At 38.2% G+C, this 115343-nt stretch carries 117 protein-coding genes, 1 pseudogene and 2 riboswitches (1 of these 120 running past the window's edge); of the genes and pseudogenes, 86 read left to right on the top strand and 32 right to left on the bottom strand.

Annotated features, from left to right (window positions below; genetic code table 11):
• The first annotated feature begins 336 nt into the window (after positions 1-336).
• The 4 genes from yknW to ACH0CI_RS15230 are packed head-to-tail and all read left to right on the top strand — an operon-like array spanning position 337 to position 4033.
• A complete protein-coding gene (gene yknW / locus ACH0CI_RS15245) occupies positions 337-1023 on the top strand; it encodes a YknW family membrane protein (protein WP_047751610.1) in 687 nt (228 codons plus the stop codon).
• Positions 1024-2154, top strand: a complete 1131-nt coding sequence (locus ACH0CI_RS15240; RefSeq protein ID WP_406901760.1) for an efflux RND transporter periplasmic adaptor subunit — start codon at positions 1024-1026, stop codon at positions 2152-2154.
• Positions 2151-2840 (top strand): ABC transporter ATP-binding protein, encoded by a 690-nt coding sequence (locus ACH0CI_RS15235; RefSeq protein WP_034269508.1) that lies wholly within the window; start codon positions 2151-2153, stop codon positions 2838-2840. The genes ACH0CI_RS15240 and ACH0CI_RS15235 overlap by 4 nt, the downstream gene beginning before the upstream one ends.
• Positions 2837-4033 (top strand): ABC transporter permease, encoded by a 1197-nt coding sequence (locus ACH0CI_RS15230; protein ID WP_406901759.1) that lies wholly within the window; start codon positions 2837-2839, stop codon positions 4031-4033. The genes ACH0CI_RS15235 and ACH0CI_RS15230 overlap by 4 nt, the downstream gene beginning before the upstream one ends.
• A gap of 69 nt (positions 4034-4102) precedes the next feature.
• Here ACH0CI_RS15230 and ACH0CI_RS15225 read toward each other — a convergent pair whose 3' ends face one another.
• Complete coding sequence (locus ACH0CI_RS15225; RefSeq protein WP_335708373.1) at positions 4103-5089, bottom strand: S8 family peptidase; 987 nt, start codon at positions 5087-5089, stop codon at positions 4103-4105.
• 354 nt (positions 5090-5443) lie between these two features.
• Between ACH0CI_RS15225 and folP the strand changes: the two genes are divergently transcribed.
• The 3 genes from folP to ACH0CI_RS15210 all read left to right on the top strand — a co-directional run bounded on the left by folP (position 5444) and on the right by ACH0CI_RS15210 (position 7980).
• Positions 5444-6292, top strand: coding sequence for a dihydropteroate synthase (gene folP, locus ACH0CI_RS15220; protein ID WP_080754380.1), 849 nt, complete (start codon positions 5444-5446; stop codon positions 6290-6292).
• 119 nt (positions 6293-6411) lie between these two features.
• Positions 6412-7545 carry a zinc-dependent alcohol dehydrogenase gene (locus ACH0CI_RS15215; protein WP_406901758.1) on the top strand — a complete coding sequence of 378 codons (1134 nt, stop codon included), beginning with the start codon at positions 6412-6414 and terminating at the stop codon, positions 7543-7545.
• A gap of 240 nt (positions 7546-7785) precedes the next feature.
• The gene (locus ACH0CI_RS15210; protein WP_335708375.1) at positions 7786-7980 is read left to right on the top strand and encodes a hypothetical protein; all 195 of its coding nucleotides are present in this window, start codon (positions 7786-7788) and stop codon (positions 7978-7980) included.
• Positions 7981-8095: 115 nt separating this feature from the next.
• Here the strand turns inward: ACH0CI_RS15210 and liaG are convergent, their stop codons facing one another.
• Positions 8096-8968, bottom strand: coding sequence for a LiaG family protein (gene liaG, locus ACH0CI_RS15205; RefSeq protein WP_406901756.1), 873 nt, complete (start codon positions 8966-8968; stop codon positions 8096-8098).
• Positions 8969-9357: 389 nt separating this feature from the next.
• A riboswitch (purine riboswitch) is annotated at positions 9358-9459 on the top strand.
• 138 nt (positions 9460-9597) lie between these two features.
• Between liaG and ACH0CI_RS15200 the strand changes: the two genes are divergently transcribed.
• The 5 genes from ACH0CI_RS15200 to bioA all read left to right on the top strand — a co-directional run bounded on the left by ACH0CI_RS15200 (position 9598) and on the right by bioA (position 15351).
• Positions 9598-10791, top strand: a complete 1194-nt coding sequence (locus ACH0CI_RS15200; protein ID WP_028412102.1) for a NupC/NupG family nucleoside CNT transporter — start codon at positions 9598-9600, stop codon at positions 10789-10791.
• Between the two features lie 314 nt (positions 10792-11105).
• On the top strand, positions 11106-12542 hold the full coding sequence (locus tag ACH0CI_RS15195; RefSeq protein WP_335708207.1) for an amino acid permease: 1437 nt from the start codon (positions 11106-11108) through the stop codon (positions 12540-12542).
• A gap of 137 nt (positions 12543-12679) precedes the next feature.
• On the top strand, positions 12680-13243 hold the full coding sequence (locus ACH0CI_RS15190; protein WP_406901754.1) for a biotin transporter BioY: 564 nt from the start codon (positions 12680-12682) through the stop codon (positions 13241-13243).
• Positions 13244-13274: 31 nt separating this feature from the next.
• Positions 13275-13997: a dethiobiotin synthase gene (bioD, locus tag ACH0CI_RS15185; protein WP_406901753.1), complete on the top strand. Its 723-nt coding sequence runs from the start codon at positions 13275-13277 to the stop codon at positions 13995-13997.
• Complete coding sequence (gene bioA / locus ACH0CI_RS15180) at positions 13978-15351, top strand: adenosylmethionine--8-amino-7-oxononanoate transaminase (protein WP_406901752.1); 1374 nt, start codon at positions 13978-13980, stop codon at positions 15349-15351. Before bioD ends, bioA begins: the two co-directional genes overlap by 20 nt.
• A gap of 79 nt (positions 15352-15430) precedes the next feature.
• Here bioA and ACH0CI_RS15175 read toward each other — a convergent pair whose 3' ends face one another.
• The gene (locus ACH0CI_RS15175) at positions 15431-15613 is read right to left on the bottom strand and encodes a YolD-like family protein (protein WP_013081858.1); all 183 of its coding nucleotides are present in this window, start codon (positions 15611-15613) and stop codon (positions 15431-15433) included.
• A 376-nt stretch (positions 15614-15989) separates the two neighbouring features.
• Between ACH0CI_RS15175 and ACH0CI_RS15170 the strand changes: the two genes are divergently transcribed.
• Positions 15990-16655: a TerC family protein gene (locus ACH0CI_RS15170; RefSeq protein ID WP_028412106.1), complete on the top strand. Its 666-nt coding sequence runs from the start codon at positions 15990-15992 to the stop codon at positions 16653-16655.
• Positions 16656-16785: 130 nt separating this feature from the next.
• A complete protein-coding gene (locus ACH0CI_RS15165; protein WP_165802478.1) occupies positions 16786-16923 on the top strand; it encodes a hypothetical protein in 138 nt (45 codons plus the stop codon).
• Between the two features lie 74 nt (positions 16924-16997).
• Here ACH0CI_RS15165 and ACH0CI_RS15160 read toward each other — a convergent pair whose 3' ends face one another.
• Both ACH0CI_RS15160 and ACH0CI_RS15155 read right to left on the bottom strand, forming a co-directional pair.
• Positions 16998-18266: a dicarboxylate/amino acid:cation symporter gene (locus ACH0CI_RS15160; RefSeq protein ID WP_050689285.1), complete on the bottom strand. Its 1269-nt coding sequence runs from the start codon at positions 18264-18266 to the stop codon at positions 16998-17000.
• A gap of 146 nt (positions 18267-18412) precedes the next feature.
• Positions 18413-19471, bottom strand: a complete 1059-nt coding sequence (locus ACH0CI_RS15155) for a DctP family TRAP transporter solute-binding subunit (protein WP_033578117.1) — start codon at positions 19469-19471, stop codon at positions 18413-18415.
• A gap of 108 nt (positions 19472-19579) precedes the next feature.
• Between ACH0CI_RS15155 and ACH0CI_RS15150 the strand changes: the two genes are divergently transcribed.
• The 4 genes from ACH0CI_RS15150 to gdh all read left to right on the top strand — a co-directional run bounded on the left by ACH0CI_RS15150 (position 19580) and on the right by gdh (position 23730).
• A complete protein-coding gene (locus ACH0CI_RS15150) occupies positions 19580-21148 on the top strand; it encodes an ATP-binding protein (RefSeq protein ID WP_335708172.1) in 1569 nt (522 codons plus the stop codon).
• A 12-nt stretch (positions 21149-21160) separates the two neighbouring features.
• A complete protein-coding gene (locus ACH0CI_RS15145; protein WP_335708173.1) occupies positions 21161-21847 on the top strand; it encodes a response regulator in 687 nt (228 codons plus the stop codon).
• 219 nt (positions 21848-22066) lie between these two features.
• On the top strand, positions 22067-22927 hold the full coding sequence (locus ACH0CI_RS15140) for a RhaT/GlcU family sugar-proton symporter (RefSeq protein WP_028412111.1): 861 nt from the start codon (positions 22067-22069) through the stop codon (positions 22925-22927).
• Positions 22928-22944: 17 nt separating this feature from the next.
• Positions 22945-23730, top strand: coding sequence for a glucose 1-dehydrogenase (gdh, locus tag ACH0CI_RS15135; protein ID WP_195695286.1), 786 nt, complete (start codon positions 22945-22947; stop codon positions 23728-23730).
• Between the two features lie 32 nt (positions 23731-23762).
• On the opposite strand, the gene ACH0CI_RS15130 is transcribed toward gdh, so the two are convergent.
• The 6 genes from ACH0CI_RS15130 to ACH0CI_RS15105 all read right to left on the bottom strand — a co-directional run bounded on the left by ACH0CI_RS15130 (position 23763) and on the right by ACH0CI_RS15105 (position 26898).
• On the bottom strand, positions 23763-24341 hold the full coding sequence (locus ACH0CI_RS15130) for a ferric reductase-like transmembrane domain-containing protein (protein ID WP_033578121.1): 579 nt from the start codon (positions 24339-24341) through the stop codon (positions 23763-23765).
• Positions 24316-25239 (bottom strand): FAD:protein FMN transferase, encoded by a 924-nt coding sequence (locus ACH0CI_RS15125; RefSeq protein WP_335708174.1) that lies wholly within the window; start codon positions 25237-25239, stop codon positions 24316-24318. Before ACH0CI_RS15125 ends, ACH0CI_RS15130 begins: the two co-directional genes overlap by 26 nt.
• A 12-nt stretch (positions 25240-25251) precedes the next feature.
• Positions 25252-25674 (bottom strand): hypothetical protein, encoded by a 423-nt coding sequence (locus ACH0CI_RS15120; RefSeq protein ID WP_335708175.1) that lies wholly within the window; start codon positions 25672-25674, stop codon positions 25252-25254.
• 214 nt (positions 25675-25888) lie between these two features.
• On the bottom strand, positions 25889-26359 hold the full coding sequence (locus tag ACH0CI_RS15115) for a DUF2178 domain-containing protein (RefSeq protein WP_034654174.1): 471 nt from the start codon (positions 26357-26359) through the stop codon (positions 25889-25891).
• Positions 26349-26567: a helix-turn-helix transcriptional regulator gene (locus ACH0CI_RS15110; protein WP_013081870.1), complete on the bottom strand. Its 219-nt coding sequence runs from the start codon at positions 26565-26567 to the stop codon at positions 26349-26351. Before ACH0CI_RS15110 ends, ACH0CI_RS15115 begins: the two co-directional genes overlap by 11 nt.
• 148 nt (positions 26568-26715) lie before the next feature.
• Positions 26716-26898, bottom strand: a complete 183-nt coding sequence (locus ACH0CI_RS15105; protein ID WP_013081871.1) for a YolD-like family protein — start codon at positions 26896-26898, stop codon at positions 26716-26718.
• 393 nt (positions 26899-27291) lie between these two features.
• On the opposite strand from ACH0CI_RS15105, the gene ltaS reads away from it, so the two are divergent.
• Positions 27292-29220, top strand: coding sequence for a lipoteichoic acid synthase (gene ltaS, locus ACH0CI_RS15100; protein ID WP_033578131.1), 1929 nt, complete (start codon positions 27292-27294; stop codon positions 29218-29220).
• Between the two features lie 76 nt (positions 29221-29296).
• Here ltaS and ACH0CI_RS15095 read toward each other — a convergent pair whose 3' ends face one another.
• Together ACH0CI_RS15095 and ACH0CI_RS15090 are read right to left on the bottom strand one after the other, a co-directional pair.
• Positions 29297-29497, bottom strand: a complete 201-nt coding sequence (locus tag ACH0CI_RS15095; RefSeq protein ID WP_074893948.1) for a YolD-like family protein — start codon at positions 29495-29497, stop codon at positions 29297-29299.
• A gap of 229 nt (positions 29498-29726) precedes the next feature.
• Positions 29727-30197, bottom strand: a complete 471-nt coding sequence (locus ACH0CI_RS15090; protein WP_028412118.1) for a GNAT family N-acetyltransferase — start codon at positions 30195-30197, stop codon at positions 29727-29729.
• A gap of 111 nt (positions 30198-30308) precedes the next feature.
• Between ACH0CI_RS15090 and pdxR the strand changes: the two genes are divergently transcribed.
• From pdxR to ACH0CI_RS15040, 10 genes are all read left to right on the top strand, one after another.
• On the top strand, positions 30309-31706 hold the full coding sequence (gene pdxR, locus ACH0CI_RS15085; protein WP_406901750.1) for a MocR-like pyridoxine biosynthesis transcription factor PdxR: 1398 nt from the start codon (positions 30309-30311) through the stop codon (positions 31704-31706).
• Between the two features lie 134 nt (positions 31707-31840).
• The gene (gene mmuM, locus ACH0CI_RS15080) at positions 31841-32776 is read left to right on the top strand and encodes a homocysteine S-methyltransferase (protein ID WP_033578133.1); all 936 of its coding nucleotides are present in this window, start codon (positions 31841-31843) and stop codon (positions 32774-32776) included.
• A 338-nt stretch (positions 32777-33114) separates the two neighbouring features.
• A complete protein-coding gene (locus ACH0CI_RS15075; protein WP_033578134.1) occupies positions 33115-33747 on the top strand; it encodes a fumarylacetoacetate hydrolase family protein in 633 nt (210 codons plus the stop codon).
• A 403-nt stretch (positions 33748-34150) separates the two neighbouring features.
• On the top strand, positions 34151-34612 hold the full coding sequence (locus ACH0CI_RS15070) for a CBO0543 family protein (RefSeq protein WP_033578135.1): 462 nt from the start codon (positions 34151-34153) through the stop codon (positions 34610-34612).
• A 228-nt stretch (positions 34613-34840) separates the two neighbouring features.
• Positions 34841-35404 carry an ImmA/IrrE family metallo-endopeptidase gene (locus ACH0CI_RS15065; protein WP_335707609.1) on the top strand — a complete coding sequence of 188 codons (564 nt, stop codon included), beginning with the start codon at positions 34841-34843 and terminating at the stop codon, positions 35402-35404.
• 327 nt (positions 35405-35731) lie between these two features.
• The gene (locus tag ACH0CI_RS15060) at positions 35732-37036 is read left to right on the top strand and encodes a CitMHS family transporter (RefSeq protein WP_028412124.1); all 1305 of its coding nucleotides are present in this window, start codon (positions 35732-35734) and stop codon (positions 37034-37036) included.
• Between the two features lie 153 nt (positions 37037-37189).
• Positions 37190-38779, top strand: coding sequence for an ATP-binding protein (locus ACH0CI_RS15055; protein ID WP_335707610.1), 1590 nt, complete (start codon positions 37190-37192; stop codon positions 38777-38779).
• 27 nt (positions 38780-38806) lie between these two features.
• Positions 38807-39478, top strand: a complete 672-nt coding sequence (locus ACH0CI_RS15050) for a response regulator (protein ID WP_028412126.1) — start codon at positions 38807-38809, stop codon at positions 39476-39478.
• Between the two features lie 24 nt (positions 39479-39502).
• Positions 39503-40471 (top strand): tripartite tricarboxylate transporter substrate binding protein, encoded by a 969-nt coding sequence (locus tag ACH0CI_RS15045; RefSeq protein WP_335707611.1) that lies wholly within the window; start codon positions 39503-39505, stop codon positions 40469-40471.
• A gap of 134 nt (positions 40472-40605) precedes the next feature.
• Positions 40606-40743: a hypothetical protein gene (locus ACH0CI_RS15040; protein ID WP_335707612.1), complete on the top strand. Its 138-nt coding sequence runs from the start codon at positions 40606-40608 to the stop codon at positions 40741-40743.
• 74 nt (positions 40744-40817) lie between these two features.
• On the opposite strand, the gene ACH0CI_RS15035 is transcribed toward ACH0CI_RS15040, so the two are convergent.
• The gene (locus ACH0CI_RS15035; protein ID WP_335707613.1) at positions 40818-41690 is read right to left on the bottom strand and encodes a LysR family transcriptional regulator; all 873 of its coding nucleotides are present in this window, start codon (positions 41688-41690) and stop codon (positions 40818-40820) included.
• Between the two features lie 140 nt (positions 41691-41830).
• Between ACH0CI_RS15035 and ACH0CI_RS15030 the strand changes: the two genes are divergently transcribed.
• Positions 41831-42949 (top strand): AbrB family transcriptional regulator, encoded by a 1119-nt coding sequence (locus ACH0CI_RS15030; protein ID WP_028412129.1) that lies wholly within the window; start codon positions 41831-41833, stop codon positions 42947-42949.
• A 65-nt stretch (positions 42950-43014) separates the two neighbouring features.
• Positions 43015-43788, top strand: coding sequence for a class I SAM-dependent methyltransferase (locus tag ACH0CI_RS15025; protein WP_406901749.1), 774 nt, complete (start codon positions 43015-43017; stop codon positions 43786-43788).
• A 36-nt stretch (positions 43789-43824) separates the two neighbouring features.
• Here the strand turns inward: ACH0CI_RS15025 and ACH0CI_RS15020 are convergent, their stop codons facing one another.
• The 3 genes from ACH0CI_RS15020 to ACH0CI_RS15010 are packed head-to-tail and all read right to left on the bottom strand — an operon-like array spanning position 43825 to position 46767.
• Positions 43825-44670: an ABC transporter permease gene (locus ACH0CI_RS15020; RefSeq protein WP_013081885.1), complete on the bottom strand. Its 846-nt coding sequence runs from the start codon at positions 44668-44670 to the stop codon at positions 43825-43827.
• A complete protein-coding gene (locus ACH0CI_RS15015) occupies positions 44663-45868 on the bottom strand; it encodes a quaternary amine ABC transporter ATP-binding protein (protein WP_013081886.1) in 1206 nt (401 codons plus the stop codon). The genes ACH0CI_RS15020 and ACH0CI_RS15015 overlap by 8 nt, the downstream gene beginning before the upstream one ends.
• A 35-nt stretch (positions 45869-45903) precedes the next feature.
• On the bottom strand, positions 45904-46767 hold the full coding sequence (locus ACH0CI_RS15010; RefSeq protein WP_028412131.1) for a glycine betaine ABC transporter substrate-binding protein: 864 nt from the start codon (positions 46765-46767) through the stop codon (positions 45904-45906).
• A gap of 595 nt (positions 46768-47362) precedes the next feature.
• Between ACH0CI_RS15010 and ACH0CI_RS15005 the strand changes: the two genes are divergently transcribed.
• The 9 genes from ACH0CI_RS15005 (at position 47363) to ACH0CI_RS14965 (ending at position 57763) form a co-directional block, all read left to right on the top strand.
• On the top strand, positions 47363-47950 hold the full coding sequence (locus tag ACH0CI_RS15005) for a TetR/AcrR family transcriptional regulator (RefSeq protein WP_028412132.1): 588 nt from the start codon (positions 47363-47365) through the stop codon (positions 47948-47950).
• 135 nt (positions 47951-48085) lie between these two features.
• Positions 48086-49573, top strand: a complete 1488-nt coding sequence (locus ACH0CI_RS15000; RefSeq protein WP_406901748.1) for an aldehyde dehydrogenase family protein — start codon at positions 48086-48088, stop codon at positions 49571-49573.
• A gap of 25 nt (positions 49574-49598) precedes the next feature.
• Positions 49599-50975 (top strand): putrescine aminotransferase, encoded by a 1377-nt coding sequence (locus tag ACH0CI_RS14995; protein ID WP_033578138.1) that lies wholly within the window; start codon positions 49599-49601, stop codon positions 50973-50975.
• Between the two features lie 122 nt (positions 50976-51097).
• Positions 51098-52054, top strand: a complete 957-nt coding sequence (speB, locus tag ACH0CI_RS14990) for an agmatinase (protein WP_406901747.1) — start codon at positions 51098-51100, stop codon at positions 52052-52054.
• A gap of 301 nt (positions 52055-52355) precedes the next feature.
• Positions 52356-53735 carry an APC family permease gene (locus tag ACH0CI_RS14985; protein ID WP_098113712.1) on the top strand — a complete coding sequence of 460 codons (1380 nt, stop codon included), beginning with the start codon at positions 52356-52358 and terminating at the stop codon, positions 53733-53735.
• A gap of 113 nt (positions 53736-53848) precedes the next feature.
• A complete protein-coding gene (locus ACH0CI_RS14980) occupies positions 53849-54508 on the top strand; it encodes an HAD family hydrolase (RefSeq protein ID WP_014461428.1) in 660 nt (219 codons plus the stop codon).
• A 173-nt stretch (positions 54509-54681) separates the two neighbouring features.
• Entirely contained in the window at positions 54682-55626 is a 945-nt protein-coding gene (locus ACH0CI_RS14975; RefSeq protein ID WP_406901746.1) for an ABC transporter substrate-binding protein, read from the top strand.
• 79 nt (positions 55627-55705) lie between these two features.
• Positions 55706-56740, top strand: a complete 1035-nt coding sequence (locus tag ACH0CI_RS14970) for a FecCD family ABC transporter permease (protein ID WP_115653126.1) — start codon at positions 55706-55708, stop codon at positions 56738-56740.
• A gap of 6 nt (positions 56741-56746) precedes the next feature.
• A complete protein-coding gene (locus tag ACH0CI_RS14965) occupies positions 56747-57763 on the top strand; it encodes a FecCD family ABC transporter permease (RefSeq protein ID WP_406901745.1) in 1017 nt (338 codons plus the stop codon).
• Between the two features lie 26 nt (positions 57764-57789).
• On the opposite strand, the gene ACH0CI_RS14960 is transcribed toward ACH0CI_RS14965, so the two are convergent.
• Positions 57790-58791, bottom strand: coding sequence for a DUF3231 family protein (locus ACH0CI_RS14960; RefSeq protein ID WP_033578148.1), 1002 nt, complete (start codon positions 58789-58791; stop codon positions 57790-57792).
• 247 nt (positions 58792-59038) lie between these two features.
• Between ACH0CI_RS14960 and nei the strand changes: the two genes are divergently transcribed.
• From nei to ACH0CI_RS14875, 17 genes and pseudogenes are all read left to right on the top strand, one after another.
• The gene (gene nei / locus ACH0CI_RS14955; protein ID WP_275036828.1) at positions 59039-59857 is read left to right on the top strand and encodes an endonuclease VIII; all 819 of its coding nucleotides are present in this window, start codon (positions 59039-59041) and stop codon (positions 59855-59857) included.
• Between the two features lie 104 nt (positions 59858-59961).
• Positions 59962-60339 carry an FAS1-like dehydratase domain-containing protein gene (locus ACH0CI_RS14950; RefSeq protein WP_406901744.1) on the top strand — a complete coding sequence of 126 codons (378 nt, stop codon included), beginning with the start codon at positions 59962-59964 and terminating at the stop codon, positions 60337-60339.
• Between the two features lie 215 nt (positions 60340-60554).
• Positions 60555-61934: a DUF6612 family protein gene (locus ACH0CI_RS14945; protein ID WP_406901743.1), complete on the top strand. Its 1380-nt coding sequence runs from the start codon at positions 60555-60557 to the stop codon at positions 61932-61934.
• A 156-nt stretch (positions 61935-62090) separates the two neighbouring features.
• Positions 62091-62996 carry an N-acetylmuramic acid 6-phosphate etherase gene (gene murQ / locus ACH0CI_RS14940; protein WP_028412145.1) on the top strand — a complete coding sequence of 302 codons (906 nt, stop codon included), beginning with the start codon at positions 62091-62093 and terminating at the stop codon, positions 62994-62996.
• Between the two features lie 12 nt (positions 62997-63008).
• On the top strand, positions 63009-63863 hold the full coding sequence (locus tag ACH0CI_RS14935) for a MurR/RpiR family transcriptional regulator (protein WP_033578150.1): 855 nt from the start codon (positions 63009-63011) through the stop codon (positions 63861-63863).
• Between the two features lie 89 nt (positions 63864-63952).
• Positions 63953-65314 carry a PTS transporter subunit EIIC gene (locus tag ACH0CI_RS14930; RefSeq protein WP_033578151.1) on the top strand — a complete coding sequence of 454 codons (1362 nt, stop codon included), beginning with the start codon at positions 63953-63955 and terminating at the stop codon, positions 65312-65314.
• A complete protein-coding gene (locus ACH0CI_RS14925) occupies positions 65311-66321 on the top strand; it encodes a MupG family TIM beta-alpha barrel fold protein (protein WP_406901741.1) in 1011 nt (336 codons plus the stop codon). Before ACH0CI_RS14930 ends, ACH0CI_RS14925 begins: the two co-directional genes overlap by 4 nt.
• Before the next feature lie 127 nt (positions 66322-66448).
• Positions 66449-66589: pseudogene (locus tag ACH0CI_RS14920) on the top strand (LacI family DNA-binding transcriptional regulator); the annotation flags it as partial.
• 12 nt (positions 66590-66601) lie between these two features.
• Entirely contained in the window at positions 66602-67462 is an 861-nt protein-coding gene (locus tag ACH0CI_RS14915) for a LacI family DNA-binding transcriptional regulator (RefSeq protein WP_406901739.1), read from the top strand.
• A 149-nt stretch (positions 67463-67611) separates the two neighbouring features.
• Positions 67612-68511 carry a dihydrodipicolinate synthase family protein gene (locus tag ACH0CI_RS14910; protein ID WP_028412150.1) on the top strand — a complete coding sequence of 300 codons (900 nt, stop codon included), beginning with the start codon at positions 67612-67614 and terminating at the stop codon, positions 68509-68511.
• A gap of 110 nt (positions 68512-68621) precedes the next feature.
• Positions 68622-69920 (top strand): MFS transporter, encoded by a 1299-nt coding sequence (locus tag ACH0CI_RS14905; protein WP_406901737.1) that lies wholly within the window; start codon positions 68622-68624, stop codon positions 69918-69920.
• A gap of 179 nt (positions 69921-70099) precedes the next feature.
• Positions 70100-70202, top strand: a riboswitch (TPP riboswitch).
• A 114-nt stretch (positions 70203-70316) separates the two neighbouring features.
• On the top strand, positions 70317-71594 hold the full coding sequence (locus ACH0CI_RS14900; RefSeq protein ID WP_406901736.1) for an acetylornithine deacetylase: 1278 nt from the start codon (positions 70317-70319) through the stop codon (positions 71592-71594).
• A 5-nt stretch (positions 71595-71599) separates the two neighbouring features.
• A complete protein-coding gene (gene tenA, locus ACH0CI_RS14895; RefSeq protein WP_028412153.1) occupies positions 71600-72271 on the top strand; it encodes a thiaminase II in 672 nt (223 codons plus the stop codon).
• Positions 72264-73028 carry an ABC transporter ATP-binding protein gene (locus tag ACH0CI_RS14890; protein ID WP_406901735.1) on the top strand — a complete coding sequence of 255 codons (765 nt, stop codon included), beginning with the start codon at positions 72264-72266 and terminating at the stop codon, positions 73026-73028. Before tenA ends, ACH0CI_RS14890 begins: the two co-directional genes overlap by 8 nt.
• The gene (locus ACH0CI_RS14885) at positions 73025-73768 is read left to right on the top strand and encodes an ABC transporter permease (RefSeq protein ID WP_028412155.1); all 744 of its coding nucleotides are present in this window, start codon (positions 73025-73027) and stop codon (positions 73766-73768) included. The genes ACH0CI_RS14890 and ACH0CI_RS14885 overlap by 4 nt, the downstream gene beginning before the upstream one ends.
• Positions 73765-74775, top strand: coding sequence for an ABC transporter substrate-binding protein (locus ACH0CI_RS14880; protein WP_028412156.1), 1011 nt, complete (start codon positions 73765-73767; stop codon positions 74773-74775). Before ACH0CI_RS14885 ends, ACH0CI_RS14880 begins: the two co-directional genes overlap by 4 nt.
• 86 nt (positions 74776-74861) lie before the next feature.
• Positions 74862-75107 carry a ferredoxin gene (locus tag ACH0CI_RS14875; RefSeq protein ID WP_168760382.1) on the top strand — a complete coding sequence of 82 codons (246 nt, stop codon included), beginning with the start codon at positions 74862-74864 and terminating at the stop codon, positions 75105-75107.
• A 113-nt stretch (positions 75108-75220) separates the two neighbouring features.
• On the opposite strand, the gene hxlB is transcribed toward ACH0CI_RS14875, so the two are convergent.
• The 3 genes from hxlB to hxlR form a co-directional block, all read right to left on the bottom strand.
• Positions 75221-75778, bottom strand: a complete 558-nt coding sequence (hxlB, locus tag ACH0CI_RS14870) for a 6-phospho-3-hexuloisomerase (protein ID WP_335708122.1) — start codon at positions 75776-75778, stop codon at positions 75221-75223.
• Positions 75779-75788: 10 nt separating this feature from the next.
• Positions 75789-76418 carry a 3-hexulose-6-phosphate synthase gene (hxlA, locus tag ACH0CI_RS14865; RefSeq protein ID WP_013055599.1) on the bottom strand — a complete coding sequence of 210 codons (630 nt, stop codon included), beginning with the start codon at positions 76416-76418 and terminating at the stop codon, positions 75789-75791.
• A 268-nt stretch (positions 76419-76686) separates the two neighbouring features.
• Positions 76687-77052 carry a transcriptional activator HxlR gene (gene hxlR, locus ACH0CI_RS14860; protein WP_028412158.1) on the bottom strand — a complete coding sequence of 122 codons (366 nt, stop codon included), beginning with the start codon at positions 77050-77052 and terminating at the stop codon, positions 76687-76689.
• Positions 77053-77313: 261 nt separating this feature from the next.
• On the opposite strand from hxlR, the gene ACH0CI_RS14855 reads away from it, so the two are divergent.
• Both ACH0CI_RS14855 and ACH0CI_RS14850 read left to right on the top strand, forming a co-directional pair.
• Entirely contained in the window at positions 77314-77898 is a 585-nt protein-coding gene (locus ACH0CI_RS14855; RefSeq protein ID WP_033578155.1) for a hypothetical protein, read from the top strand.
• A gap of 16 nt (positions 77899-77914) precedes the next feature.
• Positions 77915-78238 (top strand): DUF3243 domain-containing protein, encoded by a 324-nt coding sequence (locus ACH0CI_RS14850; protein ID WP_013081917.1) that lies wholly within the window; start codon positions 77915-77917, stop codon positions 78236-78238.
• A 43-nt stretch (positions 78239-78281) separates the two neighbouring features.
• On the opposite strand, the gene ACH0CI_RS14845 is transcribed toward ACH0CI_RS14850, so the two are convergent.
• The 3 genes from ACH0CI_RS14845 to ACH0CI_RS14835 are packed head-to-tail and all read right to left on the bottom strand — an operon-like array spanning position 78282 to position 80677.
• Positions 78282-78467, bottom strand: coding sequence for a FeoB-associated Cys-rich membrane protein (locus ACH0CI_RS14845; RefSeq protein ID WP_013081918.1), 186 nt, complete (start codon positions 78465-78467; stop codon positions 78282-78284).
• Positions 78468-78482: 15 nt separating this feature from the next.
• Complete coding sequence (feoB, locus tag ACH0CI_RS14840; protein ID WP_033578156.1) at positions 78483-80453, bottom strand: ferrous iron transport protein B; 1971 nt, start codon at positions 80451-80453, stop codon at positions 78483-78485.
• On the bottom strand, positions 80450-80677 hold the full coding sequence (locus ACH0CI_RS14835; RefSeq protein WP_025749730.1) for a FeoA family protein: 228 nt from the start codon (positions 80675-80677) through the stop codon (positions 80450-80452). The genes feoB and ACH0CI_RS14835 overlap by 4 nt, the downstream gene beginning before the upstream one ends.
• A gap of 178 nt (positions 80678-80855) precedes the next feature.
• On the opposite strand from ACH0CI_RS14835, the gene ACH0CI_RS14830 reads away from it, so the two are divergent.
• The 3 genes from ACH0CI_RS14830 (at position 80856) to ACH0CI_RS14820 (ending at position 84899) form a co-directional block, all read left to right on the top strand.
• The gene (locus ACH0CI_RS14830) at positions 80856-81341 is read left to right on the top strand and encodes a GNAT family N-acetyltransferase (RefSeq protein WP_080754381.1); all 486 of its coding nucleotides are present in this window, start codon (positions 80856-80858) and stop codon (positions 81339-81341) included.
• 191 nt (positions 81342-81532) lie between these two features.
• Positions 81533-83950 carry a YhgE/Pip domain-containing protein gene (locus tag ACH0CI_RS14825; RefSeq protein WP_034269637.1) on the top strand — a complete coding sequence of 806 codons (2418 nt, stop codon included), beginning with the start codon at positions 81533-81535 and terminating at the stop codon, positions 83948-83950.
• Between the two features lie 97 nt (positions 83951-84047).
• A complete protein-coding gene (locus ACH0CI_RS14820) occupies positions 84048-84899 on the top strand; it encodes a class I SAM-dependent methyltransferase (RefSeq protein WP_028412163.1) in 852 nt (283 codons plus the stop codon).
• A 58-nt stretch (positions 84900-84957) separates the two neighbouring features.
• Here ACH0CI_RS14820 and rpoN read toward each other — a convergent pair whose 3' ends face one another.
• Positions 84958-86292, bottom strand: a complete 1335-nt coding sequence (rpoN, locus tag ACH0CI_RS14815) for an RNA polymerase factor sigma-54 (protein ID WP_406901732.1) — start codon at positions 86290-86292, stop codon at positions 84958-84960.
• 213 nt (positions 86293-86505) lie between these two features.
• Positions 86506-86853 (bottom strand): winged helix-turn-helix transcriptional regulator, encoded by a 348-nt coding sequence (locus tag ACH0CI_RS14810; RefSeq protein ID WP_406901731.1) that lies wholly within the window; start codon positions 86851-86853, stop codon positions 86506-86508.
• A 163-nt stretch (positions 86854-87016) separates the two neighbouring features.
• Between ACH0CI_RS14810 and ACH0CI_RS14805 the strand changes: the two genes are divergently transcribed.
• Positions 87017-88000 carry a zinc-binding dehydrogenase gene (locus ACH0CI_RS14805; protein WP_033578159.1) on the top strand — a complete coding sequence of 328 codons (984 nt, stop codon included), beginning with the start codon at positions 87017-87019 and terminating at the stop codon, positions 87998-88000.
• A gap of 119 nt (positions 88001-88119) precedes the next feature.
• Here the strand turns inward: ACH0CI_RS14805 and ACH0CI_RS14800 are convergent, their stop codons facing one another.
• Together ACH0CI_RS14800 and ACH0CI_RS14795 are read right to left on the bottom strand one after the other, a co-directional pair.
• Positions 88120-89904 (bottom strand): ABC transporter ATP-binding protein, encoded by a 1785-nt coding sequence (locus ACH0CI_RS14800; RefSeq protein ID WP_335708130.1) that lies wholly within the window; start codon positions 89902-89904, stop codon positions 88120-88122.
• Positions 89905-89920: 16 nt separating this feature from the next.
• Positions 89921-91663, bottom strand: a complete 1743-nt coding sequence (locus tag ACH0CI_RS14795) for an ABC transporter ATP-binding protein (protein ID WP_406901730.1) — start codon at positions 91661-91663, stop codon at positions 89921-89923.
• Between the two features lie 126 nt (positions 91664-91789).
• Here ACH0CI_RS14795 and ACH0CI_RS14790 point away from each other — a divergent pair, with 126 nt between their 5' ends.
• On the top strand, positions 91790-92275 hold the full coding sequence (locus ACH0CI_RS14790) for a DUF6985 domain-containing protein (protein ID WP_028412168.1): 486 nt from the start codon (positions 91790-91792) through the stop codon (positions 92273-92275).
• Between the two features lie 40 nt (positions 92276-92315).
• Here the strand turns inward: ACH0CI_RS14790 and ACH0CI_RS14785 are convergent, their stop codons facing one another.
• Both ACH0CI_RS14785 and ACH0CI_RS14780 read right to left on the bottom strand, forming a co-directional pair.
• Positions 92316-93866 (bottom strand): solute symporter family protein, encoded by a 1551-nt coding sequence (locus ACH0CI_RS14785; RefSeq protein ID WP_335708456.1) that lies wholly within the window; start codon positions 93864-93866, stop codon positions 92316-92318.
• Positions 93867-93882: 16 nt separating this feature from the next.
• The gene (locus ACH0CI_RS14780; protein ID WP_033579473.1) at positions 93883-94218 is read right to left on the bottom strand and encodes a DUF485 domain-containing protein; all 336 of its coding nucleotides are present in this window, start codon (positions 94216-94218) and stop codon (positions 93883-93885) included.
• A gap of 498 nt (positions 94219-94716) precedes the next feature.
• Here ACH0CI_RS14780 and ACH0CI_RS14775 point away from each other — a divergent pair, with 498 nt between their 5' ends.
• From ACH0CI_RS14775 to ACH0CI_RS14760, 4 genes are all read left to right on the top strand, one after another.
• A complete protein-coding gene (locus tag ACH0CI_RS14775) occupies positions 94717-95025 on the top strand; it encodes a hypothetical protein (RefSeq protein WP_034269656.1) in 309 nt (102 codons plus the stop codon).
• A gap of 217 nt (positions 95026-95242) precedes the next feature.
• Positions 95243-95998 (top strand): IclR family transcriptional regulator, encoded by a 756-nt coding sequence (locus ACH0CI_RS14770; protein WP_028412172.1) that lies wholly within the window; start codon positions 95243-95245, stop codon positions 95996-95998.
• Between the two features lie 31 nt (positions 95999-96029).
• Complete coding sequence (locus tag ACH0CI_RS14765; RefSeq protein WP_335708469.1) at positions 96030-96857, top strand: aldo/keto reductase; 828 nt, start codon at positions 96030-96032, stop codon at positions 96855-96857.
• Between the two features lie 121 nt (positions 96858-96978).
• Positions 96979-97740 (top strand): SDR family oxidoreductase, encoded by a 762-nt coding sequence (locus ACH0CI_RS14760; RefSeq protein WP_335708468.1) that lies wholly within the window; start codon positions 96979-96981, stop codon positions 97738-97740.
• A gap of 93 nt (positions 97741-97833) precedes the next feature.
• Here ACH0CI_RS14760 and ACH0CI_RS14755 read toward each other — a convergent pair whose 3' ends face one another.
• On the bottom strand, positions 97834-98289 hold the full coding sequence (locus tag ACH0CI_RS14755; RefSeq protein ID WP_025749716.1) for a MarR family winged helix-turn-helix transcriptional regulator: 456 nt from the start codon (positions 98287-98289) through the stop codon (positions 97834-97836).
• A 352-nt stretch (positions 98290-98641) separates the two neighbouring features.
• Here ACH0CI_RS14755 and ACH0CI_RS14750 point away from each other — a divergent pair, with 352 nt between their 5' ends.
• The 18 genes from ACH0CI_RS14750 to ACH0CI_RS14665 all read left to right on the top strand — a co-directional run bounded on the left by ACH0CI_RS14750 (position 98642) and on the right by ACH0CI_RS14665 (position 115306).
• Positions 98642-99280: a biotin/lipoyl-containing protein gene (locus tag ACH0CI_RS14750; RefSeq protein WP_028412179.1), complete on the top strand. Its 639-nt coding sequence runs from the start codon at positions 98642-98644 to the stop codon at positions 99278-99280.
• A gap of 42 nt (positions 99281-99322) precedes the next feature.
• Positions 99323-100948, top strand: a complete 1626-nt coding sequence (locus ACH0CI_RS14745) for a DHA2 family efflux MFS transporter permease subunit (RefSeq protein WP_028412180.1) — start codon at positions 99323-99325, stop codon at positions 100946-100948.
• Between the two features lie 18 nt (positions 100949-100966).
• Complete coding sequence (locus ACH0CI_RS14740) at positions 100967-101497, top strand: NAD(P)H-dependent oxidoreductase (RefSeq protein WP_014461382.1); 531 nt, start codon at positions 100967-100969, stop codon at positions 101495-101497.
• Positions 101498-101505: 8 nt separating this feature from the next.
• Positions 101506-101928 carry a hypothetical protein gene (locus ACH0CI_RS14735; RefSeq protein ID WP_071276653.1) on the top strand — a complete coding sequence of 141 codons (423 nt, stop codon included), beginning with the start codon at positions 101506-101508 and terminating at the stop codon, positions 101926-101928.
• Between the two features lie 162 nt (positions 101929-102090).
• Positions 102091-102516 (top strand): MarR family winged helix-turn-helix transcriptional regulator, encoded by a 426-nt coding sequence (locus ACH0CI_RS14730; protein WP_028412182.1) that lies wholly within the window; start codon positions 102091-102093, stop codon positions 102514-102516.
• A 117-nt stretch (positions 102517-102633) separates the two neighbouring features.
• Positions 102634-103623: a LacI family DNA-binding transcriptional regulator gene (locus tag ACH0CI_RS14725; protein WP_049163042.1), complete on the top strand. Its 990-nt coding sequence runs from the start codon at positions 102634-102636 to the stop codon at positions 103621-103623.
• The gene (gene rbsK, locus ACH0CI_RS14720) at positions 103616-104494 is read left to right on the top strand and encodes a ribokinase (RefSeq protein ID WP_154973498.1); all 879 of its coding nucleotides are present in this window, start codon (positions 103616-103618) and stop codon (positions 104492-104494) included. Before ACH0CI_RS14725 ends, rbsK begins: the two co-directional genes overlap by 8 nt.
• Positions 104495-104884, top strand: a complete 390-nt coding sequence (rbsD, locus tag ACH0CI_RS14715) for a D-ribose pyranase (protein WP_013055631.1) — start codon at positions 104495-104497, stop codon at positions 104882-104884.
• 14 nt (positions 104885-104898) lie between these two features.
• A complete protein-coding gene (locus ACH0CI_RS14710) occupies positions 104899-106380 on the top strand; it encodes a sugar ABC transporter ATP-binding protein (RefSeq protein ID WP_028412185.1) in 1482 nt (493 codons plus the stop codon).
• 1 nt (position 106381) lies between these two features.
• Positions 106382-107341 carry a ribose ABC transporter permease RbsC gene (gene rbsC, locus ACH0CI_RS14705; RefSeq protein ID WP_033578167.1) on the top strand — a complete coding sequence of 320 codons (960 nt, stop codon included), beginning with the start codon at positions 106382-106384 and terminating at the stop codon, positions 107339-107341.
• 11 nt (positions 107342-107352) lie between these two features.
• Positions 107353-108273: a ribose ABC transporter substrate-binding protein RbsB gene (gene rbsB / locus ACH0CI_RS14700; RefSeq protein WP_013055634.1), complete on the top strand. Its 921-nt coding sequence runs from the start codon at positions 107353-107355 to the stop codon at positions 108271-108273.
• 439 nt (positions 108274-108712) lie between these two features.
• Positions 108713-109981, top strand: coding sequence for a PcsB-like coiled-coil domain-containing protein (locus ACH0CI_RS14695; protein WP_335708157.1), 1269 nt, complete (start codon positions 108713-108715; stop codon positions 109979-109981).
• Between the two features lie 176 nt (positions 109982-110157).
• A complete protein-coding gene (locus ACH0CI_RS14690) occupies positions 110158-110769 on the top strand; it encodes a flavin reductase family protein (protein WP_016763208.1) in 612 nt (203 codons plus the stop codon).
• A gap of 351 nt (positions 110770-111120) precedes the next feature.
• A complete protein-coding gene (locus ACH0CI_RS14685) occupies positions 111121-112398 on the top strand; it encodes an ABC transporter substrate-binding protein (RefSeq protein ID WP_335708158.1) in 1278 nt (425 codons plus the stop codon).
• A 72-nt stretch (positions 112399-112470) separates the two neighbouring features.
• A complete protein-coding gene (locus tag ACH0CI_RS14680; protein WP_014461372.1) occupies positions 112471-113325 on the top strand; it encodes a carbohydrate ABC transporter permease in 855 nt (284 codons plus the stop codon).
• Between the two features lie 68 nt (positions 113326-113393).
• Positions 113394-114200, top strand: coding sequence for a carbohydrate ABC transporter permease (locus ACH0CI_RS14675; RefSeq protein WP_013055640.1), 807 nt, complete (start codon positions 113394-113396; stop codon positions 114198-114200).
• A gap of 140 nt (positions 114201-114340) precedes the next feature.
• Positions 114341-114478, top strand: coding sequence for a hypothetical protein (locus ACH0CI_RS14670; protein WP_406901783.1), 138 nt, complete (start codon positions 114341-114343; stop codon positions 114476-114478).
• 93 nt (positions 114479-114571) lie between these two features.
• Positions 114572-115306, top strand: a complete 735-nt coding sequence (locus ACH0CI_RS14665; protein ID WP_406901727.1) for a sugar phosphate isomerase/epimerase family protein — start codon at positions 114572-114574, stop codon at positions 115304-115306.
• Positions 115307-115337: 31 nt separating this feature from the next.
• On the opposite strand, the gene ACH0CI_RS14660 is transcribed toward ACH0CI_RS14665, so the two are convergent.
• On the bottom strand, positions 115338-115343 hold the 3' end of the coding sequence (locus tag ACH0CI_RS14660) for a GNAT family protein (RefSeq protein WP_013055642.1). Its footprint extends 510 nt past the window's final position; 6 of the gene's 516 nt are visible here — the last part of the coding sequence; its start codon lies beyond the right edge, outside the window; its stop codon occupies positions 115338-115340.

The raw sequence follows: 115343 nt of genomic DNA, 5'->3' as shown, positions 1-115343 counted from the left end.
TCCTCCTTGGATATAAAACTTATAAAAAACATAGGAATAATAAACTTTAATCATAATATACGAATTCTATTGAATGATGTCAAATGATAATTAGAATATTTAGAAAATATAAAAAAGATTAATAATGTAATTTAGCATTAAGACATCTCTTTAATTGTTAAAAATACCATAAAAAATATTAAATGTAAGAAAAATGTAAATTAATTTGTATAATTATGTTAGAATATTAGGTGTTTGAGAGTTTCTTAGAGAGCCAATTTTGCTATAAGACTTTAAAAAATAGTAAAAGGTGGGTCTTAAGATCTACTAACAAAACAAAATAAAAGGAGTTTGATTATGAGTACAGAAGTTAACGTATCTTCCGAAGTCCAAGAGAAAGGAAAGCCTTCTATTTTTGGTTTTATTACGAGTCCGGTTGTACAGTTTGAGAAAATGAAAAGCAATCCGGTCATCTGGGGACCTCTTTTACTTATCCTCATCTTAACAGCTGCAACAACGATTCTAGCCGTCTATACCCCTCAGGCACAAGAGGCGCTGCAACAGCAAAAAGAAGCTGGTATTGAAGTGAATTCAACATTTAGTATGATTGGCGGAGCGATTGGCGGAGTTATTGCAGTAGTTGCTACACTGGCATTCACAAGTTTGATTCTGTTTTTAATTGCAAAGTTAGGAACTGGAAAAACAACTTACCGCCAAATGTTTAGTTTGAATTTGTTTGTTACGTTCATCACAGTAATCGGTCAGCTAATTAATACGGGAGTCGCTGCACTAGCACATACTTCAGCGAATGTGACTTCGTTAAATGGAATGGTTGATGCTAAAGGTGCTATGGGAGGAGTATTTAACTCCATTGAAATCTTTTCTATCTGGGGACTTATTCTGACAGCAGTAGGACTACAAAAAGTGGCGAATGTATCAAAGGCTGCTTCTATTATTACAGTGATTATTTTATTCATCTTAGGAGCGGCTATTTCAGGAGTTGGAGGAGCTGCTTCAGAAGCGCTTAAAGGAGCAGGGTTGTAAATGAAAAAAGGAATACTTATTACAGCTGTAGCAGTTGTTATTGTTGCGGTTATTGGGATTAACGTATATCGTGCACAAAGTGTAAGTGGAAAAGCAGTCAATGTTCACGTAGCCAATCTAAAGGAAAAAAAGTTAAGAAATACAGTTATGGTTCCGGGTACGTTAAAGCTTGCTGATGAGCAATATGTCTATTTTGATGCTGAAAAAGGCGAGGTTGAACGATTTCACGTAACAGAAGGCTCCCGTGTACAGCAGGGAACCTCTCTTGTAACGTACGAAAGCGATGCGCTTGATTTAGAGCAAGAACAAAACAAATTAGAAAAAAAATCCAGTCAACTGCAAATTGACTCCATAAGCAAACAGCTTTCTAATTTAAATAAAAAACAAAAAGAATTGGAAAAAGAAATGAGTAAGCAGGAAGCGAGAGATCAAATTGACACAGAGCGTACGCAGCTCAATCTCGATTTAGAGACCGCTAAAATTGATTTAGAACGAAACAAACTAGAAGCCAAATCAATTGCTAAAAAAGAACGTAATTTAGACGTAGCGAGTGATATTAGTGGGACGGTGTTAGAAGTAGATAAAGAAGCGGTTAATAACACAAGTGACGTTCAAAAACCGCTTATACATATTGGTAATACCGATGAATACTTGGCTACTGGTGTGCTGTCTGAGTACGATGCGTTAAAAATTAAAACCGGTCAAGCTGTCAAAATTACATCAGATGTTTTGCCTGATAAAGAATGGGCAGGTAGCGTAAAACAAATTGACTATCTACCTCAGCAGCAGGCATCAGCAGAAGCCGGCAATGATGCGGCTAATCAATATCCGGTTGAAGTAAAAGTAGATGACCAAGATATCACGATGATTAAGCCGGGATTTAAGCTGCTGCTTGAGATTGAAACAAGCAGTAAAAAAGCTTCATCACTGCCGATAAAAGCAGTTGTAAATGAAGACGGAGAAAAATATGTGTACGTAGTGAAAGATAAAAAGGCGGTTCGTAAGGAAGTAAAGATTGGAGAAACAACAAATAAATTTATTGAAATTAAAAGCGGCGTATCTTCTAAAGACAAAGTTATTACAAATCCTTCAAAGGACTTAACTGACGGTGCGGAAGTGACTGTTCAATGATTGAACTTGTAAATATTCATAAAAGTTATCATCTTGGCAAAGAGGAAGTGCCAATTTTAAAAGATATTAATCTGAAGATTTATGACGGTGAATTTGTTGCGATTATGGGACCTTCTGGCTCTGGTAAATCAACGCTAATGAACATTATCGGGTGTTTAGACCGCGCGTCTTCAGGATCCTATTTATTAAATGAACAAGAAATCTCCACTTATAGTGATGAGCAGCTGGCAAAAGTAAGAAATATTCATATCGGTTTTGTTTTTCAACAATTTCAGCTGTTGCCGCGTTTAACAGCGGTAGAAAACGTAGAGCTTCCAATGGTATACGCCGGCGTAACGCGGAAGGAAAGAAGAGCCAGAGCAGAAGCTGCGCTTGCAAAAGTAGGACTGAGTGAGCGGATGAAACATTTACCGAGCGAGCTATCAGGAGGGCAAAAGCAGCGCGTTGCTATTGCTCGTTCTATTGTGAATAATCCCACGCTTATTTTAGCGGATGAACCTACAGGAGCTCTGGATACAAAAACAAGTGCTGATATTATGGAGCAATTTTCTAAACTTAATGCAGACGGCACAACGGTTGTAGTCATTACTCATGAACCTGAAGTGGCAGAATACACATCGCGTACAGTTATCGTTCGTGACGGTAAAGTGCTAAGTCATAGCGATAAGGAGAACGATAGCTTATGAGTTTAATAGAAAATATTCGCATGGCTCTCTCTTCGGTTCTTGCTCATAAAATGCGCTCTGTTTTGACGATGCTTGGTATTATCATTGGCGTAGCGGCTGTTATTATCGTTGTAGCCATTGGTCAAGGCGGCGAACAGATGATTAAGTCGGAAATAACAGGAGCAAGCAATACAGTTGATGTCTACTACGAGCCTCCTGAAGACGAGATGCAAGCTGATGACCTTTCCATGACGGGGGAGCCGATCTTTACAGAGGGTGATATTAAAGCTCTTTCGACTATTCCCGGCGTGAAAAATGTGGTGGCTTCTAGCTCAATGGGAATGGGAATAAGATATAGAGACAAAGAATCCGATACAACTGTTAACGCAATTAATGAAGGGTATATTGAGGTTAATCAGCTGGAGGTTTCAAAAGGAAGAATGTTGGACAGCGCTGATTTTTTGTCAGGTAATCGAGTAGGTGTTATTACGAGCGATATGAAAAAAGAGCTGTTTGATAAAAAAGAAGCCCTTGGACAAGTAGTATGGGTTCAAGGACAGCCTATCAAAATTATTGGTGTGACAAAAAAACCAAAAGGCTTTTTAGCATATGAAATACCGACTATTTACATTCCAGATAATACGTACAAATCAAGCTTCGGTAAGCTCGACTACACGAACCTTAGCGTTCAAGCAAAAAGCTCTGATCAACTGAAAAAAGTAGGCAATGACGCAACGGATTTGTTAAATAATTTGCATGATGCTGAAGATGCTTACCAAGTGCAGAACTTAGAAGAAATAGCAGATAGCATTGGAAATGTAACGCGAATTATGACAACGATTATTGGATCGATTGCAGGCATTTCCCTGCTTGTTGGCGGGATTGGCGTTATGAACATTATGCTGGTTTCTGTAACGGAACGTACAAGAGAAATTGGTATTCGTAAAGCACTGGGAGCATCTAAAAGACAAATTTTAACTCAGTTTTTGATTGAATCCATTACGCTCACGCTTATTGGTGGTTTGCTTGGCATTGGCCTCGGCGCAGGCGGGGCAGCTCTTGTTTCGTTATTTGCCGGCTGGCCGTCATTAATTTCGTGGCAAGTAGTACTTGGAGGAGTGTTGTTTTCCATGACGATTGGCATTGTATTCGGCATGCTTCCTGCAAACAAAGCGGCGAAGCTAGATCCAATCGAAGCATTAAGATATGAATAAAGACATGCGTTCGCATGTCTTTATTTCAATTTAACGAGAACCAAGAAGATTTCTCGTTTTTCTTATTTATTACTTACTAGGGTTGATACGGGCTACGTTAATAATATCATGTATTTTCTCTACCAAATCGAGCATGAGAAATCCGTTTCCTTCAGAGCTTTTCCGATATCCAAGAGGGAGCGTCCTTCTTACAAGTTGAGCATAGATTTCGGCTTCGATTAGAGAACGGCCAAATTCCTTCTCACATAAGTTAATCAATAGTGCTAAAGCTCCTGCCACGTGAGGAGTTGCCATTGAAGTTCCTGAAAGAGTCGCATATTTACCTTCTAAAAAAGTAGAGATGATGTTAACTCCCGGTGCCACTAAATCCACTTCTTCATTGACGTTGGTAAAAGGAGCCAAGCTTAAGCTGTTGTCCACTGCTCCTACTTGAATGACTTCGTTGTAACTTCCTGGATATGAATATTCAAAAGTTTCTTCGCGATCATCACCTTCATTTCCAGCCGCAACAACGACAGAAACATCTTTATTCACAGCATTTTGAACAGCTTCGTGCAGTTCTGGAACGTCTTGTGGTCCCCCGAGTGACATGGAAATAACTCGTGCTCGCTCATTGTTAGGACCTCGCCATTCGACGGCGTAGTTAATAGCGTCAATAATCCATTCGTAATTTCCCGATCCTTCACCGGTAAGTACTTTTAAGCTTAAGATTTTTGCTTTGGGTGCCACCCCTACTACCCCTTCATTATTGAGCGCAGCAGCAATGGTACCAGACACGTGAGTGCCGTGCCCATTATTATCTTCAAATACAGAAGAATCTCCGTCATAATCCGAAGTGAAGTTTCTTCCTCCGATAATACAATCTTTTAAGTCAGGATGATTTGTGTCAACACCAGTGTCGATAACTGCAATTACAATGCCTTCTCCTTGATTGCTTTGTTCCCAAATAGCAGGTGCTTGAATTAAGCTTACTCCTTTAGGCGTTTCGTTTGTTGAGTCGATAATCGACTCAATTGTATAAGGAATTAATTTGACTTGTAACGGTTGTTGATTCATAGTCATCCTCCTTAAAATGAATTCCATAAAAAATGGAAGTTACTTAATTATAAATTCCCAACTATTGCTATAAATTAAACGCTTTTAATGTGAATCCTTTCTTTTTGAATAAAAAGACTCACAAAAGATGTGAGAAGAGGAAAAAAGACCCTGAAGACAAGCCCGATAGAGATTTTTAATGTTATCTGTGTATTCACTTTTAATGTTTATCTCACACTATAGAAGAAAGAAACTCCAAGAAAAATCACATAGGACTGGTGACTTTTGATATAATTACGAACGGTATGACATTCTCAAAATACATGATATTTATAAATATATATTAATTTGCAAATTACGAAGGGGCTGAGGATAGTGTCAACTTTAACGTCTCAATCCGTCATTAAATGCGGAAAGTATGAGCTGAATTATGCGGATCGTACGCTTATTATGGGGATTTTAAACGTAAACCCGGATTCATTTTCAGACGGCGGAAAATACTACGATGTAGATAAAGCAGTTGCTCATGCTGAGGAAATGGTAAAGCAAGGAGCAGATATCATTGATATCGGAGGAGAATCAACTCGTCCTGGTTATACAAGAATTAGCGATGAAGAAGAGATTAAACGGATTGTGCCCGTTATTTCTGAAGTGGCTAAGCGCGTAGAGGTGCCGATTTCCGTAGATACATACAAATCGGAAGTGGCCAAGCATGCGCTAGAAGCAGGAGCACATATTATTAACGATATATGGGGCGCAAAAGCTGATCCTAAAATGGCTCAAGTGGCAGCTGATTATAATGTGCCCATTATTTTAATGCATAACCGTCATGAGCCTAACTATACAAATCTGATTACAGATATGATAAGTGATTTAAAAGAAAGCATCTCCATTGCAAAAGCTGCAGGAGTTCGCGACGATCAAATTATTTTAGATCCAGGCGTTGGCTTTGGAAAAACGGCTGCCCATAATGTAGAAGCAATTCAGCATTTAGACCAGCTGACGAATATGGGCTATCCGGTGCTTCTTGCTACTTCTCGTAAAGGATTTATTGGACAAATAGTCGATGCTCCTCCTACGGAAAGAATGGAAGGAACCGCAGCTACTGTATATGCTGGGATTGCACAAGGCGTTCAAATAGTTCGTGTTCATGACGTATTAGAAATCAAGCGCTTTGTAAAGATGGCAGATGTACTGGTAGGAAAACATGTCTTTCAGTTTTAATAATCATTAAAGCAGATGCGTAAGCGCTGCTTTTTTATTTTTCCTTGATTTATCCGGATAGAATACATGCCTTTAGATAAATTTAAGTAGCATCAAGGTTTTAAAACTGGAGGGTTAAAATGAAAGCGGTAACGTATCAAGGGCCTAATCAGGTGAAAGTAGCAGAAGTAGAAGATGCGAAGTTAGAGAAGAAAGATGACATTGTCATTAAAATAACGTCAACGGCTATTTGTGGTTCTGATCTGCATTTATATCAAGGAAGCATGCCATTGCCTCACGGTTATATTATTGGTCATGAACCAATGGGAATTGTGGAAGAAGTAGGGCAGGATGTTACAAGAGTAAAAAAAGGAGATCGCGTTATTATTCCGTTTAACGTAGCGTGCGGACAGTGTGCCTACTGTAAGGATGATTTAACGAGCCAATGTGACAATTCTAATCCACATTATGATTCTGGGGGCTATTTTGGATATACAGAAAAATTTGGAAATCATCCAGGAGGTCAAGCTGAATATTTAAAAGTGCCGTTTGGGAATTTCACACCGTTTGTGATTCCAGAATCGTGCGAATTAGAAGATGAATCGCTTCTTTTTTTATCAGATGTGCTTCCAACTGCTTATTGGAGTGTAGAGCATGCGGATGTTAAAAAAGGAGATACCGTTATCGTACTCGGCTGCGGGCCAGTAGGGTTAATGGCTCAAAAGTTTGCTTGGATGAAAGGTGCCAAACGGGTTATCGCAGTAGATCATGTTCCATACCGAATACAGCATGCAAAGAAAATGAATGCCGTAGAAACCTTTGATTTTACAGAATACCCAGATATGGGAGAGCATTTAAAAGAAATCACAAAAGGCGGAGCTGATGTGGTGATTGACTGTGTAGGTATGGATGGCAAAAAGTCGCCCCTTGAATACATTGAACAAAAATTAAAGCTTCAAGGCGGAACGCTCGGACCTATTCAAATTGCGACAAAAGCCGTTCGTAAATGTGGAACCGTCCAAATCACCGGGGTATACGGAAGCAACTATAACAGTTTTCCGTTAGGAGCATTTTTTGCTCGAAATGTAACTCTCAAAATGGGGCAAGCTCCTGTCATTCCGATTATGCCAAAATTATATGATCAAATTGTAAAAGGAGAATTCGATCCAAAAGAAATTATTACTCATAAAGTCGCTTTAGAAGACGCAGCTAATGCCTACAAAATCTTTAATGATCATCAAGATAACTGCATTAAAGTCATTTTAAAACCTTAAAATGTCATGTCTATTAGATAAAGATTCCTGAGCAGTGAAGCTCGGGAATTTTTTATGTATGTAAAGTGGTGGAGGAAAATAATGAACGATTGGATGGTTGATTTTACATAATTTAGCTTTATGATAGAAAGAGAAGATATAGCGCTTTCATATTCTGATTAAATTGTGCTGCTTAAAATGAAATAAATAACATCTTGGTATTTAGTCTTATTCAATCACCGAAATATGGAGGAGAGAAGAATGAAATTAGCATTGCTTCTTGTCATTATTATCGGCGTTGCTGCCCTTACAGGTACGATCAGTGCTGCAAAGAAAGTAGATGAAGATTACGGGAAATCTAAAAAGAAAAGTATAGTGAATTTATCTATTATTTACGGAGTTGTATTCATAGGATCAATCGTAGGAGTAGCATGGTATATTGCAGTGAGACCATAAATAAAGAGGTTGAGACATGATTAAATGAACCGAATCTAAAGACGAACCATTAATCAACATGTTTGACTAATGGTTCGTCTTGCAATTGGGTTAAAATACTTTTGTCCTAGCCTCTTTATTTTGATTCCAAGGTTAATTCTCCGCTTGAAACAGCTATATCGACCGAATATTTTCCATTTCTGTATTTTCCTTTTAATACATTCTCTGTTATCGTTGCATTGTTTAACTTAAAATTGTTGTTAATGTCACCACCGCTGCTTACTTTTCCATTCACTTTAAAACCAGCGCTTTTCGGAAGAACCAGCACGGCATCTCCGGATCCTACATCTACAGAAACGGCCTCTTCTAGCTTTTTAAAATCCATATAGAGATCACCAGATCCAATGCGCGCCTGAAGTTTTCCTTGATAGTTTGTTCCTTTAATTTCCCCAGAGCCGACAGCAAATTTAGCCGTTTGGGTCTCGACATTACTCAGCTGTAAATCTCCAGAATTAACATCCGTACGAAGAGAGGTGCTCATCAAGTTTGAAATGCTTGCATTTCCAGAACCTACTTTAATCGACACATCTTTCAGCTGAAGCGCTTGTTCAGGATGTGTAGCAATTTGAAGGTCCCCCGAACCTACGTTAAGCGCAAGGTTATGGTGATAATCTTTAGGAATGTAGATTGTTACTTTTGTGTTTGAAAAAATAGAAAGCCATTGAAAGGGACTTTTTTGATACGCGACAACTAGGGTGTCTCCATTTTGCTTTACATCTACTTTTCCTTTACCTTCTACTTTTGTTTTAATATCTTGACGATCTTGCGGAACGACCGTTGTACTAATGCTTGGAGAGTCGATTTGAATACGCTGAATATCACTTGATAATGCCGCTTCAGACTTGGACGTCTTGAATGAACTTAACGACCAGGAGGAAGGCGCAAACGCAGTAGAAAAGAGGACTGCCGTACCACCTATCACTAAAATAAAAGCCAATATTTTTTTCACGTTATAACCCGCTTTCTACCTATAATTAAATTTGTTTTCTTCTACCATAAAGTGTAAAATGAAAACCGGTTAATTTCAACGAACAGCAGGATTATTTTTTTCTACGTCTCAAGTCGTAAAAATGAAATGTTTTTTGTGAGGAGTTAAATGAAAAGCGAAGTAGAGATTTAAACATACTCATCAAAGAATTAATTTCTTTATTTCAAAAACAGGAAAATAATTGAGTTAAAAGAATGATTAAATTCACTTTTTTTGTGTGATTTTCCGATGAGTAGTTCAAAAGAAGTAATAAATAAATAGAATTTTCATACCAATTTTATTATTCCGAAAAACCTTTAAAGTGTTGATTATTGAAAAAATAAAGGGTAGAATTTGTTCATATCAATTGAATACAGCTAAGATTACGATCTTGTATATTATCAGTAATATGGTCTGATAGTCTCTACCTAGTAACCGTAAAAAACTAGACTACAAGAAAGTTTGGATATAAGCAGCAAAAAGAAGGGCGTATTCTCATGAATACAGTCTTCTTTCAAAGCTCTTACTTTTCATACTTTCTGTTATTGTCAGAATTTATGAAAAGTAAGAGCTTTTTTTGTTTTTCAAATACACACCTGGGAGTGGCTTTCATGTACTTTTTATTAAATTTATTAGGCGTTTTTGTAGTAATGGGCGTCGTCTTCTTATGTTCTCCTAAAAAGAAAGAAATAAAGTGGCGTCCGATTGCTTCACTATTAGTCGTTGAAGTCCTCATTACTTGGTTTATGTTAGGAACTTCAATAGGAACATGGATCATTAATAAGATTGCTTCGTTCTTTACTTGGCTGATTTCCTGTGCCAACGATGGAATTGCCTTTGCGTTTCCATCCGTAATGGGAAATCAAACGGTTGACTTTTTCTTCAGTGCATTACTGCCTATCATCTTTGTCGTGACGTTCTTTGATATTTTATCTTACTTTGGTATTTTAACGTGGATTATTGATAAAGTAGGCTGGGTCATTTCGAAAGTTTCTCGCTTGCCTAAATTAGAAAGCTTTTTCGCTATCCAAATGATGTTCTTAGGAAATACGGAAGCATTAGCAGTTATTCGTAATCAGCTTTCTGTGTTAAAGGACAACCGTTTGCTTACGTTTGGAATTATGAGTATGAGCAGTATTAGCGGATCTATTATCGGTGCTTATTTAACGATGGTTCCCGCTACGTACGTGTTTACAGCAATTCCACTGAACTGTTTAAACGCGCTTATTTTAGTGAGCTTATTGAATCCAGTTCATGTTACAAAAGAAGAAGATATGATTTACGTACCGCCAAAGTCAGAGAAAAAAGACTTTTTCTCTACCATTTCAAACAGTATGTTAGTCGGAATGAACATGGTCATTGTTATTTTAGCGATGGTTATTGGATATGTAGCTCTTACATCTGCGCTTAACGGTATTTTAGGCGTTATTGTAGACGGCTTGACTGTACAAAAGATTTTCTCTTACATCTTTAGTCCATTTGCATTCTTACTAGGGCTAACGGGACATGATGCCATGTACGTAGCTCAGCTGATGGGTATCAAGCTAGCAACAAATGAATTCGTGGCGATGATGGATTTGAAGAAAAATCTAGATACACTTCCACCGCATACGATTGCAGTTGCTACAACATTCTTAACATCTTTTGCTAACTTCAGTACTGTGGGTATGATTTATGGTACGTATAATTCTACGTTATCAGAAGGTAAATCAACGATTATTGGAAAAAACGTATGGAAACTGCTTGTGAGCGGTATCGCTGTTTCTTTATTAAGTGCTATGATTGTTGGATTGTTTGTTTGGTAAAAAGTGAAAAAGCTGTGCTTTCGTCTTCGAAAGCACAGCTTTTTTCTTGTTGTATCATCTATTCATTTGAAGAAAAACGCTTATGAATATCAACAGTAAAAGGAAATCACACTATTCAAGAAAAATTCATTTTACTTTTGCAGAAAAACATTTTAAATCTAGTGAGCATTATGTTAAGATTACAAAAGGCTGTTTCATTTAAATTGAGAACACCGCATAAATATGTAAGTAAATATGCATAGAAAACAAAGGTTTATTAATTTTTTTCTAGGTAATATCTCGTAATAAATAGGTTGAAAGGAAATGTCGTTAATATGATAGAAGGACAACAGCAAACAAATGAATTAAAAAAGACGATGAAAAGCAGACATTTGTTTATGATTTCGCTCGGCGGGGTTATCGGTACAGGTTTCTTTTTAGGAACAGGATACACGATTAGCCAAGCAGGGGCGATTGGAGCTATCCTTTCGTTTATCGTAGGTGGCTTCATTATGTACTTAACAATGCTTTGCTTAGGGGAACTTGCAGTAGCAATGCCAGTTTCTGGTTCGTTTCAGACATATACAACAAAATTTATTGGCCCTGGCGTTGGTTTTGCTTTTGGATGGTTATATTGGTTGGGCTGGGCTGTAACGGTTGCATTAGAATTTTTGTCAGCAGGTCAGCTTATGCAAAGATGGTTTCCTGATTCTCCTGTATGGATCTGGTGTGCTATATTTGCGCTTTTATTATTTTCATTAAATGCACTGTCAGCTAAAGCGTTTGGTGAAGCGGAGTTTTGGTTCGCCAGCATTAAAGTGTTAGCTATTATTTTATTTATCGTACTTGGTGGAGCTGCTATGTTTGGTTTTCTTCCATTAAGCAATGGAGACAGCGCGCCGTTTTTCTCTAACTATACGTCTCACGGTGTGTTTCCTCACGGAATTAGTGCCGTGCTGATTACGATGATTACCGTTAACTTCTCGTTCCAAGGTACGGAGCTTATTGGTGTAGCGGCTGGGGAAAGTGAAAACCCAGACAAGACTGTACCAAGAGCAATTAAACAAACGGTATGGAGAACGCTTGTATTTTTTGTACTAGCTGTAGCTGTCTTAGCGGGGATGATTCCGCTTGAAAAAGCAGGCGTAGTTGAAAGTCCATTTGTTGTTGTATTTGACCAAATTGGTATCCCATACGCAGCGGACATTATGAACTTTGTTATCCTAACGGCACTGTTATCTGTAGCTAACTCAGGTCTTTATGCAGCAACGCGTATGCTGTATTCATTGTCAAAAGATAACATGGCAAGTTCAGCTTTCATGAAAGTAAATAAACGCGGTGTGCCGATGAACGCCTTGCTTTTAACATTAGGCATTGCACTTTTATCTTTGCTTTCAGGATTCTTTGCTCAAGAAACAGTATTTGTATGGCTTATTTCTGCAGCGGGTTTAGGTGCACAAATTGGCTGGATTACAATCGCTGCATCACTGCTTGCATTTAGAAAAAGATATATAAATCAAGGAGGGCAAATCGAGGATTTAAAATTCAAAGTCCCTCTTTACCCGGTATTACCTTTAATCGCATTAGTATTAAATACGATTGTACTTGGAAGCATGGCATTTGATGCAGAGCAGCGAATGGCACTGTATGTCGGTATTCCACTAGCGCTGCTGTTTTATGCTTATTATCATGCACGTGTAAAAAAGAAAGTTGATTTATCTATCAGCCGTCAAGAAGTGCAGCTTAAAGACGACAAAAAGGTAATTTTATAAAAATCAAAAAGACGCAAAAGCCCAGGTTTTTGCGTCTTTTTTTATATTTTATTTGTAAACTTAAATTAAAATTAAGTTGACAAATAAAAAGAGATTATTGCAAACTTAAAGCAGCGAACAGAGAAAGGAGGGTGAACATGAAAACGAGAACAATGGCGTATGTTTCTTTATTTGCTGCTTTAACGGCGATTGGTGCATTTATAAAAATTCCTATTCCCTACATACCGTTTACTCTTCAAATTGTTCCTGTCTATTTAGCCGGGGCGCTGCTAGGACCGCGTTTAGGTTTGTATAGTCAGCTATGCTACATAGGTATTGGGTTAATCGGTGTTCCGGTTTTTGCAGAAGGAGGAGGTTTAGGGTATATCTTCAAACCAACGTTTGGCTATTTAATTGGCTATGTTGCAGGGTCATTTATGAACGGCTACCTTATTCAAAAATATGACTTAAAGAAACCTTTTTCTATCTTTTCAGCTAACTTATCTACGTTAGCTATTGTGTATGCAGTCGGCTGCTTCTGGCTTTACGGAGCAATGAAATGGATAGTTGAAAAGCCACTTTCACTGAGTGATACACTTCTTTTTGGAGCTGTTTTGCCAATGCCTGGAGATCTTTTATTGTGCATTTTATGTTCAGTGCTGATTCACCGAATGAAGCCTCAATTTAGCCGTTTATCATCAAAGCGGGCTAAAGCGGGGTAATGAAGACATAGAAAAAAGAGGAGGAAAGAAAGTGGGCAAAGCGTATTTTATTACGGGAACTGGAACAGATATTGGTAAAACGCTGGTGACAAGCATTTTGTATAAAGTACTTAGCCGTCTAGGAATAAAAACGACAATTTGCAAACCGTTTCAAACCGGCTACCAAGATGAAATCGGAGGTTATCCAGATATTCACTGGTTTGAAACAAGGCTCGGAGTAACAAATACAGGTATTTATCAGTTAAAGCCAGAGACGTCTCCTCACTTGGCTATTAAACTGAGCAATAGGCAAGTAGAGCCTTCAATCGTCTTAAAGCGCATTAATGAATTAAAAAAGGCATTTGACGTAGTACTCGTGGAAGGAGCGGGAGGACTTGCCGTACCTTTAATTGAAGAGGAAACAACGTTTTATATGACAAAAGATTTGATCCTAGATGCACAAATGTCGGTTATTGCTGTTGGAACAACGGAATTAGGAGCTATTCACAATGCGCTTTCTACCTTTTCATATGCAAGTGAGCATCATCTTAAAATCAACGGACTCATTTTTAATCGTTTTAATCACAGCAGTATCATTCATAAAGACAATGTTCGAACGATTGAAAAGCTGCTTCAAGTCTCTTCTTTAATGACTGTACCTGTATTTACTCATATCGATGAAGAGTTAGAAGCATATATTGAGAAATTGGTGAGGCAAAAAAGTGTGATTCAACATATTCAGGAGGTGTTTGACTGTGTCGTATCAAAAAGCTGAGCTGGAAAAATGGGATAAAGAATATGTATGGCATCCCTTTACACAAATGAAAGCTTACCGTGAATCGAATCCCCTTATCATTGAAAGAGGAGAGGGAAGCTATTTGTATGACGTAGCGGGAAACAAATATTTAGATGGATACGCTTCTCTATGGGTGAACGTGCATGGACATAATGATCCGGAATTAAATACAGCTTTACATATACAAGTGGAGAAATTAGCGCATTCTACGCTGCTTGGATCGGCAAACGTTCCATCCATTTTGTTAGCTAAAAAGCTAGCTGAAATTACTCCTGGCAGCTTATCGAAAGTATTCTATTCTGATACAGGCTCTGCCGCTGTTGAAATTGCGTTGAAAATTGCCTATCAATATTGGCAAAATCTCGACTCTGCAAAGTACAAAAACAAAAGTAAATTTATCTCATTGAATGAGGCATATCACGGAGATACAATCGGGGCAGTCAGTGTAGGAGGCATGGATTTATTTCATCGCATCTTTAAGCCTTTACTGTTTGAACGCATTCCCACACCTTCTCCTTACATCTACCGTATGGACGGGTTCGAAACCGAAGAGCAAGCTTCAGCTTACTGTATTCACCAGCTGGAGAAGCTCTTGCAGAACAACGGAGAAGAAGTAGCCGGCTTGATTATTGAACCGCTTGTGCAAGGAGCAGCGGGTATTATTACTCATCCTCCCGGTTTTTTAAAACAAGTAGAGCGTCTGTGCAAAGCGTACGGGGTATTGCTCATTTGTGATGAAGTAGCTGTCGGATTCGGGCGAACAGGAACGATGTTTGCATGTGAACAAGAAGACGTAGTACCAGACATTATGTGTGTAGGAAAAGGGATCACAGGAGGATATATGCCGCTTGCTGCTACGTTAACAAGCGAACAGATATTTAATGCTTTTTTAGCTCATCCAGATGAAAATAAAACGTTCTTTCATGGACATACGTATACGGGAAATCAATTGGCCTGTACAGTAGCGCTTAGAAATATTGAACTGATAGAAGAAAGAGAGTTAATCCGTAGTGTAAAAGAAAGGTCGAAAGTTTTTAAACGTTATCTATTAAAGCTTTATGAACTGCCTAACGTGGGAGACATTAGACAAAGAGGATTAATGGCAGGAATCGAGGTTGTCAAAGACCGCCAAACAAAGTCTATTTTTGAAGATAAAAAAGTGATGGGAGATATTATTTTAGCGGCTCGCCAAAAAGGTTTAATTATCAGAGAGATAGGTCCTGTAATTACGATGATGCCTATTCTTTCAATGACGGACGAAGAATTAAAAACAATGGTTGAAATTGTATATGAATCAATTAAAGAAGTAATCGCACGCTATACAGTGAGTTAAATAAAAAGAGACTAAGACAAAAATATTTTATTTAATTGAAAAAAGATCCGAACGATTCATCGTTCGGATCTTTTTTCAATCAATAAATGTTTTTAATACTTGATAGTCGCAGTGATCGCACATGCTGATTTTCATCTTTTAATAGAAGAGTTTGTTCGAGCAAGTTTAAGTTTTGAATATAACCTTTGACCGTTTGAACAAAACCGTTGTTTTGATAGTTAATAGTTAGTAATTTATTCGTTTTTAATGCTTTTAAAATCATACCTGTTTTCTCCCTTCTTATATCGCAGTTGACGAAAAACTACAAAATAATGAAGAAGCATTGGAGGCTTGTATTATTTATAAAAATTACTCTATTTTTTATAAATGCTCTCCTGCTACTAATAGTAGAGAATGATGGTGAAAAACAGATGAAAGATAAAGAATAAGGTTTGATTTATTGTAATGAACTGACTTTTCCTTTACAAATACCTATTTCAAATTTCTTTTTAGTGATAAAATACTGTTAGTGAAATAACTACTTCTTTTCATTAAAGGGTAAGAACGCGTTATATTGATAGAGTTTTAGTTCTCTATTTCTAGTAATGAAATAAGAGATAGAGAAATAGACTAATAAAAATCAATCAAGGAGTTTTTTTATGGATCAGAGTTTTATTTTAAATCTTTTAGAAATTTTACTGATTAACATTGTACTGAGTGGCGATAACGCAGTCGTGATTGCTTTAGCTTGTCGGAATCTTCCGGACGAGCATCGAAACAAAGCGGTTGTTTTCGGTACATTAGGAGCGGTTGTATTACGTGTAGGGCTAACGTTTGTCGCTGTATATTTATTAACAATCCCATTTTTAAATTTCATCGGAGGCCTGCTGCTTCTATGGATTGCGATTAGTCTTTTAAAAGGGGAAGATGACGGAGATATTAAAGCGAATTCAACTCTAGCAGGTGCTATTAAAACAATTATTATAGCGGATCTTGTTATGAGTTTAGATAACGTAGTAGCGGTTGCGGGTGCGGCCAACGGCAGTATTCTACTCATTATCCTTGGTCTTGTTATCAGCATTCCGTTAATCATTTGGGGAAGTCAGCTTTTAATGAAAATCATGGAAAAATTCCCGATTATCATCATTGCCGGAGCAGCGCTTCTTGGCTATACTGCTGGTGAAATGATCTTTAAAGACAAAGCGGTAGGACATGTATTAGAAGGGTTAAATCCGCATTTGCATACAATTGTTCCTATTTTGTTAGCTATTTTAGTTGTTGTTGTTGGGAAACTTAGCGGACGTTCTAAAAAAGAAACGCATTAATCCTAAAAAAGAGGCTGGGACAAAAGTATTTAAGATGAAATGAAAAACGAACCACTAATCAATTTTGATTGGTGGTTCGTTTTTTTGTTGTGGTGAACGTAGGCTTCATTTGTTTAGATCCTTCTAGCAGTTGATTGGAGGACAAGGCGAAGACTCCTGCGGGAAAAGCGGAACAGATGAGACCCCGCAGGAGCGTACGCGACGAGGAGGCTCATCGGCCGCCCGCGGAAAGCGAAGTCTTGTACGGAAATCAACTGCGGTGTCATAAGCGGTTCAGCTCATGTATCCCATTTATTCGTCTTTAGATTGGATTCATTTGGCTATGTCTCAACTTCTTTTTTATTATTTAGCTAATGGAGGTGCGGAATTAACGTCTTGTATCGTCTCTACAGGAGGATGAAATTCATTTTCCATTTTCGATACAACTACAGTTGCTACACCATTTCCAATTAAGTTTGTAATGGCACGAGCTTCCGACATGAAGCGGTCTACCCCGATTAACAGCGCGATTCCTTCAACTGGAATCATTGGGAATGCAGCAAGCGTAGCTGCTAGTGTAATAAATCCAGAGCCAGTGACTCCGGCCGCTCCTTTAGACGTTAGCATTAAAATACCAAGTAGCGTAATCTCTTGCATTAACGACAGGTCGACTCCATACGCTTGAGCGATAAAGATAGCAGCCATGGATAAGTAGATTGCTGTTCCATCTAGGTTAAATGAGTAACCAGTTGGAATGACAAGTCCTACTACAGATTTTGAACATCCGTACTTCTCCATTTTGTCCATCATTTTTGGCAGTGCAGATTCCGAAGAAGACGTACCTAATACAAGTAGAATTTCTTCTTTAATAAAAGCAATGAATTTAAAAATATTAAATCCATAAATCTTAGCAATGGTTCCAAGTACAAATACAATAAATAAGAACATAGTAATGTAAACAGATCCCATTAAGAAACCGAGTTTTTGAAGAGAGCCTATTCCAAAGTTACCGATCGTATAAGCCATCGCTCCGAACGCCGCAATAGGTGAAAGTTTCATAATCATATTAACAATTCCAAAGAAAATATCTGTACAGCGTTCAAAGAATGTAATGACAGGAGCCGCTTTTTCGCCGAGTGTAGCTGTAGCCATTCCAAATAGTACGGCAAAGAATAAGATTGGCAATAATTCACCATTTGCCATTGCGCCAAATACGCTGTCTGGAATAATTCCCATGATAAACTCCATAAAGCCATGCTCCGCTTCAGCTGCTTGCTGCGTATATTGAGTAACATCAGCTCCGTTTGCGCCATTGATATTAAAGCCAGCCCCAGGCTTGATAAAGTTTACAACGATAATTCCAATTGCTAAGGCAAAAGTAGTGACAATCTCAAAGTATAAAAGAGCTTTACCTCCAATTCGTCCCACTTTCTTTAAATCTCCCATGCTTCCGATACCGATGACCACTGTTAAGAAAATAATTGGGGCAATCACCATCTTAATTAATTTAATGAAGATATCAGCCAATACTTTTAATTTAGCTCCAAATTCAGGAAACATAAAGCCAATTGCAATACCAAGAAGGATACCAATGACAACTTGAACAGTTAGGTTTTTAAAACTTAATTTCATATGTAATGCTCCTTTCGAGAATGTTTTTTGTTAACGCTTACATTATTCTTATCCTTATATTAACTGATAATTTTAACTATTTATATTTCTGGTGATAATGTTCTTTTTGGTCATTTTGGTCAAAAAAAGTGATGAACATATAGTCATCACTTTTTGCTTTCGATATTTTTTATTTGCTGAATGATATCAAGCGTTTGTTTTGTTGCATTGGCTTCAAACGATTGATAAAGAGAGTTAAACTGCTTTTTCCATTCGGCTTTCTGTGTATCATTTAAGTAATAAACGCGCATGCCAGATTTATTTTTTATTTGCTGCAGCTGTTCATCGTTCATCATTTTTGATTGAGTCCAAATCCAGTTCGTTGTTTCTACCATGGCATCACTTAATAGTTGTTTTACATCTTCAGGGAGGCTGTCCCAATATTTTTGATCCATTAAAACAGCATAGCCCAAGTATCCATGGTTGCTGATGGTCATATATTTTTGCAGCTCGTACAAACGTTTTGAATAAATATTAGAAATCGTATTTTCCTGTCCATCAAATTCCTGTCGTTCAAGGGATTGATATACTTTATTAAACGAGACAGCCTGAGGCTTAGCGCCAAGAAGTTCGAATTGTTTTTTGATTACTTCACTTGGCATAATGCGAAATGTTTGACCTTGAAAATCTGCTGGATGGAGCAAAGGTTTTGTATTGCTGGTCATTTGTTTAAAGCCGTTGCTCCATAAAGCAAGCCCTTTAATGTTTTTCTCTTGCAGCGTACTCAACAAATCCTGTCCGATTTTCCCGGTAAACACTTGTTTTGCCTCGCTGTAATCATCGAAAATGAAGGGGAGATCAAAAAGTTGCCACGTAGGGGAAAGGTCGGTTAGCTTTGAAATAGAAGGCGCAATCATTTGTACATCGTTTCGGCGCAGAGCGGCAAGTTCTTCGTCGTCTGAATACAATACACCGTTTGAATATACTTCAATTTTAACTTTACCATCCGATTTTTGATTAACGATTTCAGCGAATTTTTGAGCGGCTAAGCCTTTTGGAGTGTTCTCAGCTACAACGTGGCTAAAATTAATCACAATTTGCTTATTTAATCCTTTTTGCTCATCGTCATGATACACATTATCCTGATTTATAACCGTATACTGCAAAAAAACATAGATCATCAAGAAAACGCTAACAATGATACTTGCCCCTATAAACATCTTCAAAATGTCCAACCCCGCGATTCAATAATTTTTCTCTACAAATATTCTAACACGCAATTTCTCAACGTGGTAAAATTAAAATAAACTTCAATCAGCAGTAGGTGTTCCGCTATGATGCGCTTATCGATGCAAACGAAAATGACGGGGCTAATCTTTTTTATCGTGGTCTTTTCGTTGTTTTTAGCAAGTATTGTCGTGATTAATAATTTTGTGCAGTCAAAAGAAAATGATTTAGAGCAAAGGGCTTTGATCACTTCGAGAACAGTTGCTGAAATGCCTGAAATTCGAGAGAAAATTGAAAAAGATAGCAAGAACATTAATCAAATTGTAGAGCCGATTCGCATTATTCACGGTGCTTATTATGTAGTCGTTATGAATATGAATCACGAACGTTTGTCTCACCCTTTGCAAAGCATGATTGGGAAAATTTCCAAAGGAGAGGACGAGGGCCAGGCGTTTGCAGAACATACTTATACTGATAAAGCAAAAGGAGAAGGCGGGATGGTCATTCGTTCTTTTGTTCCCGTTGTAAACGATCAGCATGAACAAGTAGGAGTCGTTGTCTCAGGCTACCTTCTTCCGAAATTTACAGAGGTTATTTTAAGTTTGAAAAAAGAAATTTTTCTCATCTCAGGTCTCGCTCTTTTTTTTGGAGGATGGGGAGCGTGGGCGCTTGCATCTCGTATTAAAAAAGAGATGTTTGAGCTTGAGCCTCATGAAATTGCTCGTTTGTTTGTAGAACGAACGGAGACTTTTAATGCCATGCATGAAGGAGTCATTGCCATTGATAAAGAGGAGAACATCACTATTTTTAATCATAAAGCGAAAATTATGATGGATGTACCTGATGAGGTAATTGGGAAAAAGATCTATGATGTGATTCCAGATACAAGACTGCCAGAAATTCTGCAGCTTAATCAGCCTGTTTATAATCGAGAGCTTCAAGTTCGCAATTTAAATATTTTAAGCAATCGTGTGCCGATTAAGGTTAATAATCACACAGTCGGTGCGGTCGCTATTTTTCAAGACAGAACAGAAGTTAAAAAATTAGCTGAAGAGTTAACAGGGGTTAAATCATTTGTAAGCGCTCTTAGAGTTCAAAACCATGAATACATGAATAAACTTCATACCATTGCAGGGCTTATCCAACTTGGAAATAAAGACAAGGCTCTTCAGTACGTTTTTCAAGTATCTGAACAGCAAGAAGAGCTCACCCAATTTCTTAATAAACATATTAAAGATGAAAGTATATCGGGATTGCTGTTAAGCAAAGTCAGCCGTGCCAAAGAACTTGGAATTGAGTTAGCTATCGATCGCCACAGCGAGCTTCACTCATTTCCTCCTTACTTAGATCATCATGATTTTGTAATTATTATTGGTAACTTAATTGAGAATGCTTTTGATTCGTATCAGCATATGGAGCGTCGTGAACGGAAGATCTATATAAGTATGGAACAAAGTGACGGCATTCTTTCTATATTAGTTGAAGATAACGGATGCGGCATGAATAAGAATCAAATAGAGAGAATCTTTGATGAAGGTTTTTCAACTAAAGCAAAGGAAAATAGAGGAATTGGTTTGCATTTAGTAAAACAAATTGTTGAAAAAGGAAACGGTCAGATCGAAGTAGAGTCAGAATTAGATGTTGGAACCACTTTTATCATTACATTCTTTTTATAGGGGGAGTGGGAAATGAATAAAAAAGAATGGACGGTGCTTCTCATAGAAGACGATCCTATGGTACAGGAAGTGAACCGCCAATTTATTGAACAAGTTGAAGGGTTCATCGTTATCGCGGCAGCTTCGAATGGTTTAGAAGGTATACAGCTCATTAAACAGCATCAGCCTGATCTAACAATCATTGATATGTATATGCCTAGTCAAGATGGCTTAACCACCTTACAGCAAATTCGAGCAAATGGCTATAAAACAGACGTGATAGCAGTTACGGCTGCAAGTGATATTGAAACGGTACGGAAAGTTCTTCAATACGGCGCGGTGGATTATATTATGAAGCCGTTCAACTTTGAGCGAATGAAGCAAGCGCTTGAGCAGTATCGTTCTTTTCAAGTTAAAATAAGTCAAAAAGAACATATTACTCAGTCTGAATTAGATTCTATGCTGTTTCAACAATTCGAAGAAAAACCCGATTTGCTTCCAAAAGGGCTAAATGCGGTTACGTTAAGGAGGATACAACAATATCTTTCCGAACAAAATCATCCGATTTCTGCTGAAGAAGTGGCGGACGGGGTAGGAATTGCGCGTGTTACAGCAAGAAGGTATTTAGAGTTTTTAGAACAGGAAAACGAGTTGAAATTATCAGTTGAATACGGCAGAGTGGGGAGACCTATTAATCGCTATATGTTAAAAATAAATTAAATCATACAGAACAGCTTTTATTTGGAAAAGCTGTTTTTTTGCGTTAGAAAGTATATCTTTTTCTCTCCTAGAACAAATTAAGGTATACAGTTTTCGCTATCCAAAGAATATTTCGTGCGGTCATTAATCCATAAAATGTCCCTGAAAAAGGATTAATGGCGGAAAAATTGGGGAATATGCACTTTGACATTTAATTTTAGCACAGGAAGGTTTTGAAACATGGACATATTTTTAGCCGTCTTACCAGCCATATTTTGGGGAAGCATTGTGCTTTTCAATGTGAAATTAGGCGGAGGACCTTATAGTCAAACGCTTGGAACCACATTGGGAGCCTTGATTTTCTCCATCGGTATTTATATTTTTGTACACCCTACGCTTACACCTTTAATCTTTGGTGTTGGAGTTGTATCAGGGTTATTTTGGGCAGTTGGACAAAGTAATCAGCTGAAAAGTATTGATTTAATTGGAGTTTCTAAAACGATGCCTATTTCAACGGGGCTTCAGTTAGTTTCCACTTCATTATTTGGAGTAATTGTGTTTCACGAGTGGTCTACAAAAACTTCAATCATTCTTGGTGTGCTCGCTCTTATCTTTATTATTGTAGGGATTGTTTTAGCATCACTTCAAAGCAAAGAAGAGAAAGAGGCTGAAGAAGGAAAAGGAAACTTCAAAAAAGGAATTGTTATTTTATTAATTTCAACCGTTGGTTATTTAGTTTATGTTGTAGTAGCCCGTCTATTTAATGTAGACGGATGGTCGGCTTTATTACCTCAAGCAATTGGTATGGTTATTGGAGGAGTATTGCTGACGTTTAAGCATAAGCCATTTAATAAATATGCAATTCGCAACATTATCCCAGGTCTTATTTGGGCCGCTGGTAATATGTTTTTATTCATCTCGCAACCTAAAGTAGGCGTAGCGACAAGCTTCTCGCTTTCCCAAATGGGAATCGTCATTTCAACTTTAGGCGGAATCATCATTTTAGGTGAGAAGAAAACGAAGCGTCAGCTGATTGGGATTATTATTGGAATTATACTGATCATCATAGCAGGAGTCATGTTAGGGCTCGCCAAAAGCTAACTAGGAGGGTATTAACAATGTATAAAGATTTAGAAGGAAAAGTAGTGGTCATAACAGGTTCATCTACAGGTTTAGGAAAAGCAATGGCGATTCGTTTTGCGACAGAAAAAGCCAAAGTAGTTGTGAATTATCGTTCTAAGGAAGAGGAAGCTAACAGCGTTTTAGAAGAAATTAAAAAAGTTGGCGGAGAAGCAATTGCTGTCAAAGGTGATGTAACAGTTGAGTCTGATGTAATCAATTTAGTTCAATCTGCAATTAAAGAATTTGGAAAGTTAGACGTTATGATTAATAACGCAGGACTAGAAAATCCGGTTTCATCTCATGAAATGTCTTTAAGCGATTGGAATAAAGTAATTGATACGAACTTAACGGGAGCTTTCTTAGGCAGCCGTGAAGCGATTAAATATTTTGTTGAAAATGATATTAAGGGAACAGTTATTAACATGTCGAGTGTTCACGAGAAAATTCCTTGGCCATTATTTGTTCATTATGCAGCAAGTAAAGGCGGTATGAAGCTTATGACTGAAACACTGGCATTAGAATACGCTCCAAAAGGTATTCGTGTAAATAACATTGGACCGGGAGCGATTAATACACCGATTAACGCTGAGAAATTTGCTGATCCTGAGCAGCGTGCAGATGTAGAAAGCATGATTCCAATGGGGTACATCGGAGAGCCGGAAGAAATTGCAGCAGTTGCTGCATGGCTAGCTTCTTCAGAGGCGAGTTATGTAACAGGAATTACGCTCTTTGCTGACGGCGGTATGACACAGTACCCATCATTCCAAGCAGGACGCGGATAAGAAAAAACGCACTCTATGATAGAGTGCGTTTTTTAGTTTTCCTGAGCTTTTTTTTGGTTCTTAGGAGCTGACTGGTGTTGAATGCGTAAGAAAAGCAAGATTAAAACGATAACGCCAGTGATGCTGTACATCCCAAGAATAAGGGGCTGCTGTGTATCTGTTCCGGAAGTAATGCCGTGATATAGTGCTAGCAAATAGCCTGGAAAAGCAAGAAAATGAATGGCTTTCCATGCTTTTCTCCCAAGCTGTTTTATAAAGTCGGATGTAATAATTAGTACCAATAAAATGTAGAGTGAAATAGTACCAAGACCCGTGCTAATCGGTTTGTAATCGGAAGTGAACGGAATTAAAATGTCAGAAAGTGAAAAATGAACAGATTGATCAAATGATAAAACAAGTCCGTGAATCATGCCAAACAATAACCCAAACCACCCTGATGATTGATGAACCAGCAAAAGCTGTTTTTTTCGTTTTGGTTTAAAAAACGAAAAGCTGTGAGAAATGCCAGCGGCAACCGATACAAACATTAGTAAATAAGAAGTTAAGCCGGCTGCCCGAATGGTGTTCCATACGGGAAAATGAGCACTAAATTGCGCGAGGAGAGTAGCCATAATGGTATACCTGACCTTTCACATGTTTTTCGATTAGTACGTTGCCTTCTTTCGTAACCGCAATTACTTCTAAAGAAGGGTGATGCATTTTAGCTAACCTTAATCCAGCGTCCCAGCCGAGAATAAGTATGCACTTTGCATAGACTTCAGAAATGGTCAAGTCTTCTGAAACGACCGTTACTTGCAGAAGCTCTGATGAACTAGGCTTGCTATTTCTGCCGTCAATAATATGATGGTGAGTGTGTCCGTTCACTTTCCACGAACGCTTGCCTACACTGCTTGTGGCAATACCGCTGTTGCTTTTTACTTTAATGGTCGTGAGATTTTTTGATGCATCAAATGGATGAGAGAGAAAAATGGACCAGTGCTTGCTAGCGGGCCCCCACGTTACAATATCTCCGCCTCCATCGATTGCTCCAAGTGAAGTTCCTTTTTTCTTTAATTGATTCGCCATTTGCTGAATGCTCCAACCTTTTGCGATTCCTCCTAAATCCAGACCGATATTAGAAGCAAGCTGAATACTTCTTATTCCTTTATGAATCATAATAGGGTTAACAGCATCAAAAGCTGCTACTTCTTGAGGTAGCTGATTGTTAGGCAGTTGTTCAAAGCTTTGGTCATATCCTAGAGTTTGAATAGAATGATACAGAAATGGGTTGAAAATTCCGTTTGTCTCATTGTAATAGTAATAGGCTGCTTTTACAGCTTCATACAGCATTTTTGACGGTAGAAATAATCTTCCGTTCAGCGAATTAAGCTGTGAAAGCTCGCTTGTTGGAAGAAAGCGGCTTAGGGTTTCTTCTACAAGATAACACCAGCTCTCTACTTTTTTGATTACAGGTGTTTCAAGCTGATATACATTAAATGTGGTATTCATCGCTTTAAATGAGTAGCTCATTTCATCAAATCCTTAAGAAGGTCTTGTTTGCATAGAAGAATCATTATTGTTGCCCCAATTATCCTCACCACTTGTGGAATCATCGTTTGACCACTGATCTTGCTGATTACTCGAATCATCGTCTGACCACTGATCATCTTCACTGCTTGAATTATCGTCTGACCATTGATCACTTTGTTTGCCAGAACTGTCATTTGACCATTGATCTTGCCCGTTAGTTCCATTGTCCGTATTGGAGTCAGATCCTGAATCTGGAAATAGATCCGTCTCATCTTCCGTTTGAGTTTGCGATGAATTATTGGCGGATGTATCGTTATTTAGTGCTGTAGATGTTGAATTTGTTTGATCATATTTTTGAGAAAGCCCTACAAATGTTGTAAATGCAGCAACGCTCGATAAACCAACCATCCATTTTGTCCATTTATTAGCTGCCATTGATATGCTCCTTTTATCTTTCCTATTTTGCAACTGAACACTGAAGAAAAACTGAAGTGGAAGGTAACATACATCGTTCAATTGTTATAGTTCAATATAGACAGAAAAAATGAAAAGATAGTGAAATAGATGTAGGTTGGATTATTCTCGTAGGGAATTCAGCGAATTATTAGATTAAAAAAAGGTTGTTCTTTTTAGAACAACCCTTTTTTAATCAGCGATAAATCTTACTAATCGATACGTAATAAACCGTTAACTGTACAAGAGAAAGAAGCAAAAGAACGGCAATGGGATAGAAGCTAAAAGAATTAGGTAACAGCGGATAAAAAGCAATTAAGATAGCGCCTATAGGAATAGAAAATAGGAGAAAAACAAAGGCTTTTTTACAAGCTTCTGCTGTTATCATCTTTTCACGTTCATCTTCCTCTGCAAATTCAAAAGGAAATAATAAAGGCGAAACGTTCTTCGTCTTTTTACGCGCTCGGTAGTAAAAAAAGGACACGATTAAAAGCACAATTAAAGAAGCGAAAGAGCCTATAGACATGGTAATTTCCCACGGGGGTTCAGGGTGTGTCATAACTTCACTAAATTGAATATTTAGGCTTAAAAAATCATATAAAAACCAACCTACGCATAGCAGAGACACTACATTCAACAAATAAGATTTAATAACATTACTCAACATTTTTCTCCTCCTTTTGAAGTGTAAAAACATCTTCCATTTTTAATTGAAAGACATCACAAATTGTTAAACCAAGTAGTAGGGAAGGAACGTAATTTCCCTTTTCAATAGCTGCAATGGTTTGGCGAGTGGCTCCAACTTTTTCAGCTAAATCTCCTTGCGTATATCCATGTTTAGCTCTAAGCTCTTTTACGTGATTAATAAGAGTCAATATGATCACCCGCTGCCTTTTTAATAAATTTGTTAAGTTGATTTAACATTATGTAAAGTTAATTTAACATCAATTGGATGATTTTTCAATATATAATGGATAAAAAATACAAAAAAGATCCTAGAAGAATTCTTCAGGATCTTTTTTGTTAATAAATTTCTTTAATGCCAGACAAACGAATGGAAAAAATGTTTTGTTTTTCATCTCGTAGGGAGAGGGTTTGGTCGGTTAGGTTTAAATTTTGGATTTTTCCTTTGAAGGTTTGAAGCAGGCCATTTTCGTAATAATTCACGGTTACATGTTTGTTTTTCTTTAACGCTTTTAAAATCATTTATTCATCTCCTTTCATGTGTGCATCTGTTATGAAAAGAAAGCTGTGGCTTAAGCATAAGAATTTGGAGAATGCTCAAGGCAGAATTATTATTATACAGCAAGATGAGAATAGTTTGTAGATAAATTGTGAAAAAATGCACAAGTTTGCAGTGCGGGTGTTGCAACAGAATACAGTATATGAGGAGAGGAGGGGTTTTATGATAAAAAAGGTGATTTTAGTTTATTTATTTGTGGGTATTAGGTAAACTAGTAGATGAATTTAAAGAATCTATCTATAGTTGTGAAGGCTAGGATTTCATTTAATTTTCATTTTCTATGAGTATAATGATAAAGGTTTTCTATATGTTCTTTGTGAATCTACTCATAAACTAATCGAGAAAGGAAAATCAAAATGAAGCGAATCGTTTCTAAGCCGCTGCACTATTTCATATTAGCCGCTGTTTTAATGTGGATAAAGTCGTATGTGGCTTATAAAACTGAATTTAACTTAGGCGTAAGCGGCGTAATGCAGCAAATGCTGCTGTTTATAAACCCTGTAAGTTCAGTGCTGATTTTTTTAGGAATCGGCTTATTTTTTAAAGGAAAGAAAGCAGGAGCTTGGATTCTTGCAGGCAGTTTCATTATGACGCTGCTGTTGTACAGCAACATTCTCTATTATCGTTTTTTTAACGATTTTGTAACTCTTCCCACACTGTTACAGACAAGTAATGCAGGAAGTATGGGCGGAAGCATTATGGATTTATTAAAAGCACATGATGTTTTTTATTTTGTTGATTTTATTATTTATCTTTTCTTCTTTTTTAGTAAAAAAATTGACTGGCATAATGAAAAAGTATCGGTTAAGAATGCTGTAACCATTCTTTCTTTAGGATTCATGGTTTTTTCTGTCAACTTAACATTAGCAGAAATTGATCGCCCGCAGCTTCTATCTCGAACTTTTGACCGCAATTATCTAGTAAAGTATTTAGGCGCCTATAATTATACGATGTATGACGGTGTTCAGACTGCTCAAAACTCTAAACAGCGAGCTTTTGCAAGCAGCAATGACTTAACGAACGTCGTTAATTTTAAAAACAGTCACTATGCGGAGCCTAATTCCGTTTACTTCGGAAAAGCTAAAGGGAAAAATATTATTAAAATTCATTTGGAATCATTTCAGTCTTTTTTAATTGATTACAAATTAAATGGCCAGGAAGTGACACCGTTCTTAAATTCGTTGGCCCATGGAAATGACTTTACGTATTTTGATAACTTCTTTCATCAAACAGGACAAGGAAAAACATCAGATGCTGAGCTGATGATGGACAACTCTCTATACGGCCTTCCTCAAGGTTCTGCCTTTGTACTGAAAGGAAGCAATACGTATCAGGCAGCACCAGCTATTTTAGATCAAAAAGCTGGCTATACGAGCGCTGTACTGCACGGAGACTATAAGACGTTTTGGAACCGTAACGAAATTTACAAGCAGTTCGGTGTGGATAAGTTTTTTGATGCAAGTTATTACAATATGACGGGTGAAAATAAAATTAATTATGGCTTAAAAGACAAACCGTTCTTTAAAGAATCTGTTCCAATGCTGCAGTCTTTACCACAGCCGTTTTATGCGCATTTAATTACGTTAACAAACCATTTTCCATTTTTACTTGGAAACAATGAGGCAAGCATACAGCCAGCTAACACGGGCGATGCGACAGTTGACCGCTATTTCCAAACGGCTCGTTATTTAGACGAATCATTGCAATCTTTCTTCCAAGAACTGAAAGCTTCTGGGCTTTATGATAATTCTGTGATTATGATTTATGGAGATCACTACGGTATTTCTGAAAATCATAATGCGGCAATGGAAAAAGTAATGGGAAAAGAAATTACGCCTTATGAAAATGCTCAGCTGCAGCGTGTACCTCTATTCATTCACGTTCCTGGAGTAAAAGGCGGAGTTAATCATACGTACGGTGGAGAAATTGATGTTGTGCCAACTCTTCTTCATTTAGTAGGGATTGACAGCAAAGAGTTTATCCAATTTGGTACAGATTTATTTTCTAAAGGTCATGATGATGTAGTAGCGTTCCGCAATGGCAACTATGTATCTCCGAAATATACACTAGTGGATGGAACGTATTATGATTCTAAGACAGGTCAAGCGCTTAAAGAAAATAATCAAATGAAAGCTTATAAACAGAAGGTAGCGAAAGAACTGGAGTTATCTGATCAAGTGCTTTATGGAGACTTACTTCGTTTCCACAAGCTAAAGGATTTCCAAACAGTCGACCCTTCGAAATATATGTACGGGAAAGAAGAAACAGAAACATCAGCTAAATAAAGCTAAAATCAAAAGAACATGATGACTTCTGCAAAGCAGAATGAGCATCATGTTCTTTTTTACTGTAAACTACTCATCAATAAATTTCTTTAATTCCCGATAAGCGAATAGAGAAAGTATTTTGCTGTTCATCTTTTAATGAAAGCGTTTGGTCTGTTAAATCTAGGCGCTGTACTTTTCCTTTAAACGTTTGAAGCAAACCGTTTTTATAATAGTTAATTGTAACGGCCCCGTTTTTTCTTAATGCTTTTAAAATCATTTTCAAAACTCCTTCCATATTTAAAATGTGTATGATTAACGAGCTGTAACATTCATTTTCATTTGCATATTTTTATTATACACAAAAATAGAAAGCGTTTTCACTAAAAGTTTGAACACTTTGTGAAAACTTTAACAGAGAATGTGACAAATACATACAGAAACTGATTTATTTGTCGTATTCATCATAAAACACATTTATGAAAGGAGTGTTAAGAACGTGTTAAAACTTTATGGATGGAAAAATATTATAAGATGTCGTTTGAAATGTCGTAGTGAATCCATTCACCGTTCGTTACATTTCCTCCCATTTTTCTGTAAAGCGTTTGAGCTCTTGTATTATCATAAGCCGTTTCCCAAGACATAGCTGCATACTGATGTTCTTTTGTATACTGGTGACTAATCGAAAATAACTTTTCCCCAATTTTTTGACCTCTTGCTTTTTCAGTAACGTACAAGTCATTTAAAATCGCTACAGGCTTTACACGCGTGGTGCTAAATGTAAAATAAAGCGTTGAAAAACCTACTGCCTCGTCATTTTGAGTCGCGATAAACTGAACGCCAGTATCGGGACGTTGAAACAAGTGATCAATTAAATTTCTCAGCTGTTTTTTGGCAGGCTGAGGGCGCTTGTAAAAATCAACAATGTATTCGTTCATTAATGAAATGAGTGCTTCCATGTCAGCAGCATTAGCTTGACGAATTGTAATAGTAGTCATTAAATCTTCTCCTTTTTAATTAGATGATCTACACTTATAGTAAAAGAAATGTATCCCCTCTAAAAGAGCCAGATTTAAAAAATAAGATAGGGACAGATGAAAGGAGCTAGCGTGAAGTTCACACCATTATTAAACCGAAGGAATGATATGCCTTTATATCACCAGCTATATGAATATATAAAAAAAGAAATTGTATCCGGCAGGGTGAAAGTAAATGACAAACTGCCTTCTATCCGGTCTCTTGCTGATTACTTAAATGTAAGTCGAAATACTGTAGATATGGCCTATCAGCAGCTTTTAGCTGAAGGATATGTAGAAAGCAGGCCCAAAAGTGGACTGTACGTAACGAATACACAGTTTGATTTACTGCAAACAGATAAAAAGCCGACTGTATTTTTACACCCTCACTCAGAAACAAAGTCGTGTACCTATGATTTTCGGTATGGAAAAGTTGATAGCCGTTTGTTTCCCTTGAATGAGTGGAAAAAACGATACAATGAAAGTCTTCAAACTTATAAAGAAGCGCTGTTCACGTACCAAGAAACTCAAGGAGAAGAATCACTGCGAGAAGAAATTGCGACGTACCTTTATCAGTCAAGAGGAGTGGTTTGTTCGAAACATCAAATTATTATCGGAACAGGTACTCAGCAATCGCTCAGTTTGCTAGCGCAGATGTTAAAGCCAAGCATCAGAGATATTGCCTTTGAAAATCCTTGCTATGACGGGGCTAGCTTTGTATTTAAACAGCATGGATTCTCCTTAAAACCTGTGTCACTTAATAACAGAGGCATAGACATCCAAGAGCTTTATGATAGCCAAGCACGCGCTGTTTATGTCACACCATCTCATCAGTTTCCATACGGAATGATCATGCCTGTTTCAAGAAGAATAGAGCTTCTTACATGGGCGAATGACTGCAATGGATTTGTTATTGAAGATGATTATGACGGAGAATTTCGTTATAAAGGAAGTCCCATTCCTTCATTGCAAAGCTTGGATACTAAAGGGCGCGTCATTTATACAGGGACATTTTCAAAATCTTTTATGCCTTCTTTAAGAATCAGCTACCTTGTATTACCGGAAGTGCTTCTAAAGGAATATCATGAACGTTTCTCTTTATACGAGCAAGCTGTTCCAGCCCTTCATCAGTGGACGCTCGGACTGATGATGAAAAACGGAGAGTGGAGTAAGCATTTAAGAAGAGTGAGAACTGCTTATCAACTCAAACACGGTACTCTTTTAGCAGCTTTACAGAAGGAGTTTAACAAAAACATCACGGTGTCAGGAGAATATGCAGGTTTGCATATCCTTGTCCGCGTGCACAACGATATGAACGAACAGCAGTTAATTAACGCAGCTCAAAAGCAAGATGTCTCTGTCTACGGCACTTCTCGTTATTGGCTTACGGAATCACCTCAACAAAAGACTCATCTATTATTAGGTTTTGGAAGTTTGGAGAGAGAAGAAATAGAAGAAGGAATAAGGCGGTTGAAAAATGCTTGGTTATAAGCCTCTCCTCATTTCTTCGATTTCTTGACAAAAGCTGCCTAGTCCTTTAGACTTTTTTGCATATATTTTAAATTATCTGAAAGGAGGATAGGGTAATCGAAGCTAACTGCTAGTGGACAACCCTAGATTAAACAATGAATCCTATCCAACAAATTTTACATACATTTCCTGTGATTGTACTAGATGGTGCAATGGCAACTGAACTGGAGAGATATGGCTGTGATTTGAACGACAGCTTATGGTCTGCAAAAGTGCTTATGGAGCAGCCGGAATTGATTAAGAGAGTGCATCAAGATTACTTTGCAGCAGGAGCTGACTGTGCAATTACTGCAAGCTATCAAAGCACGTTTGAAGGTTTTGCAAAACGTGGTTTAAGTGAAGCAGAGGCGCGCGAGTTAATTCAAGCATCTGTAAAAATTGCGGCTGAAGCAAGAGATGAATTTTGGCAGCAAGAAGAGAATTGTCTTAATCGCCCAAAACCAATTGTCGCCGCTTCGGTAGGTCCTTACGGAGCATTTTTAGCAAACGGATCGGAATATACTGGACAGTATGACGTAACAGAAGAAGAGTTAATGGAATTTCATCGTCCTCGTATGAAAGCATTAATTGAAGCAGGAGCAGATGTGTTAGCTTGTGAAACCATTCCTAATCTAATGGAAGCAAGAGCCATTGCGAGGCTGCTAGAAGAATTTGAAGGAGCGTACGCATGGATTACGTTCAGCGCAAAAGATGACCTGCACATTAGCAGCGGAACATTAATCTCGGAGTGTGCACGCTATCTGGATTCCTATAAGCAAGTAGCAGCTATTGGAGTTAACTGTACGCCGCCTCAATATATTTCTTCACTTATTAAAGAAATTAAATCTCAAACGGATAAGCCAGTCATTGTGTATCCAAATTCAGGAGAGCATTATGATGCTGAATCTAAAACATGGAACGGGACATCTGCAGGCGAAACGTATGGCTGCAGCGCTCACAGCTGGTATGAAGCAGGTGCTCAGTTAATCGGAGGGTGCTGTCGCACAACTCCAGATGATATCAAAGGCATCACAAAATGGGCTAGAAAATAACGGATTGAAAAAAAGAGAATGTGAGAAAAGCTGTTTCGCTAACCTTAAACACGAACGATCTATCAAAAATAGATAGTTCGTGTTTTTTTATGGTCATGGTGAACGTAGGTTTCGTGTGCGCAGTTCCTTCTAGCTGTTGGCTGGAGGGCAAGGCGAAGACTCTCGCGGAAAGCGGAGCCTTGCACGGAAATCCACAGAGGTGTCATAAGCAGTCCAGCTCATTTATTTCCTTTTTCCATCTTTAGATTGAATTCATTTTGTTATGTCTCAATTTCTTTTTTCTTGTAAAATAAAAGAATACAAGTTGAAAAATCTTTATTTGAACGAAAGAAGGGATGATGAAAGTGAAAGATATTAAAAATATTTATTGTGTGGGCCGAAACTACGCACTGCATGCAAAAGAATTACATAATGATATTCCAACATCACCTTTTTTATTTTCCAAACCTACTCACGCTCTTGTTGAAGCAGCTGGACAATCAATCACTCTTCCTCGCGACCAAGGAGAGGTGCACTTTGAAACCGAACTGATTCTTCATATTGGACAACTTTACAAAGAAGGCATAACAGTGGATGAACTTGTTGACGAGATGACGATTGGATTAGATTTGACGCTTCGGGACGTGCAGAGCGAATTAAAACAAAAAAAGCACCCTTGGCTGCTTGCAAAAGGATTCAAACATTCAGCGGTCGTGGGAAACTTTATTCCGTTTGAAGGAGTAGAAGCATCTAAGCAGAAAGACTTTTCGTTAGTGAAAAACAATGAACGCGTTCAGCTGGGAAATATCAAAGATTTGATTTTTGACTTACAAACGATTATTGATTTTACAGGAAAACATTTTGGTCTTGATAAAGGAGATCTTATTTTTACAGGTACACCTGAAGGAGTAGGTCCGCTTTCACATCAGGATCATCTTTCACTTAAATGGGGGCAGCAAGAGCTTGGTTCTTGCATCGTTTCCCTTCGTTAACAAAAAGAGCTTGAAACAAAGGTAGTTTAGTTGAAGGAAGATCCGAACGGTGAATCGAGATTCTTGATAGAGAATCCAACCCGTTCGGATTTTTTATTGCGATAGTGAATGTAAGTTATATATAGTTGCTTCTAGCTGTTGATTGGAGGGCAAGGCAAAGACTCCGGCGGGGAAAGTGGAGTGGCTGAGACCCCGCAGAAGGGTAAGTAAAGTTTTGAACGGAAATCAACAGCGGTGTGCCAAGCAGTCCAAAACATTTATCTCAGTTCGTATTTAGATTGGCTTGACTTCGTTATGTCTCCATCTCTTTTTTTATGAAGTCTTAATTTTTTAGCCTTCAGAATGAATTTAATATCCAATGGGAAAGCTGTTTCTATCTCCTTTAGAAAACGAGGTCCTCAGCATGGTGCTCTTAATCTTTACAACGGTGATTTCTATTTTGAGTGTACTAGTCATGCCAAAACGTATCAGCTGGATAGAAATGTACACAACTTCTTTGTTTGTTATGTTTTTAGGATCGGTAGCAGATATATATCTTGATGTTAAATATAATCTTTATGGCTTTTTTAAAACAGGAGTAGATTTTGAATATCTTTTAGTCTTTATTTTTATTTATCCTGCGACGAATAGTGTATTTTTAAATTTTTATCCTGGGAGCAAGAGTTTGGCTAAAAAAGCTTTATACATTACAGTGTGGGTAATTCTTACAACACTGTTTGAATACATTTCTGCCCAAACAGAAGTGTTTTATTATAACGAATGGAAGACGCTATACTCGTTTTTTTGCTATCCTTTTCTTTATATAGCAATGGCTTTAAATTTAAAAATGATACGCAGGCTCCAGGTTATCGATAAGCAAAAATAGAAATAAAAAAAAGTAATGATAGATCATAAAAAAATGATATTTTATTAATGGCTACATATGTAATATAGTAAAAATAGAAAATAAACGAGGCAGCATATAAGCAGGGTTAAAAAACATCAAAACGGGAATCTTGACATTAACTTCATGTTTTTAACCATGTATTGTGAATGAATATACTTAATGCTAAATAATATGTTGTAGAAGGAATTTAGTAAAGGAGGCAAGAAGATGTTTAAGCGTAGTGAAAAAATCCAAATTCATGGCGTAACGTTTCATGGAGTCATGAGTGCGAAGCAAAAAGCGGCCCTGCACGAAATTGCTAATGTAACAGACGAAAAAGACTGGTATGGGCTAAAAGGTGTGTATTGCTTAGGCAGTGTAAAGGTGCAAGGAAAAGATGTGTTAGGTGTGTACTATGGCCAATTTAATGATAACCTTCCAAAAGAGAAGCGCAAACTTCAGTTTGAAATTGACTATATTAAATATACAGTAACTGAATGTCCCATTGTCTTTATCGATACAACAAAAAACAAAAAGCCTCATCAATTTGCTTTTATCATTCTGCATGAATTAGGCCATCATGTGGATCGTATGACAAATGGAACGCTTTTAAAAGAAGGAAATAGAACGCAAGAAATGTTTGCTAATACGTATGCCTTAGAAAAATATTCAAAAATAGAAAAGTTCCAAACAAAGAAGTTAAAAAAGATTCCATTTTTAGAGGAATCTCTTACTCAGTGGAATAAAACTCCTCATCCTGGAGCGTATTCTCTTAGAGTTCAAATTGAATAATTCACGAGAATAGTTCCTCTCTCTCCGTTTTTTATTTTCCTACCTTTTTCCTCTTCCTGTCTTTTATCCTCCCAATGAACAAAAAGGATTTAATTACCCATAAAGTTTTAAAAGTTTTTATAGTACGAATTATTTACACTATACCCTCCTGTAAATTATGATTATTTTAAGAAAAAACAGAAAATTTTAAAGTTTTAAGGTACAACTTAATAGTGAACAAGCGATGTTGTAATCGTATAGACGAACTGGCATACATATGCGAGTCATACATACAAACGAATCGCTTCCACTGTTATGAAAGCGGATTCAAAAATAGGAGGGGTAATAATGTTAGCTATTCTTGGGTTTTTGATGGTTTGTACATTTATGTTTCTGATTATGACAAAACGATTAACGCCGCTTATTGCTTTAATGGTTATTCCAGTATTGTTTGCAATCATAGGGGGATTCACAAGCGGTATTGGAGAAATGGCTTTAAATGGTGTAAAGGAATTAGCACCTACAGGCGTTATGTTAATGTTTGCTATTTTATATTTTGGGATTATGATTGATGCTGGTTTGTTTGATCCAGTTGTAGGAAGAATTTTGAAAATTGTAAAAGGTGATCCACTAAAAATCACAATTGGTACAGCTATTTTAGTTCTTATTATCTCATTAGACGGAGACGGAACAACAACATATATGATTACGCTTTCAGCGATGCTTCCGCTTTATAAAAAGCTAAACATGAAGCCAATGATTTTAGCCTGTATCGCCATTATGGGTAGTGGAGTTATGAACTTAACACCTTGGGGTGGACCTACTGCTCGTGTGATGAGTGCATTGAAGTTAGATGCTTCACAGGTGTTTACACCACTGATTCCAGCCATGATTGGCGGAGCTGTTTGGTTGTTATTCACGGCTTACTATTTCGGGAAAAAAGAGCGCCAGCGCTTAGGTGTTATTGATATTCAAGACGTTACAAATGCTCAAGTAGCTTTTGCAGAAGCAGCAGCCGCTGAAGGAATCGAGTACAAGCGTCCGAAGCTTTTATGGGTAAACTTTGCTTTAACAGCTCTATTATTAGTAGGACTTATCACAGCAGTTATGCCGCTTCAAATTCTATTTATGATTGGATTTGCAATCGCTATCATGATTAACTATCCAAATTTAGAAGTTCAAAAAGAGCGTATCACAGCACATGCTGGTAATGTACTTGCTGTTGTGTCTCTTGTATTCGCAGCAGGCGTATTCACGGGTATTTTATCAGGTACCAAAATGGTAGATGCAATGGGTAATAGCTTAGTAGGATTAATTCCAGATGCGTTAGGGCCTTACATGTCTGTGATTACTGCCATCACAAGTATGCCATTTACATTCTTTATGTCAAATGATGCTTACTACTATGGGATTTTACCAATTATTGCTCAAGCAGCTTCAGCATACGGTATTGATGCTGCAGAAATTGGCCGTGCTTCATTGATTGGTCAACCTGTTCACTTACTAAGTCCTTTAGTTGCTTCTACGTATCTATTGGTCGGTATGGCAAAAGTCGAGCTTGGTGAATTTCAGCGCTTTACTTTAAAGTGGACGATTGGAACAGCTATGGTGATGCTTTTAGTAGCTATTATTACAGGAGTTATTACGCTGTAAAAATCAGGAAACTAAAAACTTATCAATTCCGCTTTTGGGATTGATAAGTTTTTTTGTCTAAAAAGCTTTTGGAATAAGGAGCGGATATACAAAAAATTTTGATAAAATAAAAGAAGAATAGAACTATAAGGTAAAGGCTAAAGGTGCGATGAAATGAAAAAATGGTTTCAAGTATCGCTGCAAACAAAAATCGTAGGTTTATCCGCAGCATTAATCATAACTGTTATTGTTCTTTTAGCGAGTATTTTCTCTTACATGCAGTTTGTAGAATCTAAAAGGCAAGCCGAGCAGCTGGCTCTTCAAGCAGCCAAATCAATATCATTTATGCCGGAAGTCAAAGCTGCTTTTCAAAAAAAGCAGCCGAGTCGATATATTCAGCCGCTTGCCGAGCAAGTGAGGGAACAAATCGGAGCAGCAAGTATTGTGGTTCAAAACCGTGAGCAAATCATCTATTCTCATGCTAATCAAAAATGGATAGGAAAGAAAAACAAAGAGGCGGTTAACGATAGAGCACTATTATTCGGCGGATATTATACGCTGGACGGAGAGGGAACCACAGGTCCTGCTATTATGGGGAAAGCGCCTATTGTCATCAGTCACGGAAAGTATACGGAAGTCGTGGGAGTGGTGACGGTTGAGTTTTTAAAATCTCATGTTCATGCTCAGCTCATTACGCGTATTCAGCAAATTATCCTATTTTCACTAGCTGTTTTATTGCTCGGTATGATCGGGGGTATTTTTTTAGCTAAAAGTATTAAAAAAGATACTCTTGGTCTTGAACCCCATGAAATCGCTTCTTTGTACCGTGAACGAAATGCAATTTTACTTTCGATAAAAGAAGGAATTATTGCTATTGATCATCAAGGCTTTATTACGATGATGAATACATCAGCTAAAAATATGCTGGGGTTACAGACGGAATATTTACATCATCATATCATTGAAGTATTTCCTTATACGAATATGATTGAAGTGCTAGATACGGGAATAGCCCGAAGCGACCAAGAAATTTTTTTGAATGAAAAAACGTTTATCTTAAACTTAACACCCATTATTGAACATCAGCGAATTGTAGGAGTGGTCGCTAGTTTTCGTGATAAGACAGAATTAAAAAGCTTAATCAATACGATTTCAGAAGTACGAAAGTATTCAGAGGATTTACGAGCTCAAACGCATGAGTTTACGAATAAGCTGTATGTTTTGTCGGGTTTGCTGCAGTTAGGGCAGTACAAAGATGCATTGGAGTTTATTCAAAAAGAATCAGCCGTACACCAAACGCAAAATCGTATTCTATTTGATCAGATATTAGATTCTAAAGTTCAAGCAATATTGCTTGGGAAGATTGGAAAAGCATCTGAAAAGAAAATTCATTTTTCGGTTGATTCGGAGAGTACACTCGATACGCTCCCAGAACATATTGAAATTTCTCATCTCATTATCATTATTGGGAACTTAATTGATAATGCATTTGAAGCCGTGAGTCAGCGGTCTAAAAAAGAAGTGTCGTTTTTTATTACCGATATTGGTCATGATTTAATTATTGAAGTGATGGATAACGGACCCGGTATATCAGAAGAAGTACTAAATCAAATTTTCACAAAAGGGTTTTCAACCAAAGGTACAGACAGAGGGTACGGACTGGCAAATATAAAGAAAATGGTAGATGAACTTGGAGGATCTATTGAAGTGTATAACCAGCCAGAAGGAGGAGCCATTTTTTCAGTTTACCTTCCAAAAAACTGAATCATGAGAAGTAAGGGGAGAGTCGAAATGTTACGAGTCGCAATTGCAGAAGACGATTTTCGAATTGCTCAAGTTCAAGAGCGATTTTTATTAGAAGTAGATGGTGTAGAAGTCGTAGGCAAAGCGTTGAATGCAAAAGAGACGCTTGAAATGCTAAAGGAGAAGAAAGTTGATTTACTTCTTTTAGACATCTATATGCCAGATGAAATGGGAACAGATTTACTCCCAAAAATCAGAGCACAGTTTCCACAAGTTGACGTTATCGTGGTAACGGCTGCAACAGAAAAAAACATTGTAGAAATCTGTTTGAGAAACGGCGTCGTTAATTATTTGATTAAGCCGGTTATGATGGAATCCTTCATTAATGCTATTAAACAGTATCAAGAGAAAAAGGAACTGTTTAGTACGCATGAAGAAGTTGATCAATCATTTATTGATGCGTACTTTGGACATGTCAGAACAAAGCCAAAAGCGGATAAATCTCTTCCTTCAGGTATTGATGGTATCACATTACAAAAGTCAAAAGACATTTTGAAAAGCATCAAAGGAATTACGATCGAAGAGATGGGGCAACACATGGGAGTATCTAGAACGACAGCTAGACGATATTTAGAGTATCTAGTATCAACCGGTGAATGTCACGTTGAATATGATTATGGGATTATTGGAAGACCGGAGCGCAAGTACTATTTAGCGTAGCATTAGCCTTGAAGGATGGTATATATGATCAAAAAGCTCATGATAGTGTTTATAAGTGCATTGCTTGTTAGCTGTTCTACTCCCTCTAAAAAAGACCGCATTAGTATGGAAAAAATTGAAATTGTGGCAGCCGGTGCAAAAGGCGGAGGAGCAGATGCAACAGTAAGAGCCATTCAACAAGTGCTAACGGAAAAGAAGATTGTGAAGGTACCCGTTTCTGTTAGTAATAAAATAGGTGGGCAAGGTGAAGAAGGATGGAAATATATTAAACAGAGAAAAGAAGGAAATATTGTTTCCGGGAATTCCAGTTTGCTGATTACAAATAATTTGCTAGGGCAAAGTCAATTAACCTATAAAGACTTTACTCCGCTCGCTATTTTAACATCTGAATGGGAGGTCATCGTAGTTCCTGTTAACTCTCCTATATACAATTTAAAACAGCTCATACACACGTTAAATCAAAGTGAATCCAGTATGAAAGTGGGAATATCACCTCGATTAGGAAACGACGATCATTTATCGTTCATGCAGCTAAATAAAAAAGCAGGCGTAGACTCTTCCAAGCTTGAGTTTTTCGTTTATAACAGCAGTCATAAAGTAATTGATGCGCTCGTTCATCATCAGCTAGATGTAGCACCCATGTCATTATCAGAAGTAAAAAAGCAGTATGAACAGGGGCAGGTAAGGATACTCGCCGTTTCTTCTCCTAAAAGGCTAGAAGAGCTAAAAGAGATACCGACGTGGAAAGAAGCGGGAATTGACGTAACGTTTAGCCATTGGAGAGGTCTAATGGGACCGTCTAATATGACCAAAGAACAGGTAGCATATTGGAATAAGGCCGTGTATGAAATGGTTCATACAAAAGAATGGGAACAGCTTCTTAAAGATAATGATTTAACCTCTTTTTATAAAAATAGCAGCGGTGCTAAAGTCTTTCTTGAGCAGCAAAGCAAGCTGTATTCTGACTTAATGGGCGGAGCAAATGATGAATAAATACAATAGAAAAAGGTTGGGACAAAAGGATTTTAGATGGAGTGAAAAACGAACCATTGATTAAAGTTTTTAATTCTTGGTTCGTTTTTTTGTTGTGGTAAGTGTAGTTTCATCTGTTTCGTTCCTTCTAGCAGTTGATTGGAGAGCAAGACGAAGACTCCTGCGGGAAAAGCGGAACAGGTGAGACCCCACAGGAGCGTGAGCGACGAGGAGGCTCACCTGTCGCCCGCGGAAAGCGAAGTCTTGCACGGAAATCAACTGCGGTGTCTTAAGCAGTTCCGCTCATATATCCCATTTGTTCGTCTTTAGAATTAGATTCATTTCAGTATGTCTCAACCTTTTTCTGTCAGTGTACATCTTTTAAATCCAAGTTTTGAATGAACTCAATAAAAGCTTTTACAATGTTAATTTTTAAGGAGTCCTCATGATAAAACATCCATGTGCTGCGCGTTAAAGGTACTTGATCTTTAGTTTTTAACGTGTATCTGTAAATCTCTGCAGCATCGTCAAGCAGCATACTCGGCAAAATCGCATAGCCCAGTCCGTTTACAACCATCTTTTTACATGTTTCTGCTTTATCTACTTCAATGCTGACAAGGGGAGGCTGAGAGTAATTTTCAGCCCACCAGTTATCAACGGATGTTTTTAAAAAACGATCTTGATGATAATCAATTCGAGGTAGATTGGGAAGATTGTTTATGTCGACAGGCTGTGCAGACGCAATGCAAATTGTTTCTTTAAAAAGCAGCTCTTTTTGATCTTGCCAGTTATAATCACCTTTTACAAACGCAATATGAACATCGTGCTTATAAAGCAGATGAGCCATGTCGCTGCTCCATCCGGTTGTGACTTTGAATTCAACATCAGGAAACCGCTCTTTAAATAAGCGCAATAGCCCAGGGAGCTTGTAGTCAGTGAAAAAATTAGACACTCCTAGACGTAAAGTACCGGTTAATTGATCATCCATGTTTAACACATTTTCTTTTATTTTTTGGAGAGTGAGCAGCATGTCTTCTGCGCACTTCACTAAATATTCTCCCTGCGGTGTAAACTGAACTCCGCGGCGCCCTCTGTTCACAATCTGAACATGAAATTCCTTCTCCATCTGCTGCAGTCTATGCGTAAGCGCAGGCTGAGATATAAACAGCTCCTTGGCTGCTTTTGTAATGTTTTTTTCTCGATACAACACTTGTAGAATAAGCCAATCTCGATCGTCCATACTATCCCTCCAGAAATAAAAAAAATGAATGGTTTATAATAAAATTTCGATATTTTAATTATCTCTAAAATTATACTATAGTTAAGAAGAAGAATGTTCGGTGTAAGAAAGAAAAGCCTTGTAGAAGGAAGGAAGTAGGTATGAACGCAAGAGTTGTTTTTTTACAATCTATATTTTTTATTCTATTAACAAGCGTGGGAGGATTTCTTTTATCGTTAACAGGCTTATCCATTGGCTGGATGCTTGGGACTCTCATTTTAGCTGCTATTCTAGCTTTTCGAAAGCCGCGTTTTTTATCTCAAACAAGCAAAAAAGGCATTCCAAAATATTGGCTGTACGCTGGACAGTGCATTTTAGGGATTGAATTAGGTCAAAAGATTAACTTATCTGTGGTGACTACGTTTCAATCTCACTGGTCCACCATTACGATTATGCTTTTGCTGTCCGTTGTTTTTTCTCTTTTATCCGGTTATTTGCTATGGAAGTTCAGTTCTACAGACTTATTAACAAGCTTTTTCGGTACGACTCCGGGTGGAATGAGCGCCATGCCAGGCATGGCTGAAGAAGTAGGAGCCAATACGGCAGTTGTAAGCATCATTCAAACGATGCGCGTGTTTTTAGTTGTGCTTGCTGTTCCTTTATTTGTAGTCTATTGGGGAAGTAATACAGGACGGCATGCAGTGTCCGTTACCCCGAGTGTTTTTGAGTGGGGATCACTGTTGTGGACAGGCGTTTTAATTGTTACAGCAGTAGTCGGCTATTATATAGGGAAAAAACTAAAATTTCCTGCTCCTTGGTTAGTAGGAGGGATGCTTACTGTTGCGATTGTTCAAACAGCTGCTTCATCGTACGTAGGGTATAATCTTCAAGCATACTGGCCTCATTCTGTAATGATTTTATCGCAAATTTTTATTGCTTCAAGCATCGGTTCTCGCTTTCATAAAGAAATGTTTATTGGGGTAAAAAAAATTATGGTTGTTGCGCTTATTAATACAATCGGCTTAATCGCCGCTATGTTCGTATGTGCACTATTCGTTTCCAAAATAACTGGAATTGAGCTTATCACGTCTATTTTAGCGTTTGCTCCTGGAGGCATTGCAGAAATGGCGACTACATCCATTGTACTGCAGGCTGATTCGACGTTAGTAGTAGCGGTCCAAGTGCTTCGTATTTTAACAATTTGGCTGCTTCTGCCTCCGCTGTTTCGCATGTTTCATCAGTGGGGAGAAAGAAAAAGAATACATTCACACGTTTCATAATAAATATGTGAATGCACTAGGTAGAGTAAGAGAGAGTTTTAAAGAGGGAAATGGGGGGAGAATAGATGAGTAATAAAGAAATGGTGGTCAGTCAGTTCGGGGGGAATGCCGGAAAGTATGTCAAAAGTAAAGGTCATGCAAAAGGCAAAGATTTAGCGGTTTTAGCGGAAATTGCTGAAGAAAATAGAGGAGGAAAGCTGCTTGATGTAGCGACAGGAGGAGGACACGTGGCAAATAAGCTAGCACCTGTCTTTCAAGAAGTAACCGCTTTTGACTTAACTCCTCAAATGTTGCAAAGTGCTGAAGGCTTCATTAAAGAAAATGGTCATGAAAATGTATCGTTTGTTCAAGGAGATGCTGAGGATATGCCATTTCAAGATGACGAGTTTGATACGGTAACGTGCAGAATTGCACCGCACCATTTTCCTAATATTAAACAGTTCATCAAAGAGGTATACCGAGTGTTAAAGCCAGGAGGACAGTTCTTGCTCATTGATAATGTAGCACCGGAAGTGAATGCTTATGACGAGTTTTATAATCGAGTTGAAAAGATAAGAGATCCAAGCCATTATCGTGCTTATAAAAAAACAGAGTGGCTTTCTATGCTTGAAATGCAAGGATTCCGTACAGAAGTGCTGACAACTTTTCCAAAGCGCTTTTTATTTGATGACTGGTGTGCGATGATGAATGTTCCCCAAGAGACAAAGCGTGAGCTTACTCAATATATGCTGAATGTACCAAGCGGATTTAAACAGTTTTTCGAAATCAAAACGAATCAACAGGGAATTGAATCGTTTCAAGGAGAAGCAATCTTTGTAGCGTGCTACAAACATAAATAAAAAGAAGCCAACTCCGGTGAGTTGGCTTCTTTTTATTTATGCTCGTTGGTTTGAACGATTTCCAAAATATTGCGTAATACGGTCTAAAATAATTGCTAAAATAACGATTGAAATTCCAGCTTCAAAGCCCGTGCCGACTTCAAGTCGCGAAACTGCACGATATACTTCTGCACCAAGTCCCGGAGCACCTACAAGAGAGGCAATAACGACCATTGAAAGAGATAGCATGATGCTTTGGTTAATTCCTGCCATAATTGTTTTTGTAGCTAATGGAAGCTGTACTTTAAATAATTTTTGTTTTGTTGTTGAACCGTAGGCATTTGCTGCTTCTACTAAGTCAGCGGGTACTTCACGAATACCTAGGTTCGTTAAGCGAATCGTTGGAGGCATTGCAAAGATAACAGATGAGATAACACCTGGCACCACACCAATTCCAAAGAAGAAAAGTGCTGGAATCAAATACACAAATGCCGGCATCGTTTGCATAAAGTCTAAGATTGGCGTAATAATCCGAGCTGTCTTTTCGCTTTGAGATGCCCAAATGCCTAGCGGGATTCCTACTATAATTGAAATTAATACGCTTGTTAAAACGAGGGCTAGTGTGTCCATTGTTTCTTGCCAGTAGCCAAGATTAAGAATAAATAATAGACCAATCATCGATAAAATAGTAAATGACCATTTTTTACTTGAAAACCAAGCAATAATTCCGACAATTAAGATTAAAATTAATGCTGGTGGAAAGGTTAGCACTAGTACAATAAAACTTACAATACCATCGACAATAGCTGAAATAACATCAAAAAAACCTTTGATATTATCATTTAAAAACGTGACAAAATGGTCAATCCAATTGCCAACGGGAATTTTAGGAATACTATTCATTTACGTTCACCTCATTACTATCAGTACCGGCAAGTGCTTCAATCACTCGCTCTTTTTTAATGATGCCGCGCAGACGATGGTTTTCATCTACAACCGGTAGCGGGAAACGGCTGATAACCATTTTGTCGTACAAGTTTTCTAGTAGCGTATCTGTCGTAACAGTCGGAATATCCGTATCTAATACGTCTGCTGTCAGTTTATCTTGTTTAATGGCGCGGCTGATATCATCTGCCGTTACAACTCCTAGAAGAGTTTTTTTCTTGTCTACGACGTAGATGCTTGAATAACCAGCTTCTTGCATAATTTTAAGAGCCACGCGCGGACCGCGGTCTACGGTAATGGATTCGGCACGATTCATCACGCTTTCAGCTGTGTATACTTTAGCTACATTAACGTCTTCGACAAAGCGCTCTACATAATCATTGGCAGGGTTTGTCATAATTTCTTCAGGTGTTCCTACTTGAACAACACTGCCGTCTTTCATTAAAACGATGCGATCTCCGATTCGAAGAGCTTCATCAAGATCATGGGTAATAAAAATGATTGTTCGCTCCATTTTTTCTTGAAGCTCCAGCAAAAAATCTTGCATGTCTTTACGAATAAGCGGATCTAGTGCACTGAATGCCTCATCCATTAATAAAATGTCAGGGTCATTGGCAAGTGCTCGAGCTAGTCCGACGCGCTGCTGCATACCGCCGCTCAGTTCACCGGGATATTGATTTTCGTATCCTTTTAAACCTACTAATTCAAGCGCTTCTTTTGCTTTCTTTTCGCGTTCGGCTTTTGGTGTACCTTGAACTTCTAATCCGTATTCTGTGTTATCAAGAACCGTACGGTGAGGGAATAAAGCAAAGTTTTGGAAAACCATGCTCATTTTTTTTCGGCGCATGTCGCGAAGTTCCTCTTTGTTCATTTTTACTACATCGTCACCGTCTAAAATAAGAGATCCAGATGTTGGTTCAACAAGGCGGTTAAACATGCGAACTAAAGTGGATTTACCGCTTCCAGACAGGCCCATAATGACGAAAATTTCACCGGATTTGATTTCGAAGTTTGCTTGATTAACTCCAATTGTCATTCCTGTTTCTTCTAGAATTTCTTTTTTTGTTTTTCCTTTTTGAAGTAAATCAATCGCTTTTGACGGATTCTTACCAAACACTTTGGTTATATTTTGTACTTTTAATTTTACGTGTTCCATATGTCCACCTCAATTGTTGTTTTCTTTTACGTTCATTACTTTTTCGTCCAACTATCGATTAACTTTTTATGTTTTTTTACCCATTTCTGTGCTGCTTCTTCAGGGTTTGAAGATTTTTCAACTTGTGACAGAAGAGGACTGATTAATTTATCGTTCATCTGTGCATTATTCATCCATTTTATGACTTGAGGATTTGTCTTTTTAAATTCCTTGCTTGTCATTGTGTAAATGTTGTCAGGGTCTCCAAACGAGTTTTTAGGATCTTCTAAATATTTGATGTCAAAGTCTGCAAAAGCCCAGTGAGGATTCCACATAGTAACAACAATTGGTTTTTTTGCCTCATAGGCTTTGCGCAGTTCACTGAGCATAGCTGCCTCAGACGATTTTACAAGCGTATAGCTTTTAAGGTTATAATCTTTTAACGCTTGTTCGGCTAATCCGTTAATGCTGGAGCCTGGGTCAATTCCAATAACTTTGTTATCGACATCAGAAGCAACCTTAGCAAGGTCTTCTGTTGTGTTCACGTCTTTCATATAGGCGGGAACCGCAAATCCTAAGCGCGCATTTTTAAGCCAAGGGTCTTCAATGTTTACTTGATCTTTATACTTTTTGTAAAAAGGCGCATCTGTTGTAGGAAGCCATGGTGCAAACGAAATATCAATGTCGTTATTAGCTGTTCCTACCCAAACACCGGCTTTCTCTAAGAAAACAGTTCTAACCTTATAACCTCGATCTTCTAAAATCTGTTTCCATACGTACGTGTAGGCAATGTTTTCAGTATAGTTATTCATGCCGATGGTAATGGTTTTTTTATCTTTAAAGGCGCCATTACCGTTGCCGCAAGCTGAAGTAATAACTAGAAGAAAACAAATCATGCTGATTAAAAATAGTTTCTTCATGCAATGTAACTCCTTTATAAAGTTTTAAATCAATATGACTGATATGTAGAACGGATGCTAAACACAACGAAGTGTATACCCGGTTTTTTTAGGTGGTAAACATAAAAAATATAAAATGTGAAATAGAGTGGGTGATTTTTCGGCGTTATAAAGTTATTTTTAGCTAAAAATGTACATCGTAGTTAAGAGAAAATATGGGAAATAAATGGATAAAATAAGTGACTGTAGAATCAGTCTTACATGTTATCACTCTTTTTTTTACTCCGTCAACTTCAAGTCAAGAGTAATTCGGCAATTGAGCCGTATAAACCGATACGAAAAAATATCTTTTTAATAAAGTTATTTTTTAGGAAGAATAGGTGATTAAAGAGCTTTGCATCAGCTTTTACCTTGAATTGTAAAAGGAAGAAAGATAACAGTGAGACATATAAGAAACGTGAGAGGAAATTGATAAAATAAAAAAATATTTTTGAAGCCAGCATACGGATAAATTTTTGATTGAATTTAAAGATTCAGAAAATTTTATCTTGCATAATTTCAACTTCTTATAGTAAAATGAATGAAAGTCATTCATTTTATAGGTGGAGGGAAAAAGTTGGTTACAAGCACAAGTGAAAAATACGATAAGATTTTACAGGCAGCGATTGAAGTCATATCTGAAAAAGGACTTGATAAAACATCAATTTCAGACATTGTAAAGCGTGCAGGCGTAGCACAAGGGACTTTTTATCTTTATTTCAGATCTAAAAATGCTCTTGTTCCGGCTATTGCAGAAAACTTACTTTCTTTGTCACTTGAAAAAATCAAAGAACGAGCTAAAACAGCAACGGATTTTTTAAGTACATTAGAGGTAATGATTGACGAAACGTATAAAACAACAGATGAATATAGGGATGTTCTTGTTTTATGCTATTCAGGGCTCGCTTTTGACTATTCATTAGAAACATGGGAAGCTATTTATTTACCTTATTACAACTGGTTTGAAGAGGTATTAAATCAGGCTGTTAGAAAGGAAGAAGTCATCAAGCAGCTTAACGTTAAATGGACAGCTAAGACGATGATTAATTTGATTGAAAATGCTGCTGAACTTTTTTATATCGGGCGAGAGCAAGATGTCACACTTGAGCAATCAAAGGAAGAACTTTTTCAATTCTTAAAGCGTTCTCTTGTGCCATCCGTGTAATATTAGCACTGCTGATATTACATCTACTAAAATGACTGACATTCATTCAAAATATACAATTAATTATCAGAATTATAAGTTTTTTAAAGTTTAAAATGACTGACAATCAGTCGTTATTCGATAAGGAGGTATTTTATGGATCGTACAGCCGTTAAAACTTTAACCTTGAATATGTACATAAACGGAGAGTGGAGAAAAGCAGAGAAGCAGCGCTCTACTGTTAATCCAGCGACAGGTGAAGTGATTGGATATGCTGCAGAAGGCAGCGCAGAAGATATGAAAGCAGCAATTGAAGCAGCACGAGAAGCCTTTGACAACGGAATTTGGTCTGAGACTTCTGCATCTGACAGAGCAGCCATCTTATTCAAGATTGCCGATAAGCTTGAGGAAGCGAAAGAAGAACTAGCAGCATTAGAAACAATGGATAACGGAAAGCCCTATCGTGAAGCTGAGGCTGATGTGGAAGATGCAGCTGCTTGTTTTAGGTATTACGCTGGGTTAATTACAAAGCCAGACGGTCAAACGTACAGCGTTCCTGCACCTATGCAAGCAATGGTTATAAAAGAACCAATCGGCGTGTGCGGATTGATTGTACCTTGGAATTATCCGCTATTAATGAGCGTGTGGAAAATTGCACCTGCTTTAGCTGCAGGAAATACGATTGTATTTAAACCTTCTGAAGTGACACCAGTTACTCCTACAAAACTTTTTGAGATCTTAGAAAGCGTAGGATTGCCAAAAGGAGTGGCAAACCTTGTTATGGGAGCCGGAGATACTGTGGGAAATACGCTTATTCAAGATAAGCGTGTTGATAAGATTTCTTTTACAGGCGGAACGGTAACTGGAAAACACATTATGCGTCAAGCAGCAGAAAATGTAACGAAGGTATCTTTAGAACTTGGAGGAAAGTCACCGAACATTATATTTGCTGACGCTGATTTTGAAACAGCTGTAGATTATGCCTTGTTTGGAATTTTTGCAGGGAGCGGCCAAATTTGCGCTGCAGGTTCTCGTATTTTAGTAGAAGAAAGCATTGCTGAGCGATTTATCGAACGTTTTGCAGAACGTGCTCAAAAAATTAAAGTAGGAAATGGAATGGACCAAGAGATTGAAATGGGTCCTCTTGTAAGTGAAGAACATATGAAAAAAGTATTAAAGTACATCGAAATTGGAAAGCAAGAAGGCGCGCGCCTTGTATGTGGAGGCAATCGAATCAACAGCAGTGGATTGGAAAAAGGATTCTTTGTAGAACCTACGGTTTTTAGTAGCGTTACGTCAAATATGAAAATTGTGCAAGATGAAATCTTTGGGCCCGTGGTTGTTATTCAAACGTTTAAAGATGAAAAAGAAGCTATTAAGCTTGCAAATGATACGGAATATGGTTTGGCAGGCAGCGTGTTTACAACTGACGGTGCAAAAGCTCTTCGGGTGATTAAAAAGCTGCGTGCGGGCATCACTTGGGTAAACACGTATCATTTTACGTTTAACGAAGCACCTTGGGGCGGATATAAGCAGAGCGGAATTGGCCGAGGACTGGGCACGTTTGGATTGGAAGAATTTCAAGAAGTAAAACAAATTAATATTAATTTACAAGTAGAGCCAATCGGCTGGTTTAAAAATTAAAAAGTAGAGAAGGAGCGATATTAAAATGAATACAGTGACGAAAAATCAAGAGGTAAACAAAGCATATGGTGAAGTAAACGAATACATCAACAAAGTGCTGGGACTTATTGAAAAAAGCGAAGTGTCAGCTGAAGAAGCACAGTGGATTACGAAAGAAACAGTAGACGGATTTCGCGAGCATGTCAACCCAGGCTTTTTAGAATATCGTAAAACAGTAACGGTGGATACGCAGTTTGCAGCTGTTGAATGGTCAGATGAAGGTTCTTGTTTTACGGATGTAAACGGTAAAAAATACATTGATTGTTTGGGCGGGTTTGGAATTTATAACGTGGGACACCGTCATCCTAAAGTAGTCAAAGCTGTTCAAGATCAGCTTCAGCGTCAAGCCCTTCATAGCCAAGACTTATTAGATCCACTTCGTGCGATGCTTGCTAAAATTTTAGCAGATATTACACCGGGGGATTTGAAGTATTCCTTTTTCACAAACAGCGGAACAGAAAGTGTAGAAGCCGCTTTAAAACTAGCGAAAATGTATAGTGATCGAACAACGTTTATTTCCACAACACGTTCTTTTCATGGAAAAAGTCTAGGTTCTTTATCAGGTACGGCAAAAGGAATGTTCCGTAAACCATTTCTGCCGTTAATTCCAGGTTTCCGTCATGTACCGTTTGGTGATATTGACATGATGCGCAAAACATTTGAAACGTGCGCGCTTGTAGGGGAAGATGTGGCAGCTGTTTTATTAGAACCAATTCAAGGAGAAGGGGGCATTATTCTTCCTCCTGAAAATTATTTAAAAGAAGTGCGTGCACTATGTGATGAGTACGACGCTATCTTAATTTTTGATGAAGTTCAAACAGGCATGGGACGTACCGGTGAAATGTTTGCATCAGAATTATACGATGTTGTACCCGATATTTTATGTCTTGCTAAAGCGTTTGGAGGAGGAGTTATGCCTGCTGGCGCGGTTGTAGCAAAAGAAAAAGTGTTTTCAAGCTTCTTTGATAATCCGTTTATGCACACAACAACGTTTGGAGGCAATCCGCTTGCCTGCGCAGCGGCTATTGCAACTATTAACGTGTTGATTGAAGAACAGCTGCCAAACCGTGCAAAAGAGCTAGGAGAATATTTCCTTGCTGGTTTAAAGAAAGCTGCTGAAAACCATGGAGATAAAGTACTTGAAATCAGAGGGCAAGGCTTAATGATTGGAATTGAGTTCCACCAAGATGAAATTGGCTACGCGCTTTCTAAGGGAATGTTTGATGAAGGAATTCTAGTAGCTGGGACGCTTGTAAACTCTAAAACAATTCGTATTGAGCCACCGTTGACTATTGCAGCTGAAGAAGTAGATCAAGTCATTTCTACATTTGAAAAAGTATTAAATGAGCTGAACCACCAATAAATGTAACAAGGAGCAATGAATATGAGTCGTCAAACGTTTCTTATTCCTGTATTGCTTTCAATGATTTTAGTAGTGGAAATGCCTAGCGACTAACTGAAATCATTGAAACGGAGGAGTAAATTATGAAATATCCATTGTCCCCAGATGTCAAACCAGAGTTTTGTACAACGGGCTCATTTATGAGGCTGCCAGCGGAAAGAGAAAATGTAAAAGTAGGGCTAGTAGGAATGCCGTTTGATACGGCAGCATCTTTCAGAGTAGGTGCACGCTTTGCACCTCAAGCCATTCGTCAAGCTTCCATGACGCTGTTTCCTTATCACCCGGTACACGACGTATACCCATTTGATGATACAAATGCCATTGATATTGGTGATGTGCCGGTTATTCCGCACAATATTCACAGAAGCTATGAATTGATGGAAGAAGCGGTAGGAGCTCTTATGGATAGAGGAATCGTTCCAATTGGAATCGGAGGAGATCATTCTGTTACTTTAGCAAGCCTTCGTGCTGCTGCTAAAAGATATGGCCCAGTGGCTATGATTCATTTTGATTCTCATACAGATACGTGGGATACGTATTATGATGAAAAATATTGGCACGGATCTCCTTTTATACGCGCATATGAAGAAGGGCTAGTAGATCCGAAGAAAGTTTTTCAAATTGGTATTCGCGGAACATTAAATCATCCGGGAGATGTTCAAGAAAGCAAAGATCTCGGTTACCATGTAGTAACGGCAAGAGAGCTTGAACATCAAGGGTTTTCATTGATTTTGGAGCAAATGAAGACAGCGATTGGAGATACCCCGTGCTTTTTAACATTTGATATTGATTTTGTTGACCCTTCGTGTGCACCGGGAACGGGAACGCTTGAAGTAGGCGGATTCAGCAGCAGAGAAACGCTGCAAATGATCCGTTCTCTGACGGGATTTAACTATGTTGGATTCGACTTGGTAGAAGTGCTGCCCGCTTATGATCCAACGCAGATAACCTCTTTGCTTGCAGCTACAATCATTCATGATTTTGTTAGTTTAGTTGCAGTGAAAACGAAAAGAGAGTCATTGGATACGATGATTAAATAACAGTTTGTAAGCAGAAATCCCTCTTATTCAGAGGGTATTTCTGCGTGGATATAGCAGGAGATTAGGAATATATAGCTATTTAAAATAAAGCGCTTTCATAATATGATAAAAGAAAAAGATAGTTTGTTAGCAACCCTTACCAACTTAAAGAAATAAATCATATATTTGCTTATAGTAAATGTAACAACTCTTTATATAAAAATGAATGAAAGTCATTCATTTTTATATAAAGAAATTAAATCATATGCATTTATGGGTTAAATTGTCAGAATGTTCTTAATAAAGTGAAGGGGGAAGATAAATGAAACATGAAACAGTAACATTAAAAAGGTCGTTGAAATTATGGCAGATTGTATTAATGGGGATCGGATATATGACTCCGATGGTAGTGTTTGATACGTTTGGGATTGCGTCTGATATGACGAATGGACACGTTCCCACATCTTATATCATAGCCCTTGTCGGGATGCTTCTCACGGCAGTAAGCTACAAAAAGATGATTCAAGTGTTTCCAAATGCAGGCTCAGCCTATACATATACGCAAAAGACAATCAATCCACATTTAGGGTTCCTAGTTGGCTGGTCTGCACTAATGGATTATCTCTTTTTACCGATGGTTAACGCACTTATTTTTCAAATTTATTTATCATCTATTTTTCCTTCGGTACCATCGTGGATTTGGGTTGTCAGTTTCGTCATTATCGTTACGCTGCTAAATTTACGAAGCGTTAATTTCACCGCCAATTTCAATACGTTTCTTGTTGTATTTCAAATGACGATTTTAGTATTGTTTGTTGCTGTTTCAATCAAAGCGTTGCTAGGCGGAATGGGGGAAGGAACCCTTTTTTCTATGAAGCCTTTTTTTAATCAGAACATGACGTCATCAGGGCTAATAGCGGGAGCGACACTTATGTGTTTTTCCTATTTAGGGTTTGATGCAGTGGCCATGTTATCAGAAGAAACGCCCAATCCTAAAAAAACGATTCCGCGAGCTATTTTTTTAGTTGCGTTAATTGGAGGAGTCATGTTTACCGTGACATCTTATTTTATTCAAGCGGTTTTTCCAACGTTAGAAGGATTCAAGCATCCAGACGCTGCAGCTCCTGAAATTGCTATGTATGTGAGCGGCACGCTGTTTCAAATTGTCTTTTTAGCTGGAGGAATTGCAGGGACATTATCATCAGGCATGTCATCGCATGCAAGCGTTTCACGTTTATTATACGTAATGGGACGGGATCGAATTTTACCTCAGTCATTTTTTGGTTATGTTCATCCTAAGCTGCGCACTCCCTCGCGAAATATTGTATTGGTCGGAGTTGTATCAGCAACTGCCATTTTCTTCAGTCTGGCAACGGCTACTTCATTTATTAATTTTGGAGCACTCATTGCGTTTTCTTTTGTTAATATTTCGGTTATCGCGCACTATGCTGTTCATCAAAAGCAGCACCGGTCGGCTAAGGGATTTTTGTCATACATTGTTATGCCACTATTAGGAGCAGCAGCGATTGGCGTTTTATGGCTTAACTTGGAGCGCAATTCATTTTTACTTGGGATTGGCTGGGCGATTGCTGGTTTAGTTTATTTGGTGTATGCAACGAAAGGTTTTAGAAGGCAGCTGTCTTCCATTGAGTTTAAGGAAACAGAAGAAATGTCACCTTTGATGAAAGTCGGAGAAAAGTAAGGATAGAAACTACCTGTTTAAGCCTATCTTATTAAGGAAGCCACATTTATGGATTACGTATTTTGAACGTGTTACTATGTAAGAACGATAAGATAGAAAAAGGTAGGTAAATTATGATTAAAGCAGTTGTGTTTGATTTTGATGGATTAATTATTGATACAGAATCAGTGTGGTACGAGGTGTACCGCGAAATGTTAGAAGACAGGGGAGTAGATCTACCGATTGCAACGTTTGCTTCTTATGTGGGAACGGATGCTACGGCACTTTACGATTATTTGCTTCAGCAGTTTAACAATGAGTTCACGAAAGAGGAACTGGCTCAAGAATCGTTAAGACGTCATCAAGAAAAAATGAAATCATTAGTAGCCCGAGAAGGTGTAGCAGAGTACTTGGCAGAAGCAAAAGAACTTGGATTAAAAATTGGTTTAGCAAGCAGCTCATATCGCGACTGGGTAACAGCATTTTTAAAAGAGCTAGATTTGCTGCACTATTTTGAAGTCATTCAAACCCGCGATGATGTAGAAAAAGTGAAGCCAGATCCGGCTCTTTACCGAAATGCAATTGAAAAGCTAGGCGTAGAGCCCTCTGAAGCTTTAGCATTTGAAGATTCTTCTAATGGAGCAAAAGCTGCCATGGCAGCAGGCTTGCGCTGTGTGATTGTACCAAATCCGTTAACTAAACATCTGTCATTCGAAAGATATCACTTACATATCGAATCGATGAAAGAGAAAAGTTTAAAAGAAGTGATTCAGTATCTTTGTATTGAAGATTAAAAAGAAAGGACGCTCCTACTGCGTCCTTTCTTTTTTTATAGAATGGGTATAACTTTTTTAATTAAAAAATAACGAATCAGCTTGTTTAAATAGATAAAACTGATATAATGATAACGATTATCAGTTTCAAGAGTCAATTATCTACATAAAGATACAAGCAGGAGGAATGACATTTGAATAAGAAAAAAATAGGACTGCTGGCTTTTATTACAATGCTGGCAATCGGAATGCTTATCGGCTGCAGCAGCACGAACAAGGAAAATTCAGCCGATGAAAAAAATGAAAAAACAAGAGTGGTTAAACATGAGCTTGGAGAGACAAAAGTAAAAGAAAATCCAAAGCGAGTAGTTGTATTAGAGTTAGGTTTTATTGATGCATTGTTAGATGCTGGTATTAAACCTGTAGGAGTAGCTGATGATGATAAAGCAGAACAGCTTATTGATAAAGATGTACTAAAAGAAATCAAAGGATACAAATCAGTTGGCACGCGAGCACAGCCTAGCTTGGAGTCGATTAAACTGTTGAAGCCAGATTTGATTATCGCTGATTCAGAACGTCATAAAAATGTATATAAAGAATTATCGAAAATTGCGCCAACAATTGAATTGAAAAATTTAAATGCTAATTACGATGATTTACTAAATACGGAGTTAAAAGTAGGAGAAGCGGTTGGCAAGAAGGCAAAAGTTGAAAAAGTTGTAGAAGAGCATAAGCAAAAAATGAAAGATTTAAAAGCAAAAGCGCCAAAAAATCCGGGCAATGTACTTGTTATCGCTGATGCAAATGGTAATATTAATGCTAGAACTTCAAATTTCTTTACAACGGGTGTTCTTGAGCAATTAGGCTTCAAAAATGCATTAACAGATCCTACAAAAGAGTACAGTGTAAAAATGACAATGGAACAGCTGGTAAAAGCAGATCCGGACAAACTCATTGTTATGCGAAATGAAAAAGGTCATACGCCTTTAGCAAAACAGCCATTATGGAAAGAGCTAAAAGCGGTTAAAAACAATCAAGTGTATGAAGTTGATGTATTTAAATGGTCTCTTCGCCGAAGTGTACAAGGTGCAAATGGTATTGTAGATGAAGCAGAAAAGTTATTATTTGAAGGCAAATAATAACGAAGAAAAGAACAATCCAGCGGGGTTGTTTTTTTCTTTTTATTGAACTTTCAAATGAAAGGAGGCGCAGTCTATTATGAAAGCTGTTCACGGTTTATCCAAAAGAAACAAATCTCCACTTCGTATAATAGCTATTTTCCTTGCGGTTATTATTCTTTTACTGATTTCTATGTTTTTATCTATTTCCATCGGTTCTATACATATTTCTTTTGGAACGATTAAGCAAGCTATACTAAATTTTGACGGATCAAAAGAACAATCTATTATTCAAACTGTCCGTCTGCCTCGCTTATTGGTAACGGCATTTGTTGGCGCTAATTTGGCTGTCGCCGGAGCGTTGATGCAAGCATTAACTAGAAACCCATTAGCTTCTCCTGGTATTTTTGGTATTAATGCCGGGGCATCAGCGGCAATGGTATTTTTAACGGTTTTAGTTCCGAGTGTAAGCATGATTGGTGGGGTATTTGGAGCATTTTTAGGAGGCGCCTTTGCTGCTGTTATTGTCTATGTCATGAGTTCGTTGATTAAAGGAGGAGACAGCGATGTAAAGCTTGCTTTAACGGGTGTTGCTATACAAGGTATGCTTATGTCTCTTACGCAAACGCTGTTAATTTTTAATGAAAGCAAAACAGAAGGCGTTATGTTTTGGCTCACCGGCTCAGTTATTGGGCGGGACTGGGGACATGTTCACGTGTTGCTTCCTTTTAGCATTGTGGGTCTGCTTATTGCGTTTGGTCTGGGAAGAGCGTCTTCTTTGTTATCTTTAGGAGATGATGTAGCTAGAGGACTCGGGCAGCGAGTCTTTGCCATTAGAGCGTTCACTGCAGTTGTTGTGATTGTATTAGCAGGTGTTTCTGTGGCAATTGCGGGTCCCATTGGCTTTGTAGGGCTTGTTGTTCCGCATATGGTTCGTTATTTAATAGGTGTAGATTACCGAGTTGTTTTGCCAATGAGCGCGCTGCTTGGTGCATCTTTATTGCTATTAGCAGACGTATTGTCGCGATTTATTACATATCCGTATGAGACCCCTGTAGGTGCAGTAACAGCATTGCTTGGAACACCGTACTTTATTTACTTGGCGAGACGCAAAAAAACAGAAAGGAAGGCATGAGTATATATGCAGACTGTCAATAAAACAAAAAAGCAGCCATCTCGATTCAAGTCTGTCGGCCTGTTTATCATTCTTTCTGTCTTAATTATAGCGCTAAGCGTGATAAGCCTTAGCTTAGGAGACATTAACATACCGCCATTAGATATTATTACGTCTTTTATTGGCATTGGCGATCCTGACTTGACGTCTATTTTGGTAGAATTTCGCCTGCCTCGTATTTTGCTGGCTATTTTAACGGGAATCGGCCTAGCTGTGTCCGGAGTCGTCGTACAGTCTATTATGAGAAATCCGCTCGCCAGTCCAGATACATTAGGTCTTTCAAGCGGATCAGGGTTAGCTGCTGTTGCAGTCACTATTTTACTGCCTTTAGCAAGCCCGTCTGTTTTATCAGTCGCTGCGTTTGCAGGAGGCTCTATTGTCTTTGTAATCGTCTATTTGCTTGCTTATAAAAAAGGAGTAGAACCTATTCGATTTGCGTTAATAGGTGTAGCAGTCAGCGCTTTTTGTTCATCGGGTATTCACTTGTTAATTTCAAAAGCAAATCCAAACGTCAATGCGGCACTGATTTGGCTGAGCGGCAGCTTATGGGGAAGAACATGGGATCAATTGATTGGTTTACTTCCTTGGATTGTTATATTACTACCGCTGATTTGGCTGTTAGCTGCCCGATTAGATTTAATTCATTTAGGCGATGAAGTGGCTCGAGGACTAGGGGCTAGAGTAGAGTTAATTCGTCTAGTATTACTAGCAAGCGCAGTGGCAATGACGGCTGCTGTTGTATCGGTTGTTGGCACCATTGGCTTTGTAGGGCTTATTATTCCTCATGTGGCCAAACGGTTAGTGGGACCGAGACATAAACAACTGATTCCTACAGCCGCTTTACTTGGAGCTTTGTTTGTACTAGCAGCAGATTTGATTGGGAGAGGAATTGCTCCTCCGATTGAAATTCCGGCCGGATTAATCATTGGCATTATCGGCGCTCCGTATTTTCTTTATTTACTGTGGAGAGAATCTAAAAAATAAGCTCGCGCTTTAGCGCGAGCTTATTTTTATTCCAAATGAATTTTTGGGAATGGAATATGCGGAGGCTCTTCCAGCCATCCTTGTTCAATACTTATTCTAGATACTTCTTTGGCGTATTCTAAAATTTCAGTCGTGAAGTTTGTATAGTTTAAAGCAAGATCTAAACGGGGGCTTGTTGACATCGCAAGCCCGTAGCCACGTACATTTTCAGTAATCATTGCAGCGAGGTGAAACATCATGAGTTTTTCTGAAAATGGAGGAACGGAAGACTTTTCTACTCCGTAATCCCACTTCATTGTGACCGGTATGTTTTCTACCATTAGCGGTTGTGACAGGGATTCAATATGCTGCTGCACAAGCTCTCTACCCTTTAATAAAAAAGCCTGAATGTCCTGAGAAGGAGCTGTTTGAGCAAACCCTAAAATTAAATCCTTTGCAATTAAGTTCGTCTGTATGCTTGACACGATATGAGAAATTTCAATGACGGTTAACGGCCGCTTTTCATCAAAATAGCTTCCTAAGAAGAGTTCTTTATCGTTCATATCAGACGCATCTGCAATAGGAATAGGAGGCAGTTCTATAAAAATTTGTTTTTCTAACAACAAATCTGTAATCGTTTGGTTAAGCTTTTCTGCTTTTAACAGCAAGCTGCGAAAAAAAGATCGTACATCATTTCTTGCGGCAACATCGACGCCCGTAGTTGCTGACAGCAGAAGGACATTTGAAATATGCTTTAAATAAAGCAAATAAAAAGAATCCGAAAATAATTTTGGAGCTTCAGCGTCAAGGTCTTCTTCTCCAAAACCAAGCGGGATTGGCATATTTTCTTTTAAAAAGATAGCAGTGAGCGCATCACTGTTTTTTGTGGTGATATGCAGTGTACCTTGAATCGCTTTTTGAATCTCTAAATCGTCTACATGACAAAGAAATTGTTTGAGCATACAAGAAATCGCTTTATCGTTCATATACTGCTTCCAAATAACAGCCATCTCAGCGGCTGATAGTGGAGAAAATGATTGATTATTCATAATAAACTCCTCATGCTAAGTAATTAACAAGTTTCTAAAAGGTTACCAACTAGTATAAGTCAAAGGAAGTAAGATAAACACTATAGAAAGTAAAAAAGGTATCAACATTTTACTATAAGAGTAAACGTCATGCATAATTTAAAGGTTCTTTTAGCAAAAGAAGGGCGCAGCCGCTTCTTTCTTGCAAAGCAGAAATAAAACCGAAATAATAAATGAAGAAAGTTAGGCAAGAAAGGAGTTTCATTATATGCCAGAAGGTCCAGAAATTAGACGAGCAGCCGACGAAGTGGAAAAAGCGATTATCGGTCTTCCCGTTCGCGAGATATGGTTTGCTTTTCCATCTTTGCAACATTATGAAGAAGTATTAACAGGAGCTCGTATTGAGAGAGTAGATACAAAAGGAAAAGCTATGCTTATTCGTTTTGACAACGGCTATACCATTTACTCACATAATCAGCTTTATGGAAAATGGTATGTTCGTTCATCTTACAATTATCCATCTACAAACAGACAGCTGCGCCTTGCAATTCATAATGAAAAAAAATCAGCGCTGCTTTATAGCGCTTCTGATATTGAAGTATTGCGTGATGAAGAAGTTCCAGCTCATCCTTTTGTATCAAGGGTTGGTCCTGATATCTTAAGTGAAGAAGTAACGGCAGGTGAGCTTTTAGACCGTTTTTATTCTAAACCATTTTATCGTAGAAAGTGGGCATCGCTGCTGCTAGACCAAAGCTTTATAGCTGGGATTGGCAATTACTTGCGCAGTGAAATCCTATTTGTAGCGGGAATTAACCCTGCAGCTCGTCCCATAGACTGCACGGAAGAACAGCTTAAAAAGGCAGCTGAAGCAACCATTTCTCTTGTAAAACAGTCCTATAAAACAGGTGGCATTACAAATGATGTAAAGCTTGCTGAATCGTTAAAAAAGAAAGGGCAAAAGCGCTCTGCATACCGCCACTGGGTTTTTAACCGTGAAGGAGAAGCTTGTCGAATGGACGGCACGCCTATTCTAAAAGTCCAAGCTGCTTCTAGAAGGCTTTATTACTGTCCTACTTGTCAGAAATAGCAGGATATATTTATTCTGCTATTTTTTTGATGTGAAAATGAATGACCGTTCATTTTTGTGATATAGTTAAAAAGTAAAGTCATAATCTTAAGGGGAGGGATAAGATGGAATGTAAAGAAGGAGATACATTTACGTGGCAAAGAACGTTTCAAGAGGAAGAAATCATGCAGTTTGCGGAGATGACTGGAGACCGGGGCAAACATCATATAGAACGTGACGAAAAAGGGCGGCTAATGGTACATGGGCTTATGACTGCTAGTATTGGGACAAAGATAGGGGGAGACTTAAACTACATTGCAAGAGAAATGGTGAGTGAATTTCTTCGTCCAGTTTTTGCAGGAGATACAGTTACCTGTGAATGTATATTAACTGAAGTAGAAAAAGCAGATGGTTTTCAAAAAGTGAAAATCAAATCAGTGTATCGAAATCAACAAGGTAAAGAAGTACTGATAGGGACAAGTAATGGAATTATAAGAGGTTGAAATAAAAGCGCTAACAAAAAATAAGTTATGAAGGTTGTTAAAAAAGTCACGGATTCGTGACTTTTTTATTGTTCAATTTCCTTCTTTTGTTGGTTACTATTTAAATGTAAATATGGTAATTCAGTAAAGTTGAGTTTCACAAATGGTAAAAATGTGTATTTACTAAGTACATAGATTCTTATTTTTGGAAAAATATTTAAAAAGGAGTTTCTTAGATGAAAAAAATAATGAATACCGGCTTAGCACTATCATTCGCTCTATTGCTTTCGGCATGTGGGATGCCGTCTTCAGAGGAATTAACGGGTGACGTGAAAGAAGCACAAGAAAAGGTGAAAAATGTTCAAGTGAAAATCAATGGGAAAGAAGAAGGATCGTCCGATTACAAAGTCAACGGAGTACAAGAGTTTGATTTTAAAAGTAAAGCAGGTTACATTAACACAAAAATGAACGGCGAAGAATTGAAGATGTATCATGACGGTGATGAAACGTTAGCTATGGCTGGAGAAGAAAGCACAAAAGTACAGGGAGAAGAAAAAAAGTACGTTAAGGCTTTAATTAATAACGCTAGGGAGCTTCAACAAAATCCAATACGCTACTACCAAAAATATGATAAAAATCTTCCAAATGAATTTGACGTCACCGAAAAAGGCAAAGAGTATGTATTAACATTTAACGGAGACAAAGACAAAAAGCAAAAAATTGTAGCAGGTGATGCTAAAGCTTATTATAAAATAACAAATCAAGGCAGCGATACTGCTGTAGACCTTGACCAAATTAAAGGAAAAGATTTTTCGCTTATTGTGACAATTGATAAAGAAACGAAGCAAATAAAGAAAGTAGTAAAAAATCAGTCGTATTCAGTTAAAGTAGACGGAAAAACAGAAAACTCAAAGTCTAAGCAAACGTATACGTATACATATAACCAATTAGACAATGTAACAAAACCAAAAGTGGAAACAAAAGCCGCTGCTGCTTCTAATGGTAGCAGCACCGAAACGCCAAGTAAAGAAAAGCAGGCTGCCTATGCCAAGGAAGCGGGACAATACGTGGATGCTTTAATTCAAGCCACTGTTTATCAAAATACAGATCAATTTGTTGCTAAACATCCGAATCAGCAAGATAAGAAACAGGTAAAAGAAAAAGGGGAGTTCCAAAAGAGTTCGTTTGTAGAGTTTTTTGAAACGAATTTTAAAGGGGCTTTATCATCATTGAGCTCAAATATAACCGATGAGCAGTTAAACGAAGTAAGCAGCGCTTTTCTAAAAGCTCTTTCATCTACAAAATATACCATTAAAGATGCAGCGTATATTGCTGAAGATGGTGCGTACGTCGTACAAGTCGAAATTCAAGGATTTAACGATGCAAGTGTATTAGCGGAAGTCATGACACCACTTGCAGAAAAATATCAGGCGGGTGAGCTGAGTAACGAGCAGTTAGTAAACGAACTTATTGACGGAGTAGCAAAACGCTATCGTGAGCCAGTTGAATTACTTCCGGCAAAAACAGTCCCTGTACACGTCGTAAGAAATGGTGAAAAAGATTACGAAGTTTTAATGCAAGATGAGTATCTGTTAACATTTGCTCAACAATCATAAATAGACATAAAAAAGGATTTCAGCTATATACCTGAAATCTTTTTTTATGTTGTTTTAAAATGTAATTTCAAAAAATAAAATAAATTATTGAAATTATATTTTAGACGAATTATAATAACCATAACTTCACTACATGATGAAAAAGGGGCCGAAAAGATGAATGAACAGCTTACGTTATTAACAACAGAGTCTCAAAACGAGCAGACCATGAAGATAGATACGGCTAGTACAAAAGAAATTTTAAACGTAATGAATAAAGAAGATCAAAAAGTGGCGCTGGCTGTGCAAGAGGTACTTCCAGACGTAGAGGTAGCAGTTGAGTTTGTAAGCGAATCGTTTCAAAAGGAAGGGCGGCTTATTTATGTCGGAGCAGGAACAAGCGGACGGCTGGGAGTATTGGATGCTGTTGAATGCCCGCCTACTTTCAGTACCAATCCCAATCAGGTACAGGGACTGATGGCTGGAGGAGAAAAAGCATTTGTGAAAGCAGTTGAAGGTGCAGAAGATAAAGAAGAATTGGGAGCAGCAGATTTACAAAAAATACATTTAAATGAACGAGACACAGTCATTGGAATTGCTGCAAGCGGACGTACGCCTTATGTGATTGGTGCATTGAAATATGCAAAATCTGTAAAAGCTAAAACAGTGGCGCTGTCTTGCAATGGTAATTCACTTATTGGAAAAGAAGCAGATCATAGCATCGAGGTAGTAGTAGGTCCAGAAGTGCTAACAGGTTCCACAAGGTTAAAAGCAGCAAGCGCTCATAAAATGATTCTCAACATGATTTCTACCGCGGCCATGATTAAAGTAGGAAAAGCATATGAAAATTTAATGATAGATGTTCATGTGAGTAATGAAAAGCTTAAGGAACGAGCGATAGGTATTATTTGTAAAATTACAGGTGTTTCTTACGAGCGAGCAAGTCAAACGCTTGAAGAAGCAAATAATGAGGTAAAAACAGCAGTGGTTATGATCAAAACAAATGAAAATTACGACACCGCAAAGATGTTACTGAATAATGCGGGGGGGTATGTGAGAAAAGCGATTGAACATTACGTATAAAGGAGAGAAACGATGTCAACAGGCGGATTAACAATGATTAAAAACACGGTGGCTAAGCTTCCAGATTCGGAGCGGAAAATTGCTGAATATATTTTAAACAACCCGCATACTGTGGTAAACAGTACGGCTGGGGAACTAGGAAGACTAGCGAATGCGAGCAGTGCTGCTGTTATTCGTTTGTGTAAATCTATCGGGGTTAGCGGCTTTCAAGAATTAAAGGTTAGAGTAGCCGGTGATTTAGCTAAAGATACAGAACAAGGATACCGTGATATTGAAACAAATGAAACAATTCAATCTATTGTCAAAAAAACGGCAAGCAACAGCATTCAAAGTCTAAGTGATACGGCTGAGCTTGTGAATTATAAAGAAGTAGAGCGGGCTGTTTTGGCGCTGATTGGAGCAAAAAACATTCATTTTTTCGGAATTGGTGCTTCACATATTATTGCTATAGATGCGCAGCAAAAATTTCTTCGAATTAATAAAAATGCGACGGCTTTTGCGGATAGCCATTTAGCAGCTACACTCATCGCAAATGCAAGTAAAGACGATGTAGTTGTGGGTATTTCTTTTTCAGGAGAGACTCCTGAAGTAAGCAACGTCTTATCTTTAGCTAAAAATCGCGGAGTAAAGACGATTAGCTTAACTAAGTACGGACAGTCTACCGTTTCGTCTTTAGCAGATATTTGTTTGTATACGTCTTATTCTCAAGAAGCGCCGTTTCGAAGCGCAGCAACATCGTCTCGTTTAGCCCAGCTTTATGTGATTGATGTTTTATTTTTAAGTATTGCAGCGCAGCAGTACGACCAGACGATTGAGTATATTGACAAAACAAGAGATGCCATTCAGTTTTTGAAAGATAAGAAATAAAAAAAGAAAACGATTACAAAAAGGGGATTTTGTGGTCTGTTTCCTCAGTGGCGTATCCATCTAAGAGGAAAATACAAAGGGGGATTAACATGTCTTTAGATAATCATCAATTAGCAAAGGCTGTTTTGGAGATGCTTGGGGGAGCATCCAATATTGAAGCGTATACGCATTGTATGACGCGGCTGCGTGTGACTATAAAAGATGATTCAATTGTTAAAAAGGCAGATATACGAAAACTTGAAGGCGTGCTCGGATTAGTGGAAGAAGAAACGCTGCAAATCATTATTGGGCCGGGCAAAGTGAACAAAGTAACAGAAGAATTTGGAAAGTTAATTGATGAATCCGGCGGTATTAACTTAGAAGATCGTGCAGCACAGCGGAAATCGGAGCTGAAAGAAAAAAATGCAACTCCGTTTAAGCTGTTGCTTCGCCGAATTGCAAGTATTTTTATTCCGTTGATACCTGCTCTTGTAGCATCTGGACTTATTACCGGAGTGACAAAAGCAGCTGTGCAGGCGAAGTGGCTTCCGGCAGATTCACAGATTGCTATTCTTTTAACCGTTATCGGAAGCGGTTTATTTGCCTATCTGGGTATTTTAGTAGGTATTAATGCAGCAAAAGAATTTGGTGGTTCGCCAGCTCTAGGAGGCTTAGCGGGCATTTTAGTCATTAATCCTGCCGTAGCTGATATTAAACTTTTTGGTGAAGCACTTTTGCCGGGGCGTGGGGGCTTAATAGGAGTGCTGCTTGCAGCAATCTTTATGGCCGTGTTAGAAAAACGAGTACGTAAATTTGTCCCACAGTCACTGGATATTATTATTACACCAACCGTTACGGTGTTAATTACAGGAATTATTACGTATGTGGTATTCATGCCAATCGGCGGCTTCATTTCAGATGGAATCACAAAAGGTCTTTTAGGAGTTTTAGAGGTTGGAGGAGTTGTAGCAGGCTTTGTTTTAGGGGCAACGTTTTTGCCGCTCGTTATTACAGGACTGCATCAAGGTCTTACTCCGGTCCATTTAGAGCTTATTAATTCGATTGGAGATGATCCGCTTCTTCCTATACTAGCAATGGGCGGAGCCGGTCAGGTTGGTGCAGCTTTTGCTATTTATATCAAAACAAAGAAAAAACGCTTAAAGCGAGCAATTGGAGGCGCACTTCCTTCAGGGCTGCTGGGAATCGGAGAGCCGCTTATTTTTGGAGTCACACTTCCTTTAGGGCGTCCCTTTTTAACCGCTTGTCTTGGAGCTGGAATCGGCGGAGCGTTTCAGGCGCACTTCCATATTGCAACTGTAGCAGTGGGAGTATCGGGTTTGCCGCTTACGTTTTTAGTTCATGCGCATCAAATTCTTCTTTATTTACTTGGATTAGTTATTGCTTACGCAGCAGGCTTTATTTGTACCTATTTCTTTGGATTTAACGATGAAATGGCGAGGGAGTTTGAATGATTGGCATTTCGTTTTATTTGAACGATAGAGATGCCAAACAAAGATTAGTAGAAGCGAGTGAATGCGGCGTTACACGCGCATTCACTTCACTTCACATTCCAGAGGAAAAAGGAGATTTGGCTGAACGGGCAAAAGAATTGCTTCATGTGGCTAGAGATTGTGGAATAAGCGTGTATGCAGATGTATCTAAGCATACACCGGTTCATTTAGGTATCGAAAGCCTTATGACTCTATCTTCACTTGGCGTATCAGGTATTAGACTAGACGATGGCTTTAGCGTAGAAGAAACGATTTTACTTGCGGATGAGTTTTATATTGCCCTTAATGCAAGTACAGTGTCAAAACTAGAAATAGAAGCGCTATTATCTGCAGGCCTTCATCATCATCAGGTGCTTGCTTGGCATAATTTTTATCCGCGGCCTGAAACAGGGCTTGAAGAAACGTTTTTTCAACAGCAAACAGATTTATTTAACGAACTTCGTATTCCAGTTTGTGCTTATATTCCTGGAGAAGGCGAAAAGAGAGGACCTATTTATCAAGGACTTCCTACTAGAGAAAAAGACCGTAATAAATGTCCTTTTACCTCTGCAGTAGATTTATACGGATGCGGAGTAACGGAGGTTTATATTGGAGATCCATACGCCAGTTCAAATTTATTAAAACGTTTAGTTCAATATCAAGAAAACCGCATTATTCCGCTACGCATTCGTTCACCTCATATACAGGGAACGTACAGCGTGCGTCCGGATGTATCAAGAGACGTTCTGCGTTTGGTTGATACACGATCTGTAAAACCAGTGCTGCCATTTCATACAGTAGAACGCAGAATCGGAGCAATTACAATGGACAATGATGGCTACGGACGTTACAGAGGAGAGGTTCAAATAGCTAAAAGGAATTTGTCTGCAAATGCTAATGTGAATGTGATTGGGTATGTAATAGAAGAAGATCATGAGCTGCTTTCATTAGTGAGACCGGGACAAAAACTTAAGCTTATCAATGTCTAAAAGGAAAAATGGATTCATCATCGAATCCATTTTTTTATTTAAGCGGAAGAAAAAAGAATTGTCAAACTAAAATGAAAGCGTTATACTAAGTTTAGTAAAACGTTAAACTAAAAATGGAGATGGTCATCTGGTTACAATTAAAGATATTGCAAAAGCAGCAGATGTTTCAATTACGACTGCCTCCCTCATTTTAAACAACAAACCGGGAGCAAGCAGAATTTCTGAAGCTACTAAACTGCGTGTAATTGCAGCTTCAAAAAAATTAGGCTATATCCCCAATATGTCTGCGCGTAACTTGCGGGGACAAGACAAATCAGCGCAGCTAACAATTGCTCTTATTTGGCCAATTGATACGCGCGTATCGTTAGTGGGATGCATTCTTACAGGTATTCAAAACTACATAGCTTCATTAAAAAGCGGCCCTACTATTAAATTATTAGTCGAAACGTTTCAAAATGAAGAAGGTATTTCCTCTGTAAAAGGTCTTCAAACATCTTCATATTTTAACGGAGCGATTATTGCGAATACAACGGCAGCTGATGAGGCTTATATTCACCGATCTAAACCTGGTGTTCCGATTGTTTTATTTAATCGTGTATCATCTATATACTCTGTTATACAATCCAAAAATTATGAAGCGGGCCAAGCGGTAGCAGATCATTTTATTCGTAATAATCATCAACATATCAGTATTTTAGTTCCAGACGTGTCTTCACAGGCTTTAGAAGCAGGAGTAAAAGGCGTAACAGATAGAATTGAACAGACTGATGTTACGTATTGTCACCATTACTGTTCATATACAGAACAAGGTGGGTATGACAGCATCAAACAGCTTATTGAACAAGGAAAAGTTCCAACCGCTGTGATTTGTTTGAGTGATCATGTTGCATTAGGAGCTCTTTCTGCTCTTAATGACTACGGCATCTCTGTGCCAGCTGATTGTGAAGTGATGGGATTTGATAACCAAGAGTTCTCTAAATTTACTAACCCAAAACTTTCGACTGTCAATTTGCCGGTAGAAAAAATGGCCTATTGTGCAGGAGAGCTTTTAGTTAAAACAATTTCTGATCCATATGGGGATGTGGACCAACAGATATTTGATTTGGAAATTATTCATCGTAATACAACGAGAATCAAATAAAAAGCAATGCCATTCATGAGGTCTCTTTAAAAAGAGACCGATTTACAAAAATATAAGAGCAAGCTTTTTATTTTTTTATTAGTAAAACGTTGTACTAAAACGTTTTACTAAATATAGAGTAATTCACTACTAACAAAGGGGAGAAGGAAATGAAACATTTATACGGAGTTACAACAGCAATGGTTACACCGTTTACTAAAACGGGTGAAGTAGATTTAGAGAAAGTAGTAAATTTAACAGAGTTTTTAATTTCAAAAGGAGTGCACTGCTTGTATCCGCTTGGTACCACGGGCGAGATGCTTCGTCTATCTGTCAAAGAAAGAAAGCAAGTTGCAGAAACAGTAGTGAAACAAGCGGCTAATCGTGTAACCGTATTCATACATGTAGGAGCTATGAATGAAGAAGATACAATTGAGCTTGCAAAACATGCCTATGAAATTGGCGCCGACGGTATCGGAGTAGTTACGCCTATGTTCTTTGGAGCAAACGATAACGAACTAGAAACGTATTTTATAAAAGTAGCAAACAGTGTCCCGAATGATTTTCCCGTATATTTATATAATATTCCTCAGTGTTCAAGCAATGATTTAACGGCAGAGGTAGCTCAAAAAGTGGCAGATTCATGCAAGAATGTAATTGGTATTAAATATAGCTACCCTGACTATTTACGCGTAAATGATTATTTAAATATTAACGATGGAAACTTTTCTGTTCTTCCCGGAACCGATCGTTTATTTTTAGCAGCTCTGGCTATGGGATGTGAAGGAGTTGTCTCCGGTGTATCGGGCGTTTATCCCGAACCTTTTGTAGAGACTTATAATGCCTTTAAAGCGAATGATTTAGAAAAAGCGAGAAAGATGCAAAAAGTTGCTATTCAATATTGTGAAGCTCTTTTAAACGGAAGCAACATGTCTTATTTTAAAGAAGCATTAAAATTGAGAGGCATTGATGTTGGTGGCATGAGATCTCCTCAAATAGATTTAACAGAAGAAGAAGTCAAAGAATTAGATGATAAACTAAATAGCATTCGTCCAAAGAGCAGTGTTTAATAATTGGTTCATGTTCTGAATAAACTCATGCATTTCTAGTGAACAGGGCTGTTTGATAATAAGCAAACAGCTCATTCACTATAACGATTAAGGTTATGGAGGGATATTCTATGGCGGTTACATCTAAATTAAATGAAAGCGTTAACAAAGGTTTAGGTCCTGTAAAGCAAGATGTAAAAAAGACGAATATACGCTGGTGGCTTATTATTGTATTGCTAATTGGAGCAGTTGTTAACTATTTAGACCGCTCTAATTTAAGCATCGCTAATACCACGATTGCCAAAGAGTTTGGGCTGTCTTCTACACAAATGGGTCTTTTGCTTTCAGCTTTTCTCTGGCCATATGCCTTAGCAAATCTACCAGCAGGCTGGCTGGTTGATAAATACGGGCCGAAAAAAATGTTTGCATGGGCATCAGGCCTATGGTCTGTGGCAACGGTAGCAAGTGCATTTACTAACACGTATTCTGCTCTTTATGCCATGAGAATGCTTCTTGGTGTATCGGAGTCTCCTTTTTTTACTTCAGGAATTAAAGTGACGGAAAGATGGTTTAAAAAAGAAGAGCGCGGCCTTCCTACTTCGATTATTAATACAGGGTCTCAAATTGCTAATGCGATTGCTCCGCCACTTCTAACGGTACTGCTTTTAACAATGAGTTGGAGAGGAATGTTTGTTGTTATAGGAGCAGCAGGCTTTATTGTGATGTTTGTTTGGCTAAAGATATACCGAGATCCGGATTATGTTGCCAATAAAGTGAAAGCTGTCCCTAAAGAAGAGATAAAAATCAGTCATACCTCACAAGCAAAATGGTCACAGCTGTTTAAATATAAAAGCACATGGTTTATGATTATCGGGAATTTCGGAATTATGTTTACGATATGGGTTTATTTAACTTGGCTTCCTAGCTACTTAGAAACAGAGCGCGGTTTTAGCCTAAAACAAACGGGCTGGATTGCTGCTATTCCGTTTCTAGCAGGAATCATAGGAGTGTTGCTTGGTGGTGTAATTTCAGATAGATTTATTCGAAAAGGAATTAATGCAGTAACGGCAAGAAAAATACCAATTGTAGGCGGGGCAATCTTAGCCGCAGCATCGGTAGCACCCGTTCCTTTTATTGATAATGCAGCCTTAAGTATTGTCTTATTGTCGATTGGCTACTTCGCGTCACAGCTGCCATCAGGCGTCATTTGGACTCTAGCGGCGGATATTGCACCAAAGGAACAAGTTGCTTCACTCGGCGCTATTCAGAACTTCGGTGGATTTCTAGGAGCGGCAATGGCTCCTATCGTAACAGGGTTTATATTAGATGCAACGGGAACTTTTACGGCGGTTTTCCTGTTAGGAGCAGGACTGCTTTTAATTGGTGCTATTAGTTATGGCGTATTTTTAAAGAAGCCAATAGCTAACTAGTAATGTCACAAAAACAAAGAGCACACACTGCATGAAAAAGGTGTGTGCTTTTTCTTTTACTACTAAAAAGGAAACTATTTTCATTACCATATCATGAACCTTTCTATTGAATAAAACGCTTTACTATGATAAAACTATTACAGGTAAACATATGATAATAGATTAATTTCATAGAGATACAACACCACTAGGGGTGCTTTCGAAGCTGAGAGAGACGATAAGTCTTAACCCTTATAACCTGAACTAGGTAATACTAGCGTAGGAAAGAGGTATTGTAATGGATGTTTTGTATGGGATTTCCTTACGAACTCGTTATAATAATTTTGTGTACATAAACAAAAACACTTCTTTCCTGCGAAAGAAGTGTTTTTTTATGCGTAAAGGAAGGTGTCATACATGAAAGAAACAATTGATTTGCTTGTCAAACAGGTGGAGGAGCGCAAAGGAGAGTTAATCCAGTTATTAACAACGCTTGTTTCGTATAAAACGCCAGCGCCTCCTGCACGAAATTCTCATGAAGCGCAGCTGTACGTAGCGGATTTTCTTAAAAACTGCGGTTTTTCCATTGATATGTGGGACTTATATTCTAACGACCCTATCGTAGTGGGAACGTTAAAAGGACAAAAATCGGCTGACTATCAAAGCTTGATTATTAACGGCCATATGGATGTTGCTGAGGTACAAGAAAATAAAAAGTGGGAAACCAATCCGTTTGAAGCTGTTGTGAAAGACAATATGATAATTGGACGCGGAGTTGCTGATATGAAAGGCGGTTTGGCGGGAGCATTATTTGCAGTTCAGCTTTTAACAGAAGCAGGAATCGAGCTGCCAGGAGACTTGATTTTTGAATCCGTTGTAGGAGAAGAAGTAGGAGAGGCAGGTACGCTGCAATGCTGTCAGAAAGGGTATACAGCTGATTTTGCGCTTGTAGTCGATACAAGTGATTTACATATTCAAGGTCAAGGCGGAGTGATCACGGGATGGATTACGATAAAAAGCAGTAAAACCTATCATGACGGTACACGCCGAAGTATGATTCATGCTGGAGGAGGGCTGTTAGCCGCAAGCGCTATTGAAAAGATGGCAAAAGTGATCGGAGGGCTACAAGAATTGGAGCGTCACTGGGCTGTTACAAAGAGCTATCCAGGATTTTTGCCAGGGACAAATACGATTAATCCAGCAGTAATCGAAGGCGGAAGACATGCTGCTTTTATTGCAGATGAATGCAGGCTGTGGATCACCGTTCACTATTATCCTAATGAATCGTACGACCAAGTATCAAAAGAAGTGGAAGAATATATTATAGCTATTGCAAAAGCAGATCCATGGTTAAAAGATAATCTGCCAACCTTTGAATGGGGAGGCACATCAATGATTGAAGACAGAGGAGAAATCTTTCCGTCATTAGAAATTGATGAAAATCATGCAGGAGTGCAGCTGCTTGCAAATACTCATGAACAAATGGAAGGGAAAAAGCCTCCAATTGATGTGTCAACTAGCGTAACAGACGGGGGATGGCTAGCTGATGCGGGAATTCCCGCCGCTATTTACGGTCCGGGAAATTTAGCAAATGCACATGCTGTGAACGAACAATTAGATATTAATCAGCTTGTTCAATATACAAAAGTGATAGTGCAGTTCATTTATACGTGGCTGCATACGCATAAGGAGTGATCATCATGAAATTTAGTGAACGATTATACGAAAAGCTGCAGCCTATTTGGCGTCAAAATCATAATCATCCCTTCGTACAGGGGATGGGAGATGGAACGCTTGAAAAGGAGAAGTTTCGCTTCTACATGATTCAAGATTACCTTTACCTAATTGATTATGCCAAATTATTTGCGATTGGAGCCATGAAAGCTACGGATCTTCAAACGATGGGGAAATTTGCAGCCCTTTTAGATTCTACATTAAACGAAGAAATGAGTCTGCACCGTGAGTATGCCAAGAAATTTGAAATCAGCGAAAAAGAATTAGAAAAAGCGCAGCCATCTCCTACAACGCTTGCATACACGCACTATATGCTGCACGTTGGTCAAAGTGGAACATTAGCTGAATTAGTAGCCGCTCTTTTGCCTTGTATGTGGAGCTACTGGGAAATAGGAAAAGAACTTAGTGAAAAGCCTGGAGCTAACAATGAGTTTTACCGTGAGTGGATTGAAATGTACAGCTCAGAAGAATTTGGAGAACTGGCGACATGGTGTATCAATTTATTTGACTCACTTACTGAAGATAAATCAGAAGTGGAATTAGAAAAGCTTGAAGAAATTTTCTTGAATACGACGCGTTTTGAGTATATGTTCTGGGATATGGCTTATAACGAAGCGATGTGGCCAATTCATGAATAGGTCTGTGTTATCTTTTCAAAACGTCAGTTTTACGTACAAGAACGGTGATCAAGCGATTTTAAAATCATTAAACTTAGACGTGAAAGAAGGCGAGTTTGTCAGTATCGTTGGAGCGAGCGGCTCTGGGAAAAGTACGTTGTTTCGTCTCATTACAGGTCTTGAACAGCAGAGTGAAGGCGATATCGTGATTAACGGAAAGTCTTATGAAAAGCGACTAGGAAAAGTAGGCTATATGCCGCAGCAAGATTTGCTTCTTCCGTGGCGCACGATTTTAGACAATGCATCTCTGCCGCTTGAGCTTCACAATGTGTCAAAAGCAAGTGCTCATAGGCAAGTATCTCAGCTGCTCGAAGAGTTTGGTTTAAAAGGGTATGAAAATCGTTTTCCAAGTGATTTATCCGGAGGGATGAAGCAGCGTGTTTCTTTTCTGCGAACGATATTAAGCGGTTCTAACGTACTGCTTTTAGATGAGCCTTTTAGTGCACTTGATGCCATTACGCGTTTATCAATGCAGGAATGGCTGCTTGAACAATGGCAAAAGCGTAAACATAGCATCTTATTTATCACTCATGACGTCAATGAAGCGCTTTTTTTATCAGATCGCATTTTTATCTTTTCAGACAAGCCAGTAAGTTGTCTTGAAGAAATTCAAGTGCCGCTTAGCAGACCTCGAACGCAAAAAGATCTGAATCAACAGCGAGTGCTTGATGTGAAAGATTATTTAATTGAACAGCTAAGATCGAAGGTGAACACATGAAAAAGTACGGGGCTTCAGTGATTTTAGTAGTCATTTTGCTGGCTGCTTGGGAAATTGGAGCACGCATTGTAAACTATCCGTTTATTTTACCAACGCCCAGCGGTATTTTAACGAAGCTTTGGGAGCTGCGAATGGATTTATTGTTTAAGCATTTACCAGCTACGTTATCTATTGTCGTAATTGGGCTTGTAATATCCGTTGTGCTAGGGGTTCTGCTGGCTGTGTGGATGAATTGGAGTCCGCTTATTGAGCGTGCTTTTTATCCGCTTATTATTGCGTCACAAATGATCCCGACCATTGCCATTGCTCCTGTATTTGTGCTGTGGTTTGGCTACTCCATTTGGAGCAAAGTGATTGTGACCGTATTAATTACGTTTTTTCCCATTACCGTTAGCACATTTGACGGGCTTCGTTCTACAAACAAAGAGTTAAAAGAACTCATGTTAACGATGGGAGCAACAAAAAAAGATATTTTCTTTAAGTTGAACATTCCTTCTGCACTGCCTCATTTTTATTCGGGACTCAAAGTAGCGGTTACCTTTAGTATAATAGGTGCTGCCATTGGGGAATGGTTGGGTGCGCAAGCAGGCTTAGGATATTTCAGTCGTCGCATGATGACACAGTTTGATGCAGCTGGTGTATTTGCACCAATTGTGATTTTATCCGCGCTTGGTATTTTATTTTTTATTATTGTAGTAGGTTTCGAAAAACGTTCATTAAAGTGGAGGAAAACAGAATGAAAAAATGGTTTGCGATTAGCTTAAGCCTGCTGCTTGTTTTGATGCTCGCTGCTTGCGGTCAGGACAAGGAAAATAAAGCTGGTGACAGTAAAAAATTAAAAGACGTTACAATTATGCTTGATTGGTATCCAAATGCAGTGCACAGCTTCATTTACGCTGCACAAGAAAAAGGATATTTCAAAAAAGAAGGGCTGAATGTAAAAGTACAATTTCCTGCTAATCCAACAGACTCGCTTAATTTAGCAGCTGCAGGGAAAGTCACGCTCGGCCTTTACTATCAGCCTGATGTAGCAATGGCACGAGCAAATGAAGATGTGCCGGTAAAGTCGGTAGGAGCGATTGTAAGATCTCCGCTAAACCGGGTTGTGGCATTGAAAGATAGCGGTATTAAGCGTCCTAAAGATTTAGAAGGAAAAGTAGTAGGATACAGCGGAACACCATTAAGTGAATCTGTTCTAAAGAAAATGGTGAAAAGCGATGGAGGAGATCCGAATAAAGTAAAACTAGTAGACGTAGGGTTTGAGTTAAATTCATCGCTGATTAGCAAAAAAGTAGATGCTGTAATAGGTGCGTATATTAACCACGAAGTACCATTGCTTCACAAAAAAGGATACAAAACGGTTGACATTGATCCGTCAGATTACGGCGTGCCATCTTATTACGAGCTAGTGGCCGTTACAGGGGATCAAACGTGGGCAAAAGATTCTGATACGATTAAAGCGTTTTGGCGTGCCGCGACAAAAGGGTATGAATACACGGAGAAACATCCAAAAGAATCACTTCAAATTTTGTTAGATAATCAAGATAAATCAAACTTTCCGCTCGAAAAAGATGTGGAAACAAAAAGTTTGAATATCTTACTTCCAAAAATGAAGTCTGAACAAGGATTCGGCAGTCAAACGAAAGAATCATGGCAATCAAATGTTGACTGGTTAAAAGAGTCAGGGTTAATTAAGAAAAAGCCAAATGTAGATGAGATGTTTGAGAATATTGGGGAATCTCAGTAAATAATTTAAGACGAATTTAAAAAAACCTCCTTATACTGAACGTAACTTTCTGAAAGAGAAAGTGAAAAGGTCAAGGAGGTTTTTTTATGGCTTTTACGATAGTAGATAAGGAAACATGTATTGCTTGCGGAGCATGTGGAGGGAGTGCGCCAGATCTTTATGATTATGATTCAGAAGGTCTTGCTTATGCCGTATTAGATAACAACGAAGGAACAAAAGAAGTTCCTGAACATCAGCAAGATGAGATGATGGAAGCGTACGAAGGGTGTCCAACAGACTCGATTAAAGTTGCAGAGCAGCCGTTTTATGGAGATGCAGCAAAATTCGAATAGGGCTTTTGAAAAAATAAATAATGATAAAGTACATTTAGTTATCTGATAAGTGAATATTTGGTTATATAGAAAGTTCCAAAACAAAAAAGGTCTTGCCTAGGCAAGACCTTTTTCTACTCTAAATTTGCATGCTTTCCGTACATCGTATGAGTATCAAGTTCTTTCTTCTCCATGAAGCGAAGAATCAGCGCATCGTAAAAAAGAAGAAGCGTTTGTTCAAACAGTGACGCCATAGGCTGTACGGTTTGATAACTGCTTTGTTCTTGATCCTTCGGAGCGCCGGGCAGCTTCACGATGAAGTCAGCCAGCTTGCCAAGCGTGGAATCGGGGGAAATCGTGACTACTCCAACTTTTCCTCCAAGTTCTTTTGCTTTTTGAGCAATAGGAATCAAGCTCTTCGTTTCGCCAGAACCTGATCCGATGATTAATAAATCATCCTGCGTGAAAGTGGACGTCACGGTTTCTCCAATGACATAAGCATCAATGCCCATATGCATCATACGCATAGCAAACGACTTGCCCATAAAACCTGAACGGCCTGCTCCTGTGACAAACACTTTTTTAGATGAGATGATGCCATTTACAAGCTGTTCAGCTTCATCGTCAGCGATTAGAGCTGTTGTTTGTAAAAGCTCATTCATAACCGTTTTTAAATGTTCGCTCGTCTGCATAGAAAGCTCCTTAATTTGTAATAAGCTCTTTCATTTGAGAAGCAACTGATTTTTTATCATCTTGGCTCGTGATGCCTCCGCCAACGATAACAAGATCAGGCTGTGCTTTTACTACTTCAGGTAAAGATTCTAATTTAATGCCGCCAGCAACGGCTGTTTTTGCATTTTTTACAACGCTTTTGATTGTTACTAAATCTTCAAAAGAGTTTTGACCAACTGCTTGAAGATCGTATCCTGTGTGTACGCAGATATAGTCAACGCCAAATTCGTCTAGCTCTTTTGCGCGTCCTTTAATATCTTTTACACCAATCATATCGACTAGAATTTTTTTACCTTGTTTTTTCGCTTCTTCAACTGCACCTTTAATTGACATATCTTCAGCCACACCTAAGATGGTAATGATGTCTGCTCCAGCTTGAGAAGCTTGCTGTACTTCATAACCAGCTGCATCCATGATTTTTAGGTCAGCTAATACTTTTAAATTAGGAAATGCTTCTTTAATTTCTTTAACGGCGCGAAGCCCTTCATTGATTACAACAGGTGTACCGATTTCCACGATATCAATATGTTCTTCAACTTCTTTTACTACCTCTTTTGCTTGAGAAATATTAACAAGATCTAATGCTAATTGTAATTCCATTCTACTCCACTCCTTACAGAAATCTATAGATACCTTTTGTGCCTTTTTACATAAAAAGCAGCTGGTGTAGTTATTGTACCCGCAGTTTGAGGTTCTTAAAAGTACGCACTTTTCCCACAAATAGTGTGGGGAATGATAGTATACAGAAGTATACTAATGGACATATCAGTCTTGTAACCGCTTAATTTTTATTAAAAATGCGGATGATATTGAGTAATATCATCCGCATAAAAAAATAAAAACTATGGAATAGAAGGATTCGTTTCCATCATTTAATTAACGTTTCTGCCTTTTGTTCTTGATTGACCAGCACTGTATCACGATAATTTTTACCCCAATCGTACATGGCTGTCAAAATAGGCATTAAACTTTCTCCTTCTTTTGTAAGTGAGTATTCGACTTTAGGTGGTACGACAGGATAAACTTTACGGTTAACAATTAGATCTTCTTCCAGTTCCCGCAGCTGGTTAACCAGCATGCGCGGCGTAATATCAGGAATAAGCGATTTTAGTTCCCCGAACCGTTTTGTTCCTTCACGTCCTAAGTGCCATAGTATCAGCATCTTCCATTTTCCGCCGATAATAGCAAGCGTTAATTCTTTTTCACAGTTAAATTCCTTATTAAGCTGGCTCAATTGTTTCACCCCTATGACCAATAGTATAAAATTTCTTTTACAGTACTTCTTATTATACCGGTGCTGACAATCCTTTTACAAAAATCCGGCTTGTATCTTTCCATTAAAAAATTTAGCTTTTTTTACTATATAGTTATTCTTGACTAGTGAGATATAAAAGGTGGCCTTTAGTCATGTTTTTTATTTTTAACGAATTCAATTGTTTAAATATAAAAAAAGATGGGAAATCACTCAATAACGATGCTAAAGGAGGCAGTAAAAATGGAAAGAAACCGATCTGAATTACAAAACCCTGCTTTAAGCAACAGCGCAGGCATCAACAACGATGTAGGAATTAATAACAATCCACAGACAGCTAATAGCACTGCTGCTGTTAGCACCACGGGGAAAAGCTACAGCAGCAAGCTAGTAAAAGGTGTTGTTGTCGGGGCAGTTGTAGGTGGATGTATAACATTACTTGATAATAAAACTCGCTCATCTGTTAAAAGAAGAGCCGTTACATTAAAGGACTCTTCTGCAAACATGATTAATCAAGTAAAAGAGAACCCTCAAGAAACAAAAGAAAAAATGGTGCAGCAAATGAAAAATGCATCGAATCTTTTAAAAGATGCAATTAATGATGCCAAACATTTGTACGAGCGTGTAAATGAAGATTTCTTTAAGCAAGCAGAAGATGTGAAAAGCGTTACGCATGATGCAAAATCAACGGTAGAAGATGCTAAAAGTGATTTACAGCAAATTGGTGAAAAAGTGAAAGATGCAACTTCTGAAATAAGTAAGGAAAAGATGACGCCGGACGAAAAACCAGAATCTGAGCGTGAAAGAACATATCAGTCTATTCACTAAGAAGGAGATGTTAACTGTGAGTCAAATGAATGAAGGAACTACAAAAGACATGAATAAAATTGAAGAAACGGTAGATAATTTAGGGACGGAGAAAAAAGAAGCAATTTTGCAGAATTTTGATACGTTTACTGATTATTTAACTCAAAAAGTTCATGTCGGTAAAAAGCTCGGGTTAAATGAGGAACAATTAGCAGCTGCTACAAAAAAAGTGGCTAGCTATTTAGCCAAAAATGAGGAGCCTCGAAACCGAGAAGAAAAAGTCCTTCATGAGTTATGGAAAGTCAGCAGTGAAGAGGAAAAGGAAGTCCTTTCTCATCTCATTTTAAAACTAGTTGCGTAACATTAAAAAAGCATCCCGTCTATCAGGATGCTTTTTTAATGTATTAAGATGATTGATTTTGAGCCTCTTGAATCGTTTTATCCCAGTCAATACCGCAATCATCCGTTGCACAAGAAGATTGCTGTGCGCAGCTTGCACATTTTCCCTGAGTACTCTTGCGGAAGAATTTTGTCATATGATAAAGGGCATACCCAAAAATCAAAACCCCAATTAAAATGTTAATAATCAATGTTATTCACTCCTTTTAAGAAAAACCAAGTACTTTTCCAATAGTGTGTACAAGCAAAGCTACGAGATAAGCGACAACCAAAGGGTAGGCCACAGCAAATGCTGTCCATTTTAATGAGCCGGTTTCTCGTCGAATAACAGCGACGGTTGCTAGACACGGAACGTAAAGAAGAACAAACACCATAAACGTATAGGCTGTTAGCGGTGTAAAGAATGTCTTCATTGTGTCGCCAAGCTGTCCTTCTTGTACTTTATAAATGATGCTCATAGTTGAAACAACCACTTCTTTCGCTAGGAACCCTGTAATCAGTGATGCTACAGCTTGCCATGTCGCAAAACCTAAAGGGATAAATAGAGGAGCGATAGCACCTCCAATAATAGCCATAAAGCTATTTTCCATATCTACTCCAAAACCGCCAGGGCCAGCGTAAGATGATAGCCAGATAAATACAGAGCCAGCTAAAATAACCGTACCTGCTTTTCGGACGAAATTTCGGCCTTTTTCCCACGTGCTTCTCCAAAGAGTCTTGGCTTGAGGTACGCGGTAAGGAGGAAGTTCAACAATAAAAGTTGATTGTTCGTCTTTAAGAAGCGTTACTGATAAAATTTTCGTTACAACAAGTGCTAAAATAATGCCAAGCAAGTACATAGAAAACACCACAGCTGCTCCGTTTTGCACAAAAAACGCACCTACAAACAAAGCGTATACAGGAAGACGTGCTGAGCAGCTCATAAATGGATTGACTAAAATGGTCATAAGGCGCTCTTTTCGCTGTTCAATTGTACGCGCGGCCATAATCCCCGGTACGTTACATCCAAAGCTAATAATCATCGGAATAAATGCTTTTCCGTTCAAACCAAAAAATTCCATTATACGATCCATTACTACAGCAATTCGAGCCATGTATCCTGAATCTTCAAGCAGTGAAATGAAAAAGAACAGGACAAAAATTTGTGGTACAAATACCAGTACGCCGCCTACTCCTGCAATAATGCCATCCACAATTAAATCATGAATAAATGGAGCAGCACCAGCTGCATTTAAAAGAGAATCAGCGCCTTCACTAAGCGTTCCGCCAAAGAAGCCGTCCAGTTTATCAGAAAGCGGAACGCCAATCCAAGTAAACGTAATATTAAAAATCAAATACATTAAGCCAAGAAAAATAGGGAGACCAAGCCACTTATGCGTCACAATTCGATCGATTCGATCCGTGAAGGTTAAAGGTGTTTCGCTGCCCTTTATGATACACTCGCTCGAAATGCGTTCAATAAATGCTGTACGCACGTCGAAGAAATGCTCGCTAAGCGGCTTGTTTATTTTTTGTGCAGCGGCTTTTCGCAGCTCAAGCAGCTCTGAGTAACTCGCTTTTTCTTTTAATGTTGATTCGATTACGCTATTTTCCGCTAAGAATTGAATGGCAATCCATCTGCTGACGTCCGCTTTTGTTTGAATCATATGAATTGCTTGTTCAGCGGTTTCCCCATAATTTAATTGAAATGAAGGGGCTTTTAAATCTTGCTTCAAAGTAGAGAGCAGCTCATTAATTCCTTTTCCATTACGGGCAATAATCGCTGAAACCGGAATATGTAATGATTTGCTAAGCTTCTCCAAATTAAAAGTCAATCCGCGTTTTTCCGCTACATCAATCATATTTAAGCCGATTACTAATGGCTTTCCATATTCCAATGCTTGAATAGTGAGATGCATGCTTCTTTCAAACTGAGAAGCGTCTACAATATTCAGCATACTGTTAAATTCTCCGGTTAACAAAAAGTTAGTTACCACTGCTTCATCTGAAGAAAGAGGAGTAAAGTCATACACACCCGGCAAATCAACCAGCTGGCTGTTTTGCTTTTTAATAGATCCAACTTTCTTTTCAACGGTTACACCGCTCCAGTTTCCTACGTATTCATAGGAATCTGTTAATATATTGAATAAAGAAGTTTTTCCTGTGTTTGGATTTCCTAAAAGTGCAATTGTACTCATGCTGTCTCAACCTCAATTTTGGCCGCATCGCGTTTTCGGATGCTAATCATTTGACCTTGACATTCAATAATACAAGGTCCTCCTAAGATGGTTTTTTGCTTCATGCATAGTTCGCAGCCTTTTTTTACTCCAAAAGAAAGAAGGCGGCGTTCTAATGATCTATCTAAAAATTCAATGTTTTTAACTTTTACTTTGTCGCCAATACTCACGGTAGTTAAATTCATCATTCAGCACTCCTGTTAATGATAATCATTTTCAATTTGTATCTATCTCGATTATACATAAGGTTCTAAAATCAATCAATGCTTCTAGAGCGTTACAATTAAAAATATATATTTATAACTATATTTTTCAGGTGAAATTATGTACGATTTTAGCAGTAAATTGTCAGGAGGGATGTGAGTGGAGGTAATCATTCGCAAAATGAGAAAAGAAGATATTACGTCTGTTCAATACGTCGCAAAGATGAGTTGGTATGATACATATGAAGGAATTATTCCTAGAAGCGTTCAGAATCGGTTTCTTTCAGAAGCATACTCCAATAAAAGGCTGCTGTGGCGCTTGCGTAATTCGTTCATTTATGTAGCAACTATTGATGAGAAAATCGTAGGATACGCTAACTTTTTCCGACTACAAAACAGAGGGGAAATAGAACTAGGATCTATCTATATACTTCCTGCTTATCAAGGAAAAGGAATCGGTTCGCAATTGTTAGAAAAAGGAATGAAGCGCTCGAAGGAATTAAAAATCGTTTACATTAACGTAGAAAGAGAAAACGGAATAGGCCGTGCATTTTATCAATCAAAAGGTTTCCAGCTTGTGGATGAATTTGATGATGAATTTGACGGGCATTTATTAAGAACGATACGAATGAAACTCATGATTTAAGCCTGATATTTAGTGTGAACGTTATCTTAAAAAGCTGATTTTAAACTTTCTGCTAAAATCAGCTTTTAATTACAGAATAACGATTGACCTTATTCTTGTGAATATGGTAACATTAATCAGAACTTCATGACCGAAAATGTTTTTCGGTCAAACAGTCAGGCGGAAGTAAGGATTATTGGAGGCTAAAAAACATGAATATGATTAAAGGAGAATGGAAAAAAATCTTTTCCAAACCAATGACTATTGTTGTGATTTGCGGATTGTTATTTGTTCCATTACTTTATAATGTCATCTTTTTATCTGCTTACTGGGATCCATATGGAAAAACAGATCAAATTCCAGTTGCAGTGGTAAATGAAGATAAAGGTGCTACGTTAGATGGAAAGAAATTGAATGTCGGTCGTGATTTTGTTGATGATTTAAAGAAAAACGATAAATTTGACTGGAAATTTACGAACAAAGAAAAAGCGTTAGAAGGCTTAAAGAACGAAGACTACTATCTAGTTTTAGAAATTCCAAAGAATTTCTCTAAAAATGCAACAACATTAATGGATGAGAATCCTAAAAAAATGAAATTTATCTACCATACAAATGCCGGAAAGAACTATTCAGGCGCTCAAATTAGCTCAAATGCAGTAGCTAAAATCAATGATCAGATTAAAGAAGCAGTCACAAAGCAGTATGCTGAAACGGTATTTGACAGCTTTAAGCAAGTAGCGGACGGTCTTCAAAAAGCAAGTGACGGTGCAGGAGAGCTAGAAGATGGCTCGAAAACGCTGCGAGATAACATGAAGAAACTAGCAGACAGCACGGTTACGTTTGAAGACGGTACAGCTAAATTGGCAAATGGATTAGCAGATGCACGAAAAGGAGCAACTGATCTAAATGCCGGTGCAGCTAAGCTACTAAACGGTGCGGACACAATTAATGAAAACTTAGGCAGCCTAAACAGCGGTTTAGGGAAGCTAGAAAGTGGAAGCGGACAGCTTTATGCGGCTTCTAAAGAACTTGAAACAGGTGCAGGAAAGCTTAGCACTGGGTTGGGAAAACTACAAGACGGAACTGAAAAACTGCAAGGTGGGACCAAAAAACTCCAAGATGCTACAAAGCAACTTAATGAAGGAACAAAAACACTTCAAGGGAAACTACCGCAGTTCACAAGCGGCTTAAATCAAGTAGATGCTGAAGTGAGCAATGTTACGCAGCAAATTAATCAAGCGGAACAGGAAATCACTCAGATTAAACAGCAGGTAGACTCAAAAAAGGCGGAGTTTGAACAGCAGCAGCAAGCTCTCATTGACAGCATTAACAGCAACGAATCTATTCCCGATGAGCAAAAACAAACGCTGATTGCAGGAATTAAAAAGCTAACGTCTCAGCAGTTTATGGATGAACAGCAGCAAAAAGCAGAGCAGCTAAAAGCAAAAGTAGATAAAGTGCAAGAGTTATCAGCAGCGCTTCAAAAGCTGTCTAAAGGCGGAGAAGATATTCAAAGCGCCATTAATAAAATTGCTGACGGTCAAAATCAGTTGTACAATGGTCAAACTCAGTTATACAACGCACAGACTCAGTTATACAATGGTCAAACTCAATTATATAACGGTGCTGTTAAACTAGCAGACGGTGAAAAGCAGTTCAACAGCAAATTTGCAGAGCTAAACAGCGGTATAGCTGACGCTCATACAGGAGCTGGAAAGCTTGCTGACGGACAGCAGCAACTTGTGGATGGACTTAAAAAATCTGAACAAGGAAGCGCAGCGCTAGCAAATGGTTTAACGCAGCTAGAAAACGGGGCAACCAAATTAGCAAATGGTTCTAAAGAGTTAACAAATGGTTCATCCAAACTATATGACGGTTCATCTAAATTATCAGATGGAACAAGCGAGCTTCATTCATCTTTAGCGGACGGTGCAAAAGATGCAAAAGATGTTAAAGCAGATGATAAAACATACAGCATGTTTTCAAATCCAACGGATTTAAAATCAGATAAACAAAATAACGTAGATAAGTACGGTGTCGGATTAGCTCCATACATCTTATGTATTGGCTTGTTTGCGGGAACATTAATGTTTTCAGCGGTGTACCCAATGAAAGAGCCATCAATTCGACCGACATCAGGTATTTCGTGGTTCTTAAGTAAGTTTAGTGTCATCACTATTGTAGGTATGCTGCAAGCAGCGATTGCTGTTACAGCTCTTCTTTGGGGCTTGCATTTAAACGTAACAAGCATTTGGCACTTCTATATCTTTACCATGATTACAGGTGTAACGTTCTTTACACTGATCTTGTTCTTAACAACAGGGTTAGGAAAAGTAGGGCAGTATTTAGCCTTTATTATTCTGCTGCTTCAAATTGGCGGCAGTGCAGGTACATTCCCTAAAGCACTTGTGCCAGAATTCTTCCAGGCAATCAATCCATACTTGCCTATGACCTATGCAATTCGCGGTTTCCGTGAAATTATTTCAATTGGTGATGATTTCGGCTATGTATGGCATCAGGCTGGCGTACTTGGAATCTTTGCAGCAATCTTCATCACTCTTTCATTGATAATGTTTTATATCAATGCCAGAAAAGAGAAGCATCACACAGAGGAAGAGGCAGCAGCCTAATTTAACTAATAGAAAAAGAGAGTTCCAGTTTAAAAAGGAACTCTCTTTTTCTTTATGTTAGTATAGGTTTACGTGTAAAAGAGGGGAATGTGAATGCATGCAGCTTACAAAATTTGCGGTGTATGAAAGTGATCGTGTGAAAAAGTGGCAGGAAGGGCTGAAAGAATGGGACGGTTCAATATCGGAACGGATGATAAATGACAAAGCGGAAGATGAATTTTGGCAGCAATATCTAGAAAAAATGTCTTTTGATTCAGAAAACGATCCTGTAGTGAAACAGCTTCAGCAAGAACTTCTTGCTTTTTTGAATCCAAGTGACTCTGTCATGGAAATTGGCCCTGGGTGGGGAAATTATACGTTTTCAATTGCGGATTATGTAAAAGAACTTACGTGTATGGATTGTTCGCCAAGCATCATCCGCTACTTACAAAAACAATCAAATGCCCGCTCTAATCTAAAGTTCATAGAAGGTAAATGGGAGTATGAGCGTCTAACAGATAACTATGACGTGGTAGTAGGAATAAACTGTTTTTACCGTATGCATAACATTGTCGATGGTCTCTTAAATATGAATGATTCGGCTAATCGTTTGGCGGTTATTGGCATGTCAGCGGGTCCAGAAAAGCCTCATTACGTAGAGTTACATAGAAAACTTGGGTACGAGATTAAATGGCGTCGTAAGGAATATATTGACTTACTAAATATTTTATATGAACTTGGTATTTACGCAGATTGTAAGCTAGTTCCTATAACCAAAACGGTAACGTATGAGACGTACGAAGATCTCATCAAGAAGAACTCGACAAAGCTGCTTTCGAAAGATGTTGACAAATTAGAAACTGAGAAGATTATTTTACAGCATGTAAAGAAAATAAATGACACATATGAATATACGTATCAATATCATATGGCTTTTATTTATTGGAAACCGATAAAAAGAACCCGTTGATTTTTGTTCAACGGGTTCTTTTTAGTAGTGATAAAGCTGTAATTTAGAATAAATAATATTAAAATCGTCGCCGCTTAGAAGAACTTTCAATTCCAGCTTCTTCACGGTATTTAGCTACTGTTCTCCTTGAAATTTGAATTCCTTCGCTGGAAAGAAGAGACATGAGCTTTTGATCTGAAAGAGGTTTTAATTTATTTTCTTCGGCAATTAATGTTTTAATTTTCTCTTTTATAAAGGCGGTAGAATTGCTTTGTTCGCCATCGGTTCTCTCTAAAGAATTAGTGAAAAAGTATTTTAGTTCAAACAGTCCGCGCGGCGTTTGAATATACTTTCCGTTAGTTGCACGGCTTACCGTTGATTCGTGACAGTCTACTTTTTGAGCAATATCTTTTAAGGTAAGCGGCTTTAGCCCCGAAATACCCATTTCAAAAAAATCTTGCTGATGTTCTACAATGGCTTTAGACACATTGTAAATCGTCGCATTACGCTGCTCAATACTATTAATTAGCCAAGTAGCTTCATGGATTTTTTCCTGTACGTATCGATCGGTTGTTACGCATGCAGAGTGATGAACCAGTTTTTGGTAGGTGCTGTTAATCTCGATGGGCGGAAGCAGCTCGCTATGAAGAATAACATGATAGCGGCCGTCTATTTTTTGTACCGTTACATCAGGCGAAATGTACTTCGTAAGCGGAACATAGAAATCTCCTGCTGGACGAGGATTCAATGTCCGCAAGCAGTCAACAATTTCTTGTACTTCGCGCATTGAAATAGAGTATTTTTTTGAAATGTTCCGATATTTTTTGTTAGCAATATCTTCAATATCGTGTTTCACCACATCATATAAAAGAGGAGGCTTTGACTTTTTGGCCTTAATTTGAATAAGCAGTGAATCGACAAAGTTTTGAGCGCCCACTCCGATTGGATCAAAGCTTTGTAAAACGTGAATCATATCGTTGACTTCGTCAATTGAAACGTTAAGCAGTTCGGCTGCCAATTTTGGTTCAATTGCTAAAAAGCCGTTTTTATTTAAGTTTCCAATTAGAAATTGAACGATGTGTTTTTGCTGTGAGTGTAAATGATTTAGCATAGACAGCTGCTCTAATAAATGGCTCTCTAATGTCACAGTTTGATCGGATATATAATTAAACGGATTATACTCGTCATCGGTGTGACCTTTTGAATATGAACGCTGTTCTCGAGTGTTAAATGAATTTTTTTGCTGAGAATCGCCAGCAGACAGTTTAATTACAGGATTTTCATTGACTTGCTCATGAAGATAATGAACTAAATCGGCCGTAGAATAATTTAAAATGTTGATAGACTGACGTAATTCAGGTGTCATGGCCAATTTTAATAGTTGTTTTTGAGATAAATCTAAACCTAATTGCATCATTGAATCACCTATCATTCTTGAGTTTTATTTCGACAATTCTGGCTGCATCGTTCGACATCATCATATATGAAAATGCGAAAGAATTCTATAGTGTTGTCAGATGTTCTTACACAAGGGCGACTCATAAGAAAGAGTAGGGAAATAGATAAAACAACCGAATAGCTCTTCCCAGCAGCTATTCGGTTATTTTAACAAAGCTGCTAGGAGAACTTAGCTGCAATTTGGGGTGTTTCCCATTCTTCTATCTCCCCATGCGCACATCATATTTAAAATTTCTCGTAAGGTTTCGCCTTCTTCACTGAGTGAGTACTCTACTTTAGGAGGAACTTCATTGTATACTTTTCTATTAACTACACCGTCTTTTTCTAATTCTTTTAGCTGTTGAGACAGCATTTTTTTAGTAATAGCAGGCATAGCTCGCTGAAGTTCGCTAAAACGTTTTTCGTCTTCTTTTAAGAGGCATAAAATAACGACTTTCCATTTCCCGCCGATTACTTCAAGTGTTGCTTCAACAGGTACATTATAGTGGGGTGCTTTCACCGCTAATCCTCCATTCATAAACAGATATGAAATATGGATATAATAATTTAATATCCATAGACCTAGGTTACCGGGAAGGTACCTGGTTACATGAAAGTGCCGTCTTTTGTAAACAACATGTATTTATTATACTGAAAAAGAACTTTTAATTGAAGGAAGAAATGTAAAAGGGGAGATCTTGATGAAAGCTTTACTGCTAGAAGGCAAAGGGAAAGTAAGTGAGATGAAAGTCGGAAATATCCAAAAGCCGCATCCAGCTAAAGGTGAAATTTTAGTTAAAATTAAAGCTACTGCCTTGAACCCTGTAGATTATAAAACAGGAAACGGCGGTAATCCCAGTTGGACATACCCTCACGTATTAGGACTTGATTCAGCTGGCGTTGTCGAGGAAGTGGGAGAAGAAGTCACAACTGTCAAAATCGGAGACCGCGTTGTATATCATAGCGATTTATCAAAAAAAGGCGGGTTTGCACAGTACGGAGTGACAACAGCTCATACGGTTTCCCTTATTCCACAAGGAGTTTCATTTGAAGACGCTGCAGCTATTCCATGTGCGGGGTATACAGCATATCAAGCATTGTTTCACAAAATGAACGCTTCAAAAGGACAAACGATTTTAATTCACGCAGGTGCTGGAGGGGTTGGAGGGTTTGCCATTCAGCTTGCTAAAAATGCAGGTCTTACAGTGCTTACAACCGCATCTTCTGCCAATCATGAGTTTGTAAAAAGTTTAGGTGCTGACTATGCAATCGACTACCGTAAAGAAGATTTTGTGAAAAAAGTGCTGGAGCTTACCGATGGACTCGGTGTAGATTTAGTCTTGGATACAGTCGGGCGTAACAATGCAGACGAGTCGGTAAAGGCTCTTGCTTTTAATGGTCAAATTGCATTTATCGCAGGACCTCCTAATGTAAATGATGCGATTTCGTTTGCGCATCCACTATCGTTTCATCAAGTTGCATTAGGAAGCGTACATCAGTCTAACAACGTAAAAGAACAGCAAAAACTTGCGGAGATGGGAAATAAAATGCTTTTGCTTTTACAAGAAAATAAGCTGAATGCTCTTGTGGAAAAAGTCATTTCACTAGACGAAGTGCCGGCAGCTTTAGATGAACTGGCGACTCGTCGAGTAAAAGGGAAAATTGTAGCTGTGATAGATAAATGATAGAGCGAAAAAGAGCTTGAGACAAAAGTATTTTAGTTGAAGTAAAAAACGAACTATTGATCAATAGTTCGTTTTCTCGTCTTTAGATTGGATTGGGTTAAGTTATGTTCCAGCCTCTTTTAAATCGTAAACTGCTGCGTATAGAGCTTGTGGTAAAAACCTTGTTTCTCTAATAGCTCGTGATGATTTCCTTTTTCAATAATCTGTCCGTCTTTTAAGACAAGAATTTGATTTGCATTTTCAATCGTTTTGAGGCGGTGGGCAATTACAAAGCTTGTTTTTCCTTTTAATAGATTACTCATTCCTTTTTGAATATCAATTTCTGTTTTTGTATCAATATTGGAAGTAGCTTCGTCTAAAATTAAAATATCACAGTCAGAGAGCATGGCTCGGGCAATCGATAAGAGTTGCTTTTGACCTTCACTTAAATTTCCTCCACCGGCTGAAATCACGGTATCGTATTGCTGCGGCAGGTGCTTGATAAAAGAATGAGCATTTGCCATTTTTGCTGCGCTTTTCACTTCTTCATCGCTGGCATCTAACCGGCCGAATCGAATGTTATCCGCAATCGTACCGGAAAATAAATAGGTATCCTGAAGAACAATGCCAATTCGATTTCGTAAATCATGGATGTTATAGTCACTGATGGAACGGCCGTCAATTTTAATGTCTCCGTTTGCGATGTCATAAAATCGTGTGAGCAAGTTAATGATTGTTGTTTTACCAGAACCTGTAGGACCGACCAAAGCAACCATTTCACCTTTTTTTGCTGTAAGTGTAACATTTTTTAAAATCATTTTTTCGTCAGTATAGCCAAATGATACGTTCTCAAAAGCAACGTCTCCTGCAAATTTTGTAACAGAAAGAGCGTTTGGCTTGTTTGTGACGTCCGGCTGCTCATCCATAATCGCAAACACGCGCTCTGCGCCGGCAATAGCCGAAAGAATAGTGTTTACTAAGTTTGCCATTTGACTGATTGGGCGAGAGAACTGACGTGAGTAGTTAACAAATGAAGCGATCATTCCAACTGTAACGCTACCTTGAACAGCCATAAATGCTCCTGCTCCAATCACTAGTGCTAAGCCTAAGTTGTTAATAAAGTTTGTGACAGGACCTAAAAAGCCTGAAAATGTTTCTGCTTTTGTTGCTGAACTTCTCAGCTGTTCATTTCGTTCATTAAAAACAGTTAAAAAATCTTTTTCCTTACTAAAAAGCGTAACAACTTCTCCTCCAGAGATTGCTTCTTCTACAAAGCCGTTTAGCTCACCTAAGTCTTTTTGGCGTTTGACAAAATTTTCACTGCTTCGTTTTAATATTTGTCGAACGATTATAACCATTAATGGAATAACAATCAGTGTGATAATGGCAAGAATCCAGTTGAGCGAGAACATCGCAATGGTAATACCGACTAGAGATAAAATAGAGGACAGAGCCTGAATAACGCTTTGACTCAGAGCGTTATTCAGGTTATCAATATCATTCGTAACCCGGCTCATTAACTCTCCGTGAGCTCGCTTATCAAAAAAGCGAAGAGAGAGAGTTTGAAGCTTTGCAAATAAATCTTGGCGGAGCATTCCGATGGTCGTAAACGAAACGTTTACCATTAAATAGGTTTGCAGCCATGTTAACAAAGATGTCGTAATGTAAATTCCTGCAAGAGTGAGTGACATTCGTATCGTTCCGCTGATATCTTTGGGAATAATATGCTGGTCAATAATAACCCCAATTAAATAAGGGCCCAATAAATTAAGCAGGGAAGTCACAATAACTAAGATGATCGCAGCCACAAGCGGAGGCTTTCGTTTTCCCATATATGACCAGATTCTATATAGTGTTTTTTTCGCATTCTTTGGCTTCACTACAGGACCCTTCATCATGCCTCTAGGGCCGCGAATAGAGCTCATTTGATTTTTACCTTGATTATTCACTAGGCAACACCTCTTTTCCGCCTTGTGCTAGATAAATGTCGTAATAAAGAGAGTGGTGACGAAGCAATTCTTCATGAGTCCCTTGTTCAGCAATTTTGCCTTCATCCATGACGATAATATGATCAGCGTGAAGAAGAGACGAAATTTTAGACGCAATAATAATGACGGTCGCATCGGAAAACTCTTCTTTTAAATGTGTTAGTACCTGCGCTTCTGAGACAGCATCCAACGCGGAAGTTGCATCATCAATGACCAATATAGCAGGCTTTCTAACAAATGCACGCGCGATTGAAAGACGCTGCTTTTGCCCTCCTGATAAGTTGGTTGCTCCTCGCGTTAAAGGATACTCATATTTTTCTGGGAGTTTTTCAATAAACTCCGTTGCGCATGCAAAAGCTGCAGCATCTTCAATTTCTGAGGAAGAAGCATGATCGTTTCCCATTCGAATATTCATATCAATCGTTCCGGTAAACAGCGTAGCTTTTTGAGGAATAAACCCAATGGATGAGCGAAGCTCTTTTACGTCATAGTTTGTCAGGTTTTTTCCATCTACAAAAATTTCGCCGCCATCAGGATCATATAAGCGCGAAATAAGTTTTGCAAGCGTCGATTTTCCGCTTCCAGTAGAGCCGATAATGCCAATAGTTTCCCCGTGTTTAGCAGTAAATGAAATATCTTTTAATACGTTTTCTCCATTTTTACTGTAGCTGTATGTAACGTTTTGAAACGATAGATCACCTTTAAGCCTGTTGATTTGAGCAGCAGAGTTTGCTGGAAGAATGTCTATTTTTGTTTTTAAAACAGAATCGATTCGTTCAGCTGAAGGGAATGCACGTGTAATTTGCATCAGCACCATGCTGCTTGACATAAGTCCGTTTAAAATAATCGTTAAGTAATTAATAAAAGCTAAAATCACACCTGCTTCAATTTTTCCTGCTTCAACTTGAAGTCCACCCAGCCATAGAGTAGCTACCATGCCGATATTTACTACAAATAAAATAACGGGCATTAAAAGCGAAATAAGCTGAACAGCACTCATATTAGCTTGCGTCAAGGAGCTGTTTGCTTCTTTAAACTGATTGATTTCATATGATTCTCTTACATACGCTTTTACTACGCGCATCCCTGATAAATTTTCTTGGACTTTTGTGTTTACACGATCAACGCTTCGCTGAACTTTTTTGAAAAGTTTTCCGGCTTTCGTGATCACAAACCAAATGCATAAAAATAAAATAGGGACGACCACGACGATAATAGGAAACAAAGAACGAGCGGTTAATAACACGATCACAATACTTCCTGCAAAAAGTAAAGGTCCTCTAACTAATACTTTTAGCGTCATATTCAATGCGTTTTGAACACTCGTTACATCATTTGTCATGACAGTGATTAAGTGACCAGTCCCTAGTTTATCTCTGTTACTGTTTGAGAGGTTTTCAATCTTTTCAAAAAGCGATTTTCGAATATCGGTAGAAAAATTTACTGCTGCTTTTGTGCTAAGGATGGCGCAGACGATACCAGCAGCTAAGCCAATGATTGCTAACATAAGCATAAGGATACTTCGGGTGATAACATATGTTTGATTGTTGTTTGCAATGCCATAATCAATGATATGCTGCATAATAGTAGGCTGAAGAAGGTCAGCTAACACTTCAATGACCATCAATAGCGGGGCAAACAGCGCGAGCCATTTGTAAGGTTTTAAGTAAGGGTATAAAGATTTAATTGTATTCACACATTGTGGCACTCCTTTCTGTAAAAAATATGGTAACATAGAATAAGTTTAGAAGTTTGTTTCAAGCACCATTTATTATACGCCAATGCAAGCAGAAATCCACTTTTTGAGAGGGTCAGGTATGCAATGAATCAAACATTACGAGTACATCATCCACTTTTTGGATCTTTGTTATATGACTCGGCCTGGGTTGGAGAAAAACAGGTCACTTTCTTTGGACAACAACAACATGTGTTGCTGACAATTGATGGAGATAAAGAGAAGCCATTTCAAAAACGGCAAGAAGAGGCTTTTCAAGCATTTTGGCTTCAAAGCGAATTATTGTTAAAGAGGACGGAAAAAGCTCTTTTTGATTATTATCAACAGGTGCGAGATGAATACAGAACTCAAGTTGAAAAAGACGTGGTAGACTTATTAGTTCCGAATGTAAAAAAGCGAAAAGACATCGGTTTTTTAGTTGAGTGTATTCAAATCTTTGTTCCTGAAGCACCCCATGATACAAGAGAAGTTGGTTTGTTTTTTGAATGTACGTGGGAAGAAGAGCATATGTTAGCTGTAAAGTTTAGAAATGAACAAATTGCCGCTATTGGCTTACAAGAAGATTTATTCTAGTAAAAAGCCTTGAAGCAACCTGCTTCAAGGCTTTTTGGCATTAATGTTTGACAGGCTCTTCGATTCCCATACCTGTATTTGCTTTTACTAAAATCTCATCAAATTTCTTTTCGTCTGCTTTTTTAGACGAAAGAAGTGTTCCTATAAAAGCAGCTAAGAAGCCTAGAGGAATGGAGATAATACCAGGGTTTGTTAATGTGATGAGCGGCTCACCTACAAAGATAGCAGCTCCAGGCTCAGGTGCCCACACGTTTGGACTAATGGCAACTAAAAACAGTGAGCTGAATAGTCCAACCAGCATGCCAGTGACTGCTCCTGCTGTATTAAAACGTTTCCAAAAAATAGTAAGAAGAATAATTGGCAAGTTAGCGCTCGCTGCTACGGCAAATGCAAGTGCAACTAAAAATGCTACGTTCATGTTTTGAGCAAATAATGCAAGAATAATAGATAGAATGGATACCCCAATAGAAGCCCATCGTGCAGCCACTACCTGTTCTTTTTCAGTTGCAGCCCCTTTACGGAGAATATGACTATAAAAGTCGTGAGCGAATGCTGAAGCTGCTGAGAGCACCAGCCCAGCTACAACAGCTAAAATCGTAGCAAAAGCTACAGCTGAGACAAACGCAAAGAGAAAGTCTCCGCCAAGAACTTGAGCGAGCAGGGGAGCTGCCATGTTTCCTGCTGCATTTGCTTTGATAATATCATCGTACCCTACGAATGCAGCAGCACCGAACCCTAAAAAGATTGTCATAATGTAAAAAACGCCAATGATCCACGTTGCATAAATAACAGACTTTCGTGCGGTGATGGCATCTTTTACTGTAAAGAAACGAATAAGGATATGAGGAAGGCCTGCTGTACCAAGAACAAGAGCTAAATTCAACGAAATCATGTCCAGCGGATTTTTGAATTTATTTCCTGGATTTAAAAATCCGTCGCCAAGAGGAGTTGCGGTTTTCATCTCAGAAAACATTTTAGCAAAGCTAAAATCAAATTTTGAAAATACAATAATGGAAATAATGAACGTACCAATCATCAGAAGCAAGGCTTTGACAATCTGCACCCAGCTGGTCGCCGTCATGCCTCCAAATACAACGTAAACCGTCATCAACACGCCGACAATCAAGACAGAATACACGTAATCTAGACCAAGTAATAAATGAATTAATGCTCCTGCTCCAACAAGCTGCGCAATCATATAAAAAATAGAAATGGTGATCGTGTTTAATGCGGCAACTCCCCGCACTTTCTTTTCGTTAAAACGAGCTGCTATCATATCTGCCATCGTGTACTTTCCTAAGTTGCGAAGTGGTTCAGCTACAATGTATAACACGACGAGATAGGCAACTAAAAAGCCGATGCTGTAAAAAAAACCGTCAAATCCAGAAAGCGCTACCATTCCAGCTATGCCTAAAAATGACGCAGCAGACATATAATCTCCGGCAATCGCCATGCCGTTTTGCCAGCCGGTTAAACTTCCATCTGCTGTATAAAAGTCACTGGTCGTTTTTGTCCGCTTGGATGCCGTATACGTAATGATTAGCGTAAGACCTACAATAGCTAAAAAAAGTGAGAAAGCTAGTACGTTCATTCATTTAACCCCCTATTCAATTTGCAGCTTCTTTTTTTATCGTGTCAACAAGTTCATCAAATTTCGAGGCTCTTTTTGTGTATAAAATGCATAGGGCCCAAGTCATCACAAACTGTGCAAAAGCAAATACCCACGCCCAAGTCATAGAAGCAAAAGCTGGTTTGTTTAAGACGGTTGTGTAAGCCGTTAAAATAGGCAAGGTAAAATAAAAAGCAAGAAAAAACAGAGAGAGCGGTAAAATAAAATTGCGTTTTTGTTTCAAAAGCTTTTGAAATGAAGCAGACTGTACAATTTCTGTGTAATCAGGAGAGGAAGAAGCATTGTTTACCTTCTTTAAAGAATTTTCATTCATCGCCAAGCGGAATTCCCCCTTTGATAATAAATAGATGAAGCGAAAAGCTTCATATCACTTGAATTATATTATTTTCGGAATAAAAAGTAAATTCTGTCTTTTTGTGAGAATGGTAACTGTGTAGGTTTTTTAATATACTGAAGGTTCGTAATAAATGCATACTGACATAATAAAAAAAGAACAACATTTAATACAAAGGAAAAATCATTCGCAAAAGAAATGTTGAAATTAATCCTTAGTCTCTTATATATATAAGGCTTTTCTTTATTATTTAAACATTATTTGTTTGTTTGATCTTTTGAAAAAGAAAAGAAGATGATGATAAAATCATAAGCACACAATAATGCTTAGAGAGGAAACAGGTTGAGAAAATAAGCTATTATTTAGAGATGGTTATAAATAGACAAGATATTATGAAAGATTTCTATATGAATGATATTTTTTCTTTATAGTAAACAAACAATGTGACTACTTATATAAAAGAGAAAAGGTGAAATAATGGCATTTGGAATCAAACGTCCGGAACTAAACGCATGGAAAGCAGCTGTTAAGCGAGGAGAGATCGCATTTTTAACTCATTACTGGCTCGATGAGCGTTTTCCACACGCAACTACCGTAACAAAAGTAGGTTGCAGTGACTTAAATAAGCTGATTAAGTGGGGAGAAAAGTATGGTATTCCCGCTAAGTATATTGATAATCGATCCGGCTATCCTCATTTCGATTTACTAGGCGAGCGTCAGAAAGAAATTATGAAAAAGGAAAATCAGCTGGAGCAGCTGAAGCGATTTGAAGAAGTTAACGAATGAAAAGCAAAGTTAACTTTAAAAAACTGTAAAAAAATTCTATTGTTACGACTTTTTTTATGTTTAAATAGAAAAAACAGTGGAATAGATTAAGAAGAACAATTACGTTATGTATTCTCTTATATAGGGAAAATAACTTAGTTTAGTTTCCTTATTTGATACGATAAAGAGCTTTGTTTTATAATAAAATTGTTGTTCGGATAAAAGGAGGAAGAAGGGCATGTCCGAGGTTGGAACTTTAAAAAAAGGATTAGATATCTTCTCTTTGCTTTTAAACCGTCCGAATATGACTATTCCGGAAATGATGGAAGCGCTTGGTTTTAATAAGAGTACGATGTATCGTCTTGTGAGCACACTTGAACAAAACGGATTTATTGTAAGAAACCCGTCTAACCGCTATACGGTTTCACCACAACTGGTGCTGGCACTCGTACAAAATACGATGCATACGAACTATGAAATGAATTGGCTCTCTGTTCCAGCTATGCAGAAGCTGAGTGAAGAGACCAATGAGACCATTTACGCGGGAATTCTCCATCATAAACAGATGGTTACAACTCAGGTGGTGAACGGGCAATATAGCACTCGTACGCATTCCGAAGTAGGAAATAAAAAGCCGCTTCATGCAAATGCTATTGGAAAGTGTATTCTTGCTTATCAAGAGGACAGCGTGCAAAAATCTATTCTTCACGAACTTTCGCTTGAAGCTTATACAGATCGAACGATCACCGAGCTGGACGAGCTGGAAGCTGACTTAGCTTTAAGTAAGGAAAGAGGATATGCTGTCGATGATGAAGAACGGGAGCCTGGCGTTCGCTGTATTGCAGCCCCTATTTTCAGAAAAGGAAAAATAATGGCAGCTATTGCTTTATCAGGTCCATCCGTTCGTATTTCAGAAGAGAAAGACGAAGAACATGCTGCACTTGTTAAACAGTGCGCAGAACAAATTTCACAAGCAATTACTCTTTACGAATAATTCAACAGTAAAAAAGGGGATGAACAGCAACATGGAAAACTTACAGTCAACAACGACCTTAGCAAACGGCGTTAAAATGCCGTGGTTAGGTTTAGGTGTTTATAAAGTAGAAGATGGTCAAGAAGTGGTAGATTCAGTTAAATATGCAATCAAAGCTGGATACAAAAGCATTGATACGGCTAAAATTTATGAAAATGAAGAAGGCGTGGGACAAGCGATTAAAGAATCAGGTGTTTCTCGCGAAGAACTATTTGTTACATCAAAAGTGTGGAATGCAGATCAAGGATATGACACAACTCTTCAAGCGTTTGAAACAAGCTTAAACAAGCTAGGTCTTGAATATTTAGATTTATACTTAATTCACTGGCCGGTTGAAGGTAAGTACAAAGATACGTGGAAAGCACTTGAAAAGCTTTATAAAGACGGGAAGATTCGTGCAATCGGCGTATCGAATTTCCAAGTGCATCATCTAGAAGACTTAATTGCAGATGCAGAAGTTAAGCCGATGGTAAACCAAATCGAATTTCATCCACTTTTAACACAAACAGAAGTGCGTGAATACTGCAAAAAACAAGGAATCCAAGTGGAAGCATGGTCACCGCTTGCACAAGGTGAGCTGCTTGATAACGAAGTGTTAACTCAAATTGCTGAAAAGCACGGAAAATCAACTGCTCAAGTTATCTTACGTTGGGACTTACAAAACGAAGTAGTAACGATTCCTAAGTCAACAAAAGAACATCGTATTATCCAAAATGCAGACGTATTTGATTTTGAATTAAATGTAGAAGAAGTTGAAAAAATTAACGCATTAAATCAAAATCATCGCGTAGGTCCAGATCCAGATAACTTTGATTTTTAATGTTAAATTAAGACTAAAACGTCTTGTAAGATAAATAATAAACAAAGCGCTATTGTCATTCATGCAGTAGCGCTTTGTTTATTAATTAGGAAATGTGATGGTTGAACGAGGAGGAAAAGTAATGAAAATGTTAGGAAACACTATTTTAATTACGGGCGGAGCGTCTGGAATTGGATTGGCGCTTGCAGAACGTTTTTTAAAGGAAGGAAATGAAGTTATTATTTGTGGAAGAAGGGAATCAAAGCTGCAAGAAGCAAAAGAAAGATTCCCTTCGTTACATACAAAAGTGTGCGACGTATCAATAGAAGAAAGCAGAGTAGAGCTGGTAAAATGGGCGACTGAAAGGTTCCCGAAATTAAATGTTATTGTGAATAATGCAGGCATTCAGCAGCGCGTAAATCTTTTACACATGCACGAAGAGTGGCAGTATTACGAAAAAGAACTAATGAGTAATGTAAGTGCTCCTATTCATTTAACTTCGCTATTGATTCCTCATTTCGTTCAACAAGAACGTGCTGCGGTTATTAACGTAACGTCGGGGCTGTCTTTAACACCTGGAGCATGGGTGCCAATTTACAGCGCAACAAAAGCGGCGTTAAGGTCGTTTACGATTAGTTTAAGACATCAAGTAGAAGAAACAAATACCGAAGTGATAGAAATTCTTCCTCCAGCCGTGAACACGGATTTAGGAGGACCGGGACTTCATACATTTGGAGCACCGCTTGATGACTTTGCTGATTCAATATTTGAAGAACTGAAAAAAGGCAAAATCGAAATTTGCTATGGAGACAGCGCTAAAAGGCTTCATGCTTCTAAAGAAGAAATTGAGAAAGCTACAGCACAGGCTTGGAGGGGATTTTTAAAGAACAATCCTGAATTTTAAAGGCAGAAAGCAAAAAGGTTTCTAAAGCCTTCAATGGTAGTGGGTCATAAAAAGCGTGTGTCCATAAAATAAATGGACACACGCTTTTTATCATTAACGATCTACCGTTTGTCTAATTCGTTTTTCCATTTTCTCAAGCATGCGGAGGTACTCATCCTGTTCTTCAGGAGTTAGAGCAAAAAGCATGTCTTGCCAAAATAAATTTCGCTGCTCAATTACATAGTTCACTAATGTTTCGCCAGCCTCCGTTAAGGATATCCATACAATTCGGCGGTCTTTTTGGTCACGTACGCGCTTAATGAGTGCATCATCTTCTAATTGATTTAATAAAATGGTAGTAGCCCCAGAGGTTAGCTTTAGATTTGAAGAAATTTCGGCTACCATACGTTTAGAGCTGATTCCAATGAATTTTAGAATTAAAAATTTTGTAATGGTCAAATTATAGGGCTGCTCACTGATTTTATCTTCCAAGAGCTTTCGCTTGAGTTCAAATAATGAGGTTTTAACTTGGTCAAGTTTTTCTAGTTTATCTATTAACTGCTGATCCATCATAATCACCTTTTCTTTATCATTATAGGTGTTAAACAATTGCTGCTAGTTACCTATTGTGGTTTATGTATATAGGGAGTCTGTTCCAAAAAAAGGAGCTGTTTTTGTGTATAACCCTATGCTTATATATCTAACTTTAAAGTAAAGTAAAGTACTTGTAAAGAAACCAAAACTTTTAAGTTGTATTTCAGTTAAAGATGTAGTAAAGTATTCAGTCGGGAAAACTTTATGAAACATAAATGTTTAGTTTTAAAAATAAATTAAAATCAAAGTTATTTACAACTAAATATCTTTGTGATAAAGTTATCTAGCGTAATACTTAACTGAATGAAATATTAAGGAGGTAAAATAAATGTCAAGAGGGCGTTTAATTTTAATGAACTTTATCGGAATTATTGTAGTATTAGCTTTAATTATTGGTGGAGGATACTATTATATTCAAAAATCTAATTATGTATCCACAGACAATGCAAAAGTATCGGGCGATCTTTATACAGTAGTAGCGCCAGCGGCAGGTAAAGTAGCAAGCTGGAATATTGAAGAAGGTAAAGATGTTTCAAAAGACGATGAGGTAGCTAAAATCCAATCAGAAGATGGAGAAAAAACAGTTACAGTACCAGAGGATGGTAAAATCATCAAAACACAGGTAAAAGAAAATCAAATGGTTCAAGCTGGTCAACAAATTGCTAGCGAAGTAGATATGAATAACTTATTCATCATTGCAAACATTAAAGAAGACAAATTAAAAGATATTGAAGCTGGCGATGACGTTGATGTAACAGTTGACGGAGATACTAAAACAACAATCGATGGAAAAGTAGAAGAAATCGGTTATGCAACAAACTCAATTTTCTCATTAATGCCAAGCTCTAATTCAGACGGCAACTATACGAAAGTATCACAAACAGTTCCTGTTAAAATCTCTATTTCTAACTACTCTGAAAACGTACTACCAGGTATGAACGCAGAAGTTAAAATCTCTAAAAACTAAGAACGTACATGATTAAGAAGAGAAGAAAGGAGGAAGGAACTGATGTCAGCAAACACGATACAACCAGAGGAAAGCTCAGTTAAAAAGCATATCCCGCTACTAGTCGTACTTATGCTTGGATTGTTCTTAGCAATTTTAAACCAAACGCTGCTAAATGTTGCGATTCCGCATCTGATTACAGAGTTTGGCGTTACGGCTAATACCGCACAGTGGTTGCTTACAGGATATATGCTTGTAAATGGTGCACTTATTCCATTATCAGCCTATTTAATTGAACGTTTTGGCGTTCGTCGCTTATTCTTATTTGCGATGGCCTGCTTTACAATTGGAGCGCTTGTCTGCGGAATCGCGCCGACTTTCTCAATTATGCTAATTGGACGTCTGGTTCAAGCAGTCGGGGGCGGAGTGCTAGCACCTCTAGTTATGACCATTATCGTATTTATTTTCCCTCCTCATATGCGCGGAAAAGGAATGGGTATCTTTGGTTTAGCCATGATGTTCGCTCCGGCAATTGGACCGACGCTTTCAGGATGGGTTATTCAAAACTATGACTGGCACATTTTATTTACGGGAATGGTGCCACTAGGTGCACTCGTACTTATTATTGCAGCTTTTAAATTAAAAGATATTAAACCGCCTCAAAATGTAAAAGTAGATCTAATTTCTGTGTTTACATCTCTTGCAGGTATGGCTTTACTTCTATACGGCTTCAGTGAAGCTGGAAACGATGGCTGGACGGATTCAGTTGTATTATCAACGATGATCGGCGGTATTGTCTTATTAATCATCTTTGTTGTACAGCAGCTTCGACTTAAAAGTCCATTACTTGATGTGAGAGTATTTAAATACAATATTTTCTCATTATCTAATATCATCAGTATTGCCATTACAATCAGCATGTATGCTGGTATGTTCTTATTACCGATTTATTTGCAAAACATCCGTGGCTATTCAGCGTTTGACTCAGGCTTATTAATCTTGCCTGGTGCACTTGTTATGCTAGTTATGTCACCGATTTCTGGTACGCTGTTTGATAAATTAGGACCGCGTCCACTAGGGATTGTCGGGATGTTGATTACGGTTGTGACAACATTTGAATTTACAAAATTAACGCTTGAAACACCGTTTAGTCATATTGTTATTATTTATATGATCCGTGCATTCGGTATGTCATTATTAATGATGCCAATTATGACAGCTGGTTTAAATCAGCTGCCGGCAAAATTAAGCAGCCACGGTACATCTATGTCGAACACGCTTCGTCAGGTGAGTGGTTCAATCGGTATCAGTTTAATGACTACAATCTTTACAAATCGCACAACATATCATGTGAATGAAATGAGCAGTTCAATGACTACATCTGATCCATTCTTTATGAATAACTTCCAGGTATTTGTGCAAAAGATTGCTCAAACGCTTCACCTTTCTCAAACAGAAGCGCAAAAACAAGCTTTAACAACATTAGCTGGAAAAGTTCAAGCGCAAGCAACTGTACAAGGAATTAACGACGCGTTTTACTGGACAGTTATCATTGCCATTATTGGATTGATTTTAAGTTTCTTCCTACGTGATGTTCGTAAAGATCCAGTGGTAGAAGTAGAAGAGACAGAAAAAGAAACAACAGACGATATTCGTATGTTACCGGCACCAAAAGATATGAACTCATAAGCAACGGAGGGATAAAGGATGAAAATTTGTATCGTATATGATAGTGAAGGCGGACATACAGAGGCATTAGCAAAAGCGATTGCTTCTGGCGCTGAGCTGTCTGGAGAAGCAACTGTATATGTAAAGCATGTCGAAGAAGCAGATGTACGTGAACTGCCTGAAATGGATGCTATTATTTGGGGCTGCCCAGGGCATTTTGGAACAATCAGTTCAGGGTTAAAAACGTGGATTGATAAATTAGGTTATTTATGGGCAGAAGGTAAATTAATTGATAAAGTAGGTGCGGTGTTCTGTACAACAGCTACAACGCACGGTGGCTTAGAAGCAACGCTTTTAAATTTAATTACACCAATGCTTCACCAAGGAATGGTTATCGCTGGCTTACCAGGTAACATTCCAGAAAATGCGCTGTACGGTACTTATTACGGTGTGGGAATTACTTGTCCAATCGAAGGTGACGAATTATTAACAGAGAACGACCAAGCGCTAGGTAAAGCGTTAGGAGAACGTGTTGTTCAAGTGACTAAACGAATGACACAAGGACAGTAGGTGACAGTATGTTAGGTATTTTACTGATCGTTGTAGCTGTGATTCTGGTTGTACTAATTATTACAATGAATGCTAAAGCATCATCTTCTAAGCGCCAGCGTACAGTTCCACCTAAAAAAGAAGCGGCTGCTTCAAATGCTCCTAAAGAGCCAAAAGTAGAAGAGAAAAAAGTAGCAGAAGAAAAACCTGCAGCACCAAAAGAAACACCAAAAGAAGAGCCAAAAGAGCCGCAGGCGAAGACGGAAACAAGAACATCTAGACATAAGAGAGAAAAAGATGTCATGAACGATGATATGTATCGTCAAGTGCTGCAAAAGTTTAGAGAAGGCGAAAAAGACGACACGGTTTTTACAAAAGAAGAACGTGACGTTATGAATGATGACGCTTTTCGTAAGGCTTTAAGATCGTTTAAGAAAAACGATAATGAATGAGTTTCTTCTATTATAATAGTACGGAATAAAACAGATAGAAAATAGGTTATAAGCATTCCGCGAAACCAGCCGCTCTCCCCAGGTTAGGTTTCGCTTGGAGTGCAGCAGGGGGCTGACATGTTAACATCGACTCCCTGATTATAAGAAAGGGGACGTCAAAACATGGAACAGCTCACATTTATTGAAGAGGTCCAGAGAATTTCGATATCCCTTAACAAAAAGGTAATGACAGAGATAAAAGAAAGGTTACTTTCACAAGGGATTACGCCTTTTCAATATCATATCTTATTAATTATCGGTAAATGCAGTCATATTGGAGTAACCAAGCTGGCAGAGGAGATGCGCGTAAAGCCTAGTGCGATCACTCCTGTTATTACTCGTTTAATAGACTTAGAGTTAGTTTCACGCTATCACTCTAAAGAGGATCGCCGTAAGGTAAACATTGAGTTAACTGCTAAAGGTGAACAAGTGATTGAAGAAGCAAATGAAATTGTGCAAAAGATGATTGCTCATTTCTTTTCTTGCTATGAGCCGAAAGATCAAGAGCAATTTTTGAAATTATTTAAGAAACTAGACGCTAATATCTAATGAAAGAAACATCACTTCTTAATGGAGTGATTTTTTTTTGATAAAAAGATTGTCAACTTCACTTTTCCATGATATCATTTGTGTAAACGGTTACATATATGGAGGGAGGGAAATAAAGTGGTAACAATTCGTGATGTAGCAAAAGAAGCAGGCGTGTCCGTTGCGACCGTTTCGCGTGTTTTAAACAGTACAGGGTATGTAAAAGAAGACACGCGTGTGCGAGTAATGAATACAATTCAAAAATTAAACTACAGCCCTAACGAAGTAGCCCGTTCGCTTTATACACGTGAATCACGTTTGATTGGTCTATTGCTTCCAGACATTACAAACCCTTTTTTCCCTCAGCTCGCACGAGGAATAGAAGATGAAGTACATAGCCATGGATTTCGTTTAATTCTTGGCAATAGTGATGAGCAGTTAGAGAAAGAATTGACATATCTCCAAACGTTTACGCAAAATCATGTAGTAGGAATGATTACGGCAACAACAAGTTTAGCTCAGAAACTATATGAAGGTCTTACATTTCCCGTCGTGTTTTTAGATAGAAGTTCTGATCAGTATCCATCCGTTTATGCTGATGGTTTTGAAGGCGGGAAAATCGCTGCAGAAGAAATAATCAAAAGAGGAAGTAAAAGAATTACTCTTATCAAAGGTCCAGTAAATGTAAAGCCTGCTCAGGAACGTTTTCAAGGCTCTCTTTCTGTCTTGAGTCAGTCTGATGCAGACTTTTACGTATTAAATACAAATTCTCTAGCATTTGACGATGCGCAGAAATGGGCAAAGGAAATCTTTCAAAAGTACCCTGAAACAGACGGGATTATCGCAAGTAATGACATTGTAGCCACAGCTGTTTTACATGAGGCGTTTCGATTAGAGAAAAGCGTGCCTGATGATCTTCAAGTGATTGGTTTTGATGATATTCCGCAAAGCCGCTTTTCATTTCCAGCCCTGTCTACAATTCGTCAGCCTGCTTATGAAATGGGCAAGCAAGCAGCAGGTCTGTTAATGAAATGCATTAAGAAAGAACCTTTAATTCAAAAGCAAGTACAACTACCCGTTACGTTTATTGAACGAAATACGACACGAAAGGTTGAGGAACATGGCTAAAGTAACTGTGATTGGAAGTTCATCAATGGATTTAGTAGTAACATCAAATATTCGTCCTGGAGCTGGAGAAACAGTGTTAGGAGAATCATTTAAAACCGTTCCGGGAGGAAAAGGAGCGAACCAAGCTGTTGCAGCAGCCCGGCTTGGAGCGGATGTGAGTATGATTGGATGTGTGGGCGAAGATCATTACGGAAAAGCAATCCTGGAGAATTTCAAATCAAACGGTGTATCTGTGGAAAATGTGAAACCGGTTACAGGTTCAGATAGCGGAACAGCTCACATTATACTCGCTGAAGGAGACAACAGCATTGTAGTTGTTAAAGGAGCAAACGATTATATTACTCCAGACTACGTAGAAAAAGCAAAAGAAAAAATTAAAGAAGCGGATATCGTACTTATTCAGCAAGAAATTCCAGAAGAAACGGTTGAATATGTTGCTCAGCTTTGTCAGGAACTTAAAGTACCGCTTTTATTAAATCCAGCGCCTGCAAGACCATTAAAAGCAGAAGTGATTGAACAAGTTTCTTACATCACTCCAAATGAACATGAAGCAGCGCTTTTATTTGAAGGAAAAGAAAAAGAAGAAGTATTAAAACAGTATCCAAATAAATTGTTTATTACAGAAGGAAAACAAGGTGTACGCTATTTTAACGGCGAGAAAGAAGTATTGGTTCCTTCTTATCAAGTAGAAACGATTGATACAACAGGAGCAGGAGATACGTTTAACGCAGCGCTTGCTGTGGCACTTGCGGAAGGAATGGGTTTTGAAAAAGGAATTCAGTTTGCTAATCGCGCAGCTTCGCTATCCGTCACTAAATTTGGTGCGCAAGGCGGCATGCCGACTCGAAAAGAAGTGGAGGAGAGTCTGTAAATGAAACGTCACGGAATGATTAACAGTCATATTACGAAAATACTAACAGATCTAGGTCATACAGACACTATTGTCATTGCAGATGCAGGGTTACCTGTTCCGAGTGACGTGCCTAAAATTGATTTATCTTTAAAGCTAGGAGTGCCTAGCTTTGAAGATGTAGTAGTAGCTGTGTTAGAAGATATGGCTACAGAAAAAATAGTGATTGCTTCTGAAATGAAAGAAAGAAATCAAAAGGCTTACGAGTTGATGGAAAAGCAAAACATCTTAGTAGAAGAAGTATCGCATGAACAATTGAAAATGTTGACAAGCAAAGCGAAAGTTGTGATTCGTACAGGAGAAGCAACTCCTTATGCAAACTGTATTTTACAAGCGGGAGTTATTTTTTAAAAGAGGTGAACAGCATGCATATTGCAATGAGAGGGATTCATAAAGCCTTTGGAGCAAACCGTGTACTAAGGGGCGTGGATTTTGAATTACATGAAGGTGAAGTTCACGCACTAATGGGGGAAAACGGAGCAGGGAAATCTACGCTGATGAATATTTTAACCGGCCTTCATAAAAAAGATGAAGGACAGATTCTGATTGATGGCAAAGAGACGTATTTTCAAAACCCAAAAGAAGCAGAACAAAACGGAATTACCTTTATTCATCAAGAGCTGAACGTTTGGCCTGAAATGACGGTGCTTGAAAACTTATTTATCGGCAAAGAATTAAAAACACCTTTAGGTTTTTTAAAAACAAAAGAAATGAAAGCGTTAGCAAAGAAGCAGTTTGAAAAATTAGCTGTCACCATTCCTCTTGATCAAGAAGCAGGACTTTGTTCTGTCGGACAGCAGCAAATGATTGAGATAGCCAAAGCGCTGATGACGAATGCAAAAGTGATTATCATGGATGAGCCGACCGCAGCGCTTACTGAAAGAGAAATTCAAAAGTTATTTGACGTAATTAATGCGCTGCGAAAACAAGGTGTATCGATTGTCTATATTTCACATCGTATGGAAGAGATTTTCGCTATTTGTGATTCCATTACGGTCATGCGTGACGGACAGACGGTAGACAAAAAGCCGATTCCAGAAACCAGCTTCGATGATGTTGTTCGCAAAATGGTAGGAAGAGAGCTAACGGATCGATTTCCTGCTAGGACATCTCCTAAGGGAGACGTTGTTTTTGAAGCAAAAGGCTTGGAGAGAAAAGGTGTGTTTCAAGACGTTCATTTTTCAGTGCGATCAGGAGAAATTGTCGGCGTTGCGGGGCTAATGGGAGCTGGAAGAACCGAAATTATGCGCGCTATCTTCGGGCTTGATCCGTTAGAAAAAGGCGAAATTATCTTAAATGGCAAACGGGTCAGTATCACAAAGCCAGACCAAGCCATTAAATTAGGTCTCGGGTTCATTACAGAAGATCGTAAAACAGAAGGGCTCGTTCTGGATTTTTCTATTCGAGAAAATATTGCACTTCCAAGTCTATTCAGCTTTTCGCCAAAAGGCTTTATTGAACAAAAAAGCGAGCAGCAATTTGTAGATTTGCTTATTAAACGTTTAACGATCAAAACCGAGTCGTCTGAGACGAGTGCGGCTAATTTATCGGGAGGAAATCAGCAAAAAGTAGTTATTGCCAAGTGGATTGGCATTGGACCAAAAGTGCTAATTTTAGATGAACCAACTCGAGGAGTTGACGTCGGGGCGAAGCGTGAAATTTATCAGCTTATGAATGAACTGACAGACAGAGGCGTGGCTATTATCATGGTGTCTTCAGAGCTTCCGGAAGTACTCGGCATGAGTGATCGCATTTTGGTTGTGCATGAAGGAAAGATAACAGGTGAACTGACAAGTGAAGAAGCAACTCAAGAAAAAATTATGACATTTGCAACAGGAGGTCAGTAAAATGAAAGCAAACACAGCGATAAAAGAAAATCGCGTTGATAACGTGATGCAAAAGCTAGGTCCGTTACTAGGTTTATTTATTCTTATTGTCATTGTATCGATTTTAAATCCAAGCTTTTTAGAACCTTTAAATATTTTAAACTTGCTGCGTCAAGTAGCCATTAATGCCTTAATTGCATTCGGTATGACATTTGTTATTTTAACAGGGGGAATTGATTTATCCGTGGGCTCTATACTTGCTCTATCAAGTGCGTTAATGGCAGGTATGATTGTGTCAGGTGTAGATCCTATTTTAGCTATTTTAATAGGATGTGTGTTAGGAGCTGTAATGGGTATGGTTAACGGCTTACTTATTACAAAAGGAAAAATGGCGCCGTTTATTGCGACGCTAGCGACGATGACAATTTTTAGAGGGTTAACGCTTGTTTATACAGATGGAAATCCGATTACGGGCTTAGGTGAAAACTATTACTTCCAGTTATTCGGCCGAGGCTATTTCCTAGGTATTCCTGTTCCAGCGATTACGATGGTACTAGCGTTTGCTGTCCTATGGGTGATTTTGCATAAAACACCGTTTGGCCGTAGAACATATGCAATCGGTGGAAATGAAAAAGCAGCATTTATTTCAGGAATTAAAGTACCAAAAGTTAAGGTTATGATCTACTCACTAGCAGGATTATTGGCAGCGCTATCAGGAGCGATTTTGACTTCTCGCTTGAATTCTGCTCAGCCAACGGCAGGTACGTCTTACGAGTTAGATGCTATCGCCGCAGTAGTACTGGGTGGCACAAGCCTTTCTGGAGGACGTGGACGCATTGTTGGAACGTTAATTGGTGCGCTGATTATCGGAACATTAAACAACGGTTTGAACTTACTCGGCGTTTCGTCGTTTTACCAAATGGTCGTAAAAGGAATTGTTATTTTAATTGCGGTATTAATTGATCGCAAAAAGTCAGCTTAGGAGGGAAAAACATGAAGAAAATTTGGCTCGTGCTATTATCATTTTCATTATTACTGTTAGGGGCTTGTTCACTTCAGCCTCCTGAGTGGGCGAAACCATCTGAAAGTAAAAATTTAAAAGATATTAAAATTGGTTTATCCGTTTCTACATTAAACAATCCGTTCTTTGTTTCGCTAAAAGAAGGGGTACAAAAAGAAGCAAAAAAACTGGGCATGGAAGTAGTTGTAGTAGATGCTCAAAATGATTCAGCCAAACAAATTAACGATGTAGAAGATTTAATGCAGCAAGGTGTTAACATTCTGCTTATTAACCCAACGGATTCAGCTGCTATTTCAACAGCTGTACAATCGGCTAATAATGTAGGCATTCCAGTTATTACGCTAGATCGTTCAGCAGAAAAAGGAAAAGTAGAAACACTGGTAGCTTCAGATAATGTAAAAGGTGGTCAAATGGCTGCTGATTACATTGTGAAAAAAGTAGGGGAAAAAGCTCAAGTAGCAGAACTTGAAGGCGTGCCGGGAGCTTCAGCAACTCGTGAACGAGGAAAAGGGTTCCACAACGTTGCGGATCAAAAGCTAGATATTACGGCTAAACAGTCGGCTGATTTTGACCGTACAAAAGGCTTAAACGTTATGGAGAATGTTCTTCAAGGAAATCCTGGGATCAAAGCCGTATTTGCTCATAATGATGAAATGGCATTAGGAGCTATTCAAGCGATTAACAGCTCAGGAAAAGATGTGCTAGTAGTAGGGTTTGATGGAAACGACGATGCAATTAAAGCGGTAAAAGAAGGGAAGCTAGGAGCAACTGTAGCTCAGCAGCCTGTTTTAATCGGTAAACTTGCCGTAAAGTCTGCTAAAAATGTTCTTCAAGGCAAAAAGGTAGATAAGCAAATTCCAGTGCCTTTAAAACTAGTAACCTCTGACAAATAATGGTTTTATACGTGTATAGAAAAAAGACGCTCATTTGATTTATGGGCGTCTTTTTATGTATGTAAAGTGTAAAAAAGAAGTGAAAAAGTCACAACTTTATAAATAGTGTAGGAATTATGTAGGTGGAATTTATGTAATAAAAAGTAAAAAACACCGAAAAAAGACGGTAAAACACATAATTTTCTGTGAAAAATTTGTAATATACCTGTAATAATAAGCGTTTATTTCTATTTTTAAAGAGCAATTTTGCCCTGTTTATGACAAAAATATATCTTTTTTAATAAACAGTAAACCTCTCTATCAAGGGATTCTGGTGATGAATTCCCAGAAAGAGATTCTTGGTTATACAGATTATGGGAAACTTTTAACTGTATTGTAACATAAACAGATAGTTTTTTATGGTATAACTATGTCTATGAGGAAAGGGGACTATTACTTTATGAAAATTTTTAAGCGTATGACTCTTGCAGCAGTCACAGGAATTTTCTTCATGACCGGCATCACAGAGACTCACGCCCAATCGAATGAAGAAGCGCTCCAGAGTACTGAAAATAAAATTAAAGAAACAGAAAAGGCTGTTCAACAAAAAGAGAAAGAAAAACAGTCTATCAATTCAGATGTTCAAAACATTCAATCACAATTAAATTCATTACATACAGTAATCTCTAGCAATAAAAAAGAGTTAGCATCGACTGAAAAGCAGATTTCAGAAGCGAACAAAATGATTGAGAAAAAGAAAAAAGAAATTGTTTTGCTTCAGGAAAAAGTGTTAAGTCGTAAAGATATTATTGAAAATCGATTAGTTGCTTTGCAGCAAGACGATAAAACAAGCGTTGTTATTGATACATTAATGAATGCTGATAACTTTGGAGATTTTGTTGCACGTATGGGTGCGGTCACAACGTTATTGTCAGCAGATAATGATATTTTAAAGCAGCATCAAAATGATTTAGATCAAATTGAAAAAGATAAAAAAGAAATTGATAAGCAAGAAAAAGTATTAGAAGCAGCAAAAGGTAGCTTAGCGGCTAAACAAGCTGAATTAGATAAAAACGTTGCCAAACAAACAGCAACGTTAACAACTATGCAAGAAAAGTACAGCACGGTCGTAAATGAAATTGATGCAGCTTCTTCAGAAAAAGCAAACCTTCAGTCTGAATTAACAGGCATTCAAGATAAGATTGCAAAAGAAAAAGAAGCAGCTCAAAAGCAAGCTGAGCAAGTGGCAAAACAGCAGGCAGCTGAAAAGGCTGAGGCTGATGCAGAAGCAAAGCGTCAAGCTGAACTGGCAACGGCTAAAAAAGAAGTAAAAACAGAGCCAAAACAAGAAGTAAAAACAGCTGCTGCTACAGAGAAGAAAGCAGCCGTTTCTTCAGAAGCAAAAGAAACGAAAAAAGAAGAAAGCACACAAAAGCATTCTGGAAAAGAAATGTATGTAGAAGCAACAGCTTATACAGCTAATTGTGCAGGATGTAGCGGCGTAACAGCGACTGGACAAAATGTAAGTTCAGGCACTCATAAAATTATTGCGGTAGATCCATCCGTTATTCCATTAGGTTCAAAAGTATATGTAGAAGGATACGGAGTGGCAACAGCAGGTGATACGGGCGGTGCGATTAAAGGATATCGAATTGACGTATTAGTACCTTCTGAGTCAGCTGCAAAAGCATTTGGACGTCGTACAGTGAAAGTAACGGTGCTAAATTAAAGAGAAGATCCGAACGATTTATCGTTCGGATTTTTTCATTTTGTTGGTTTTCAGATGAGATGGATGCAGCTATGTCTCAGCCTCTTCTTTGCATGTTTGGTGAGCAAGTTGCTAGCTAATCTATGCTCTTTTCGTTACCATACAATAAAGTAAATGGAAGAAAAGGAGTGGGTAAAATGAAGGTAGTTGATCCAGCGGTACAAAGTGCAAAAGATAATTATCATTTGCTAACAGGTGTCGTCATTCCCCGGCCAATTGCGTTTATTACAAGTCAAAATGATGACGGTGTAGTGAATGCCGCGCCGTTTAGTTTCTTTAATGTAGTTGCGGCAGAGCCTCCGCTGATTGCCGTTTCGGTTTCGAGAAGTGAAGGTCAAATGACGAAAGATACGGCCAAAAATATTAGTGCATCTAAAGAATTTGTAGTTCATCTTGTAGACGAAAACTTAGTGGAACAGGTGAATCAAGCGGCATCTTCTTACCCTTCTTCCGTGAGTGAAGTCGAGGAAACAGGGTTAACACTAGCACCGAGCAAAAAAGTGCAGGTTCCCGGAATTCAAGAAGCCAGCATTCGAATGGAATGTAAGCTTCACCAAATTGTTCCATTAGGAACGGATGAGGCATACAGCTCAGATTTGTTTATCGGTGAAGTTGTGATGTTTCATATTAGTGAAAAAGTGATAGAAAACGATCGCGTTTCTGCAGAACGTGTGAAGCCAGTCAGCCGGCTTGCGGGTTCTAACTATAGTAAATTGGGGCAATTATTTTCCTTAGAACGTCCCAAATAAGCAAGAAAGTGTTACTTATGTAGCAAAAAAATAGTATACATTGGATTTTTTTAAATAAGCGATTGTGTTCTGTTTCAACAATAACAGTACATTCGCTTTTTTTTATGAACGAAAAAGTTAATAGAAACCATAATAACAAAATCAATTTACAAAAAGGCAAAAATGTAAGGTTTTTGCCTTTTATATTTACCATTGAGGAAAAGGGTATTCATTCATATAATTTAGATTAAGTAAATTGTATACGCTTTCAATATACAGAATTATTTTTCAATAATTCTGTATAGAAAGAGACGTGAGCGTTTACAAAAAAACTTGCCACACTAGGAGACGAGATCATAGGAGGGGTATTCATTGAAACGTTGGTTTAGTTTAATCAGTTTTGCACTCATTTTAACCCTAGTACTTGCAGGATGCGGAGGAAAGTCCGCTAATGAAACAAGTGGTAGCGGTGGAAAAGAAGTTGTTGCATGGGCATGGAATATTAACGTACCGGTATTAAAGAAAGCAGCAGCAGAATATCAAAAAGAGAATCCAGGATTTAAATTAAAAGTAGTGGATATGGGACGTGAAGACGTTTATTCAAAACTAACAACAGGATTGCAGGCTGGCGGAAAAGGTCTTCCTGATATTGTATTAGTAGAAGACGATCGTTTCCAAGGATATTTGGATGCATTTCCAAAAGCATTTTTAAACCTATCTAAAAAAGGATTTGATAAGCAAGAAGATAAATTTCCAGAGTTTAAGAAAGCTCTTTTATCAAAGGATGGGGAAATGTACGGCTTCCCGTTTGATGCAGGTCCGACAGGCGTTTTCTACCGCACAGATTACTTTGAAAAAGCAGGCGTAGATCCAAACAGTATCAAAACATGGGATGATTACATTGCGGCTGGTAAGAAGATTAAAGAAAAAGTTGGCGTTGATTTACTAGGTTTAGATTTTAATAATGACGATGGCTTATTCCGAATGACGCTGACACAGCAAGGTACGTTCTATTTTAATAACAAAGGTAAGCTCAATTTAACTTCTAAAGAAGCGAAAAAAGCGATGGAGTTAAATAAGAAGTTAAAAGAAGCAGGCATTGTTAAAAATACAGTGGGCTGGGATGCTTCAATCAGTGCTTTAGCAGAAGGTAAAGTAGCAAGTTCACCATCTGGTGCTTGGCTATCTGGTTCTATTACGCAGCAGGCTCCGGATTTAAAAGGAAAATGGGGAGTATTTTTATTACCTTCGTTTGAAGAAGGAGGCAACCGTGCTTCTAACTTAGGCGGAAGCAACTATGTGATTTCAGCAAATAGCCAAAAAGCAGATGAAGCGTACAAATTTATGGAATATTTCTCAACAACAGATAAAGTTCAAGAAGAAGCGATGAAGGGCGGATTATTCCCATCATTAAATACCGTATATTCTTCAAAATTATTCACTGCACAAGATGAGTACTTTAACAATCAGACGATTTGGAAAACATTCGCAGATGAAATGAAAGATATTAAGCCGGTTAATTTTACAGGCAATTACTCAGTTGCAAACAGTGAAGCAGTCAAAGCTGTGTCAGAGGTAACAAATGGTAAGGGCGTTACAGACTCGCTTGAAGCAGCTCAAAAACGCTTAGAAAACCGAATTCAAAAATAATCAAGAAGCATAGAAGGTGATTTCTAGAAAATTGCCTTCTATCTCTTCTTCTTGCGGTACTGGGAGGTCATCATGAAGACAAATAAATCATTGCCTTACTTATTTATTGCTCCAGCACTTTTGCTGTTCGCGCTGTTTACCATCTATCCTATTTTTTCATCGTTTATTCTAAGCTTTCAGAGTATGGAAGGCGGAAAGTATGTATTTACCGGTTTATCAAACTATACACGTTTGCTCGGAGATGATATTTTCTGGAAAGCGCTTGGAAATACGGGGATTATTTTAATCGTTCAAGTACCCGTCATGATTTTATTAGCGCTTGTACTAGCTAACGCGTTAAACAGTCAGCTTTTAAGACTAAAAGGTTTTTTCCGAGTTTCATTTTTCTTGCCCGCAGTAACGTCGCTAGTTGCCTATTCTATTTTGTTTTCAATCATTCTTCAAGATGAAGGAATTATGAATACTATTTTAGGGTTTTTCGGTATCGATGCCATTCAGTGGCTGGGAGATCCTTTCTGGGCTAAAGTCTCAATCATCGTGGCGATGACTTGGAGATGGACAGGTTATAATATGGTTATTTTTCTAGCAGCTCTTCAAAGTTTATCTCATGAAGTTTACGAAGCAGCTGATTTAGACGGGGCAAATCGTATTCAAAAGTTTTTCCACGTAACGGTTCCACAATTAAAACCTGTTATCTTGTTTGCTACTATTTTATCAACAATTGGCACGCTTCAATTGTTTGACGAACCTTTTAACTTAACAAAAGGCGGCCCTGCTGATTCCACGATGACGCTAGGCTTATATATTTATCAAAATGGCTTTAAATATTTTGATTTTGGATATGCTTCAGCCATTGCGTACGTTGTTGTATTATTAGTCGGTATTTTAACGTTCTTCCAATTTAAATTTACGGGTGATAAATCATGAGTGTATTAGAGAGAGTAGAAGCAACCGCAGTAGCTACCGTGCCTAAGGTTAAAAAGAAAAGCAACATCATGCGTAAAATAGGATTATACAGCATGCTTGGGCTGTTCACGATTATCTCTATTTTTCCGTTTTACTGGATGATTATCGGCGCTACGAATGAATCAGGAAAAATGTTTACAAACCCTCCAACGCTGAAGCCTGGCGATCAATTTATGACAAATCTACAAAATTTAAATGCTTCAATTGATTTAGGGCGCGTCTTTTTTAACTCAGTATTTGTTTCAGTAGTGTATGTGATTGTAGCTTTAATGGTTTGTTCTACCGCTGCATATGCGCTATCTAAATTTGAATTTAAAGGACGAAACGCAATTTTTACGACGCTTTTATTGTCCATGATGATTCCATATCAAGCAACGCTCATTCCGCTTTTTCAGCTGATGTCGAATTTTAATTTGCTTGATACGTATTTTGCTCTTATTGTTCCGCAGCTGTGCTTTCCGTTCGCTATCTTTTTATTACGTCAGAACTTTTTAGCTTTTCCAACGGAACTGATTGAAGCAGCACGTTTGGACGGTGCTGGAGAGATGAGAATCTTTTTAACCATTGTGCTTCCTTCTATGAAGCCTGCGATGGCTGCAGCAGCTATTTTCTTATTTATGACACAGTGGAATAACTTTATGTGGCCTTTAGTTGCGACTACATCAAACGAAATGGCTACATTGCCAGTTGCTCTTTCAAGCTTAATTGGATTATCGATTATTGATTACGGTCAAGTAATGATGGGGGTAACGATTGCAACCATTCCAATCATTGTCTTCTTCCTAGCACTTCAGCGTCATTTTATTTCAGGAATGCTTGGAAGTGCAGTAAAATAAAAAGCAGCAGATGTTGAGAAAAAAGTATGTTAGTTAAAGGAGGATCCGAAAGAATCTGATTGTTGATCGAGAATCAAATTCGTTCGGATTTTTTCCTTTCTAGGATGAACGTAGATTTAATTGTAGTTAATTGCTTCTAGGTGTCGATTGGAGGGCAAGACGAAGACTCCTGCGGGAAAAGCGGAACAGGTGAGACCCCGCAGGAGCGTAAGCGACGAGGAGGCTCACCGGCCGCCCGCGGAAAGCGAAGTCTTGCACGGAAATCAACAGCTGTGTAACAAGTAATTCATACTAGTTCAATTTGTTCGTCTTTAGATTGGGTTGATTTAGCCATAGTTCAATCACTTTCTTAATGAACAGGGGGAGAGAAGATGGGAGAAATACCTGTAGGAGTACAGCTTTATACGCTGCGTGAAGAAACGAAAAAAGATTTTAAAGGAACTCTTCAAAAAGTAGCTGCTTTAGGATATCAAGGGGTAGAGTTTGCAGGGTATGAAGGATATACAGCGCAAGAAGTAAGAGCGTGGTTAATAGATTTGCAGCTGAAGCCAGCTTCTAGTCATATTCCACTTGAACAATTAGAATCTAATTTAGAGCAAGTGATTCACTATGAACAGCAAGTCGGAAATTCACATATTGTTTGTCCTTATTTAATGCCTGAACGACAAACGGAAAAAGGATATTTCGAACTTATTGATTCTTTAAATTACATTGATGCTTATTGTAAAAAAGAAGGCATGTCGTTTAGCTATCATCATCATGATTTTGAGCTGAAAAAATTGTCAACCGGAAAGTCAGCTCTCCAAACGATTCTAGAAGAAACTGGGGTAAATGTAGAGCTGGACATTTATTGGCTGACTAAAGCAGGCGAAGATCCAGTGGAGTGGATGAAGCACTATCGAAATCGTACGCCTTTTATCCATTTAAAAGATATGACAACAGACGGCGAGCAATTTTTTGCTCCTCTTGGTACCGGAGGAGTAGATGTAAAGGCTGTCATGAAAGAAGGCAATAAAGCAGGCGTAAAATGGTGGATCATTGAACAAGATCAGTGCATAGAAAGTCCTCTTAGCAGTATTAAAAAAAGCTTAGCATATATCAAATAAAAAAAACGAACAGACGCTGTCTGTTCGTTTTTTATTG

The organism is Priestia sp. 179-F W1.4 NHS (assembly GCF_045369295.1).
Lineage (GTDB): Bacteria > Bacillota > Bacilli > Bacillales > Bacillaceae_H > Priestia > Priestia zanthoxyli.
The sequence above is the reverse complement of the archived record's forward strand: the minus strand, read 5'-3'. Positions and strand labels throughout refer to the sequence as shown.

What these genes read in the sequence shown, in the direction of transcription:
- yknW (WP_047751610.1), top strand. Translation starts at nt 337, where the DNA reads ATGAGTACAGAAGTTAACGTATCTTCCGAAGTCCAAGAGAAAGGAAAG.
- ACH0CI_RS15240 (WP_406901760.1), top strand. Translation starts at nt 1,024, where the DNA reads ATGAAAAAAGGAATACTTATTACAGCTGTAGCAGTTGTTATTGTTGCG.
- ACH0CI_RS15235 (WP_034269508.1), top strand. Translation starts at nt 2,151, where the DNA reads ATGATTGAACTTGTAAATATTCATAAAAGTTATCATCTTGGCAAAGAG.
- ACH0CI_RS15230 (WP_406901759.1), top strand. Translation starts at nt 2,837, where the DNA reads ATGAGTTTAATAGAAAATATTCGCATGGCTCTCTCTTCGGTTCTTGCT.
- ACH0CI_RS15225 (WP_335708373.1), bottom strand. Translation starts at nt 5,089, where the DNA reads ATGAATCAACAACCGTTACAAGTCAAATTAATTCCTTATACAATTGAG.
- ACH0CI_RS15215 (WP_406901758.1), top strand. Translation starts at nt 6,412, where the DNA reads ATGAAAGCGGTAACGTATCAAGGGCCTAATCAGGTGAAAGTAGCAGAA.
- ACH0CI_RS15210 (WP_335708375.1), top strand. Translation starts at nt 7,786, where the DNA reads ATGAAATTAGCATTGCTTCTTGTCATTATTATCGGCGTTGCTGCCCTT.
- ACH0CI_RS15200 (WP_028412102.1), top strand. Translation starts at nt 9,598, where the DNA reads ATGTACTTTTTATTAAATTTATTAGGCGTTTTTGTAGTAATGGGCGTC.
- ACH0CI_RS15195 (WP_335708207.1), top strand. Translation starts at nt 11,106, where the DNA reads ATGATAGAAGGACAACAGCAAACAAATGAATTAAAAAAGACGATGAAA.
- ACH0CI_RS15190 (WP_406901754.1), top strand. Translation starts at nt 12,680, where the DNA reads ATGAAAACGAGAACAATGGCGTATGTTTCTTTATTTGCTGCTTTAACG.
- ACH0CI_RS15175 (WP_013081858.1), bottom strand. Translation starts at nt 15,613, where the DNA reads ATGATTTTAAAAGCATTAAAAACGAATAAATTACTAACTATTAACTAT.
- ACH0CI_RS15170 (WP_028412106.1), top strand. Translation starts at nt 15,990, where the DNA reads ATGGATCAGAGTTTTATTTTAAATCTTTTAGAAATTTTACTGATTAAC.
- ACH0CI_RS15160 (WP_050689285.1), bottom strand. Translation starts at nt 18,266, where the DNA reads ATGAAATTAAGTTTTAAAAACCTAACTGTTCAAGTTGTCATTGGTATC.
- ACH0CI_RS15150 (WP_335708172.1), top strand. Translation starts at nt 19,580, where the DNA reads ATGATGCGCTTATCGATGCAAACGAAAATGACGGGGCTAATCTTTTTT.
- ACH0CI_RS15145 (WP_335708173.1), top strand. Translation starts at nt 21,161, where the DNA reads ATGAATAAAAAAGAATGGACGGTGCTTCTCATAGAAGACGATCCTATG.
- ACH0CI_RS15140 (WP_028412111.1), top strand. Translation starts at nt 22,067, where the DNA reads ATGGACATATTTTTAGCCGTCTTACCAGCCATATTTTGGGGAAGCATT.
- gdh (WP_195695286.1), top strand. Translation starts at nt 22,945, where the DNA reads ATGTATAAAGATTTAGAAGGAAAAGTAGTGGTCATAACAGGTTCATCT.
- ACH0CI_RS15130 (WP_033578121.1), bottom strand. Translation starts at nt 24,341, where the DNA reads ATGGCTACTCTCCTCGCGCAATTTAGTGCTCATTTTCCCGTATGGAAC.
- ACH0CI_RS15125 (WP_335708174.1), bottom strand. Translation starts at nt 25,239, where the DNA reads ATGAGCTACTCATTTAAAGCGATGAATACCACATTTAATGTATATCAG.
- ACH0CI_RS15120 (WP_335708175.1), bottom strand. Translation starts at nt 25,674, where the DNA reads ATGGCAGCTAATAAATGGACAAAATGGATGGTTGGTTTATCGAGCGTT.
- ACH0CI_RS15115 (WP_034654174.1), bottom strand. Translation starts at nt 26,359, where the DNA reads ATGTTGAGTAATGTTATTAAATCTTATTTGTTGAATGTAGTGTCTCTG.
- ACH0CI_RS15105 (WP_013081871.1), bottom strand. Translation starts at nt 26,898, where the DNA reads ATGATTTTAAAAGCGTTAAAGAAAAACAAACATGTAACCGTGAATTAT.
- ltaS (WP_033578131.1), top strand. Translation starts at nt 27,292, where the DNA reads ATGAAGCGAATCGTTTCTAAGCCGCTGCACTATTTCATATTAGCCGCT.
- ACH0CI_RS15095 (WP_074893948.1), bottom strand. Translation starts at nt 29,497, where the DNA reads ATGGAAGGAGTTTTGAAAATGATTTTAAAAGCATTAAGAAAAAACGGG.
- ACH0CI_RS15090 (WP_028412118.1), bottom strand. Translation starts at nt 30,197, where the DNA reads ATGACTACTATTACAATTCGTCAAGCTAATGCTGCTGACATGGAAGCA.
- mmuM (WP_033578133.1), top strand. Translation starts at nt 31,841, where the DNA reads ATGAATCCTATCCAACAAATTTTACATACATTTCCTGTGATTGTACTA.
- ACH0CI_RS15075 (WP_033578134.1), top strand. Translation starts at nt 33,115, where the DNA reads ATGAAAGTGAAAGATATTAAAAATATTTATTGTGTGGGCCGAAACTAC.
- ACH0CI_RS15070 (WP_033578135.1), top strand. Translation starts at nt 34,151, where the DNA reads ATGGTGCTCTTAATCTTTACAACGGTGATTTCTATTTTGAGTGTACTA.
- ACH0CI_RS15065 (WP_335707609.1), top strand. Translation starts at nt 34,841, where the DNA reads ATGTTTAAGCGTAGTGAAAAAATCCAAATTCATGGCGTAACGTTTCAT.
- ACH0CI_RS15060 (WP_028412124.1), top strand. Translation starts at nt 35,732, where the DNA reads ATGTTAGCTATTCTTGGGTTTTTGATGGTTTGTACATTTATGTTTCTG.
- ACH0CI_RS15055 (WP_335707610.1), top strand. Translation starts at nt 37,190, where the DNA reads ATGAAAAAATGGTTTCAAGTATCGCTGCAAACAAAAATCGTAGGTTTA.
- ACH0CI_RS15050 (WP_028412126.1), top strand. Translation starts at nt 38,807, where the DNA reads ATGTTACGAGTCGCAATTGCAGAAGACGATTTTCGAATTGCTCAAGTT.
- ACH0CI_RS15045 (WP_335707611.1), top strand. Translation starts at nt 39,503, where the DNA reads ATGATCAAAAAGCTCATGATAGTGTTTATAAGTGCATTGCTTGTTAGC.
- ACH0CI_RS15035 (WP_335707613.1), bottom strand. Translation starts at nt 41,690, where the DNA reads ATGGACGATCGAGATTGGCTTATTCTACAAGTGTTGTATCGAGAAAAA.
- ACH0CI_RS15030 (WP_028412129.1), top strand. Translation starts at nt 41,831, where the DNA reads ATGAACGCAAGAGTTGTTTTTTTACAATCTATATTTTTTATTCTATTA.
- ACH0CI_RS15025 (WP_406901749.1), top strand. Translation starts at nt 43,015, where the DNA reads ATGAGTAATAAAGAAATGGTGGTCAGTCAGTTCGGGGGGAATGCCGGA.
- ACH0CI_RS15020 (WP_013081885.1), bottom strand. Translation starts at nt 44,670, where the DNA reads ATGAATAGTATTCCTAAAATTCCCGTTGGCAATTGGATTGACCATTTT.
- ACH0CI_RS15015 (WP_013081886.1), bottom strand. Translation starts at nt 45,868, where the DNA reads ATGGAACACGTAAAATTAAAAGTACAAAATATAACCAAAGTGTTTGGT.
- ACH0CI_RS15010 (WP_028412131.1), bottom strand. Translation starts at nt 46,767, where the DNA reads ATGAAGAAACTATTTTTAATCAGCATGATTTGTTTTCTTCTAGTTATT.
- ACH0CI_RS15000 (WP_406901748.1), top strand. Translation starts at nt 48,086, where the DNA reads ATGGATCGTACAGCCGTTAAAACTTTAACCTTGAATATGTACATAAAC.
- ACH0CI_RS14995 (WP_033578138.1), top strand. Translation starts at nt 49,599, where the DNA reads ATGAATACAGTGACGAAAAATCAAGAGGTAAACAAAGCATATGGTGAA.
- speB (WP_406901747.1), top strand. Translation starts at nt 51,098, where the DNA reads ATGAAATATCCATTGTCCCCAGATGTCAAACCAGAGTTTTGTACAACG.
- ACH0CI_RS14985 (WP_098113712.1), top strand. Translation starts at nt 52,356, where the DNA reads ATGAAACATGAAACAGTAACATTAAAAAGGTCGTTGAAATTATGGCAG.
- ACH0CI_RS14980 (WP_014461428.1), top strand. Translation starts at nt 53,849, where the DNA reads ATGATTAAAGCAGTTGTGTTTGATTTTGATGGATTAATTATTGATACA.
- ACH0CI_RS14970 (WP_115653126.1), top strand. Translation starts at nt 55,706, where the DNA reads ATGAAAGCTGTTCACGGTTTATCCAAAAGAAACAAATCTCCACTTCGT.
- ACH0CI_RS14965 (WP_406901745.1), top strand. Translation starts at nt 56,747, where the DNA reads ATGCAGACTGTCAATAAAACAAAAAAGCAGCCATCTCGATTCAAGTCT.
- ACH0CI_RS14960 (WP_033578148.1), bottom strand. Translation starts at nt 58,791, where the DNA reads ATGAATAATCAATCATTTTCTCCACTATCAGCCGCTGAGATGGCTGTT.
- nei (WP_275036828.1), top strand. Translation starts at nt 59,039, where the DNA reads ATGCCAGAAGGTCCAGAAATTAGACGAGCAGCCGACGAAGTGGAAAAA.
- ACH0CI_RS14950 (WP_406901744.1), top strand. Translation starts at nt 59,962, where the DNA reads ATGGAATGTAAAGAAGGAGATACATTTACGTGGCAAAGAACGTTTCAA.
- ACH0CI_RS14945 (WP_406901743.1), top strand. Translation starts at nt 60,555, where the DNA reads ATGAAAAAAATAATGAATACCGGCTTAGCACTATCATTCGCTCTATTG.
- murQ (WP_028412145.1), top strand. Translation starts at nt 62,091, where the DNA reads ATGAATGAACAGCTTACGTTATTAACAACAGAGTCTCAAAACGAGCAG.
- ACH0CI_RS14935 (WP_033578150.1), top strand. Translation starts at nt 63,009, where the DNA reads ATGTCAACAGGCGGATTAACAATGATTAAAAACACGGTGGCTAAGCTT.
- ACH0CI_RS14930 (WP_033578151.1), top strand. Translation starts at nt 63,953, where the DNA reads ATGTCTTTAGATAATCATCAATTAGCAAAGGCTGTTTTGGAGATGCTT.
- ACH0CI_RS14925 (WP_406901741.1), top strand. Translation starts at nt 65,311, where the DNA reads ATGATTGGCATTTCGTTTTATTTGAACGATAGAGATGCCAAACAAAGA.
- ACH0CI_RS14915 (WP_406901739.1), top strand. Translation starts at nt 66,602, where the DNA reads ATGTCTGCGCGTAACTTGCGGGGACAAGACAAATCAGCGCAGCTAACA.
- ACH0CI_RS14910 (WP_028412150.1), top strand. Translation starts at nt 67,612, where the DNA reads ATGAAACATTTATACGGAGTTACAACAGCAATGGTTACACCGTTTACT.
- ACH0CI_RS14905 (WP_406901737.1), top strand. Translation starts at nt 68,622, where the DNA reads ATGGCGGTTACATCTAAATTAAATGAAAGCGTTAACAAAGGTTTAGGT.
- ACH0CI_RS14900 (WP_406901736.1), top strand. Translation starts at nt 70,317, where the DNA reads ATGAAAGAAACAATTGATTTGCTTGTCAAACAGGTGGAGGAGCGCAAA.
- tenA (WP_028412153.1), top strand. Translation starts at nt 71,600, where the DNA reads ATGAAATTTAGTGAACGATTATACGAAAAGCTGCAGCCTATTTGGCGT.
- ACH0CI_RS14890 (WP_406901735.1), top strand. Translation starts at nt 72,264, where the DNA reads ATGAATAGGTCTGTGTTATCTTTTCAAAACGTCAGTTTTACGTACAAG.
- ACH0CI_RS14885 (WP_028412155.1), top strand. Translation starts at nt 73,025, where the DNA reads ATGAAAAAGTACGGGGCTTCAGTGATTTTAGTAGTCATTTTGCTGGCT.
- ACH0CI_RS14880 (WP_028412156.1), top strand. Translation starts at nt 73,765, where the DNA reads ATGAAAAAATGGTTTGCGATTAGCTTAAGCCTGCTGCTTGTTTTGATG.
- ACH0CI_RS14875 (WP_168760382.1), top strand. Translation starts at nt 74,862, where the DNA reads ATGGCTTTTACGATAGTAGATAAGGAAACATGTATTGCTTGCGGAGCA.
- hxlB (WP_335708122.1), bottom strand. Translation starts at nt 75,778, where the DNA reads ATGCAGACGAGCGAACATTTAAAAACGGTTATGAATGAGCTTTTACAA.
- hxlA (WP_013055599.1), bottom strand. Translation starts at nt 76,418, where the DNA reads ATGGAATTACAATTAGCATTAGATCTTGTTAATATTTCTCAAGCAAAA.
- ACH0CI_RS14855 (WP_033578155.1), top strand. Translation starts at nt 77,314, where the DNA reads ATGGAAAGAAACCGATCTGAATTACAAAACCCTGCTTTAAGCAACAGC.
- feoB (WP_033578156.1), bottom strand. Translation starts at nt 80,453, where the DNA reads ATGAGTACAATTGCACTTTTAGGAAATCCAAACACAGGAAAAACTTCT.
- ACH0CI_RS14835 (WP_025749730.1), bottom strand. Translation starts at nt 80,677, where the DNA reads ATGAATTTAACTACCGTGAGTATTGGCGACAAAGTAAAAGTTAAAAAC.
- ACH0CI_RS14825 (WP_034269637.1), top strand. Translation starts at nt 81,533, where the DNA reads ATGAATATGATTAAAGGAGAATGGAAAAAAATCTTTTCCAAACCAATG.
- ACH0CI_RS14820 (WP_028412163.1), top strand. Translation starts at nt 84,048, where the DNA reads ATGCAGCTTACAAAATTTGCGGTGTATGAAAGTGATCGTGTGAAAAAG.
- rpoN (WP_406901732.1), bottom strand. Translation starts at nt 86,292, where the DNA reads ATGCAATTAGGTTTAGATTTATCTCAAAAACAACTATTAAAATTGGCC.
- ACH0CI_RS14810 (WP_406901731.1), bottom strand. Translation starts at nt 86,853, where the DNA reads ATGAATGGAGGATTAGCGGTGAAAGCACCCCACTATAATGTACCTGTT.
- ACH0CI_RS14805 (WP_033578159.1), top strand. Translation starts at nt 87,017, where the DNA reads ATGAAAGCTTTACTGCTAGAAGGCAAAGGGAAAGTAAGTGAGATGAAA.
- ACH0CI_RS14800 (WP_335708130.1), bottom strand. Translation starts at nt 89,904, where the DNA reads ATGAGCTCTATTCGCGGCCCTAGAGGCATGATGAAGGGTCCTGTAGTG.
- ACH0CI_RS14790 (WP_028412168.1), top strand. Translation starts at nt 91,790, where the DNA reads ATGAATCAAACATTACGAGTACATCATCCACTTTTTGGATCTTTGTTA.
- ACH0CI_RS14785 (WP_335708456.1), bottom strand. Translation starts at nt 93,866, where the DNA reads ATGAACGTACTAGCTTTCTCACTTTTTTTAGCTATTGTAGGTCTTACG.
- ACH0CI_RS14780 (WP_033579473.1), bottom strand. Translation starts at nt 94,218, where the DNA reads ATGAATGAAAATTCTTTAAAGAAGGTAAACAATGCTTCTTCCTCTCCT.
- ACH0CI_RS14775 (WP_034269656.1), top strand. Translation starts at nt 94,717, where the DNA reads ATGGCATTTGGAATCAAACGTCCGGAACTAAACGCATGGAAAGCAGCT.
- ACH0CI_RS14770 (WP_028412172.1), top strand. Translation starts at nt 95,243, where the DNA reads ATGTCCGAGGTTGGAACTTTAAAAAAAGGATTAGATATCTTCTCTTTG.
- ACH0CI_RS14765 (WP_335708469.1), top strand. Translation starts at nt 96,030, where the DNA reads ATGGAAAACTTACAGTCAACAACGACCTTAGCAAACGGCGTTAAAATG.
- ACH0CI_RS14760 (WP_335708468.1), top strand. Translation starts at nt 96,979, where the DNA reads ATGAAAATGTTAGGAAACACTATTTTAATTACGGGCGGAGCGTCTGGA.
- ACH0CI_RS14755 (WP_025749716.1), bottom strand. Translation starts at nt 98,289, where the DNA reads ATGGATCAGCAGTTAATAGATAAACTAGAAAAACTTGACCAAGTTAAA.
- ACH0CI_RS14750 (WP_028412179.1), top strand. Translation starts at nt 98,642, where the DNA reads ATGTCAAGAGGGCGTTTAATTTTAATGAACTTTATCGGAATTATTGTA.
- ACH0CI_RS14745 (WP_028412180.1), top strand. Translation starts at nt 99,323, where the DNA reads ATGTCAGCAAACACGATACAACCAGAGGAAAGCTCAGTTAAAAAGCAT.
- ACH0CI_RS14740 (WP_014461382.1), top strand. Translation starts at nt 100,967, where the DNA reads ATGAAAATTTGTATCGTATATGATAGTGAAGGCGGACATACAGAGGCA.
- ACH0CI_RS14735 (WP_071276653.1), top strand. Translation starts at nt 101,506, where the DNA reads ATGTTAGGTATTTTACTGATCGTTGTAGCTGTGATTCTGGTTGTACTA.
- ACH0CI_RS14730 (WP_028412182.1), top strand. Translation starts at nt 102,091, where the DNA reads ATGGAACAGCTCACATTTATTGAAGAGGTCCAGAGAATTTCGATATCC.
- rbsK (WP_154973498.1), top strand. Translation starts at nt 103,616, where the DNA reads ATGGCTAAAGTAACTGTGATTGGAAGTTCATCAATGGATTTAGTAGTA.
- rbsD (WP_013055631.1), top strand. Translation starts at nt 104,495, where the DNA reads ATGAAACGTCACGGAATGATTAACAGTCATATTACGAAAATACTAACA.
- ACH0CI_RS14710 (WP_028412185.1), top strand. Translation starts at nt 104,899, where the DNA reads ATGCATATTGCAATGAGAGGGATTCATAAAGCCTTTGGAGCAAACCGT.
- rbsC (WP_033578167.1), top strand. Translation starts at nt 106,382, where the DNA reads ATGAAAGCAAACACAGCGATAAAAGAAAATCGCGTTGATAACGTGATG.
- rbsB (WP_013055634.1), top strand. Translation starts at nt 107,353, where the DNA reads ATGAAGAAAATTTGGCTCGTGCTATTATCATTTTCATTATTACTGTTA.
- ACH0CI_RS14695 (WP_335708157.1), top strand. Translation starts at nt 108,713, where the DNA reads ATGAAAATTTTTAAGCGTATGACTCTTGCAGCAGTCACAGGAATTTTC.
- ACH0CI_RS14690 (WP_016763208.1), top strand. Translation starts at nt 110,158, where the DNA reads ATGAAGGTAGTTGATCCAGCGGTACAAAGTGCAAAAGATAATTATCAT.
- ACH0CI_RS14680 (WP_014461372.1), top strand. Translation starts at nt 112,471, where the DNA reads ATGAAGACAAATAAATCATTGCCTTACTTATTTATTGCTCCAGCACTT.
- ACH0CI_RS14675 (WP_013055640.1), top strand. Translation starts at nt 113,394, where the DNA reads ATGCGTAAAATAGGATTATACAGCATGCTTGGGCTGTTCACGATTATC.
- ACH0CI_RS14665 (WP_406901727.1), top strand. Translation starts at nt 114,572, where the DNA reads ATGGGAGAAATACCTGTAGGAGTACAGCTTTATACGCTGCGTGAAGAA.